Raw genomic sequence first — 115,343 nt, 5'->3', positions numbered from 1 at the left:
CAGGGATCCAGTACGATGTGGTTTCTTACGGCGTTCAGCAGGAAACCGGCCTTATCGATTACGATCAGATGAGGGAAGTGGCATTAAGAGAAAGACCGAAGATGCTTATTGCCGGTTTCTCCGCATATTCGAGGGATCTTGATTACGCAAAATTCAGGGAGGTTGCCGATGAGATCGGAGCTACCCTTTGGGCAGATATTGCCCACCCGGCAGGTCTTGTGGCCAAAGGACTTCTGAATAACCCTTTTGAACACTGCCATCTCGTAACAACCACGACCCATAAAACTTTAAGAGGTCCGAGAGGAGGAATGATCATGATGGGCAAAGATTTTGAAAATACCTACGGACATAAAACCCCTAAAGGCGAGACCAAAATGATGAGCCAGGTGCTTGACGGTGCCGTTTTCCCGGGAATCCAGGGCGGTCCGCTGGAGCACGTTATTGCAGGGAAAGCCGTGGCGTTCGGCGAAGCGCTTGAAGATCATTTTATGACGTATGCCAAGCAGGTTCAGTCCAATGCGCAGACGCTGGCCAAAGCCATGATCGACAGAGGATTCGATATCGTGAGCGGCGGAACGGATAACCACCTGATGCTGGTAGACCTCCGGAATAAAAATGTAAACGGTAAAGAGACCGAGAAAGCATTGGTACTGGCAGACATCACCTGCAACAAAAACATGGTTCCTTTTGATGATAAGTCGCCGTTTACGACTTCCGGAATCCGTTTGGGTACCGCAGCCATTACCACAAGAGGATTGAAAGAAAACGATATGGATACCATCGCCGGATTTATTTCCGATGTGGTGGATAACATCAAAAACGACGAAGTAATTGCTTCCGTGAGAAAGAAAGTCAATGAACTGATGGAGGGCAAGGCCTTATTCAATTATTAAAATTGCTTTTGACCGATGGTCATTTGCTTTTTGACGTTCAATATAAAAACAAAGAGAGGCTCAAAGTATTTTGTGCCTCTTTTTTGTAAACAACAATTTTGAATAAACCACGATCAAAATTACAGGTGAAGATGAATTCCGATAAAAAATTATATACATTCGAAGAAATAAAGCAGAAGCTGGCCAATTACTGCGTTTACCAGGACCGGTGCCATGCTGAGGTAGAGCAGAAAATGCGGGAGTTCGTTCTGATCCCTGAGGCAAAGGAAGAAATCCTTCTGTACCTGATGAAAGAAAACTATCTGAACGAAGAGCGGTTTACCAGAAGCTACATCCGGGGGAAATTCTATCTGAAGAACTGGGGGAAAATCAAAATTAAGATGCATCTGAAACAAAAAGGAATTCATGATAAGCTGATCTCCTCCTGCTTCGATGAAATTGATGAAAATGATTATGTAAAAATAGTCCGGAAGGTATATGAAAACTATAATGCTAAGTTGAAAGGCTTGAACGATCAGCAAAAAAAGTTAAAAACTGTTAAATATCTCATAAGCCGTGGTTTTGAATATGACGTAATTTTAGAGGTAAGTGATTGAAAATTAACATAGATGTAATTTTAACATTCATTAATATTATTTAGATTTGCCTCACGAAAAAATAATTACATGAATTTAAAATTACAAACGACATCAAAGATGCTTTATGCATTTCTGATGACTCTGTTCTCGGTGTGGGGATGGAGTCAGGGCAGCTTTTCGGTTGCTCCGGTTTTCTCAGAGGATTTTGGATCGATTATCGATGGAACAAATCTTACAACAACGAATACAGCATTTTCCTATGTCAGAGTCGGTACATCAACCGGTTCGGCAAGTATCAATAATGAAGTTGTAGCAAAGAATCCTTCCTCTTTTTCTTCTGGTAGCTCCGCTTTGATCGGAGCTAAAGGAGGGAGTATTACAACGGTTGACAAAACCGGGTTAACGTCTTTCAGAAGCGGTGCTTTCACGTTTAAATTTAGAACGCCAGCCTCTTTTGGCTCTGGCACTATAGTCGGTGCGGTAGGAACAGGATCCAGTTTTGGTACCAATAACGGATTTACCGGTGCTCAGCTGGCAGCAGCATTCCAGGTTACAGGAAGTTCTTTACAGATAAGATCAAACGGTGCCTGGTCTACGGTACAAACATTGGCTACCTCCAGTGATTACACGGTTACAATAGTTTTTAATAATTCTACAGCTGCTTTAACCTATGGTGACGGAAATTCATTACCTGTCAACAGAGCTGATATTTGGATAAACGGAATAAAATCTTCAACGTCATTCGTATCAGCGACCAACAATTTAGGAGTTGCTGCTTTCAGAATTTATACGAATACAACTGAATATGAGGTAGATGATATCACGGTTTACAATTCTGTTCCCGATGGTTCTACAACCTGGAATGGTTCAACCTGGTCCGGAGGAACTCCCAATTCTAGTGTGAATGCTATTGTCACGGGTAATTACACCACCTCTTCTACAACTCCTGGTTTCACTGCTAAGAATATCACCATTAAAAACGGGGGATCTCTTGAAATAGCAGATACATATACCATTACAGGTACAGAAGTCGTGGTAGAGGATGGCGGTAATCTTATCCAAAGGGATGGTTCTACGCTTGCCTCTACTAATTTTAAGGCCTTGAGAAACAGTGCAAGCGTTGCAAACAAATATGTCTTCTGGTCTTCACCGGTTGCCAATCAGAACTTATTTACCGCTTATTCCAACGGTTCTTCATCGACGGCTCCACTTTATGTAATGAGCTATGATCCGGCAACCAATTTATATCCAACAGTTGCGAATGACAATGCGAACTTCACCAACAATGCAGGAAAAGGTTATTCGGTAAAGGTTCCGGCTGCCAATGCAAGCCTGGTTTTCGGAGGCACTTCCCAGGTTCCTAACAACGGAACAATCAATACAGCGTTAAGCAATGCCGGAGACGGATATAACCTCATCGGTAACCCTTACCCTTCAAACATCAACTTAACCGATTTTTATACGGCCAACAATTCCACCATTGAATCAACTTTATGGTTCTGGGATAACACTACAGGAAATGTAACGACGCAGACCGGTAATACTTCCGTCAATGTAGGCTTTGCCACTTTCAATGCGCAGTCGGGAACCTGGACGGAAGCTCCGAATACCCAGTCTTACGGTTCTGCAGCACTGAATGCCTTAGGCAGCTTTGCCAAGATCGGACAAGGATTTATTGTAAAATCGATAAATGCTTCTCCTGCAACCTTTACGAATGCGATGCGTTCTTCAGCAGCAGCGGTGACCATGAATAAAAATGTAAATACCGCAGAAGGTAAATACTGGATTAAACTGACGACCTCTTACGGGAATACCTTTACTCAGGCAATTACTTACAACCTAGGTGCTTCTGATGCTTACGATGCTTACGATTCAAAAGCGATGGGAACGGGTTCTGATGCGTTCTACAGTCTGGCAGGTACTGAAAAGCTGGTTATTCAGGGTAGGGCCCCTTTCCAGATCAATGATGTGGTGCCTTTGGGTGACAAACACTTTGAAAACGGGGACTTTACCATTTCTTTAGCTCACAAAGAAGGTTTGTTTACCAACGGTCAACCGATCTATCTGCACGATAAGCAAAACGGAACCTATACCAATCTGCAGTCAGGAAATTATACGTTCACTGCCAATGCAGGAGATTTTACCAACCGGTTTGAAATCGTCTATAAACTCAATGTTTTATCTACCGGCGAAGCTGAAAAGGCATCCTTTGAAGTTTACAGGGATGGTGAAGACTTCGTAGTCAGAAATCATCATACCATTCAGTCGGTAGAAGTCTATGATGCTGCCGGAAGAAAAATCCAGCAAATTTCATCGAATTCCAAATCCGTAGTGGTAAAAATTCAGACCAGTGGGGTATATATCCTGAAAGCCGTTTCTGAAGGCAAATCATTCACTCAAAAAATAATTAAATAAAAATGAAAAAGATAATCATCCTGTTTTCACTGGTTATTTCCGGCTTTTCGCTGGCCCAATCGGATAACCCTTACATTTATAATCAACCTGAAACTTCCGAAATGCAGGAAGAAGGTACGCCTGCCGGACCGGGAGATCCTGGTGGTGCTCCAATAGATGAGTATATTCCTGCACTTTTTATTGTGGCAACGGTTTTGGCATTTGCCGCTTCCAATAGGAAAAAGCAGATTGGATAAAATTAAAGTATAAATATATCATATTCCCGGAGCATTTGTTCCGGGAATTTTTTATAATCCTGCAAAATAATTAATGTTAACCATTTCCGGTTTTGTGTAGAAATATATTTATTTAATAAAAGGTTATCGATAAAAAGTTTTCTTGCTAAAACTGATTTACATTTATTTTATATTTATCTGTTGATAATGAGTGTGGTAGGTATTAAAATGAGATAACATTAACATTTAATTTTTTTATAGTCATAATATTGTTAGATTTGCAAAATTAAATTAAACACCAAAATGCTGGATGAAAAAGCTCAATGATGCTTTTAATGTACTTTACAACGGAGATAATATTGTTAAGCTCACTGAGCTTAGATATATCCCTAGATGGTCAGTCATCGTGATTGACATTTCAATAGTATTGATATCCATTTTTTTTTCCCATTTTTTTCTTGAAAAGCTTCACGTAAGAATTAATTTTCCGCAATATATCCTGGAACAGAAAATCTTTCTGATTGGGATTAATATGCTGTTTATGTTTGTTTTTAAGACCTATGCAGGCATCATCAGGCATTCTACCTTTTTCGATTTTTTCAAAATTATTCTGTCATCAGGAAGTACGTTGGTTACTTTACTTATCATTAATTTTTTAATTGAAATCTGGCTGGGAAAATCTTTGTTTTTATATCCGTACCTGTTTCTTTATTTCTTCATCTCGGTAACGGTTATGTTTTTGTTCAGGATGTTTACCAAGCAGTTTTTCAATGTCCTGATCGATTTCAAAGGTTCCGCATCCAAGGTAAGGGTCGCCGTTATAGGGGTCGGAGATGCTTCGGTCTCTTTGGCAAGAGCGATTTTACATAATCCGAATTATCCTTATCGTTTACAAGGCTTTCTTACCAGAAGGTCAGATTCTCATAAAGCCTTGCTGTTAGGGCATAAAATTTATAATATTGATAAATTTTGTGAAAACAAACCTTTTATGAATCAGTTTGATGCGGTTCTGATCATTAAGGAAATCATGTCTAAACAGGAGCTTGAAGAGTGGATGACCTGTGCATTGGATAACGGACTGAAAGTACTGAAAGCACCTACTTTAAGCAAGATGCGTGATTCTGATCTGGTGGGCGGGATCCGGCAGTTACAGATCGAGGATCTTCTGAACCGAAGGCCCATAAAAATCGAGAACGAAGAAGTACGGAAAAGGCATGCTGAAAAGAATGTACTGATAACCGGCGGCGCAGGATCGATCGGCAGTGAAATCGTAAGACAGGTGGCTCAATTCAATCCTTCTTTAATTGTAGTCCTGGATCAGGCAGAATCGCCCTTGTATGAATTGGAACTGGAATTGTTGGAAAAATTCCCGAAACAAAAATTTAAATTTGTCCTGGCGGATATTTCGAACAGCTACCGGCTGGAAAAGATTTTTGAAGTCTATCAGTTTTCCATGGTTTACCATGCAGCAGCTTACAAGCATGTCCCTCTGATCGAAGAAAATCCGCATGAAGCGATTTTTGTTAATGTTTTAGGCACCAAAAACGTGGCAGTCCTTTCAAAAAAGTATAAGGTCAACCGTTTTGTCATGGTTTCAACGGATAAGGCCGTCAACCCAACCAACGTCATGGGGGCTTCCAAAAGAACGGCAGAACTTTTTGTGCAGTCTTTGCAGAATTCCGAAGGGAATATTACCAAATTCATTACCACCCGTTTCGGTAATGTTTTAGGATCAAACGGCTCTGTGATTCCCCATTTTAAAAAACAGATTGAAAAAGGAGGTCCGGTAACGATCACCCACCCGGATATTATCCGGTACTTTATGACAATCCCCGAAGCCTGTGAGTTGGTTCTTCAGGCAGGGACCATGGGTGGAGGCGGAGAGATCTATGTGTTCGATATGGGGGAGCCGGTGAAAATTCTGGATCTGGCCAGAAGAATGATCAGACTTTCCGGATATACCCCGGATGTCGACATCAAGATCAAGTTTATCGGCCTGAGACCCGGTGAAAAGTTATATGAAGAATTGCTGAGCAACAATGCAACGACCATTCCTACCCATCATGAGAAAATCATGATTTCCAAAGATCCGTGTATGGTATTTGAAGAAATGGATCTTTTGTCCAATAAAATTATTAAATCAGCCGTCCGAAGGGATAAAGTACAGGTAGTGACGCTTCTGAAAGCGATTGTGCCTGAGTTCATCAGCAACAATTCTCAGTTTGAAGTCCTGGATAAGAAGACTGATTCGTTAGAGCAGAAAGAATGGTTAACGGGTGAACCGGATGCCGGTTGATAATCATCGATTTTTAATAGAACCAAAAACAAATTTTAATTAAAGAATAATAATCCTATTTTTGTGAAAAAATTACCAAAAATGAATTTTAAGAAATATATTATAGCGGGTGCATTAGGCTTGGCAGTATTTTCCTGTGCACCACGCCAGGAAATTACCTATATGAAGGATATCGAGAATATTGTTCTGGATAACTCGATTAAAAACAGCAGAAGCACTTTCCAGCCGGGCGATCAGTTGATCATTACGGTTACCGCAAAAGATATGGATGTGGTTAAACCTTTCAATCAGTCCTACTCATCAGGTACAACGACAACTCAATATACACTTCCCAGTTCAAATAATATTCCTCAGCAAATTCCGGTTTCAGGATCTACCTATATCGTGGATACTGACGGAAATATCACTTTTCCGCAGATCGGAACGGTAAGCACCAAAGGTGAAAATATTGAGACCCTTCGTTCAAAATTGATTGATCTTATTTCTGCTTATGTAAAAAATCCCATTGTCGATCTAAAACTGACTAATTTTAAAATTTCCGTCTTGGGCGAAGTGAATAAGCCCGGTCAGTATGTCATTCCTGACGGAGGAACCACTTTACTGGGCGCATTGGGCCTGGCAGGGGATGCGACGCCGTTCGGGATCAGAACAAATGTGTTGATTGTCAGGAATGTCGACGGGCAGATTACCAAAGAAAGAGTGGATCTGACCAGTGCCCAGTTTATCAATTCTCCGTATTATTATTTAAAACAAAATGATGTCATTTATGTTCAACCGAATGCCAACCGGGAAAAATCGGCGAGGGTTGACCCGAATACAGGATTGTATATTTCTGTGGCATCAGTAATCGCGTCATTAGTCATTGGCGTTTTAGCATTGACAAAAAATTAATATTTAACCAGTTACACCAAATCAGTGGATTACAGCAACAATCAAGACGAATTTCAGGAAGAAGATCTTAACATCAGAGAAATTATTAAACCGTATCTTTACCGTTGGTATTGGTTTATCATTGGTATCATTACTGCCACTATCATTGCATGGTTTTTTTTGAGGTATAGCATACCTGTTTACAGTACGGAATCTACTTTATTGATCAAAGAGGTTAAAAAATCAACCTCAGGCCAGCCGGAGATGTCCGTTATTTCGGAATTAGGTGGAATCGGAGGGATGGGAACCAATTCGGTTGATAATGAAATCGAGATCTTAAAGTCGAAAAAGCTGATGCTTTCCGTGGTCAGAGAGCTGTCGTTGGAAACCAATGTCTATTCCAAAGGAAAATTAAAAGAAACTGAGCTTTATAAAGACGATACCCCTTTTTTTGTGAGAGTGATCAGTGAGAAAAATAAAGGTGTTTATCCTACCAAAGAGGTTACAGCAAAAGTTGTCAGAGGTACTGTAGTTCTTGAATCCGAGAGTTTCAAAAAACCAATCCATACTCCTTTTAATAAAGCGGTATCATTGCCGTTCGGTGTGGTGATGTTTCAGAAAAATCCGGCATACAAAGTAACCAAACCGGAAGATGTTTACAGGCTTCAGTTTATGTCTTCGATGGACAGGGCAAGATATTATCTGTCCAAATTAAATGTAAGTCTGGTACAGAAAGAAGCGACCGTATTAAAAATTGCCATTACCGATCCGGTTCCGGAAAAATCTGAAGATATTCTCAATCGTCTGGCTGTAAATTACAACCGGGAAGCCAATCTTGATAAAAATTCGGAAGCACAGAAAACGGCCAATTTTATTGATGAAAGAATTACCTTGATCAGTAAGGAGTTGGGAGATGTCGAGTCCCAGAAACAAAGCTTTAAAGTCCAGAACAATATAGCCGATATTCAGACCGAAGCGGAACTCTCTTTGAAAACTGCAGCTACAGGAAGAGAAAAGCAGATCGAAAATGAATCGCAGCTTGAATTGGTGAACAGTTTGTTAAACTCAATCAACAGACAGGGAAACTACCAGGTTTTGCCTTTGAATGTCGGGCTTTCCGATGCTGATGCTTCTTCCGATATCGGAAATTATAATCAGCTGGTCATTGAACGTAACCGTTTGTTAGAGAATTCTACAACGGCCAATCCACTCGTTCAGGACATTACTTCACAAATTAACAGCATAAGAAGTTCCATTGTCCAGAGTTTACAGAAAAGCAGATCGGCACTCCAAATTGCAAGAAATAACATTGTAGATGAACAGAACCGTCTGTCAGGAAGGATTTCAAAGATTCCCGTTCAGGAAAAATTATTCAGAAGCATTGAAAGGCAGCAGAACATTAAAGAGCAGCTTTATTTATTGTTATTACAGAAAAGAGAAGAAGCAGCGATATCACTAGCAATTGCCGCTCCAAAAGCAAGGATTGTAGATGATGCGCTGACAAATCCCACTCCGGTATCCCCTAAACGGATGATGATCTATTTGGCAGCATTAATTATAGGTCTGTTGATTCCTTTTGGGATTGTTTATCTGGCAGAATTATTCAATAATAAGATCAAATCTAAAAATGATCTGGAAAAGCTCGCAAAGGGAGTTACCGTTATTGGTGAATTACCTTCTCTGGAAAAAGGAGAGCAGGAAATCGTGCAGGTTAATGATTTGTCGCCTTTGGCTGAAGCCTTCAGGATATTGATCACCAATATTAATTTTATGTTGCCGAAAGGTAAAAAGGGCAATGTGATTTTTGTGACCTCTACCGTAAAGGGCGAAGGGAAGACCTTTACCTCAGTAAATTTGGCATTAACCCTCGCGACTCCACGTAAAAAAGTGATTATCATCGGTTCGGATATACGAAATCCGCAATTACAGAGATATAATGAGAGCAGAAGAGGGCTTGTCGGTTTATCTGAATTCATGTACGATAATGAAATGAAAGCCGGTGAAATTATCCATCCGACCTCATTTAACCCGCATTGTGATGTAATTTATTCAGGTGCCATTACTCCCAACCCTACCGAATTATTATCCAACGGAAGATATCATGAGCTCATCGAAAGTTTAAAAGCCAATTATGATTATATTCTTTTAGATACTGCACCACTGATGCTGGTTACGGATTCCTTCCTTATTGCCGATGTTGCCGATGTAACCGTTTATGTAGCACGTTCCGGCTACACCGAAAAAGAACTGGTTTCTTTTATCAATAAGCAGATTAAGGATAAAAAAATTAAAAATGTTGGCTTGGTACTCAATGATGTAGATAAGATGCATAGTGGCTACGGCTATAAATATGGTTATGGATATTCAGCTGATGCGAATCAACCGTTCTGGAAAAAACTATTCAGAAAATAAATTTCAAGTATTTAACTTCTGCACAAAAAAATAAGATGAAAAAAATAATGGATAGAAACCATAAAATTGCAGTTATCGGTCTAGGTTATGTAGGATTGCCATTGGCTAGGCTTTTTGCAACGCAATATCCTGTCGTGGGTTTCGATATCAACACGAAAAGGATCGAAGACCTGCAGAAAGGAATTGATACCACATTTGAAGTAGAAGACGGCATATTACAATCTGTCCTGTCAGAAGACAATCCGATTTTGACAGAGAGCAGCAATGGATTATTTTGTTCAGCATCCGTCAATGATGTGGCAGATGCGAATATTTATATTGTAACGGTTCCGACACCGGTAGATAAACACAACCGACCGGATCTGACTCCTCTTTACAAATCGAGTGAGACGGTTGGAAGGGTATTATCCAAAGGTGACATCGTTATTTATGAGTCAACGGTTTATCCCGGGGTTACCGAAGAAGAATGCGTTCCGGTTTTGGAAAAAATCTCAGGGTTAACATTTAATGAAGATTTTTTCGTAGGCTATTCTCCTGAAAGAATCAATCCGGGTGATAAAGAACATACGGTTGATAAAATATTAAAGGTAACTTCAGGTTCTACCCCTAAAATAGGAAGAGTGGTAGACGATTTATATAGATCTGTGATTACAGCAGGAACTCATTTGGCACCCACCATAAAAGTGGCCGAAGCATCGAAGGTCATTGAAAATTCCCAAAGGGATCTGAATATCGCTTTCATGAACGAACTTGCGAAGATTTTTTCCCTGATGGATATCGATACCCACGACGTGTTGGAAGCAGCCGGTACAAAATGGAATTTCCTGAAGTTCAAGCCCGGTTTGGTAGGTGGCCACTGCATTGGAGTTGATCCTTTTTATTTAGCACAGAAAGCGCAGGAGATTGGCTATTATTCCGAGTTAATTTTAGCAGCACGGCGATTGAATGATTCGATGGGAGCTTTTGTGGCAGCACAGGTGGTTAAGCTGATGATTAACAATGATATCAGGGTGAAGGGGTCGAGAATTCTGAATTTAGGAATTACTTTCAAAGAGAATTGTCCCGATATCAGAAATTCCAAAGCTATTGATGTAATCACTAATTTAGAAGAATATGGCGCCGAAGTAATCACTTTCGATCCTTGGGCAAATCGAAAGGAAGTAGCCGATGAATATGGAATTAACTGTTATTCTGAAATATCACTAAATGATTTGAAAGAGGATGAAAAATATGATGCGGTCATTCTGACCGTAGCTCATGATCAGTTTCTTAATCTTAATTTAAATCAGTTAGTGAAAGAAAAAGGTGTAAGTTATGATGTCAAAGGCGTGCTTTCAAAGGAGAATGTTGACAAAAGGCTATAATTAAAATGTATTAATACTAATTTCTGTAGAATTTTTAGAAGATCTGCAGGTTAAATATAAATAAAATGTTGGAACACGATACAAGGCCCTGGGGAGAATACTGGGTATTGGAAGATGCTGAAACCCATAAAATAAAGAGAATTTTAGTTAACCCGGGCGGAAGGCTTTCCCTACAGTATCATCATCACCGGGCTGAAGTCTGGACTTTGATATCAGGAATTGGTACTATTACCATCAATGATGAAATTAAAGATTATAAAGCGGGAGAAGTTGCACAAATCCCGTTGGGAGCACATCATCGTATGGAAAACAAAACGGGTGATCCGGTGATTTTTATAGAAGTACAATACGGAACTTACTTCGGTGAGGACGATATTGTAAGAGTGGAAGATGATTACAACAGAGCATGAAAATATATAATGTCATTTTATCGGGAGGGGTAGGAAGCCGGCTTTGGCCTCTTTCCCGTAAGCAACATCCGAAACAGTTTCTGAAATTATTTTCGGGTAAAGCTTTATTTGAATTAACGGCAGAACGGAATCAGAAGGTCGTGGATCAGATCATGGTGGTAGGTAATACGGATCATATCGAATGGAGCAGGCAACTGTTGAATGAGATTTCCATTCCCAAAACTTTCATTACAGAGACGGCGGCCCGGAACACAGCGGCGGCAATTGCCTTTGCAGCATTAGCTGTTGAACCGGACGACATCCTGATTATCACACCGTCTGATCATCTGATTCAAAATCAGGAGGCTTATGAGAAAGCCATAAAGGAAGCCGTTGAATTAGCAAAAAAAGATTTTCTGGTCACTTTCGGTGTCGTGCCTTCAAAACCGGAAACAGGCTATGGCTATATTGAATATGAAGGCAAAGATGTCCTTTCGTTCAGAGAAAAGCCCAATACGGAAACGGCTCAGGAATTTTTGGAAAGAGGTACCTTCCTCTGGAATTCAGGGATGTTCTGTTTTAAGGCAGGCGTACTTTTAGAAGAGCTGAAAAATTATCAGTCTGAAGTATTTGATAAATGTCATGAAGCGTGGAAGATCTCTGAAAATGAATGTTTAAATCTTGATGCTTCCCTTCAGATTCCTTCCATAAGTATAGACTATGCTGTAATGGAAAGATCAAAAAGGATAAAAGTGGTTCCTGCCCATTTCAGATGGAATGATCTGGGATCTTTCGAGTCTTTATACGATTATTTACGTTCAGCCGGTCATTCTGTTGATGAAAACGGAAATATGGTCATCGGAACGGAAATATTTACTGCTTTTGTAGGTCTTAAAGACTCTATTTTGGTCCATACCCCGGATGCCTTACTGATACTTCATAAGGAGAAATCTCAGGATGTAAAGAAAGTATACAACCAGCTTGAAAAATATAAATCTACATTAAGATAATTAAATCGGAAAAAAAATGATTTCAAAGGAATCTAAAATATACATTGCAGGACATCGTGGTATGGTAGGATCTGCAATCTGGAGACAGCTGTCAGAACAGGGATATACGAATCTGATAGGTTTATCCAGCAGTGAGCTTGATCTGAAAGATCAAAAAGCGGTTGCCACGTTTTTTGAAACTGAAAAGCCTGATGTGGTGATCGATGCAGCAGCAAAAGTCGGAGGTATTTTAGCCAACAATTCTTATCCTTACCAGTTTCTCATGGAAAATATGCAGATTCAGAATAATCTGATTGATGCTTCATTGAAAAATGATGTTGAAAAGTTTATTTTCCTTGGATCGTCGTGTATTTATCCTAAATTAGCACCACAGCCTTTAAAAGAAGATTACTTGCTAACTAATTCTTTGGAGCCGACAAACGAATGGTATGCAGTGGCAAAGATTACCGGCATAAAGGCCGTTGAATCCATCCGGAAACAATTTGGAAAAGACTATGTGTCATTGATGCCGACCAACTTATATGGTACTCATGATAACTTTGACCTGAATACGTCCCATGTTCTGCCTGCCATGATCAGAAAATTTCACGAAGCAAAAGAAAATGGGCATGCACCCGTAACATTATGGGGTTCAGGAACTCCTATGAGAGAGTTTCTTTTTGTAGATGATATGGCAGCTTCTGTAATTTTTGCTTTAGAAAACAGGCTTCCGGAGCATTTATATAATGTAGGAACCGGAGTAGATTTAACGATTAAAGAATTAGCAGAATTGATTCAGAAAGTAACAGGACATACCGGGGAAATTCTTTGGGATTCAGAAAAACCTGATGGTACTCCGAGAAAATTAATGGATGTATCAAAAATGCATGAATTAGGCTGGAAGCATAAAGTGGACCTTGAGAATGGAATTGCAAGAACTTATCAATGGTTTTTAGAAAATATTAATAATTTTAAAGAAATGAAAATGTCTTAATTCATTAACTGAGACATATCTCTAATATATAAAACAACACATCATATAGATGAAAACAGCGTTAATAACAGGAGTTACAGGACAGGACGGTTCATATTTAGCAGAATTACTTTTAGAAAAAGGGTATAAAGTTCACGGTATTAAAAGAAGAGCTTCTTCATTCAATACGCAGAGAATTGACCATTTATACCAGGATCAGCATGAGCAGAATGTAAATTTTACATTGCATTATGGTGATTTGACGGATTCTATGAATGTGATTAGAATCATTCAGGAAGTACAACCGGATGAGATTTACAATTTGGGAGCCATGTCCCACGTAAAGGTATCATTTGATTCACCGGAATATGTAGCAAATGTCGACGGAATAGGAACCTTAAGAATTCTTGAAGCTGTTCGTATTCTTGGGTTAGAAAAGAAAACCAGAATTTATCAGGCTTCTACCTCTGAGCTCTATGGTGGTTTACCGGAAAATAAAAATGAAAAAGGTTTTTATGATGAAAATTCTCCTTTTTATCCGCGTTCACCTTACGGGGCTGCAAAAATTTACGGTTTCTGGATTACCAAAAACTATCGTGAAGCGTATGGAATGTTTGCCTGCAACGGGATTTTGTTTAATCACGAATCTCCGAGAAGAGGAGAGACCTTTGTTACCCGTAAAATTACGATGGCTACAGCTGCCATTGCCAAAGGTAAGCAGGAATGTTTATATTTAGGAAATTTAAATGCATTGCGTGACTGGGGGCATGCGAAAGATTATGTAGAAGCAATGTGGAGAATACTTCAGCAGGAAAAACCAGAAGATTTTGTCATTGCGATGGGAGAAACTACTTCAGTAAGAGATTTTGTGAGAATGGCGTTCGGTGAAATTGGAGTTGAACTGGCTTTTGAAGGAGAAAATGAAAGTGAAGTAGCGAAAGTAGTAGCATGTAATAATCCGTTATACCAGTTGGAAATTGGGAAAACTGTAGTTTCTGTAGATCCGGAATATTACCGTCCTACTGAAGTTGATCTTTTGATTGGTGATCCTACAAAATCGAAAACGCAGTTAGGATGGGTGCCTCAATATGACTTAGCTGGATTGGTGAGAGAGATGGTGGAGAGTGATTTGAAACTATAGTTATATATATTTATCATGCTTTTGAAAATAAAAGATGTACTAAGAGGAAATAAAAAAATAATTGAAAATTTTTCATTTCTAACTTTTGTTCAAATTTTCACATTGATTTCTCCATTGCTTACTTATCCCTATCTAATCAGAATTGTTGGACTCGAATTATATGGAGTAATTGTTTTCGCTCAATCAATAGTAGGATACATAAGTTTGTTTGTAAATTTTGGTTTTGGTACTTCTGGTCCAAGGGATGTTGCTATACTAAAAGAAAATCATGAAAAGCTTTCGGAGTATGTTTCGTCGGTTTTTATCTTGAAGTTTATTTTTTGGATAATATGTTTTTTAGTATATTTTTTGACGATTACATTAGTACCATATTTTCAGGATCATTTATTAATATATTATATTACCTTTTTTATTAGTCTAGGCGATTTATTTTTTCCTATTTGGTTTTTTCAGGGTATAGAAAAAATGAAATACATTACATTTATAAACATTATAGTTAAAATTATATTTGTAATCGGCGTATTTATATTTGTAAAGGAACAATTCGATTACATTAATATTGTGATACTAAACTTTTTAGGTGCATTAATTAGTGGGTTATTAGGATGTATTATGGTTTTTAGGTACGAAAAAATTAAATTTATTATTGTATCAAGAGAAATTCTGGCTAAGGAATTTAAAACAAATTCTTCTCTTTTTATATCAACAGTGTCGATACAGCTTTATATGAATTTTAATAAAATGATCATAGGTAGCTTTTTGGGAATGAAAGAAATAGCAATTTATGATTTAGGTGAGAAGATTGTAACACTATTAAAGACTCCATTATTCATGTTCAATCAAGCTGTTTTTCCTAAAATATCTCGTGAAAAATCTATTCAGTTTATAAATAAATCTATGTTGTTAGTCTTAGGTTTTATTATTTTGATCTATCTAAATGTATTTATATTTTCTGAAGAAATTGTGCAATTTTTTATAGGGAAAATAAATCAAGAAGCTATTATTATTACTAGAATTTTAGGAGTTTCTCTTGTTTTCATGACTATTAGTATGTTTTTAGGAGGTTTAAGATTAATCCCTTTTGGATATAATAAGGAATACATGAAGGCTATGCTATTCAATGGTATTGTATATTGTGTCATAATTTCAATATTATATATCTTTAAAAGTATAAATTTATATAGTTTAACAATTGGATACGTTTTAGTAGAAATTTTATGCTGTATTTATTTATTTTTTGTTAATAAAAAACTTCGGTTATTATAAATCTTTTTAGTTATGAACTTACCAATTTTATCGATTATTGTTCCAATTTATAACGTAGAAATGTATTTGAAAGAATGCATTGACAGTATTTTAAATCAAGATTTTAATGATTTTGAGCTTATATTGGTTAATGATGGCTCACCAGATAATTGCGGTGAAATTTGTGATAATTATGCACTCTTAGATAATAGAATAAAAGTTATTCATAAAGTTAACGGAGGTCTCAGTAGTGCACGTAACTCAGGGATAGAAATTGCTAGAGGAGAATACCTATCTTTTATTGATAGTGATGATTTCATCTCAGAAGATTACTACTTAAAAAATATGGAATATCTCAATGAAAATAACGATGTAGATATGCTTGTTCTACAAGTTTGCCATTATGACGGTAATAAAAACAGAATTGTTAAAAATATACCTCAATTATTACAGGATAAGGATAGTATTTTTAATTATTTGCTTTCAATGAATTATATTGGTGCTGCATGGTTAAACATTTATAAAAAAAAAATTTTTAATACTATTCGTTATCCAGAAGGGTCTATTTATGAAGATGGTTATATTTTACCAGATATTATACAATCAATTAAAAAATTGTATTTATCAAATGTTGGAATTTATTATTATAGAAATAGAGAAAATTCAATAATGACAAAGAAAAAATCATTAGGTAACTGGAACGATATTTTAAAGACACATAAAAAACAGTTGGATTTTTGTTACAGTTTAAATGATAATAAACAATTATTTTTAGAAAAATATATTGTATGTCATTTGGCAATTATTTATGCTTCATTAGAGTTTTCAAGTGCTGATTTTAATGAATTTATAGTAAAGTTTGAAAATTATGACTATACATTATCCCATTTGTTGCGAAGTAAGATGTCAAGTAGAAATATTGTAAAACTTTACTTATTAAAGAAGTTAGGCTTTAAGAATATCATTACATTATATAAGATCTTGAAGTAATTATGAAAATTCTTGGAATAGTCGTTTGTTATTATCCAAATGTCGAAGAACTTTGTTATAATATAAATCAATATGTTGACTACGTTGATAAACTAATAATTTGGAAAAATTCACCTATCATAGAATCTGAAATTTCCCCATTTGCAAATAACAATTTTAATTCTAAGATAATATTTATGGGTAATGAAGATAATGAAGGGATTGCTCATCCATTAAATATTGCTCGGGAAATGTTGCTCTCAGGAAATGAAAAATTCACTCATTTGTTAACAATGGATCAGGATAGTATATGGGAAAATTTCGAATATTATAAAGAACAAATTCTTGAATTTAATCAAGACTTAATTTTTAGTCCAAATATTAATCGTGAATTAAACTCTGTAAACCCATTTACAATCGTTAATATGTGTATTACTTCGGGAGCTGTATTTAGTAAATATACACTTATCAAAATCGGATTATTTAATGAAACATATAGCGTTGATTGTGTAGATTATGCATTTAGTTTTGAAGCGAAAAAGAATAGTATTAATATAATAAAGATAAATTGTGCCAGCATGAAACAAAACTATGGAGTTTTAGTAAATTCCAAGTTTTTTGGCTTTAATATTCAAAATAATAGTTATTCAGCTAAAAGATTATATTTTTTGGCTAGAAATTGTATCCTATTGTGGCGCGATTATCCAAAAGAGGTTGATGCTGATTTTAAGAAAATTATACTTAAATCTTATATTTTCGGTAAAGCGGTTAAAATATTATTACTTGAAAAAGATAAATTTTCAAAAATTTTTTCAATCTTTTTGGGTTTTTTTGCAGGAATAGTAAACAATAGGACAAAAAGATACTGATGTAATTAATTATATTTAATGTGGTTTTAATTTAGTAAATTATATTTTGAAATGCTTGAAGTAATATTAAACTTTATAATGTACTTTTTCACAATTATTTTTTATTGGAAAAGGTATAAATCAGTTGATAATGGTTTTATATTATTGTTTGTATACTCAGCGATTGCCTTAGTATGTGTCTTTAATTATATTTCCAATCCTAATGATTGGATAGGTCTAAGTATTTTTCCATTAATATATCTTTTTATTGTAAATATATTATTTTTTAGACCCTTTTTTTTTAAAAACAGTTTGCTTATTGAGAAAGTACAAATACAAAATAGTTCTATATATAATCTATTTATTTATGTCTATATAATTTCAGCTTTCGTTATACTTTATTACGGATATAATTCAGCAATTGATACGATATTTAGAGGCGAGTGGAGTCTTGTGCGCAATGATGTATATTCAGGTGATATGGTATTGTATCAAAATCAATTAGAAAGATTTGCAAAAATATTTTCTGGTTTTTTACAGCCAACGGCAATTCTGTTTTTTTTCTATTTGCTTACAGAAACAAAAGTGAAAAGTAATAAGGTTACTATTTTTTTATTATTATTTGCAATATTATTACCTAGTTTTATCACAATTATATCCGTGGCTTCTAGAGGATTAGTTGTTGTTCTTGTTATTCAATTTTTAGTGTCTTATTTTGTGTTTAAAAGAAAAATAACCAAAAAAACTAATAAAATCATTAGGATTTCTTCTTTGGCTTTTCTTGTGCTTTTTTTAGTTTATTCTATAAGTGTTACTAAAAGTAGATTTGGTGAAAATATTTCTGGTGGACTTTCTGATGATGCCGAAAGTTCATTGCTGTTTTATTTTGGACATTCGATGTTAACTTTTGCAGATGGATTGACAGATACGATAAGAGAGTTTCTTTGGGGAGATTATTTATTGGGGAATGAAGAAATTTTAAAAGTTGGGATTGATAACTTGTTGGGAACTCATTTTGAAACTAAGTTTTATACATTTGTTGGAAGTTTGTATTTAGATTTTGGTCCGTTTTTTACATTTATAATAGCCATCTTTTTTCCATTCTTAATATCTTTAGTATTTAAGTACAAAAAAAAAATAGATATGGCAGATTTAATGATTTATGTATATTATTTAACTTTTCTAATTAATGGGGTCTTTGTTGTTGGGATTGGTTATTATCTTGGCTGGGTAATAATTTTCATTATATACGGACTTTTTAAACTAATAAATATTTTAGAATAACATGGCAAGATTTATAGCATTTTATTTACCTCAATATCATCCAATTAAAGAAAATAATGAATGGTGGGGAGAAGGGTTTACAGAATGGGAAAATGTGGCAAAGGCAAGACCTCTTTTTAAAAACCATTACCAGCCAAATATCCCCGCTGACTTGGGATTTTATGACTTGAGACTTGAAGAAACAAGGATTGAGCAAGCAAAACTTGCTAAAGAACACGGAATTGAGGGTTTTTGCTATTGGCATTATTGGTTCGGAAATGGTAAAAGACTTTTAGAAAAACCTTTTGAGGAAGTATTGAAATCAAAGAAACCAGATTTCCCATTTTGTTTAGCTTGGGCTAATCATTCTTGGGAACGAAAGACTTGGGACTCCAAAGGAACATCTGAAGTTTTAATTGAACAAAAATATTTAGGCGAAGAGGATTATAAAATGCATTTTGAGTCTTTATTAACCGCCTTCAAAGATGAGAGATATTTGAAAGTTAATGGAAATATTATCTTTTTTATCTTCAATCCTCTTGGTTCCGAGGAAATAGTACAGTTTATGAACGTTTGGAGACGATTAGCTAAAGAAAATGGACTAAATGGTTTTCATTTTATAGCAAAAGATGCAGATTCAAGAAATTATAAAAAATTAATGGATTTAGGTTTTGATGCAACCTATAATGATGATGTTTTTAATATTCATCATCACAAATCAACTTACCAAAAAATTTACTATTGGTTTTTTAGAGAAATAATTAAACGTCCTACTGTCTTTCTTTATAAAGATGCTGTTGATTACATGGTTAGTGATACATGTAAAAATAATAATATAATTCCTGTCGTAGCACCAAATTGGGATCATTCTCCTAGATCCGCAGGTAAAGGTATTATTTTACATGATTCCAGACCTGAATATTTTAGAAAAGTTATACGTAGAGCATTAGATGTTGTTGTAAAAAAGCCGAAAGATGAGAAACTAATAATCGTAAAATCTTGGAATGAATGGGGAGAAGGTAATTACATGGAACCTGATAGAAGATATGGAAAAGAAAATTTAAAAGTGTTGAACGATGAGCTTAGGAAAAATAATTCTTCTAAATAAAAAAATAAAAATTTTTGTGATCGCTACTAATTAACATTGTATAAAATAAATAATAATTGTTTAAATTTTGAAAATATAGATGTGTTAGGCATTATTAAGAGTAAATATTATATTTATTCTGCACATAATTTTATATAAAAAAATTGAATAGATAATTGTTGGGTAGAAACTTAGTTGTATTATTAAGAAAGTCATCATTGTAAACAAGAATCTTATGAAAATACAATTGCTGCAGGAGTTACTGCTAAGGTCATAAGGAATCTATATTTGTGTAATTAAGAGTAAAATGAAAAAAGTTATTTATTTAACATATATCCCATCCCCTTACAGAGTTGATTTCTTTAATGAATTGTCTAAAAATATTGATTTAAAGGTCGTTTTTTATAATAAGAGTATGGATAACTCTCCTTGGAAAAAAGATGATAAAGTGAATAATTTTGACCACACTTTTTTATTTGAAAACTCTAAATTAAAAGGGATTTTTACACTTTTTAAGTTGCTAAGATCTCATAAAAATGATATTTTAGTTGTGGGAGGATATTCTTTATTGCCTGAAATTTTCACAATATTTTATTGCATTTTTTTTAGAAAAGAATTTATTCTTAATTCAGATGGGGGGTTTATTACTGAAGGATTTTTTAAAACTAATTTTAAGAAAATTTTAATTAGCTCTGCTAAGTATTGGTTGTCTAGTGGAATAAATACTTCTAAAACATTAATTTATTATGGTGCGATTTCGAATCACATTTCCGAATATTCTTTCTCATCTCTTCATGAAAATGAAGTTTTAGATAGTCCGCTAACTAAACAAGAAGTAAATCAATTAAGAAATCAGCTAGATTTAAAAAAAGATGTTAGATATTTAATATTTGTTGGACAATTGGTACATAGAAAAGGCGTTGATACTTTATTAAAATCCTTAGAGTTTTTAAATGATCCTAGTATTGAAGTTCTGATTATTGGAACGGGCACAGAGCTTGAAAGTTTAAAAATTATAATGCAGAATCCTAATATTCCAAATAAAGTAAATTTTTTAGGTAAACAATCTAAAGATGTAGTTTTAAAGTATTTAAAAATTGCTGATTTATTTGTTTTTCCTAGTAGAGAGGATATTTGGGGTTTAGTTTTAAATGAAGCAATAGGTAATGCTTTACCTATTATTACTACTTATAATGTAGGAAGTGCTTTTAGTTTAATTAATCAAGGAAAAAATGGTTTAATTGTAGAGGCTGAAGATTCTTATTTATTAGCACAAGCAATTAAAAATATTTTATCAGAAGATTTAGAAATAATGAAAAAAATATCTTTAAATATTGCAAGAAAATATACCATTGAAGAAATGGTTAGAGAGCATCTTGTTTTATTTAATATGGTAAATAATAAAGTTAAAAATTAAAAAATGCAGATACATGCAACTAATATTCATGGGCTTGGTGCATCACAAGTAGTAAAATCTTTCTTAGATGCAAGTTCTTCATTAGGTTTCTTAGATAACTCAAATATATATTTGCCAACTACAGGGTTACTTTCCAAATATTTACCAGAAAAAGGTCATGTTATTAGGTATAACAGGTTTTTACCTAATAGCATTTCTAGATTAATAGAGTGTTTTTTTTCTAATTTCTTATTTTATAATGAGAAAACGATAGTTCTAGGTGATATACCTTTGAGAGGAATTAAAAATCAAGTGGTTCTGGTTCATCAGCCTAATTTAGTATATCCAAAAATTAATTCTAATTCAAGTAAAAGTTTAGGTTTCCGTATAAATCGCTTTTTATTTTCTATAAATAACAAATTTGCAAGTACTATAATTGTTCAAACAGGTGCAATGGCTAATGATTTGATGAAATCTTATCCTGCTATTAAAGATAAATTAATTATTTCTCCGCAACCAGTTCCTAATTGGTTGGTAGAAAATGCAAATAAATTTAAGAGGAATATTGGTAAAGATAAAATAATCTTGTTCTATCCCGCAGCTTATTATCCTCATAAAAAACATGAATTTATTATTTCATTAAATTCTTATATCGAATCTAACTCAATTGATTTTTCGAATATTGAAATATGGTTAACACTTGAGGAAGAACACTTCAAACAATTTGAATCAATTTCTTTTTTAAAGAATTTAGGAAAACTTTCTTCGGATGAAATGAATTTATATTACAAAAAAGTTGATGCACTTTTGTTTATGTCATCTATGGAAAGTTATGGTTTACCCTTAGTAGAAGCAATATTTTTAGAATTACCAATTATTACAGTAAAATATGATTATTCACAATGGATATGTGAAGACACTGCTTATTATTTTGAACCTTATTCACCCACTTCTTTCGTTTCGGCTTTAGATAAGTTTATTTGTGATTATACTGTAGGTTCACTTCCTAGCTATAAAGATGTTGTGAAAAAATTTCCTAAATCATGGGATATTATCGCTGAAACTTTTTTTAGTCACTAAAATAATAAATATTAAAATCACTATTACAATAGTTGTTTTTTTAATGATGCAACTAAGGAATTAAAAATATTGTCTTTTTATGAAAAATATATTAATAATCTCAGCAGTATTTCCTCCTGAACCTGTAGTTTCGGCAAGCTTGTCATATGATATTGCAAACAATTTAGCAGATTATAATAATGTTACAGTAATATCTCCATTTCCTACAAGACCTAAAGATTTTAATTTTTCTGAAAGCAATACTAGTAATGAAAAATTTAAACATATTGTTGCTAATTCTTTTACTTGTCCGGATTCGGATATTATTGGTAGGATGAAAGAAAGTTATTCTTTTGGCCAATTTTGTGCAGGGTATGTTACAAATAATTATAAAAAAATTGATGTTATTTATCAAAATTCATGGCCGATTTTTAGCCAATATTTGATCTATAAAGCTGCAAAAAAATATAAACTACCTTTATTAACACATGTAATGGATATTTATCCAGAATCACTTGTTGAAAAGTTGCCTTTTGCAAAATCATTTTTGGTTAAAATGTTAATGCCAATAGATAGAAAAGTACTAAGTTATAGTGATAAAATTATCTGTATATCTGAAAATATGAAAATACACCTTGCTAAAACCAGGCAAATTATCAAAGATAAATTAGTCATAATTAATAACTGGCAGGACGAGGAACAATTTATTAATTTCAGAAATCAGGTTTCTGATGTTGTTAGAACAAAATTACCATTTACATTTATGTATTTGGGAAATAATGGACCTGTTGCAGGTGTAGAATTTCTTATTCAATCTTTCGTGAAAGCTGGTATTGAAAATTCAAAACTAATAATAGCAGGTTCTGGTTCAAGAACAGATGCTTGTAAAGAGTTGGTCAAGCAATTGAATGCGCAAAATATTGATTTTATACCCGTTCCTTCGGGGAAAGTTCCAGAAATTCAATATTTAGCCGATATTATGTTACTTCCAGTGAAAAAAAATGCGGCATATAGTTCTATACCTTCAAAATTACCAGCTTACATGCTTTCTGAAAAACCAATAATAGGAAGTTTAGACTTAGATAGTGATACGGCAAATGCTATTTTAGAGGCAGATGCAGGCTGGGTGGTAGAACCAGAAAATTCTGAGCAACTTATTAATGTCATGCAAAAAGTATCTCAATATGATATTAATATATTAAAAAGTAAAGGAAGAAATGCACTAAATTACTCTTTAAAACATTTTTCTAAAAAAGAGAATTTAAAAAAAATAACTCAACTAATTGTAAACTCTGAAGAAAATGAAAATTAGATCAGCAGAAATATCAGATTTAGATGCTATTGTTGATATACATTACAGAAGGTTTTCAAGTTTTTTTCTAACGACATTAGGAAAATCTTTTCTTAAAGCATTTTATCAGGCCTTTCTTATCAAACCAGGAATATTATTGGTATTGCTCGATAATAATGAAATTAAAGGTTTTGCAGCTGGAAGTAGAGATAACAGAAATTTTTTTAAAAAATTACTCCAAAATAATCCTTTAGGATTTGCTTTATCTGGAGTTAATATCTTTTTTACTAATCCTAAAGCATTAAAAAGAATTTTCACCAATACAAAAACATCACAAAGAGTAAGTATTGCTTGTGCAGAGTTATTAAGTATTGCAACATTACCAAATAAACAGGGATATGGGAAAGCCTTACTTGACTATTTTGAAAAAGATATTATTCTTCACAATAAGGAAAAATTACCTATATCACTTACAACAGATTATGAGAATAATGAAAAGGCTGTTAAATTTTATAAAGATTGCGGATATGAAGTCTTTGAAGTTTTTGAAAGTTATCAAAAAAGAAAAATGTATAGATTTATCAAAAATATTTAATTATGAAAATACCATTTTCTCCCCCCTATATTGATGAGGATATTATTAATGAGGTCGTAGATTCACTTCGCTCTGGATGGATTACAACAGGGCCGAAAGTAAAAGCTCTTGAAGAAGAAATTAAAAATTTTAGTAATGCAAAAGAGGTACTTTGTGTAAACTCATGGACTTCTGGTGCTATAATGATGCTTCGTTGGTTAGGTTTGCAAGAAGGTGATGAAGTAATTGTTCCTGCTTATACTTATAGTGCGACGGCATTGGCCGTATATCATGCAGGAGGAGTTCCTGTAATGGTTGATACTACTGAAGATTTTAATATTTCTGTTGAGGGCATTCGTAATGCTATTACATCAAAAACCAAAGCAATTCTTCCGGTAGATATCGCAGGATTTCCTTGTGACTATGATGAAATCATGAATTTAGTAAATGAGCCTGATATTAAAAAATTGTTTAATCCTACATCATCAATACAGCAAAAATTAGGACGTATTTTGGTCTTGAATGATGCAGCTCATTCATTAGGAGCAACTTATACCGATGGAATAAAAACGGGAAGTGAAACAGATGTAGCTGTTTTTTCATTACACGCTGTTAAAAATGTTACAACTGCTGAAGGTGGTGCAATTTGCCTAAATCTTCCGGAGCCATTTGATAATGCATCACTATACACTGAGCTGAGACAAATGAGCTTAAATTGTCAGACAAAGGATGCTTTTTCTAAAAGTAAAGCTGGAGGTTGGCGTTATGATATTACAGGATTTGGAATGAAAATCAATATGGCAGATATTAATGCTGCAATAGGCTTAGCTCAAATGCGTATTTATCCTGAGTTATTAAAAGAACGTAAAAGAATATTCAATACTTATAATGAGGCATTTAGTAAAGAATCATGGGCTAATATACCTCCAGCAATAGTTAAAGGTAAAGAAAGTTCTTATCATTTGTATGCATTACGTATAAAAAATATTTCTGAAGAGCAAAGGGATCAAGTTATTGACGAAATTGCAAAAGCAGGTGTTGCTGTTAATGTACATTTCATACCCATGCCTATGTTAACTTTTTTCAAAGATAAGGGCTTCAAAATCGAAGATTACCCACAAGCATACCAAAATTTTAAATGTGAGATTTCTCTTCCAATTTATCCTCAGTTAACAGAAGACCAATTGATATATATTATCAGATCTGTAAAACATGCATATAACGTAATTGTAGGATAAAATGTAATGAAAAGACTTTTTGATATCATATCTAGTAGCACAGGACTTATTATTTTAAGCCCTATATTTTTATTTTTGGCAATTTGGATTAAATTTGACTCCCAAGGTCCTGTTTTTTACAGGCAGGTACGAGTTGGAAAAAAAGGAAAAGATTTTAGAATTTTCAAATTTCGCTCCATGCATCAAGGTTCTGATAAAAAAGGACTAATAACGATTGGAGGAAAAGACCCTAGAGTTACGAAATCAGGATATTTCATACGAAAGTATAAATTGGACGAATTTCCTCAATTAATAAATGTTTTAGTAGGGGACATGAGTATCGTTGGTCCAAGACCTGAAGTTCGAAAATATGTAAACCTATATACGAAAGAACAATTAAAAGTGTTATCCGTAAAACCAGGTATTACAGATACAGCTTCAATAAAATATAGAAATGAAAATGAAATGTTAGAGAATGCAGAAAATCCTAATAAAATGTATATGGAAGTGATTATGCCAGATAAATTAAAATATAATTTAGAATATATAAACAATCAGTCTTTTTTATACGATTTAAAATTAATCTTTTTAACTATAAAAGAGATTATAGTTAAATAGGATTGACCATAGTCTATTGAACTTATGTGGCAAAAAGTTGTAATTTCACGATATGTCAAATAAAATCTGGCTTTCGCCGCCGCATCTTTCAGGTACAGAAATCGAATTTGTTCAGGATGCCTTTGATAAGAATTGGGTAACGTCATTGGGTGAAAATATAAATGAATTTGAAAAAGGTCTGCAGGAATTTCTCAAAGATGATGAGGTTAAGGTATGCGTTTTAAATTCTGCTACCTCTGCCATCCATTTAGCATTGATCTTATTAGGCGTTTCATTAAATGATGAAGTAATGACTTCTACATTTTCCTTTGTAGCCTCCGCCAATCCCATCGCCTATTGCGGGGCCACCCCGGTTTTCATAGACTCCGAAAAGGAAACCTGGAATATGTGTCCCGTTGCTTTGAAAGAAGCAATTGAAGACCGAGTTTCAAACGGGAAGAAACCGAAAGCCATCATCGTCGTTCATTTGTACGGAATGCCAGCACAAATGGAGGAAATCCTGGAAATTGCCAATGCGTATGATATTCCGGTGATCGAAGATGCAGCTGAAGCTTTAGGCTCGAAATATAAAGGAAAAGCCTGCGGAACGTTCGGGCGCTTCGGGATTTTATCGTTCAACGGAAATAAGATCATCACCACTTCCGGAGGGGGAGCATTGGTCTGCCACACACAGGAAGATAAGGATAAAGCAGTTTTCCTTTCCACCCAGGCAAGGGATCAGGCGCCCCATTACCAGCATTCGCACATCGGCTATAACTACCGGATGAGCAATATTGTAGCGGGAATCGGCCGCGGACAGATGGAGGTTCTGAACGACAGGGTGAAAGCCCGCAGAAAAATACACGACTTCTATGTTGAGATTTTCAGAGATATTGAAGGCGTTGAGGTTTTTTCCGAGCCATCGGAAGATTATTTTTCCAATCACTGGCTGTCGGCCATTATCATTAATCCTGAGATTACCGGAAAAACCCGGGAGGATCTGAGATTGGCTTTCCTGGAAGACAACATCGAATCCAGGCCATTATGGAAACCGATGCACTTACAGCCGGTCTTTGCCGATGCACCATATTATGGTACCCATGTAGCGGAAGATTTGTTTGATAACGGCCTGTGCCTGCCTTCCGGCTCCAATCTTTCTGATGAAGACCGATCGAGAATACAATCTGTTATCAGAAATGTTTTTTCATAAATGCACCGGCATTAATCAAATTCAAATATCATTACAACAGCTTGTTTTCCATGGAGTAAGCTGTTTTTTATTCCGGATCTTTTATATAATTGTTCAATCTTTGAATGCACAGTCCACATCTTTCGCTATCTTTACCGGGCAAATTTTTGAAATGAAAAAATATCCCTGGTGGAAAGCCATGATGGATTACGGCATCGTTTTGCCGGCAACCATTGTGCTGCTCCCTATCCTTTTAATTCTTTTTCTGGTCGCGTCTTCAGATACGGGATTTCCCGGCATTTTCCGGCAGGAACGAATCGGGAGACATGGTAAGGTTTTTATCATCTATAAATTCAGAACGTACCATACGGTAACCCATACGAAATCCCCGGTAGGGAATTGGATGCGGAAATATAAGCTTGACGAACTGCCCCAACTGTTCAATATCCTGAAAGGGGAGATGTCATTGGTCGGGCCCCGGCCGGATATCCCGGGATATTACGATTGCCTGAAAGGGAATGACCGGCTGGTCCTTGAGCTGAAACCGGGATTGACGAGCGAAGCCGGAATTAAATACAGGGATGAAGAAGAACTGCTGAGCCGGCAGGCCGATGCCTTAAAATATAATGATGAAGTCCTTTTTCCTGAAAAGGTAAAGATGAATCTCAGGTACTACCACCGGCTTTCGTTCAGGAATGACCTCAGGATCCTGCTCAGAACCTTATCCGTTCTACGCTGATACCGGCAAAAGAAACAGCAAAACCAGTGAATATTCTCTTTTAACATAAATAAAAAGTTTTTTAACAGCCCGTTATAATATTTAAATAAGTATTCCAGTTTATAAATTATAAATATATTTGCAGGGTTTAATAGAAAATAAAAAATTTCAATAGCATCCAAAAAATGGATAACAAAAAAATCAAAGAAATCAGTCTCAAAGAACTGCTGAGCCCTTATCTTAATAAATGGAAATATTTTGTTGTAATGATCATCATTATGGCGCTGTTAGGCATTTATTACATCAAATCAAGCCCGCAGATTTACAAGGCCCAGACTTCCGTACTCATCAAAGATGCAAAAAAGATGTCTGCCGCCTCCGGAGATGTAAATGTCCTTCAGAATTTCGGGAATTTTAACGGGATGGGTACCAACAGCATTGAAAATGAAATCGGTGTTTTTAAATCAAAAACCATTGTAGAAGATGTACTGAAGGAGCATAACTTTCAAACGCCTGTTTATGCCAAGCAGACTTTCAACAGCATAGAACTTTATGGGACGACTTCGCCTTTCCTGATTAATGTCATCCAGGAGAAAAATGATACAGAACTTCCGAAAAAACCGGTATCCGTAAAAATTAACGGAGATAAGATCATCCTTTCTTCCGAAGAATGGGATAAAGAGATCCAGACTACTTACAAGAAGACGACCAGTCTGCCTTTTGCAGTAATTATGTTTGTTAAAAACCCGGCCTATCAGGCTCTTTCAAAAGTGAAATTAGATGATATTTATTTCACTTATACTGATTTTGCGAGTACGGTAAATCAATACCAGGAAGCTTTACTTGTAGATTTACTGGATAAAGAGGGTACGATCATCAATCTTTCGGTAGATTTTGAAAATAGGGAAAAAGCGAAAAATTTTCTTAACAGCTTGGTTAAGCAATATAACGAGTATGCGATCAATGATAAAAACCTGGAATCGAAGAAAACAAAAGATTTTATAGATCAGAGAATTGTATTGATTTCTAAGGAGTTGGGTGATGTGGAAACACAGAAAGAAGGATTTAAATCCGGAAATAATATTGTAGACTTACAGGCGGAAGCCGGAATTAATCTTCAGTTGAAAGAACAGACCAAAAATCAGCTTTTAGAATTAGGAACCCAGCTCGAGATTCATAGAATGCTGAAAAATTCGCTTTCCCAGAAAGGAACTTCGGATGTGTTGCCATTAAATATAGGACTTGAAAATGAAGCTGCCCTGAATGCCATTAAAGAATACAATACCTTGGTTATTCAGAGAAATAAATATCTTGACGAAGCCACTCCGGATAATCCGATTGTAAAAGAAGCTAACAAGCAGATCCAGCAGATCAAAACATCCCTTACGGAGTCTCTGCAGAGAAATATTACAAATTTAGAATTTGCAAGAAGAAAAGCTGCCTCCCAGCTTGGCGGCTCAGAATCCATGATCAGCAAAATACCTACGCAGGAAAAGCTCTTCAGAAGCATAGAAAGACAACAGCAGATCAAAGAAAACCTATATCTGTTGTTATTGCAGAAAAGGGAAGAAGCAGCCATAAGTATGGAAATTACGTCGGAAAAAGCAAGAGTTATCGACCGTGCCTTCGTCCTCAAAAAACCGGTAGCTCCTAAAAAACCGGTAATTCTTGGTATTGCATTATTTTTAGGTATTCTCATCCCGTTTTTATTTATTTATTTAAAACAGCTTTTACAAAGTACTTTGGTTACCAGAGGCGATGTGATAAGGCTTACACAGCTACCGGTGATTGCAGAAATCCCTAAACTTAAAAATAAGCAAAATAATCTCATCTCTTTCAATGACGTATCTCCAATGGCGGAAGCTTTCAGGATTCTGGTGACCAACCTGAAGTTTTTATTACCCAAAAAAGATGCTCCTCATGTAATTATGGTATCGTCATCCGTAAAGGGGGAAGGTAAGACGTTTATATCCACCAATTTATCGATGATCTTAGGGTCTTCGCGCGATAAGGTTTTGGTAATTGGGGCCGACGTGAGAAACCCGCAGCTACAAAGATATAATCCGCTGATGAAGTCTGCCAAAGGCCTTACGGAATATCTAAGTGATGAAGAAACCAGCATTCAGGAGATCATTCACCCTAGCGGTTATAATGATGATTGTGATTTCATCTACTCAGGATCCATACCGCCGAATCCTACCGATCTCTTACAGAGCAACAGGTTTGATAAGCTGTTATCACTTGTTAAAGACCTCAACAAATATAAATATATTGTGCTTGATACGGCTCCCCTTTTACTAGTAACCGACTCTTTCCTGATTGCAAACAAGAGCGATGTAATTATTTATGTGACGAGATCTGAAGTGACGGAAATGAAATACATTGAGTTCCTGAACCATTCTGTGGAAGACGGTAAACTGAAAAATGTCGGCATTATCCTGAATGGAGTTGAAGACGCTAATTTCGGATATGGAAATAAGTTTGGCTACGGCTATCAGGCAGAAGAAAAGAAGTGGTGGCAAATTTTTAAGTAAGTCTTTGTCTGAGTCATGAAATCTAAGGAAGGAAAGCTGGTAAGCATAAAGTTAAACTTTATATTAAATGCTTTAAGGGTATTTTCGACAGCTTTAATCACACTGGCTACCATACCTTACCTGAACAGGATATTGGGGGTAGAAAATATTGGTAAGATAGAGTATATATATACTGTTATTACCTATTTTGTGCTATTCTCTTCCATTGGAATACCGATGTATGGTATCAGAGAGGTGTCTAAAAAAAGGCATGATTCTAAAAAGCTTTATGCTTTGGTACTGGAATTATTGATTATCCTTTTAATAACGACAGTTATATCATATATTTTAATTTTTGGGATTGTACTTCAGATCGGCTACTTTCATTCTTATAAGAATTTAATTTATATCATGTCTTTTATGGTTATTTTAAATAATATTGGTGCTGAATGGTATTTTCAGGGAATGGAAAATCAGAAATTCATTACCATCAGACATGTATTTATCAGAGTAACGATTTTAGCACTTATTTTCATAGTAATCAAAAACAGTTCAGATTATGAAAAATATGCCGTTTTATTTGTAATTATGCTTTACGGAGCAAATATTATCAATTTTATTACAATCTTAAGAAAAATTGTCAGTTATGATATCAAATATAAGGATCTTGATATCAAAAGGCACTTACGTCCTGTTTTTGCAATTTTTATAGCCACGGTCTCTGTAAATATCTATCTTCAGTTGGATACCTTTTTATTGGGCAGCATTGCCGGGGATCGCTATGTAGCCTATTATACCCTTGCAAATAAACTGATCAGATATGTAATTACTTTTATAACCATTATCGGTTCCGTAATGCTTCCAAGATTATCCTATTTATATCTTAACGATAGAATTCAGTACAATAGGCTTTTAAAAAAGGCATTTGATATAATGATGCTTCTGGCGATCCCCAGTACGATTTATTTTTTTTTGTTTTCTAAACAGATTATATTATTTATGGGAGGGACAGATTTTATCGTTGCGGATCTTACCATTAAAATATTATCGCCGTTGTGTATTATTGTTAGTTTCGCTTACTTTTTTGGTTTCTTGATTTTATATCCTCAGGGTAAAGAGAAGATTTATACAGTAGCTACAATTATCTCTGCTTTGGTCAGTATTGTTTTAAACTTCTATGCCATTAATAATTTTCAGCATAATGGTGCAGCTGTAGTTGCTTTGATTGCAGAAGCTATTGCTATTTTTATTATGCTTTATTTTATAAAAAAGGATTATAATCTACGAACTTTTTTTGATGATAATTTTTTTAAGATTATATTAGTGAACACAACGGTGGCCGTAACAGTATTTATCCTGAAAAATTTTGTGCTCATTGATGATGACGATTTTGTCTGGACCTATATGTCTTTAATCTTTATTGCCTTATATTTTGTTTTGCTCTTGGGAATGCGGGAAAAAAATATGATTGAAACGTTAATAAGGCTCGTTCCTAAATGGCAATATGGAAAAAATAAATCATAACAGTTGGTGAATATGGATGTTTCAATAATTATAGTAAATTACAATACACTGGATCTCACTGCAAATTCAATAAATTCAATATTTAAATTTGCACCTGAGCATCTTGATTTTGAAGTGATTGTAGTAGACAATGGCTCTATAGACGGAAGTAAAGAATATTTTGCAAACGACGTTAGGATTACTTATATTTATTCAGAGGAAAATCTGGGCTTTGGAAGAGCTAATAATATCGGAATTGAAAAATCCGATGCAAAATATGTCTTTCTTTTAAATTCAGATGCTTATCTGATCGAAGATGTCATCAGCCGATTCTACGATTTTATGGAAGATCCGGAAAATGGAAATGTAGCCTGTTGCGGAGCAAATGTGATTAACGGAAATGGTGATAATGCGGTAATCGGCGGAAATTTGCCAACCGTTAAAGAATCTATTGCGAGAATTGGTTTTGCAGTGTTTTTTCTTCCCTATTACAAACGTTATCTGGCTAGCGGAATCAAGCATTTTAAAGAAAGAGGGAATCTTTACGAAATTGGTTGTGTGACCGGAGCCAACATGTTTTTACGGAAATCTGTATTAAATGAAACCGGCGCTTTTGATAAAGATTTTTTTCTCTATTATGAAGAAACGGAAATGAGTTTTCGGTTTAAGAAACACGGCTATAAAAGTTTTATTTTAGCGGATTCAAAAGTTGTCCATTTAGAAGGGAGTTCATCTAAAAAGCCAGGTATTAATAAAGTCGTGGAAAGATATTATTCTCAGGGGAGATATTTATATTTTGAGAAAAGCCACGGAAAAAATTCAGCGCGATTGGTAACTTTTATCTTTGGAGTACAGTCTTTGCTGTTTGGGATCTTGAAATTTAATAAAATCCATTTTACGAGAGCTAAAATTATTTTTGCTACTTTGAGGTAGCTTTATAAGACTATGAATTTAATTATCAATAATTTAACATTACGAAGACGTGATACGATATTTATATTTTCATTAGGGATAGTGTTGTGTATCTTGATGGCTTTCTGTAAAGAATCTATTTTCCCCAAAAAATATTTTTTCGACTCTTATGGTATTCAAAATCTGATAGAAAATCCACATAAGAGCGTCGGGGATACTTCGGTAACCAATACGGCAACATTTTACCGGATATTAAAAGTTGACAGGTATGTTTTAACCCCTGCTTTGGCACTGGTTTTATATTTTACTGCTATTTACGTTATTTTTAGAAAGTATGCTGTTGAATCCATTTCCTTTTTTAAGTTTTTACTGATCGTCATCTACAGTGCGATGGCGATGGTTTATATATCAACATTCAGTAAGGATTTTGTCGTATTTTCAATGGTTGTTCTTCCCTTTATTTTTTTTGAAAAAAAGCGGTTGTGGATCTGGACGTTATTCGTGCTGTTCTATGCATTTTTTTTCAGGAACTATTGGTTTATTACCATTTCCTTATTTTGGGGAATTAAGCTTTTCATCGTTAAGAAACCTAAATTACTGTTGATTGCGATACCAGTTTATTACATTCTCATTTCGTTTGTTTACTTTTATATTTTTGGAACACCGCTTTCTTTAATCCGTTATTATGCTAATATGGACAGGGATGCAGATTCAGCGCAAACGGCAATTTCAATTTTTATCAAGGGCGACAATTTTTTAATGGAAGCAGCAAACTATTTTATTACATTAATATTTCTCATCATACCCATCCCCTTATTACTTTTAGCTAAGCCTTTCTATATTGTCTTAACATTCCTGATCAGTGTATTTTTTTTTAACTTTATTAAGCTTTATGTAAAGGAATTTTCAAATAAAGATTATACCAATATTTTTTCTTTTGTTATTTCATTCATGCTCGTTCAAAGTCTTTTTGAACCTGATTATGGGAGCTTCGTTAAGCATCTGGCACCACTTTATCCGCTTATTTTTGTCTGTATTGCCAAGAATACAAAGGCTGTTGAAAACTAAAGGGCAATCAAAATGAAAAATAAAAAAATTTTTATGGGGAAAATCTTTGTTTTCATCTGTGCTTTAATAAACTGTCAGGATATAAAAGTAAACGATAAACTGAAAGAAAAAAACTGCTTTCCGATGATATGGAACCAGAGAGTGAGCAAAAGGTCGTGGATTTATTTGAATCAGGGGGAAACAAAAATTTACAGGAAAAATTCCGATATTTCTGACGGTGATTATTTGAAAATGCCAAAAAACAATTGGGATGCAATTTACACGGATGCTCAAACGAATCAAAAATTTAGCACGGTCAATAAAACCAATGCGTCATTTAAATTAGTCACCCTGGGTTATAAAGCAGAAGACCAAAAAAAAACGGTGGGATTTGATTTTATGGTGCTTAATAAAGATAAAAAAAATAAACCGTATGTTTTCCGTATCATCAATAATTCTCAAAAAGAAAACCCTGAAACTTCAGGGGCATTGCGAGAAGTAGGTTTTGTTTTTGATAACTGGCCGCAATACTGGCCGGGTGAAAAAAAATGGACCGGTGGACAGCATTCTTTTTCTGACAATTATGAGGTAGATAAATTAAATAATCTTATTGTAAAATTTCAGTTTAAACTGGTTTATTTTAATGCTCCTCTGAATAAAAAATTAATTCAAAAAAAATGGTTGGGTAGTTATGCGACCTGTGATTTGAGGTTTAATGAATATGATGAAAACGGAAATGTTTTAAACCGGTATTTGATAGGCGTTGTTTTTTCAAATCCTTTTAATGCAGATTACAATGATAATAAGGATGATGCTATCTTTTACGGGTTAGGTAGGGCACCATCCGGTGAACAGCAGGTCCTTCTTCTTCATGGAAGTAAGAGCGGAATAAAAGAGATCAATACAATAAGTACTAAAAATGTCTTTGAAACTGTAGATTTAGATTTTAAACCATTAATTAATAGGTATTTATATCTTAAAAAAGCAAATGTTAAAAATAGATATATTATTACCGGATTAGATATCTACAGTGCCACCCGAGCAGCAGATTTTACATTTGAAATCCAGGATATACAGGTTACCGGCTGTAAATAATTTTAATAAAACCCAAGACTGTTAAAGTAAGAAATGAAAATTCTCCATATCATCAATTCACTAGAAACTGCCGGTGCCGAAAAGCTTATACTTGATAGCATTCCGCTTTACAGAGAACTAGGTATTGAAGCAGACGTTTTATTACTTTGGGATCATGATTGTCCTTTTACTCTTGCATTGAAAAAGCTTAATTGTTGTAAAATTCATATTATAAGCAAATCTCCAAATAAAAAAAACGTGTATAATCCTTTAGCAGTCTTTAGAATCAGAAAGATTATTAAACAATATGATATTGCCCATGTTCATGTTTTTCCCTCACAATATTTTGCCGTCTTCGCAAATATTTTAAATAAAAGCAAAACAAAACTGGTACTTACTGAACACAATACTTTGAATGGTAGAATGAAGGTCAAGGTCTTAAAGCCCATTGAAAGATTTATTTACAGTAAGTATGAGAAAATAATATGCATAACGGATGAAGTGAAAAATATTTATTTAGACTACCTGGAAGAATTTTCCAGAAAGTTTATTACCATTAACAATGGGGTCGATATTAATCAGATAAATAAAAATAAAGCTTACAGAAAATCAGATTTTGGTTATCACGAAGAAGACCAATTATTAATTATGGTTGCCCGGTTTAATATTCAGAAAGATCAGGATACGGTAATAAAATCTTTAGTGGGTTTACCTGTAGATTATAAATTACTTTTGGTAGGAGATGGTGAACGACGAATGGAATTGGAAAAACTTGTTATTGCATTGAATTTATCGGAAAGGGTGAATTTCTTAGGGATTCGATCAGATGTTTATTCTTTATACAAAATGTGCGATTTTGCGGTCTTGTCTTCTCATTGGGAAGGTTTTGGCTTAGTTGCTGTAGAAGCAATGGCTTGTGGAATTCCAATTATTGCAAGCAAGGTTGACGGATTGGCACAGATTGTTAAAAATGCGGGTATTTTATTTGAAAAGGGTAACACAACAGAATTAAGTCAGATTATTTTATCGTTTAAAAATAATGAAGAAAAATATCAAATGGTAGTACAACGATGTCTACAAAGGTCAAAGCATTACGATATTACTACAATGGTTAATCTGCATGTTGAGGTATACAAATCTTTATTGTTAAATTAAGATAATATCTACTTAATAAAATTCTTAAGTTTTACGATGTATTCATTCAAATTGAAAATTATTTAAGACACATGAAAACCAAAGTTGTTCATATTACACAGGGGTTTGGCGGACTTTTTACCTATATAAAACAGATCGTAAAAAAAATAGATTACGAACAGTTCGAACTGGAAATTATTGCACCGGAAAATCAGGAGTGCAGAATTTTCTGCGAAGAACATTCGATACCTTATACCGTTATTAGTCTGGAGCGGGGATTCAATCCTTTTAAAGACTTCATAGGCTTATTGAAATTGTATAACTTTCTGAAGAAAACAAAACCGGATTTAATCCATGTTCATAGTGCCAAAGCAGGATTTTTAGGAAGAATAGCAGGGAAACTCGCCGGGATCAAATCCATCTATACCCCGCACGGAATTTCTTATCTTGGCTTTACCGGAGTCAAAAGAACAGTTTTCTTTTCTCTTGAAGTTTTCGCGAAGAAATATACCGCTTATGTTTTGGCCTGTTCGGAATCTGAAAAAATAAGATGCCGGTATGAAGTTGGAATTCCCGAAGAAAAAATTAAGGTAATTCCCAATTCTATTGAAGTGAACACGACTTTGCCACAGATGATAGATTCTTCTGCAAAGCTTCATATTGGTACGGTAGCGAGGCTTACATACGCCAAGAATCCCGTCCTGTTTGTTGAAATTGCAAACCGGATTAAACAAATCTATCCGTATGCAGAATTCTCCGTTTTAGGTGCCGGCTTTACGGATGATTTAAAACCGGAATTTTTAGCTGCCATCTCAAAATATAATCTTGAGGAGTCTTTTGCTATTCACGAATGGGGTTCATTTCAGTCTGTAGAGCAGTATTTGAAGACGCTGGATATCTTTTTAATGCCGTCTATTTTCGAAGGTCTTCCTTTTGCTTTACTGGAGGCTGTCAATGAGAATGTACTTTGTATAACGAGTAAATGTGACGGCTGTTGTGTCGTTATTAACAATAATGAAAATGGTTTTTCCTGTATGGAACTGGATGATTATGTAGCAGCCATAAAGAAAGCCGTACACTCTCCGCAACTCAGTTATGACCTGAGATTACAGGCAAAAAAAGACTTGCAGGAGAAATATAATGCTGATCACTTTATCATCAATTTACAGAACTATTATTTATCAGTAAAAAATTAAAAGGAAGACTGTACAAATGCCTAGGATAAGAAATTCATTTCATTATATTTGTGCCAAATTAATACAGTAATTGATTCATGAAAGTAAAATCTACTCCGCTTAAGGACTGCTACATTATCGAACCCACTGTTTTTGAAGACGACAGAGGGTATTTTTACGAAAAGTTCAACGAACAGAAGTTTGAGGAACTTACCGGGATGAACGGTCATTTTGTCCAGGATAATATTTCAAAATCAGGCTATGGCGTTCTGAGAGGGCTTCATTTACAGAAAGGGGAGCATGCCCAGGCTAAACTGGTTTCCTGTCTGGAAGGCAAAGTTCTCGATGTGGCGGTAGATTTGCGTGAGGACTCTCAGACATTTGGAAAATGGTTCTCTCTGGAGCTTACCGGCGAAAATAAATTGCAGCTTTACGTTCCAAGAGGTTTCGGTCATGGTTTTTCGGTACTTAGCAAGACTGCGGTATTTTCCTATAAATGTGATAATTTTTATGATAAAGCTTCCGAAGGCGGCGTATTGTGGAATGATATGGACTTGAACATCGATTGGCAGTTGCCTGAAGCAGATATTATTTTATCAGAAAAAGATAAAATTTTGCCATCATTTTCTTTGAAAAATTTTTAATATATTAGGATTTAATAAAAGATGATTTAATGATTGTTTAATCTGTAATTGCTGAAGAGTAGTCTTCAAAGCTGTGAATTGTGTTTTATGTTAATTTATTTTTTTAAACACTTGCCAAGGATTTTTTTGATCATTGATTATATTACGATCAATTGCCTTTTTATTTTCGGGAAATTATATTTTTTTGAATTTGATCATAGGGATTTTGCTCAGGAATTTAGAACACAATTGGCTATTATCAATATTTCCTGGTTTGTTATTACACTTATTATAAAACCATATAAAAGCCTAAAAGTTAAGGAGTCATCGCTTCATTTTAATGCTTTAAGTAAAGCCTTTGTTCTGTTTGTCCTGGCTTCAGCTATCTTTCCGAGCCTCATATTCTCTCTTAAAATTAACTACAGAAATGTTTTCATATATTTTCTGCTGCTGGGGTTTTTTATCACCTTTACAAGATTCCTGCTTTTCCTGTACCGGAAAAAAAACAGGGTAAAGCTTGGAAGAAAGTTTTATTCATTCGATACCGTTCTTATCGGAGAAAATAAACTTTCTACTTCATTGATATCGAACAGCCACCTTAGAAGATCGATCGGAATAAGAGGAACTTATACCCCATTGAGTAAAGAAACTAAAAATAAATATCTGGGTGGTATTGATCAGCTGTTCTATGATTTGGAAAATACCAAAATAAACAATATTATATTCTGTGACGATAATATTGAGGTGGATATTTATAAAAAAATAGTAGATATTGCAGAACACAAGATGATCCGTATTTACATGGTTCCGGATTTTAAATATGTCAATTTGGGACCTAACTATTTCGATGTTATCAACGATATTCCTTTTATTAAGCTTATAAGGGAACCGCTTTCGAACCCTAAAAAGCAGATTCTTAAAAGATCATTTGATATCGCTTTTTCCCTCTTTGCCATTATATTTTTATTATCCTGGCTGATCCCTTTGGTTGCTTTAATTGTAAAAATTGAAAGCAATGAATTTGTCTTTTTTATACAGAAAAGATCAGGACTGAATAATGTGCCTTTTAATTGCTTGAAATTCAGGAGTATGAAGAGTAACAGGAATGCCGATCTTCAGATTGCAAAGAAAAATGACGTAAGGATAACAAAATTCGGTGCTTTCATGCGAAAGACCAGTATCGATGAGTTGCCACAGTTCATCAATGTTTTTTTAGGGGATATGTCGGTGGTTGGCCCAAGGCCACACATGTTGTCCCAGACGGAAATGTATTCTAAAATCACAAAAAAATACATGACGCGGCATATCGTAAAACCGGGCATCACCGGCTGGGCACAGGTTATGGGCTCAAGAGGGGAAATATTTTCAGTGAAAGATATGGAAAAGCGTATAGAAAAGGATATCTGGTATATTCAGAACTGGTCTTTCTTTCTGGATATGAAAATTATTTTTCTGACCCTGTATAATATTGTAAAAGGCGATGATCAGGCTTACTGATCCTTTTGTTATTTATAATAGCTCTAAATAGAGAACCGGATCTTTCGGTTCTTTTTTTATGCGTAAATTTGCAGCCACAAAAATTACTGATTACTAATTACTTATTATTCAATATACAATGCGCACAAAATCTGTAGGTAAGAAGAAGATAAATGTCGTAACGCTGGGATGCTCCAAAAACGTTTACGATTCCGAAGTTCTAATGAGCCAGCTGAAAGCCAACGGTAAAGAAGTGGTTCATGAAGACAAGGGGGATATTGTGGTGATCAATACCTGCGGATTTATCGATAATGCAAAAGAGGAATCCATCAATACGATTCTTGATTATGTAGAAGCTAAAAACAGGGGAGAGGTGGAGAAAGTTTTCGTTACCGGTTGCCTGTCCGAAAGGTACAAACCGGACCTGATCCGTGAAATTCCGGATGTGGACCAGTACTTCGGCACCAGGGATCTGCCGATTCTGCTGAAGCACCTGGGAGCCGACTACAAGCATGAGCTGGTTGGGGAAAGACTGACGACGACGCCGAAACATTATGCCTACCTCAAAATATCCGAAGGCTGCGACAGGCCCTGCTCATTCTGCGCTATTCCTCTGATGAGAGGCGGACACGTTTCGACTCCGATTGAAAAACTGGTAACCGAAGCACAGAAGCTGGCCAAAAAAGGAACGAAGGAACTGATCCTGATTGCCCAGGACCTGACCTATTACGGCCTTGATATTTACAAAAGACGCGCACTGGGAGATTTATTAAAAGAACTGGTAAAGGTGGAAGGAATTGAATGGATCCGTCTTCATTATGCTTTCCCAAGCGGATTCCCTGAAGATGTACTTGATATTATCAGAGAAGAACCGAAAGTCTGCAACTATATCGATATTCCGCTGCAGCACATCAATTCAGACCTGCTGAAGTCAATGAAAAGGGGAACCACCCACGAGAAAACGGATGCCCTTCTGGCGAAATTCAGGGAGAAAGTTCCGGACATGGCCATCAGAACCACGCTGATCGTAGGCTATCCCGGCGAAACGGAAGAGATCTTTCAGGAACTGAAAGATTGGGTGAGAACCCAGAAATTCGACAGACTAGGCTGCTTCACCTATTCCCACGAAGAAAATACCGGCGCTTACGTCCTGGAAGATAATATCCCACAGGAGGTAAAAGAAGCCAGGGTAGAAGAGATCATGGAAATCCAGTCCCAGGTTTCATGGGAAAAAAACCAGGAAAAGATCGGACAAGTCTACAAATGTATCTTCGACAGAAAAGAAGGAAATTATTTCATCGGAAGAACGGAATACGATTCACCCGATGTAGACAATACCGTCTTGGTTTCTGCAGAAAATACCTACATCTCCATCGGTGAATTCGCCAATGTGAAAATTACCTCCGCTGAAGAATTCGATTTATATGGTGAGCTGGTTTGAGATTGAATCGGATGAAATCTGAAAATCAGTATTGTTAAGGATAAAAATGACCGGTGAAATTTTTCACCGGTTTTTATTTTGCTTCTCAGAAGGTGGACAATACCGCTGTAACAACTGCTATAACGTGTTTTAAGGTAAATCTGGAAACCCTTGTAAGCAGTGTGAAAATATTTAACATATTGATTATCAAATCTAATTAAGTGTTAAATTTATGTTAATTTCAGTGATTTAGTTAATTTTATTAACTTTTAAATACTTTTTTTAACACTTTTTAACAATAGGGTTTAAAGTAGCTGATAACAGGGAGTTACATTTTAAATTAAGAAATTTTTTGGTTTTTGTTAACATCTGTTAACAAATAAAATAGGCCGGTTAAAAGAATCCTTATAGATTTGCCCCTGTCAAAACCAATAAAAGTTTCAACATGATGAAAAGATTCATTCTCGTAATCATAATGATGATTTCAACCTTTGGTATTTATTCTTTCAAAATAAATGCCACAGATGCGAAAAAAACAAGTTATGCATCGTACTACCACGATAAATTTAACGGTAGAAAAACAGCCAGCGGCGAAGTCTTTGATAATGCAAAGTTCACTGCGGCAAACAGAACGCTTCCTTTCGGAACAAGTATTAAGGTCACCAACCTGAACAATGGTAAAGAGGTAATAGTGAAAGTAAATGACAGAGGGCCTTACCATTCTACAAGAGCTTTGGACATGTCTAAAGCAGCGTTCGATGAAATCGGGGATACCGGTAACGGTACCATTCCGGTGGAATATGAAATTGTCGATTAAAATTTATGATTTAAATTAAAAGAGGCGGACTCAATTTGAGTCCGCCTCTTTTGTTTCTCTTAAAGGCTCAGTTCCACCAGTGCCGGGCAATGGTCCGAATGCACGGCTTCCTTCAGAATAACCGCTCTGGTAAGCTTGTCTTTCAGGCTGTAGGAGGTGAAATTGTAATCCAGCCGCCAGCCTTTGTTTTTAGCCCTCGCATTCTGCCGGTAGCTCCACCAGGTGTAATGGTCCGGCTCACCGTTGAAAAAGCGGAAACTGTCGATCAGTTCGCATTCGTTGATGAAATCGGTCATCCATTCTCTTTCCATCGGTAGAAACCCGGAAACGTTTTTGAGGCGTACCGGATCGTGGATGTCGATCGCTTCGTGACAGATGTTGAAATCCCCGGAAATGATGAGGTTGGGGATTTTCTTTTTCAGATTTTTAATATACTCCAGAAAGTCCCGGCAAAATTCCATCTTGAATTCCAGCCTTTCGATATTTGAGGCGGAAGGCACATATACCGAAATGGCGGAAAAGCCGTCGAAGTCCGCACGGATGATTCTCCCTTCGCTGTCGTAGCTTTCGATACCACAGCCGTACTCTACATGGTTAGGCTTGATTTTCGAGGCGATTCCGACGCCGCTGTAGCCTTTTCTCTGGGCCGAATGCCAGTAGCTGTGATAGCCAAGCTTTTCCAGGCTCTCGATATCGATCTGGTCATTCCCTGCCTTGCTCTCCTGGATGCAGATGATATCAGGATCGGCGGTTTTCAGCCAGCCGAGGAAATCCTTGGTAAAAGCCGCCCGGATTCCGTTGACGTTGTAAGTGATTAATTTCATGCCTTAAAAATATTAATAAAAAAGGAGCGGAAAAAATCTTTGATTTTTTCCGCTCCTCCTATCATTTAAAATGAATAGTCTATTTAGGTTCCAGAACAGTGAACGGAATGATACATTCTTCCAGTGAAATTCCCCCGTGCTGATAGGTTTCTTTATAATAATTGACAAAATGATTATAATTCTTCGGATACGCCAGGAAGATATTATTTTTCGCAAAAATATATTTCGAGCTTAAATTTCCTTTAGGTAAAAACAGTTTCTCAGGATTGGTAATCGCCCATACATCACTGTCGTCATACGTTAAGCTTTTTCCGGTCTTGTAACGGATGTTGGTGGAAGTTTCCCGGTCACCGACTACCTTGCTCGGTTTTTTTACATAAACGGTCCCATGATCAGTAGTAATCACGAGCTTAAAGCCACTTTCTGCTGCTAATTTAATAATTTTAAGCAATGATGAATTCTCAAACCAGTTCAGCGTTAAAGACCGGAACGTCTTATCATCACGGATCAGCTGGTCCACAATATGGTTGTCCGTCTTCGCGTGGGAGAGGATATCGATGAAGTTGTATACGATAACCAAAAGGTCATTGTTTTTGTGCTGATTGAAATCATCATAAATCTTCCGCTCAAAATCGGCATTCAGGACTTTCAGGTACTTCATCGATCGGGAACCGAGCCCGATTCTCTTCATCTGGTCTTCCAGGAAGTCGCGTTCATATTCGTTTTTATTTCCTTCTTCGTTATCATTAAACCATTTTTCCGGAAAGCGCTTTTCGATTTCAGACGGCATCAGGCCTGCAAAGAAGGAGTTTCTTGCATATTGCGTCGCGGTCGGAAGAATGCTGTAATAATAATCTTCTGAAACTTTATTGTAATATTTCGTGAACAAAGGCTCTACCACTTTCCACTGGTCATAACGCAGGTTATCGACCATAAGGAGTAAAACCTTGTCTTTTTCAACCTCCGGCTTTACTTTCTCTTTGAAAAGCGTATGGCTCATCATCGGTTTGTCCGAACCCTGCAGCCAGTCTTCGTAATTATTCTCGATGAATTTGGCAAACTGGATGTTGGCTTCTTCTTTCTGGGACTGAAGAAGGTCTGCAAACTCATTGTCCGTTACTTTGTCGAACTTAAGCTCCCAGTTGACAATTTTTTTATAATATTCCGCCCATTCCTGGTGGGTTCTCAGGTAAGACAGTTCCATAGAAAGGTTTCTGAATTCCTGCTGGTACTGAAGAATTGTCTTCTGTTCCACCAGATTGTCTTCCTGAAGGTTTTTCTTTAAGGATAGTAAAATCTGGTTCGGGTTTACAGGTTTTAAAATATAATCGGCAATCTGCGAACCGATGGCTTCTTCCATGATATGCTCCTCTTCGCTTTTGGTCACCATCACGATTTTCAGCGAATTGTCTTTCTCTTTGATCATGGGGATGGCTTCCAGTCCGGAAATCCCCGGCATGTTCTCATCGATCAGGACCAAGGCAAATTTTTCCGAGTCCATAAGTTCAAGGGCTTCATTTACGTTGTTTAAAGGCGTTACCTGGTACCCTTTTTTTTCGAGAAAAACGATGTGAGGTTTAAGTAAATCTATTTCATCATCTATCCATAATATCTTTTCCGACATAATTAATTTTTTACACGGTTATTGTATCAAATTGCTGACCATTTAATGGTAAAATCTGCCAAAATGCGCAGACGTAAAGTTAAATATAAGTTAATGAAATAACCGCATATTTCCGGCATTTTTAAGGTATTTTAATTAAAAAAGAATTTTATTTAAAACAGCAGTCAGCCTTCTTTACTGAAAGCAGCTTGGTGGCTGAGGGATTCAACGGATACTCTTTATTTTAAATAATAACGAGAACCTGCAGAAATTGGATAAAAAGCGCAGCAATAAAAAGATGGCGATCCCTTGAAAAGCAGGTTTCTTTAATAAAATTTAATCGCAAATAAAATTTAAAATCCTTAAATTTGTTATAAATACGGACGTTTCCAATGCAGAATAAGCTAAAAATCATCAATGATCCCGTACACGGGTTCATCAAAATTCCTCACGAAATTTTATTCGACATCATCGAGCATCCTTACTTCCAGCGGTTGAGAAGAATAGGGCAGACGGGCCTGCTGAACCTGATTTTCCCGGGAGCTACCCATACAAGGTTCCACCACGCTCTGGGGGCCATGCACCTGATGTTTACGGCTTTGGAAACCCTGAAACAGAAAGGGATCAGTATTTCGCAGGATGAAGAAAAGGGAGCGATGCTGGCCATTCTGATGCACGACATCGGCCATGGTCCGTTTTCCCATGCGTTGGAATGTATGCTGATGGACGACTGGCACCATGAAAAACTGTCCTTGCTGCTGATGAACCGCCTGAACGATCAGTTCAACGGGGAACTTTCCTGCGCCATTGAGATGTTTCAGGGGAAATACCACCGGAAGTTCTTCAATCAGCTGATTTCGTCCCAGCTGGATGTGGACCGGCTGGATTACCTGAAGCGCGACAGTTTCTTTACCGGCGTTTCCGAAGGAAATATCAACACCCAGCGGATCATCTCCATGATGAACGTCTGTGATGACGGCGAGCTGGTGATTGATGCCAAAGGGATTTATTCCATCGAAAATTTCCTCACCGCCCGGATGTTTATGTACTGGCAGGTCTATTACCACAAGACCTCTGCCCTGGCTGAATTTATTTTGGTTAAGATTTTGGAAAGGGCAAAATATCTCGTTTCCCAAGGCATTCATCTGCCGGCTACCGAAAACCTGACGTATTTCCTCTACCGTGAAAAAAGTGCTGCTACCGATGAAGATGTGGAACGGTTTACCCAGCTGGACGATAACGACATCATCCAGGCCATGAAAAACTGGCAGAACGCCGATGATGTGATCTTATCTTATTGGTGTACCTGTGTAATCCGGAGAAATCTTCCGAAGACCATTATTTCCTCCCATGCTTTCGGAGAAGAATTGATTGCAGAAAAAATAAAAAACGTGAATGAATTTTTCGGAATTGACAACGGGAACGAACTGGTACATGAAATCGAAAGAAAACTCCTCCCTTATGATACTGAAAAGCAGCCGATTTACCTTCTTCAGAAGAATGGTGAAAAAATAAGGCTGGATGAATCCGGAGACCAGCTGCTGTCTGGGCTGATGATCAATAAAACCCAACGCTATATCCTTACTTTTCCCAGGGATATGGACGCCCGTATTTCTTAAAGAATATTAAAATTCAAAATCCTAAAATTAAAAGATGTTTGCGAATTACAGAATTTCTTATCTTTGCAGAATATGGAATTTACAGCTTCGCAAATTGCAGGTTTTATCGACGGAAAAATAATAGGCGACGGAAATGCGCTTATTACTGGGGTTTCACCTATTGAAGGCGGGGAAACGGGACACCTTTCTTTTATAGCACAGGACCGGTTTATCCCTTATCTGGAGACTTCAAAGTGTTCAGTGATCATTGTTTCGGAAAACCTTTTATCAAAAGATACCTATGTGCCTACCGTTATTGCTGTAAAGGATGCCTATCTTTCGTTTCAGATCCTGATGAACCTGTATCAGGAAATGCAGGGCCGGAAAAGCGGCATTGAAGACGGATCTTCCATTCATGAAACCGCAGTACTGGGAGAAAATGTCTACATAGGAACATTTACTTATATTTCGGAGAAAGCCAAAATCGGCGAAGGAACCCAGATTTACCCGCAGGTATATATCGGTAAGGGAGTAAAGATCGGAAAAAACTGTAAAATCGATAGTGGAGCGAGGATTTATGACTACTGCATTATCGGGGACAACTGCATCGTGCATTCCAACACTGTGATCGGAGGCGACGGATTCGGTTTCCAGCCGACGCCGGAAGGCTTCAAAAAAATTCCTCAGCTGGGAAATGTGATCATTGAAGATGATGTGGAAATCGGTTCCAACTGCAGCATCGACCGGGCCACCATCGGTTCCACCATCATCGGGAAAGGAACGAAGATCGATAACCTTATCCAGATTGCCCACAACGTAAAAATCGGACAAAATAACGTAATTGCTGCACAGGCGGGAATTGCAGGCTCTACCACCATCGGCGACTGGAACCAGATCGGCGGCCAGGTGGGCATCGTAGGCCATATCAAAATCGGTAATCAGGTAAGAATCCAGGCACAGAGCGGGGTTAATACCCATGTGAATGATAAGGATACCGTCTACGGCTCGCCTGCCATTACCTATAACGATTACCTCAGAAGCTACGTCCATTTCAGAAACCTCCCTGAAATTGTAAAAAGAATAAACAATCTTGAGAATACCTCAAAAGATAAAACTAATGAGTGATATGCAAAAAACACTTCAGCAGGAAGTGACCCTTTCCGGAATCGGACTTCATACTGGTAAAGAAGTAAAACTAACCATAAAACCTGCCAGGGAAAACACAGGTTTTGTTTTTGTAAGAACCGACCTTGAAGGGCATCCCCAGGTGGAAGCAGATGTAAACTATGTGGTGGCTACAGAAAGAGGAACGACATTGGAGAAGCTGGGTGTTAAAATCAATACCTGTGAGCACCTTCTGGCTGCTTTGGTAGGATGTGATGTGGATAATGCCATTCTGGAAATGGATGCTTCCGAGCCGCCGATTCTGGACGGATCTTCAAAATTCTTTGTAGAAGCCATTGAAAGTGTGGGAATTGTTGAGCAGAATACTGCCAGGGAATACCTTGTGGTAAAAGAAGTGCTTACCTACAGCGATCCGGCAACAGGATCTGAAATCACCATTATTCCTTCCGATACGTATGAAGTGACGACTATGGTGGATTTCGGCACCAAAGTGCTGGGTACCCAGAATGCCACTCTTAAAAATATATCAGAATTTAAAGACGAAATTTCATCAGCGCGTACCTTCAGCTTCTTACATGAGCTGGAAATGCTGTTGGATCACGGACTGATCAAAGGCGGGGATATCTCCAATGCGATCGTCTATGTGGATAAAGATCTTACTCCGGAAACTACGGAAAAGCTGAAAAAAGCCTTCGGTAAAGACAATGTTTCCATAAGACCGAACGGAATCCTTGATAACCTTACCTTAAACTATCCCAACGAAGCGGCAAGACACAAATTACTTGATGTAATCGGGGATCTTGCTTTGGCAGGAGTAAAAATAAAAGGTAAAGTTATTGCCAATAAACCGGGACATTACGTAAATACCCAGTTTGCCAAAAGACTGAACCGCCAGTGGAAACTGCAGAAAAAGAAAAACGTTCCGGATTTCGATTTAACCAAAGAACCGGTATTCGATATCAACGGGATCATGAAGCTGATGCCTCACCGCCCGCCTTTCTTATTAATCGATAAAATCCTTGAGCTTTCGGATTCGCACGTCGTAGGACTGAAAAATGTAACGATGAACGAACCGTTCTTTGTAGGGCATTTCCCGAAAGAACCGGTAATGCCAGGCGTTCTGCAGGTGGAAGCGTTGGCACAGACCGGAGGAATCCTGGTCCTGGCAAGCGTTCCGGATCCTGAAAACTATTCTACTTATTTTATCAAAATAGATAAAGTGAAATTCAAAAGAAAGGTAATCCCCGGAGATACCCTTATCTTTAAAATCGAATTGATCGAGCCGATCAGAAGAGGTATTGTTCATATGCAGGGATACGGTTACGTGGGAGATGCGGTAGCAGTAGAAGCAGAACTAATGGCCCAAGTAGCAAAAAATAAAGTTGATTAAATGATTCATCAGTTAGCAGCCGTAGACAAGCGTGCGAAAATCAGCAAAAATGTAATCGTAGAACCATTCACTACCATTGCAGGGGATGTAGAAATCGGGGAAGGAACCTGGATCGGCCCTAATGTAACGATTATGGACGGGGCCAGGATAGGGAAGAACTGCCGGATTTTTCCGGGAACGGTTATTTCGGCCATTCCTCAGGACCTGAAGTTTGACGGTGAAGATACCCAGGTGATCATCGGCGACGAAACCACCATCCGCGAATGCGTTACCGTAAACCGGGGAACAAAAGCGCTTGGATTCACAAAAATCGGTAAAAACTGCCTGATTATGGCAACCACGCATATTGCGCACGACTGTGTCATCGGGGATCACGTGATCATCGTCAATGGTTGTGGTATTGCCGGGCATGTGGAAATCGGCGACTATACGGTGATGGGAGGCTTATCCGCCGTTCACCAGTTTGGAAAAATCGGAAAGCATGTGATGATTTCCGGAGGGACCCTGGTGAGAAAAGATATTCCGCCTTACGTAAAAGTAGCAAGAGAGCCGATGTCTTATGCCGGAATCAATTCCGTAGGTCTGAGGAGAAGAGGGTTTACCAACGAGAAGATTTTTGAAATCCAGAAGATCTACCGTTCGATTTTCCAGCTGAAAATGAATGTTTCCCAGGCATTGCTTTACATTGAAAAGGAAATGCTGCCAACGGCTGAAAGAGATGAAATCCTTCAGTTTATCCAGAACTCCCCGAGAGGAATCGTAAAAGGATACGGAACCGGAAAAGAAAACAGCTGATCTGGAATGAACAGGTACTTTTTGTTTTTCCTTCTTCTATCCGGTCTTTTATCCGCTCAGAAACAACAGCTTACAGGTGCGGAATTCTACTATGGTTTTTCCGACTATAAAAAAGGGAATCTTTCCAAGCCTGAAGTGTATGCTGAAATTAAAAGTCAGAGTGAAAACTATGTTAAGATTTCATCATTCCGGTACAGGGGATCAGACGGTAAAGCGAAAAGAGAAAACCGGGCATGGCTCATGAAATACAATGATCATCTGTATTTCAATATGACCTATGCCGCCTATATCTTTTCTTATGACACCTTCTCCAAAGTAGATGTTATCGGCAAAAAATATATCCTGCTGTACCTGGACGAGGTTAAAGATAAAAAGGCTATTGCTTATAATACCGCCTATCCTGCAACAGGACTTATGGGGGTTTTAATGAATACCAAACCCAGATTCTCATGGAAAGACATACAGGGAAATTCCTATAAAGTACTTCTGATCGATGTAGATCAATCAAACAATACGACAGATGACAGGGATATCAGCTTCGGGCATATCCTGGATACAAAAGCGATCCTGAAGATTGCGGCTAATAATCCTGAAGTCATTGCAAAGCTGAAATCGGATCGATATTATCTCGAAGATATTATCGCACTGGTGAAAAATGAAAACAATAAATAAAAACAGATACAATTAATGGCAACAAGTAACGATATCAGAAAAGGATTGTGCATCGAGTACAGCAATGATATTTATAAAGTAATCGAATTCCTTCACGTAAAACCGGGAAAAGGTCCGGCCTTCGTAAGAACAAAACTGAAATCCGTAACCAACGGAAAAGTTCTGGATAATACCTTCTCTGCAGGTCACAAGATCGATGAGGTAAAGGTAATCACAAGAAAATTCCAGTATCTTTATGATGATGAGAATGGTTTCCACTTTATGAATAACGACGATTTCTCCCAGTTATATCTGAATAAGGAAATGATTGAAAATTCCAACCTGATGAAAGCAGGAGAAGAAGTAACCATCATTTTGAAAGAAGCTGATGAAACGCCGCTTTCTGCCGAACTTCCTCAGTCGGTTTACCTGGAAGTTGTGGAAGCGGATCCGGGAGTAAAAGGAAACACAGCGACCAATGCGCTTAAAAATGCAATCGTGGAAACGGGAGCAAGAGTAATGGTTCCTCTTTTTATTGAAGCAGGCGATAAAATTAAAGTAAGTACCGAAGACGGTTCTTATCTTGAAAGAGTAAAAGAATAATTTTAAATAAAATGTATATAAATTCGGTTTGCCTCTGCATTCCGAATTTTGTTTTATAATAAAAGCAACTGTTATGAAATTCCATTCTCCGCAAAAACTCAGAACCATTGCCGGACTGATCGGCGCCAGGTTCATAGGCCCGGAAGATTTCCAAGTATTGGGTACCAATGAAATCCATAGGGTACAGCCGGGTGATATTGTTTTCGTGAACCATCCGAAATATTATGATAAGGCGTTGAACTCCGCCGCTACCATCATCCTGATCGATAAAGAAGTAGACTGTCCGGAAGGAAAGGCCCTTCTGGTATCGGATGATCCGTTCCGTGACTTCAACAGAATTAATACCCATTTTACCAGGATTTGCAACTTTACGGAGGAACTTCATGACGTGGAAATCGGGGAAGGAACCCATATCCATCCTTCTGCAGTAATCGGCAATCATGTGAAAATCGGCAAGAATACCCTCATTTTCCCGAATGTGGTCATCGGCGACCGGACGGTCATCGGAGACAATGTCGTGATCCAGTCCAATACGGTGCTGGGAGGCGACGCCTTCTACTACCGGAAACTCAACGGGAATTTCGACCGCCTGATCTCGGTAGGGAATGTGGTGATTGAAAGCAATGTAGAGATCGGAAACGGGTGTACCATCGACCGTGGCGTTACCGATTCCACGATAATCGGCGAAGGTTCCGTACTGGATAACCAGATCCAGATCGGGCACGATACGGTAATCGGGAAAAAATGCCTCATCGCTTCCCAGGTTGGGGTAGCCGGATGCTGCATCATCGGCGACGAAGTTACTTTATGGGGGCAGGTCGGCATCGCTTCCGGAAATACCATTGAAAGCGGAACCGTACTTCTCGGGAAAACCGGCGTCAACCGTGATCTCGAAAAAGGAACGTACATCGGAATGTTTGCAGAAGATTTCAAAACTTATCTGAAAAAAGAGGTCAAGCTGAGAAACCTTAAGTAAGCTTACGGTTAAAAAAAAAATACCCGATGTTATTGCTGAAAGCCTTAAAAACTTCATAACCGGCAATCGCAGCGGGTATTGTATTGGCGAAAATTAAAATTTTTGAATGATTAGGGATAAAAACTTTTTGCATTTTGAATTATTTCATACATTTGAAACAACACAAATGCATGGATCATGTCAAAAAGAGGCGTTTCGAAAATCGCCGGAAACCCTGCTCCTGAAGTAGGCACGGCTTCTGAATATACCATTGAAGAATGGTATCCTGCCACACCTGTACAATTACGCGACCCGTCCGGGGTCATCTGGGAACTCTTTAAAAAACGTCCGGACGGAAAATTTACGGCCACGGGAATCCGGAAAAAAGGTTCAGGAACTTTTACCTTCGGGGAAGTCTCCTCAAAGCATACGTACCGGCTCGAAGCTTATCTTTATCATCCGGAAGGCAGCGGGCCCACCACGCTGGAAATCCGTCCGAAACAAGCGAACCGGCCCAAAATCACCAAAGTGGATTTACTCCATATTGATTCTTCTCCCGGAAACAGGTTCAGTTTCACGGACCGGCTGATTGCACAGGCGCACAGTGTAGGCTTGGTTGGCAAAAAAATCCTGTTCACCCTGTGGGAAGATGATGCCGCCGGTCCCGGTCATCATGCATCCAATCTTGTCATCGACCGTAAAGAAGCTCTTGTACAAAGGGATGGCACTGCCTGCGTCAGTTTTATGCTTAGCAAGGCATTGGTTAAAAAAGCACTGGACGGAGAAATTGATCCGCGAGCGCTTGAATTTTACGTCACGGCTGAACATTACTTCCATCAAAAGCAGGCTTCCTGCAATGTCGAAATAAAGAACCCGCTGATTTTCGAGATCCCCCGTAAAACACCACCTTCCAAACCAGCTTCCGCCCAAATCTCAAAACCAAAAGGTTCTCCGGCCTCCGGTAAACCGGCTTCAAAAAAAGAAGAAAGAGGACTGCTGGAAAAATTTTCAGATGGCATCAAAGAACTTTGGGACTGGCAGGAAACCCGGGGAACCATAGAGAAAAACAGAAAACCGGTCGTGCAGAGGAAGGAGGGTAAGAGTGTGAGTATGGTGGAAGGTCATGAAAATAATACCTGTTTTTGTAAAGCAAACAATTTATATTGGGGAAAATATTTTAGCTGTCAGGAACGAAAAAAAATTATAGAAATAGCAAATAGATTAGGCTGTAAACCGGATTATCTGACATCGGCAGTGGCTTTAGAAACCAAAGGAACCTTTGATCCGAAAATTGTTAATAGTCGCGGTTATACAGGTTTGATACAGATTGGAGATGTGGCGGCAACAAATATTAATAAAAGAAAAAAGACCAATATTTCTGCAGGAATAAATGGTAATATGAAAAAGATGTCCAGATTTGAGCAGCTTACTTATGTAGAATATTATCTGGAGCCCTTCAAAGGAAAATTAAATACACTTGCCGATTTTTATCTGGCGATTTTAATGCCTGTTGACTGTGGAAAAGGAAATCAAAGAAGCCATGTAGTATTTGATAAGAATTTGATATTAGATCATAATTCTCAAGGTAATGTGATTAAGAATACCAAGTGGGTTAGAAAAAAAGGCTATGTAGCAAACCCTGTTTTCCATAAAGAAAAAAGGGAGGATGGCAAAACCTATGTATGGGAGATTGCCAATGAAATAGAAGAATGGTATAAAAAAGGCGAAACTAATAAGGAATTTGCTTTTTCATGTCAAAAGAAAAAAATAAATAGTACGGAAAGCTTTACGACAATATGGCACGATCCAGTTGATAATCCCAGATTAACAAAATATAATTATGGAGGACTTATAAAGCCTTCTAGTGGGACCTATGGATGGTGTCGAAGAAATCCCGATGGCTCAAAAAAATACCATTCAGGTTTCGATTTTTTTGCAATGCCAGGAAAAGATAAAGTATATTCTTGTTTAAGAGGTAATGTATGCGAAGTCAAATATTCTGATAGTGCAGGCTGGATAATCAAGATAAAAATACAAAATGTAAAAGATTTATTAGAGCAAGAAAAAAAAGTAAATTATACGAATCAATTCAAGGATGAGCTAAGAGGAATAGATCTTAAAGAAACAGATGATGTTTATTTTGTTTATATGCATTTAGACAGTACTTTAATTACTGAAGGTGATGCCAATCGCAAAAAAGAAATAGATGCAGGAACTATTTTAGGTTATGCGGGAGTTTCAGGCTCAATTGCAAGTGGAGGTAAAGCACCGCATTTACATTTGGAAATCACTACTGTGTTAAATGCTTATGGACATGGAGAATCAGTAAGAACCAATCCTGCAAGATTTGTAAAACTTAATTCCTATAATACGAAAGATCAGGATGAAGAGTCAAGAATTAAACATATATATAAGAGATAACATGAAAAATAAAACAAAATTATTTTTAACGAAATTTTTCCTATCCATTTTAATGATTTCCTGTAAACAAAAAGAAAATGATTATAAAAGGGCAAATGCCAATTCTTTAAATATCACAAACCCAAATCGTATTCTTGATAGAGTGCAGACTGAAAAAATTGCTTCAGACACCATAGATTATACGGAGAAAAATGAAGAATTTATTTCAAATTCTTTATTTGAGCAATGGAAGGGTACTTATATATTAAAGCAAGAAGATCAATTGGATGGTTGGGGAAGAGAATCCACATCTTTGTCTCAATTGATTTTAATTAAGCCGGACAGCTGTATTTTTAAAAGTTGGCTTGAGGATAGTGATGGCAAAAGATATAAAAAAAATGATAATTACCAGGAATTTATCGGTGGGATCCTTGCTACTGCATCTAAGGACTCGATAGAATTTTATACAAAAAGAGTTGTAGCAGGAAGCAATAATTCTCTGTCACCATTGTTTGCATTATCTAAGAATAATAAGAATTACTTAATTTATAGTCTACTAACGTCGCCACCTCATAATGGGATTATAGGGATGACTATAATAAAAGTAAAATAACATTTATAAAGAGAATTTGTTTTTGTTAAAAGATCTTTTATAAAAACAGTTATTAATAGAAATGAATTTTGACAGGTCTAAAAATTTGAGAAACTGTCATAAAAGAATACTGCCCCATTGTAGAAAATAGCTTGAAACCTTAATTTAAGATAGACATAAAGTGAATATAAGGGCTGCACCTTCGTAAAGAACAAAAAGACAGAATACTATATCAGTTTGAAAAAAGGGATTTGCATTTAATCAATGAAATAAAGTCCTCAAATAAGGAGAATATCAGTTCAATTTCCAATGGAAATATTTTATAGATGATTATATTCAGGACTATGAATCTCTCTAAGCAGAAAAAATGATCCTGTTATTTATACGGAAACCAGTAATATGGGCAAAATTTACAATTAGTATTTACTTAGTAAAGAAAGATTAGCAGATGGGAAGGTTTTTATTAAATATCAAAAAACAGCAGAAGGTTTAGCAGGTAAAGCAAATCAAACATATCAGTTCGGTTTTATTTCAGGGCAAAATAATAAAATATATCTTACCGGTTCTTATATATAAAATAGGTTTAACCTACCAAAAATGGAATTGAAGAAGGAACACTGATATTCTGGTAAGCAGCTAAATTCAGTTATATTTTTTATAAGCATAATGATAAGTGATCAAGATAAGTTTAATACTTTCCAACTATATAATAAAATAGAAGATACTCACGACAAAAGTGGCAAGCCGAAATCATAAAGCGGCATTAATACATATTGAGTATGATGGTTTAACATAGTTCAAACAACGCCAAATGCCAGATAATGGAAGATTTTTCTTTTGTCTTTATCTTTTCGGCTTTGCGATATGGTAATCAAAGAAAAATAAGTAAATTTGTGAACCTTATTAAAAATAATAAATAAATTAAAATTATAATAAAATGTCAATTTTAGTAAACAAAGATTCTAAAGTAATTGTACAAGGATTTACAGGGAACGAAGGTACTTTCCATGCGGGCCAGATGATCGAATACGGAACCAACGTAGTAGGTGGGGTTACTCCTGGAAAAGGAGGCAGCGAGCACCTTGGGAAGCCGGTATTCAATACCGTGGCAGATGCGGTGGAAAAAGCGGGAGCCAATGTAAGCATCATCTTCGTACCGCCTGCATTTGCTGCGGACGCCATCATGGAAGCTGCAGAAGCCGGGATCAAAGTAATCGTATGTATTACGGAAGGAATTCCTGTAGCGGATATGGTTAAAGTAAAATCGTATATCTCTAACAAAGACTGCAGACTGATCGGTCCGAACTGTCCGGGAATCATTACTTCGGAAGAAGCTAAAATTGGAATCATGCCAGGTTTCGTTTTCAAAAAAGGAAAAGTGGGAATCGTTTCCAAATCAGGTACCCTTACCTATGAAGCTGCTGATCAGGTAGTAAAAGCCGGCTTCGGTGTTTCTACAGCCATCGGTATCGGTGGAGACCCGATCATCGGTACTACCACAAGAGAAGCTTTGGAATTATTCATCAACGATCCTGAAACGGAAGCCGTAGTCATGATCGGAGAAATCGGTGGTGGTCTTGAGGCGGAAGCGGCAAGATGGTACAAAGCCAGCGGTTCTACAAAACCGGTTGTAGGCTTCATCGCAGGACAAACCGCTCCTAAAGGAAGAACCATGGGTCACGCAGGTGCCATCGTAGGAGGTGCCGAAGATACGGCGCAGGCTAAAATGGAAATCATGAGAGAGAACGGAATCAATGTAGTGGATTCCCCTGCTGACATCGGTGCTACCGTTGCAAAAATTCTAGCATAATTTAAAAACATACAACATGAAAAAATTTTTATTAGCCTCGGCAATGGCTTTTTCCGCTATGTCTTTTGCTCAGATCGATTTCAGCAGTACAAGATTCGGAATCATTGCCGGGGGCAACTATTCCGGGGTAAAGAATGCGCATAATCCTTCAGGACCGAGATTCGGATTTCAGGGCGGGGTACTGGCTTTAGTCCCGATAGGTTCCGAAAACCAGTTTTTCTTGCAGCCGGAAATTACCTATTACGGAGCAGGGGAAACCGGTAAGGATAAAAACGCAAAAGGAGTAGACGGCTATAATGCGGTTTATGCCAACAATTACCTTAGTGTGCCGATTTATTTTAAAGGATATTTTTCTGAAGCAGAATCTGAATTCTTTGGAATGGTGGGTCCGAGATTCAATTTTTTAATGAGCCAGAATGTAAAGAACGCACCGGTTTTAAGACCTTATTATGACCCGGATTTTAAAGATCCGGCATATCCGGACGTCAACGGAAAGGCCAGCAAATTTAACTTTGGATTGGGAATAGGCGTAGGATACAGCTACAAAAGACAGCTCGAACTGGCTGCCAGATATGATTTCGGACTCAGCAATACCTATCCGGGATTGGATAAAGAACCGAAAGGAAGTACCAAAGCAAAGTCTGAGCAGGTTCTCAGTGTAACCTTAAGCTACATCTTCAACTAAAAATTCTTTCAGATTGAAACATCATAAAGGCTGCCCCTGCAAGGAGCAGCCTTTTGTTTTATTTAATATCAATGTGAATTCGACTTATGGTCAACTGTTTCCTTAATTGAAAAATAATAAAGGCTCATTCAATCCGGATTTTATAAGAATACGCTCAGATCGAATGACAAAAGACTGGTCTGATCATCAGGACTTTGATCCTGTTTTTGAAAGGAGAAATTTCCCGCATCCGGCATCCCTCTTCCAGCTTTTCATCAGGCTTCATAATAATATAAAGGATAAGAACCAATACTTTTATCCCTTAATCCATTTCCAGATCTCCTTTAACGTCGCTTTGTTTCCATACATTAAAATACCTACCCTGTAAATTTTGCCCGCCAGGAAAATCATGAAAATCGTCGTTCCCAAAAGCAGCACGATCGAAAGGGCAATCTGCCAGGCCGGAACCCCGTAAGGAATTCTTGCGATCATGGCCACCGGCGAAGTAAACGGTATAATGGAAAGCCAGAAGCCTAGAGGACCGTCCGGATTGTTCATAAATGTAAAACTGCCGTACATGCCCACCATTAAAGGTAAAATGGCAAATAAAGTAAACTGCTGGGTTTCGGTTTCGTTATCCACGGCAGAGCCGATCGCGGCATAAATGGAGCTGTAAAAAATGTAACCTAATAAGAAAAACACAATAAATACGAAGATGATCAGCGGGAAATTCAGTTCCAGCAGGCTATGGGAAATCTGGGTTCCCATCTGCAGGATATCGAATTTGCTCATCATAGTCTCACTACCGCCCGGGATATTTTTCGGGATCGATGAAAATCCGGTATTCAGCACCAAAGCCCCGACGACGGACATCGTGATCCAGACCACAAACTGTGTAAGCGCAACCATTGTTACCCCAAGGATTTTTCCCATCATCAGCTCGAAAGGTTTTACCGAAGAAATGATGATTTCCACAACGCGGTTGTTTTTTTCCTCCAGTACGCTTCTCATCACACGTACCCCATAAATGATGATGAACATAAAAGTGACATACATCAGCAGCATGCTCAGCACGCTCTTTACCCCGAAAGCAAGATCCGAATCTTCTTTGTTGTTCTCGGAAACATTAATGGTTTTTAAAGTAAAAGCTTTGTCCAGGTTATCCAGCTGGCTTTCTGCAATGCCCAGTTTTTTGATCTTTTCTTTCTTAATCACTTCATTAATATCCGAAACGATCTTCTGCTTCGTATCAAATCCGATTTTATTGTTGATCACCAGCCTTGTATTGTTTAAAAGCTGTTCATAATTCCCATTCTGCAGTTCCGGAAGAATCAGGATCCCATCCAGCGATTCATTGTTTTTCAGGGTATTCACTTTGGCCTTCTCATCTGCGGCAGGTACAAAAACATAATCGAGTTTGTCCGTAGATTTCAGGTGGTTTTTAAACAGCCCGTTCTTATCTACCACTTCGATAATGCTGTGTGACTCATTTGCCTTGAACATCAGCCCGATGACGCTTCCGAAACCGATGAGTAAGAGGGGCGCCAGCAGTGTCAGTATAACGAAGGATTTTTTCTTCACCTGCGTAAGAAATTCCCTTTTCGTAATTAAAAAAATATGATTCATCTTTAAGAATTGTTGCTTACCGCATTAATAAAAACTTCATTCATGCTCGGGATTTTCTCGTCGAATGACCGTACTTTACCTACATTCACCAGGTCCAGCAGAATACGGTTCTGGTCGGCTTCGTTTCTTAGATCGAAAGAAAGAAGATTGTTCTCATCCGTAAAGTTGAAAATCTCATACCGGTTCCGGAAAGCTTCCAGCTGCGAAGCATCCACATCAGACAAGGTAATCCCGAAAATATTTTTCTTGAATTTTTCACGAACATCGAAAACCCGCCCGTCAATGATTTTTTTAGAGTTATTGATCAATGCCACGTAATCACACATTTCCTCCACACTTTCCATCCGGTGGGTGGATAGGATAATGGTGGTCCCGTTGTTTTTCAGATCGATGATCTGGTCTTTGATCAGATTGGCATTCACAGGATCAAAACCGGAAAACGGTTCGTCCAGGATCAGAAGATGCGGCCTGTGTAGAACCGTTACCACGAACTGGATTTTTTGGGCCATTCCCTTGGAAAGTTCAGACAGTTTCTTTTTCCACCATTGGTCGATATGAAGCTTGTCGAACCATTTTTTAGCTTCCTGCAAAGCATCGTTCTTCTTCATGCCTTTCAGCTCACCGAAGTAAAGAAGCTGGTCGCCGACAGTCATGTTTTTATAGAGACCCCGCTCTTCGGGCATATAGCCGATGTCTTTGATGTGGTCGGGATTAAGGTTTTGTCCGTTGATCCGGATTTCTCCGGAGTCCGCCTGGGTAATCTGATTGATAATGCGGATAAAGGAGGTTTTTCCGGCTCCGTTCGGACCAAGAAGGCCATAGATGCTGCCTTTCGGAACATGAATGCTGAAATCATCCAAAGCTACCTTTTTGCCTGCGTTATAAGTCTTTCTTACGTGTTCAGCTTTTAGCATTAACTTGTTTTTATAATTAGTATAAAAATGTTCCGAAAGTTACGGAATAATTAAGCTAAAAGAAAAAATCCTGATGATTATCAGGATTTAATTTATTGTTTTACAATTTGCGTGACCTTCATTGTATTGTCACTCAAAATATACCGGATCAGGTATTTACCGGGCTTTAATTTTTCAATATTGATCTCGCCGGAATTCATGTTTACCGAATAATTGGCGACCTGGGTTCCCAGAATGGAATAAAAGATCACATTTTTGATCTTCAGATTCTGGTCTTTCGCCTTCATGATAAGGAAGTCCTTGGCAGGATTGGGATAAGCCACCAGCACCCCGTCATCAGCTTTCTGGGAAAATGCAGCCGGCTCTTTTATTTGCGCCTTCATATTGTTGGAAAATCCAACAAAACCGGCCAAAAAGATTAACAAAAGTAAAAGTTTTCTCATCAAATTATAATTTCTTAGGAATATTTGAACAAATCTAATTAATTCTACAATGCTGTGCAATAGTTTTTTATATTAGTTGTAGTAAATTTGTATTAAATTTTGTTCAAAAAGTATTCCAAAATGATACATTCAAGAAATAGAAGGCTTAGGGTAAATGAATCCATGAGAAGCCTGGTAAGGGAATGCACGCTTACCACCAACGATTTTGTAATGCCGGTCTTCGTCATGGAAGGTGAAAATAAAGAAGAGCCGATCCCCTCGATGCCGGGAATTTTCAGGAGAAGCATCGATCTGACAGTAAAGGAATGTAAAGAACTTTTTGCTCTTGGAGTAAAGGCCGTCAACCTCTATATGAAAGTGTCCGATCACCTGAAAGACAATACCGGAAAAGAAGCGTGGAATAAAAACGGACTGATGCAGAATACCATCAGGGCTATTAAAGATGCCGTTCCGGAAATGATTATCATGCCGGATGTGGCGCTGGATCCGTATTCCATTTACGGCCACGACGGAATCATTGAAAACGGGAAAATCGTAAACGATGCCACCAGTGACGCACTTGCCAGAATGTCCGTATCCCATGCGGAGGCGGGAGCTGATATCGTGGCGCCCAGCGATATGATGGACGGAAGGGTTCAGGTGATCCGTGAAGCACTGGAAGACAGTGGATTTACTGATGTCGGGATCTTAAGTTATGCGGCAAAATATGCCAGCTCCTTTTACGGTCCGTTCAGAAGTGCACTGGACAGTGCTCCGAAAGACGACATGGAAATTCCTAAGGATAAAAAGACTTATCAGATGGATTTCCATAATTCCCGCGAAGCACTCAATGAGGTATTCAAGGATATTGAAGAAGGCGCGGATATCATCATGATCAAACCGGGACTTCCTTATCTGGATATCGTCACCAAAGTCCGTGAAGCGATTGACCTGCCGGTAGCGGTTTACAATGTGAGCGGGGAGTATGCGATGGTGAAAGCGGCTGCCCAGAACGGCTGGCTGGATAATGATAAAACCATTATCGAAAGTCTAACCTGCATCAAAAGGGCCGGTGCCGATATGATCTTTACTTATTTTGCGAAGGAAGCAGCGATGATCTTAAACGGGTAGAATTGAATTATGAGTTAAAAATCATGAGTCATAAGTAACTGCTGAATTGTTGTTATCTATAACTCATGATTTATAACTTTTAACTTTTACATGATATTGAATTCTTTCCCTTTGGTAAATTTCGCGGCAAAGGGGGCCTGGTTCCCGGTATATTTTAAGGTGAAATTTTTCTTCGTATCGGTATTTATATGGGCCTGGACCTCAACATTCTGGGTCTGGAAGCTGACCTCGAGATTCACACCGGCTTCTTTTTCTAGGTTAATTTCCACACTGTCCGCATAGAAAAGCGATGTGCTCAGAAAATTAAACTTAATATTTCTCCGGTACGACCTGGATTCATTCTGGGTAAATTCCGAATATTTCCTTAAAATTTCAATACCGGGAGAATCGATATTCGTGATCCTGGATTTTGTGACACCGTTCACCTTCACCGAAAAATCTTTGGCACTGTTGATATCGCCCCGGATTCCGATGTTGAAGAGGGAAGGTAGAGAAAGACCGAATTCGGCCATGTTGTCTTTCGTAAATTCAAAATCCGGGATCAATGCCGGGAATTTCTGTACCGCCATCAGCTGGTTTTTAACGGTTCCCAGTTGGTCTCCCGGAAAAAGATATCCGATCAGGTTGTTGTTCGTCGTCCGCCAGTTTCTGCCGTTCCATTCGTAAATTTCGCAAAGGAGGGTATCGGTGGAAGAGTGCGGAAGCAGGTCCATATCCTGCCATCTGAATACTTCTTTGGCATAAGGCCTTCGGTTGATGATGCTCACCCCGAGATCCAGGGCAAGAAGTTCAGTGAGCTGCTGATTGTTTTCCATAGGAATAAAGTGTTGGTTCCGGATTTAAATTTAATTAAAAATGTTTTGCTGACGGCAAAAAAATCCTGCAAATTAAGATGAAAAGACGGTATTAAAATATCATAAACTTTGTATTCCGGTTTTTAATCTTGAATATCCAATTCAAAAAAACTTTATCTTTGCCCTTATGATTTTACGCGGAGAAAACTTAATCAAAGAATACGGTCCTAAAAAGGTAGTAAAAGGCGTTTCTGTACAGGTTCAGCAGGGAGAGATTGTAGGATTGCTCGGGCCGAACGGTGCCGGGAAAACCACATCCTTTTATATGATTGTGGGATTGGTTAAGCCGACCTCAGGGAAGATTTTTCTCGACAAGCAGGAAATTACGACCGATGCCATGTACCGCAGGGCGCAGAAGGGCATCGGCTACCTTGCACAGGAAGCCTCTGTATTCCGAAAGCTTTCGGTGGAAGAAAACATCATGGGCGTCTTACAGCTGACGAAACTTTCAAAGCGCGAGCAGCAGATGAAATGCGATGAGCTGATCGAAGAATTCTCTTTGCAGCACGTCCGTAAAAACCGCGGAGACCTTTTGTCCGGGGGGGAAAGAAGGAGAACCGAAATTGCAAGGTGTCTGGCTACCGACCCGAGTTTTATTCTTCTTGATGAGCCTTTTGCCGGGGTAGACCCGATCGCCGTGGAAGATATTCAGAAGATCGTCAGAAGCCTTACCGATAAAAACATCGGCATCCTGATTACCGACCACAATGTTCAGCAGACGCTGGCGATTACCAATAAAACCTACATCATGTTTGAAGGAAGGATCCTGAAAGAAGGACTTCCGGAAGAGCTGGCCAACGATCCGCAGGTAAGGGAGGCCTATCTTGGAGAAAATTTCGTCTACCAGAGTATCTTCGATAAACCGAATAAAAAAAGCTATGCCTACAACATCTGGGCAGGGAATTTTGAGTCCAAGACCCAGCTGCAGAATATTGTAGATGAAAACTTTGCACAGTTTGACGACCTGCGATTGATGTACGGTTTTGAAGACATCAGCTTTGCATCGCTGGCAAATTCTGAAATCGAACACATCTTTAACGAAGTTGTGGATAAAAATGCCAACAACGCTTTTGTGTTCCAGAAAAAGGAAATCAATTCCCTTTATTCTCTGGAAGACGCGAAAGCAGAATCCAAAGCGGCAGGCAGGCCGGAACTGCATTACCTCACCACGTATCTGTTTGAAAATTAAAATTCGGAGCATAACTATTGCTTAAAAATAGAATAAAACGTACCTTTTCTCTGCAAAACGGTACGTTTTTTCGTTAAAATCATTTTCTATGGCAAAACCTTTCAACCGGACCCTTACTTTATACGGGATTTATAAGCAATTGGTTCCTTTCATCAGACCCTACCGGCTGATGATTTACGGAACATTGTTTCTGACTTTTCTAGGGGCCCTTGCTGCTCAGGTAAACCCATTGGTACTGAAATATACGGTAGACGAGGTAACGAAGCTGACGCATCTGCCGCATCCGATGTCGCAAGGTATTCATGTACTCGTGATCATCTCCGTTATTTTACTGGGAAAGGAACTATTGAACATCTTCATCAATTTCGGTCAGAAATTTTATGGTGAGAAAATCAGGATCAATGTCAGTTCCGTGTTGGCACAATCGGCGATCGATAAAATCCTGACCTACCGCGTGGCTTACTTCAATGATGAGGACCACGGGTCGGGAAAGCTGCAGATCCGGATCGACCGTGGTATCGAAAGCCTGACCCGGCTGGTGCAGAATTTTTTTATCGATATGTTGCCGCTGTTCTCCAATTCCGTTATTGCCCTGATCATTATGTATCTTCAGAATGTCTACGTAGGGCTTGTTTCCACGATCATTGTCCCGATCTATTTCTATGTGAGCTCCCTGCAGGCGAAAAAGCTCAGCGGGGTACGAAGAACGCTAAGGAACCAGCGTGAACAGAAGACCTCCGGATTATTGAACCTGATCAATTCCATTATGGTGATCAAAAGTTTTGTCCGTGAAAAATTTGAAGGCAAAAAGCAGTACGACCTCCAGATGCAGCTGATGGAGAGCCAGATGTTCACCCGGAAAACGAATTTTATCTATGACGGGCTGAAAACCTTTATCGAACAGTTCGGCGTGGTTTTGATCATCCTGCTGACGGTCTATCTGGTACTGGATCAGCAGATGACCATCGGGGCCATTATGCTCCACATCATGCTGTTCAACAATGTTTCGGCACCGATCCGCCAGCTGCACAGGATTTATGATGATATGAACGATGCAATGATCTATGCGGAAGGCTATTTTGATATTTTAAACGCAGACGATGAGAAAGAACAGAACGGAAATTTCGTTGAAAAAGAAATCAAAGGGAACTTTGAATTAAAAAATATCAATTTTACTTATCCGAACGGGACACAGGCTCTGCATAACGTTTCCATGACCATCGAAAACGGGAAAACAACGGCGCTGGTTGGGCTGAGCGGTGCCGGGAAATCCACCGTCATCAATCTGCTGTGTAAATTTTACCTCCCGGATTCCGGGGAAATCCTGCTGGATCATGTGAATTTAAATGAATATGATAATACCTTTCTCCGGAACGACCTTGGTCTGGTCCTTCAGAAAAACCATATTTTCCAGGGAAGCATTGAAGACAACATCCGCTACGGGAATATGAACGCCTCTTTTGAAGAAATCGAGGAAGCCGCCAAAAAAGCGTATCTTCACGAGCAGATCCTGGAGCTGCCGGACGGCTACCGGCACGATGCCACCCAGCTTTCCGGTGGACAGCAGCAGAGAATCGCCATTGCCCGGCTGTTTCTGAAAGATCCGCCGATTATTTTCCTGGATGAGCCTACGGCAAGCCTTGACGCCATTGCTACGGAACAGATCAAAAATTCCCTGGATGCGATCAAAGAAGGCCGGACGGTAATCATTATTTCGCATTCGCTGTCGCAGATCCTGGATGCGGATACCATTTATGTAATGAAAAAAGGCAGGGTCGTGGAAAACGGGACCCATGACGAACTGGTGCAGATCAACGGGACCTACCGTGAAATCTTTGATGCCTCCGCAAGAAGTTTAAACCTGGATAAATTGGTAAATAGCCTGAAAATGTAACAGTAAATTAGTGTAACAATGTAACAATGTAACAGTTTATCAGTGAATTAATGGAACGATGGAACAATGGAACGATGGATTAATAGAAAAAATGTGATAATGGATCAGTTTAATGATTATAGTGCATTCGTTTACAGGTCATTGCTCATTGCTGATCACTCATCACTCATCATTTATGACTTATAACTTATCACTTATCAAGCATCATTCATAAAAAATGAACGACCATTACCTTAAGAAACTCGACCGGGTGACCGCCATTCTGACGCAGTTGCAATCGAAGCCTGTGGTGCGGGCGCAGGATCTGGCCAAAAAATTCGAGGTGAGCGTCCGGACGATTTACCGCGATGTAAAGACCCTGGAAAATGCAGGGATTCCCATTATCGGAGAAGCCGGAAGCGGCTATTCCCTGATGGATGGATACAAACTTCCGCCGGTAATGTTTACGAAAGAAGAAGTTTTGAGTTTTATTACGGCAGAAAAACTGATGCAGAAGTTCCTGCATGAAAGTCTGGGTCAGCATTACCGGAATGCGATGGAAAAGGTACGTTCCGTGCTGAAATATTCGGATAAAAACCTGATTGAGAATATTGAAAAACAGATTGACGTTTTTAATTATCATCCCAAAACAGAAGATAAGATCCGGAACATCATCCCGATCATCCTCGAAAGCATTGCCGAGAAAAAACAGCTGACCCTGGAATACGAAACCGTAGACGCCAGGGTTTCGACGAGGACCATTGAAGTGGTGGGCGTCTTCTTCGAGTTCAATTACTGGTACATCATGGCTTTCTGTACGTTGCGGAATGATTTCCGCCAGTTCCGGGTAGACCGGATCCTTAAGATTTTTAAAACCCAGAATCCTTTTTTACAGGAATACGGGCAGATCAACGATTACCGCCAGGCTCCGAACGGGAATAAAACCAGGGTCAGGCTCCTGGTAGAAAAGAGGATCATCGGCCATCTGGTCAATTCCAAAAAATATTACGGACTGGTAGAAGAGATCGAGCGGGAAGACGGATACGAGCTGATCTTCGAAACCGAATGGATCACAGAAGGATTCCCGCGCTGGCTGGTGACCTTTGCCGATTATGCGGAAGTACTGGAACCGGAATTCCTGAAAGACAGCCTACGGGATTTAATTAAAAATATTTTAAAGAAATACTGAAAATAATTTAACCATTTATATAAAAGATTATGAAGTTTTGGACGCGTTTGTTTTTAATCGGTGCTATGATGTGCTCAACGGCGGTTTCAGCCTGTTCGGCATTTCTGCTGAAAGGGAAAGGGTATTGTGTGGTCGGTTTTAATGAAAACTGGAAAACCATGCCCGGAATGATTGTCGTGAACAAACGGGATATCCTGAAAAGGAACATCAGCTGGGAAAACCTCACGACCGATCAGTCGGGATATGAAAAACAGTGGAAATCAAAGTATGGGTCGGTGACGTTCAACCTGCTGGGATACGATTTCCCTTGCTATGGCGTCAACGAAAAAGGGCTGTTTCTGGTGGAGCTTTATCTTGAAGAAACGTCCAAGGTAAAACATCCTTCACAACCCGATATGTTCTGGGCCCAGTGGATCCAGTATCAGCTGGACCATTACCGATCGGTAAAAGAAGTGGTGGATCACCTGAATTCCGGTCCGAATATCGACTGGTGGCCGAACGCGGCAGGCAGCCATTTCTTCTTAAGCGACGCACAGGGAAATACGGCAACGATTGCTTTGCTGAATGGGAAATATAAAGTATTGACCGATAAGGAAATGCCGATGCCCCTTCTCTGTAATAACCGATATGAAAAGGATCTTGCGAACGTTGAGAAATTTGATTTTCTGGGAGGAAATGAAAAGTTTGATTTTACCCAACAGGGAAAATGGGAAGACCGGTACAATCGTGCCTATTACATGCTGAAAAATTATCAGTACGACCAGAAGCCGGTGGCTTATGCCTGGAATGTCCTGAATTCCGTTCATGCCGGTGAGTGGCAGACCGTGATCGATCTTAAGAAAATGAATTTATCGTTCCGCTCCGATCTTAAGAAAGAGATCAAAACCATCGACCTGAAAAAGCTGGATTTCTCCGTCCGATCACCGGTAAAATTCCTGGACATCCACACGGAAAGCCTTGGTGAAGTCAATAAAAACTTTGAAGTGCTTACTTTACGGAAAAATAACGAATATGTGGAAAAAGGTTTTCCCATCGGTTATGATAACAAAGATTTCGGGACTTCGGAAACCTTTACGAAGCTGAAAGAGAATATCATCAGGTTCTTTAAAAATATTCTTCCGGGTTAAAAAATGACAAAAGCTTTCAGGATTCCTGGAAGCTTTTGTATTTAAATGACTTTGGTTAGATGATCAGCTGTTTGTATTGCCCTTGTTACAGCACCGGAAAACGCTCCCAGAAGAATGGCGGCTCGATGCCTAAAGCTCTCAGGTATGTATAGCCCTGTCCGCGGTGATGCACTTCATTATCAATAAAATATAAAATGTTCTGGTACACCGGGAACTCATACTGTCCGAACAGGTTGAAGCTTTCCTGAAAACGCTCTTCTGAGATTTGGGCGAAATACCGGTTGATGGTTTCCGTCTCCTCATCCCATCTTTTCAGCAGCTCCTCTTTGGTTTTGGGATTAAATTTTTCATGGTCGTAAGCCTCCATCCTGCTTTCTACGATTCCCTTGGTTCCGGGTCCGGCAATGCTGATCAGTTCGACCGCCAGCCTGGCAAATGGCCGCATGCCGCCGATTGAAAATTCGAAAAGTTCCTTTTCGGGGAATGCATCAATAACTCTTCTCGTCAGGTTGCGGTGTCCCTGCCAGTGTTCTAAAATCTGTCCGGCGGTGATGAATTGTTTCGTGTTCGTTGCTGTTGTTGTCATAATTTTCAATATGGTTTATTTTGATTGATACAAAGGTAAAACAGGATAATGACAACAGCTTGTCAGTAGGATTTTCGGGATAAAATTATTTTTAATTCTTTAAAATAATTATAGTCATTTTCCCGTTAAATAACCATACTTAAGCAATGTTAGGTAGATAAATAATTTGAAAGTGGCCGGCCTCCAGGGGACCGGTCATCTTTTATCTCACGCAGATTTTGCATATTCTTTTAATCTTTAATTAGTTTCCGCTTCGCTTGTCGTCCCGTAGGGATCTAAACATAGTATTAGAGAAAAGCATGGAAGATTCGCGTCGGTATTCCGAAGGAAATCAAAGGTTAGACATAGTCAATGACAAACTCTGTGTTCAACCATAAGGTACCATCATCAAAACTTCTTTCCAAAATTTGCCGCCTTTGGTTTAATAAAGTAATTTCGTATTATGAAAATTTATACGAAAACAGGGGATAAGGGACAGACCGCCCTTTACGGGGGAACAAGAGTTTCAAAAGCCAGCGCAAGAGTAGACAGTTACGGGAATATCGATGAGCTGAATTCATTCATCGGGATTGCCAAAAGCCATATTGAAGATGAAGAAGTTTTAAGACAATTAAAAAAGATCCAGTTCGATTTATTTACCGTGGGTTCCGAAGCGGCGACTCCGGTTGACAAACTGATGCTCGCAAACGGGAAATCCAGGCTGCCGCTGGTGATTTCAGAGGTTGAAATTGAAGATCTGGAACACTGGATGGATGCTTTTGACGAAAAGGTGGAACCGCTGCAGTATTTTATTCTTCCGGGAGGCGGAAAGGCAGCTACTTTCCTGCATGCAGCCCGGACGATCTGCAGAAGGGCAGAACGCTCATTGGTATTCTTAAATGAGTCTGAAGAGGTCCGCCCGGAGCTGATTAAATACCTGAACCGGCTTTCGGATTACCTGTTTGTGCTGGCCAGATACATTTCAAAAATCAATAACGAAACTGAAGAATACTGGAACCCGAATGAAAGATAAAGTATTGCTTTTCATCAACGGAGATGCCCCGGCCTCTTTCCCTGATCCTGAACAATATGGCCTGATTGCCTGTACTGACGGGGCCTTTCATTATCTGAAAAAACTGGGTTTTCCATTGGACAGGCTGGACTTTATTTCCGGTGATTTCGATTCGCATCCGGGAAAAGAAAATGGGATCTATGAAGAGAAATTCATTTACACCCCGGATCAGGATAAAACCGATTTCCGGAAAGCACTGGAGATTATCGAAGAAAGGAATTTTCGAAAGATCGATGTGCTGGGCGGAAGCGGGGGCGAACAGGATCATTTTTTAGGAAACCTCACCGTGGCTTTCGGATACAGAGACCGGCTCGATATTAAATTTTACGACGAATTTTCTGAATATTATTTTATCCCGGGAAATTTCACGATCCGAAATGTAAAACATAAAATGATTTCCCTGTATCCTTTTCCTTCTGCTGAAAATATTACAACCCATGGACTGAACTGGCCGCTGACTAAGGGAAATTTAAGCATTACTTCCCAAATAGGAACCCGGAATTTCGCAGTAGAAGATGCGGTTTCCATCGAATACGAAAAAGGCGATCTGCTGATTTTCATCGGGAAAAATTATTTGTAATATTGGTAAGAACGGGCCTTAGGCCGTTTATACAAAATAAAGCAGCATCGGCTTTAACCAAAACCTGAATACTCACAACTCATTTATCCATAAAATTATGAACTTATGCTCATTTGCTGAGTGAAACGCCTTCGAACGAAAAATATACTCAATATTGTAAAGAATCCTTGCGAACCATTGCGTTAAAAATTCAAGCCCATTTATCCAAACCTTAATACCCGCAACCATCTGCGGAAATCCATAGTTAAATAAATATGAAATCCCTATTAAAAATACCTTTCCTCCTGCTTGTATTCATCAGTGCTTTCTCCTGCAGAACACCATCTCTTTCCGCACCGGAATACGGAAAAATGCCAGCATTACCGGAAATGGATATTAAAAAAGTCTACAACTTCCGGCCGGTCGGAAATATCAAGAACAGGGAAGGAAAAACATTAAAAGAAGGAAGGTTATACAGAAGCGGCCATCTTTTTAAACTGGAAAGCAGGTATTTCGAGACTGTGGAAAATCTGGGAATACGGGAAATCATCGACCTTCGGAATTCAAAGGAAATCGCCCGGAAGCCGGACCATCTTCCTGAAGGGATCGTCTATAAAAATGAGTCGGCATTTGAGGATGAAGGCGACCAGCTGGACCAGGCCAGGAAACTGGTGCTGAAAGGGAAAGTAAAGGGTGACGATGCCGAAAAAAGGATGCTGGATTTTTACAGGAATTATGTGACGGAACATCCTGAAGTCATCCGGAAAATCGTTACTGAAATTCTGGAATCCGATACGCCGGTTTTATACCACTGCACAGCCGGGAAAGACCGGACGGGAATTATTACGGCACTGGTTCTTACGGTACTCAGATTCGATCAGGAAACCATTGTTAACGATTATCTCTTATCAAACAATTACAGGCAAAAGCTGGTGGACAAGCGTCTCAGGCTGGCCAGGAGTTTCCATTTCATTTATCCTAAACTGGACATCGGCGTACTGGAAAAACTGAGCTGGGTGGAGCGGGCTTATCTGGATGCCGCTTTTAATGAAATCCATAAGGAATACGGCTCAACCGACCGATATGTTCAAGAGGTACTGGGAATATCTGAAGAGAAAAGGGAAGAATACATCCGGAAGTTTACAGATTGATAATTAAAGGTCTTTTTCGATGATGAAACTGTTCAAAATTTATAATAATTTTAACGTTCAAAAACCAAACTTTTTTAGCAATTTTGCATTCTTAATTCACTTGTTTAGAAATGAAAATAAAGTACTCGGAACTTATTGATCAGACGTTGTATTTCCCTACGGAGGAATTCAATGTTTCTGAGAACAATTTGTTGTTCCACGACATCCCGTTGATGGACGTAGTGGAAAAATTCGGCACGCCGCTAAAGATCAGCTACCTGCCGAGAATTTCTCAGAACATCCAGAAGGCGAAGAGCTGGTTTAAGGAAGCGTTTGAGAAAACCGAATATAAGAAGAATTACACGTATTGCTACTGCACGAAATCAAGTCATTTCAAATTTGTACTTGAAGAGGCACTGAAAAACGATATCTCTATAGAAACTTCTTCAGCGTATGATATGGATATCGTGAAATCGCTTTATACCGAAGGGAAAGTAACGAAAGATATCGAAGTCATCTGCAACGGTTTCAAAACAGATGATTACCTGGCGAAAATCTCAGAAATGATCAACAGCGGTTTCGAGAACATTACGCCGATCCTGGACAATTACCGCGAGCTGGACAAGCTGACGGAAAGCATCGATACCACTTTTGATATCGGAATCCGGATCGCTTCCGAGGAAGAACCGAAATTCGAGTTTTATACCTCAAGGTTAGGAATCGGGTATAAGGACATCATCCCGTATTACAGCCAGAAAATTGCCGAGCACCCGAATGCAAGGCTGAAGATGCTCCATTTCTTCATCAACACCGGGATCAAGGATACGGCTTACTACTGGAACGAATTGTATAAGTGTCTCCGGGTTTATGCCCGTCTGAAGAAGATTGCTCCGGAAGTAAATTCACTGAACATCGGCGGAGGATTCCCGATCAAAACCTCTTTGCAGTTCGATTACGATTACCAGTACATGGTGGAGGAAATTGTTTCCCAGATCAAAAAATTCTGTGAAGAAGAAGGGGTGGAGGAACCGAATATCTATACCGAATTCGGAAGTTTCACCGTAGGAGAGAGCGGTGCAAACATTTACAAGATTATTTCCCAGAAACGCCAGAACGACAGGGAAAAGTGGAATATGATCGATTCTTCTTTCATGACGACGCTTCCCGATACCTGGGCGATTTCCAGGCACTTCATCATGCTTCCCCTGAACCGTTGGGAAGATACCTATGAGAGGGTTTTCCTGGGCGGACTGACCTGCGATTCGGATGATTATTACAATTCCGAGCAGCATACGAACGCCATTTACCTTCCTGTTTTCAGCGATACCAAGCCTTTGTACATCGGGTTTTTCCATACCGGCGCGTATCAGGAAATGATCGGCGGTTATGGCGGAGTGCACCATTGCCTGATGCCTCAGCCGAGACACATCCTGATCCAGAAAGATGAAAACGGTGACCTCCAGTATGAGATTTTCCGCGAAAAACAGGAACCGGAAGATATACTCAAAATCTTAGGATATCAGTAAGAATCTGATCTTAGGTATCAATAGAAACGGACTTTAATCCGTTTTTAAAACCGAAAATTCAATTCGGCTTTAGCCAAAACTTATACAAGAGGCTGTCCAGATTTTGGACAGCCTGTTTTATTTTGTGGAGTTCAAAACCGATAAGGTTTGGAGCCTGTTTAAAATTTTAATTCATCAAACTTTCCGTCATTTCTCTTAATTTTCTGAATTAAATAAACTTTGTTTATTCTTCACTTTAATACGATGATTTCAATTGACTTAATTGAATATTGCCGGGCAACCGACATATTGATTTTTTAAGCTAAAATGCCTTAAATTCTTAATGTTAAAATATAAAAGGTAAATTTAAACAGGCTCTTAGTCGAAATACTGCGAAATTTTATCAATCTCCAGATCCGAATAATCGGAAACTACCGTGTCGGCCAGGGTATAATCCTGGTTTTTGGAATGCGCGCTCCGGTACGCAGCGCAGAAAATTTCCGCCCGGTGTGCAGCCAGGATGCCGTTGGTGGAATCTTCGATCACCATGCAGTTCTCCACAGGTTCCCCGGCCATTCCGGCGGCCAGCAGGAAAACTTCGGGATGCGGCTTGGATTCCTTCAGGTCGGCCCCGCTGATTTTACCCATGAAATACGGTTCCAGCTCAAACTTTTCAAAAACCATATTGATGGTGGTCATCGTTGCGGAAGAGGCCAGGATCAGTTTGATGCCGTTGTCGTAATAATGCAGGATCAGATCTTTCACGCCAGTGATGAGGTCGAAATCCCCGTCATGGTAGAAATATTCTTTAAAGTAATTTCTCTTGGTTTCCGCAATTTCTTCAAAGGTCTGCTTCAGGTTGAAGGTCTCAATGAGTGTGTCGCAGACCCTTTTCGTGGAAGCGCCTGTGAACGAAGTGTATAAATCTTCGGAGACATCGATTCCCAGATCGTTGAAAGTTTTGAAATAGGCTTTTCTGTGCAGCGGTTCCGTATCCACAATCACGCCATCCATATCGAACAGCACAGCTTTTAAAGGCATATCTGAATTTTTTTTACTAAAATACTAAACCTTTCAGAATTACCGAAAGCATTCTGCTATTACTTTTGCATTTCCAGGATCCAGCCGCTTATGTTATCCAGCGCAACAGGGGAGATCGTCTGTTCGATTTCCGCATATTCGGTAAAGGCTCCGGTCTTGGCTTCCTGGAAAAGATGGTTGAGGCCGGACAGCTCCTGCGTCTTAAAGTCAGGATTACCGGCTTTTTTCAGGGATTGGCTGATGGCCTGCAGGTTTTCTTTCGAAGGAACCTGGAAATCCAGGCTTCCGTTGAGGGCGAGCACCGGTATTTTCACTTTCGAGAGGTAGAGGTCCGGATTAAATTTGATGAAATACCGGAACCATGCACCGGAAGTCTGTTGCTGAATATTCTGAACGGCCGTTTCGTTCATCTGGCCTGCAAAATTTTTGGTTAAAAACTGCTGAAGGTCTTTTTCATAATCGTTTCCGGAATAGTTCTTGATAAAACGGTAAATCTCGGAATTGGCTTTTTTGCTTTGACTGATCTGATCATCACTCTGCCCCATCAGTTTTGCGGCCCGCTCATTTTGTTGGATCAGCAGCTGATCGATCGGTGTTCCGGGAGCTGCCATCAGTACCAGGAATTTTACATTCTTGTTCATGGTGGCTACCACCGGCGCAATCATTCCGCCTTCCGAATGTCCGAGCAGCCCGATGTTTTTATACCCTTTGGAAACGAGATATTCAACTGCCGTGTTGATGTCCGTAGCAAAATTATAGGAGGTGTCGTTTGCCGTTCCTTTTGAAGAACCGCCGGTGCCGCGGTCGTCAATCCGTAAAGTGGCGATTCCTTTCTTTGCGAAATTATCGGCGATCACGGCAAAAGGTTTATGCTCGAAAAGTTCCTCATCCCGGTTCTGGATTCCGGAACCTGTGATCAGGACCAAAATCGGTCTGTTTTTATCAAAGTTTTCAGGCTGGGCGATGGTTCCGGCCAAGGTGTTTTTGTCTGCCGGATTTTGGAAGGTAACGTCTTCGGTATAATAAGCAAACGGTGGTTTCGGGGTCTGCGGACGGTTAAGGGCTGATCTGTTTCCTGTATTTGGAGTAAAGGTCAGCGGCAGCTGCATCCCGTTCTGGGAAAAAGTTCCTTCGATTTTTCCGTTGGCCAGTTTTCCTTTATAATTGGCACCCAGCATTTTCTGTTCAAAGGAAAGCTCATTGTTCACAAAATCCGTTTTATCGACGGGAATATCTTTGGCTCCCTGTTTCGGACTGTCCATGGTGGAAGAGTAAAGGCTTCCGTTCTTTTTGATGTTTAAAATGAGGGGAAGTTTCATGCCCTGGAATTCAAGTTCGCCTTTCCAGGACCCTTCGATGGTCTGTGCCTGAAGAAAAGAGAAGAATAAAAGGGCAGCAAGTACAAATACGGTCTTTGTTTTCATGGATTATAGGGATATTAAAAGTTTGGAAAGAATTTCAGCAATGATCAGGGCAACAGCAAAACCTGCAAAATGCGGCCACTTTTTGGCATTGACGGAAGTTCTGAAACCATTCACCAAAAGGGTAATATAATAAGCCGTAAGGGCAAGCAACAGTATGCTGATGATAAAAAGCAGCATAAGATCCAGAGATTGAAAGTTCAGATGCTGAAGGTCACCCTGGTGGCTGATGATTTCATCTTCTACTTTTTTCAGTACGGGCAGGGCAGTGATCAGCGCACTGATGTACTGCGGGAACCGGGACACCATGGAGGTGTTAAGAATATCAACTGCCCTTGTCTTCCGGTTGATCAGTTTGCCCAGGATGAAAAGCACAAGAAAAATACAGGCTATATTTATGCCGTTTTCTTTCAGCCCCGTTAAAAAATCGGTTTCGTACTGGTGTACATCCAGGACGCCGTCAAAGGTGACATTAAAAAGAGAGCCTACGAAAGAGCCTGCCAGGGTGATCAGGATACCGGATACCAGAAGCTGCTTTTCGCTGTAAATTCCGAAAGGGTTAAAGAGGAGTTTCCAGTTCATGGGTTATTTTTTAAGGGTTTCAATTTTCGTGATCAGGTCATCCATTTTATTCCGCATGGTAGGATAGGAGAGCCCCGCCTGCTTCGCCATCTCTTTGATGCTGCCGCTTGACAGGAAGAAATTCAAAATAAATTCCTGCTCTTCACGGCCCAGCTGCAGGTACAAAGGAAGCTCATAATTGCCGTTAACCGTCGTTTCACAATGGCTGCATTTCATCTGGCTGACCTGCAGAGCCGATTCACAACTTGGACAGACTATAGGAAGTTTCATCGCTGATAATTTATACAAAAGTAAAAATTATTTTAATAAAGTTAAATTTAATTTTAATAAAATTAAAATAATATCCAATTGAGCACTCTTTTGTTTATCTTCATTAACCATTAACCATTAACCATTAACCATTAACCATTAACCATTAAAACTAACTCATCGCTTATTATCGATTACCCATCTCCAAACTTCTTCGTATCTTTGCCGAAATCATTTAATTCTACACGAAACATGAAGACATACGCAGGAATTCCTGAAGAAAATGCATCATTGGAAAATTCGAAAGTAATGCTGGTTACCGTTCCTTACGACGGGACCTCAACCTGGGGGAAAGGGGCCGACAAAGGTCCGGAACTGTTCCTGGATGCTTCCGAAAACATGGAACTTTACGACATCGAAACACAGACGGAACCTTACCTGGAAGGAGTATATTTAGCCGGAGAGATTTCTGAAAATTCAACACCGGAAGCCATGACGGAAGCCGTTTACCAAAAGACAAAAGAATTGCTGGATAATGAAGGGAAATTATTCACGCTTTTCGGGGGTGAGCATTCCGTTTCCATCGGTTCGATCCGTGCGGTAGGGGAGAAGTTTGAGAACTTAACCGTTCTTCAGCTGGATGCGCATACCGATCTCCGTCCGGAATTCCACGGTTCTACGTCCAACCATGCGTGTGCGGTTTTTGAGGCCAGTCAGAAGCACAACCTGGTGCAGGTGGGAATCCGTTCCATGGATGCTGAAGAAGCGCAGTACCTGCCGGAAGGAAGGGTATTCTTTGCCCATGAAATTGCCAACAACGAAAACTGGGTCAATGACGTATTGGAGAAAGTTTCAGGAAATGTGTACATCACCATCGACCTTGATGCTTTCGACCCTTCGCTTTGTCCGTCAACGGGAACTCCGGAGCCGGGCGGTTTGCAGTGGTACCCGACACTGGAACTCCTGAGAAAAGTATTTGAAAAATGCAACGTGGTGGCATTTGATATTGTGGAACTGATGGATTCTCCGATGGCTAAGCCAAGTGCGTTTTTAGCGGCGAAGCTGTATTACAAAATGCTGGCGTACTACCATATCTATAACAACAACTAAATTCCGCAGGAAACGGATTTTTTCTGCCGCCCGTTCTTCGGAAATTTGTGAGGTAAAATAAACGTATATGTCCACACAAAATCAGATCGATTACGAAAGAATTGCCAAAGCGATAGACTATATCCGGAGCAATTTCAGGCTTCAGCCGGGTTTGGAGGAAGTGGCGGAAGAAATCAGTTTGAGTCCGGCCCATTTTCAGAAGATGTTTTCCGACTGGGCGGGAACCAGCCCGAAGAAATTTTTGCAGTTCATCAGTCTTGAGCATGCAAAAAGCTTACTGAAGGAAGAGAAAGCGAGTTTGTTTGATACGGCTTACGAGACGGGACTTTCGAGCACGAGCCGGTTGCACGACCTGTTTGTGAAAATCGAAGGGATGTCTCCGGCAGAATATAAAAACGGAGGAAAAAGCCTTAGAATCAGTTACAGCTTTTCCGGGAGTCCTTTCGGAAATGTGATTGCAGCCTCCACGGAAAAAGGGATCTGTTACCTGGCTTTTGAGAACGATAAAACCAAAGCATTGGGAGATTTACAGGCTAAATTTCCCAATGCTTCTTTTTTTGAAAAACAGGATGATTTTCAGAAAAATGCCTTGTCGATTTTCAGTAAAGACTGGTCCGAACTGAAGACCATCAAGCTCCATCTGAAAGGCACGGATTTCCAGCTGAAGGTCTGGGAGAGCCTGCTCACAATTCCAATGGGAAAGCTTTCCACTTACGGTCAGTTGGCCGGGCAGATCGGACATACCAAAGCGTCTAGAGCGGTGGGAACCGCCATCGGGAGCAATCCGGTCGCTTTCCTGATTCCCTGCCACCGCGTAATCCAGTCTTCCGGTAAAATCGGGGGCTATATGTGGGGAACCGAAAGAAAGCAACTGATGATCGGATGGGAGAGTTCCAGGGTTTATGCTGATTTTAAACACAAATAGCACAAATTTTTGCACGAATAAATACAACCGTTTAAATAGCTTTTAAAAATGAATTTTGATTAAAATCATTTTAGGTAGAACTCTACTTCGGTGTAATCTGAACTTATTTATTGTATTTTAACATGAATTCAGTTTTATATGTTTTATATTCAGTTGTTTAATTAATTAAAAAATAAAATTTAATGTTAATTCAGTCAGGATTTTAAGTGGAAATCTTCCTGTAAGAATGAATAAATGATTCAAGATTCTGACAGGATTCTATCCTATGGAAATCCCTTCGGGACTTTAAAACAATGTAAATTTTGCCTTTCTAGTTTGCGTTGAGTCGTTTATTGAGTTAAAAAATAAAACCAAGTCTATGAGAAAAGATTCAGTTTGATCATTAAGGTATTCGGCATCCCTCTTCCGGCCTTACGATCACATTTCTATATCAAGCTTACGTTACTTTAAAGTATCTTTCTGAAAAGAACTTAAAACATTAAACCTTAAACTTTTATGCTTAACTTATTCGAAGATTCATCTGAAAATCCTGTGAACCTGCTTCCCAAAGACGGAACCGTTCATTATTACGGAAAAATTTTTACGCAGGAAAGATCGGATTTTTATTACGATTATTTATTCAACCGGATTCCGTGGGAAAATGATGAAGCGGTTATTTTCGGAAAACTGATTATCACCAAAAGGAAAGTGGCCTGGTTCGGGGATCAGCCTTTTGAATACACGTATTCCAAACGGACAAAACATGCAAAACCCTGGACGCCGGAACTGCTGGAACTGAAAAAGAAATGTGAAGAAGTGACGGGAGAAACCTATAATTCCTGCCTGCTGAACCTCTATCAAGACGGCAGTGAAGGAATGGCCTATCACAGCGATGCCGAAAAAGACCTGAAAAAACACGGGGCGATTGCTTCCTTAACGTTCGGTGCCGAAAGAAAGTTCCTGTTCAAACATAAAACGGAAAACGAAAAAGCAGAGGTATTTCTCGAAAACGGAAGCCTGCTGGTGATGAAAGGGATCACCCAGGATCATTGGCTGCACCGGCTGCCCACCACCATCAAGGTAAAATCCCCCAGGGTCAACCTGACATTCCGGACGATTGCGGAGTAATTTTTAACCACAGAAGGTGCAAAAGTTTTTAACACATGAGATCCATAAGATTTAATTTTTTCCGGTAGCTGAGCTGAGTTGAAGCCACCCACGTGCTTATCAGTGAAAATCCGTATATCTTTGTGCCCCAAATAATCAGAAAAAAATTTAACCACAAAAGGCTCAAAAGATATTCATACCGCAGAATAAAGTTAAATACTTTACGCTGAAGAGAACACACAGAAGTTTTTTAAAAATCAGAGATTTTTATGTCCTTCGTTGAAAAGAACGGTATCTCCCGCTTATCTAAGCGGCTCTAACCTCAGTGCGCTTCTATAAGTGAAACGGCTTTGTGAAACTTTCTGCGTGAAGTAAGTACATTTTCTCCCTGAACTCTGCGTTCATCATTAACTCCAAAGTTTTAAAAATCTTTGATTTTTAATCTCATGTGTTCTAAAATATTTTCAGGCAATTCAAATATTCTGGGTGACTTATGTGATAAAATAAAGTGCATGATCTGTGAAAATCTGTGAAGATCTGTGGAAAATTTTTATCACAAGAGGATCTTGTTATGAGTCTTTCCATACAATTCTCTGGTACTATGTCTAGATTCCTGCAGGATGACAAGCGATGTGGAAATCAATGAATCATGAAGAGAAACAGAATTATATGCAAAATCTGTGGGAGACAAAAAAAAAGATAGCTTTGAGAACCTCAGCTACCTTTTTTTGTTTATTTCAAAACTTCCACTTCTATCGCACTGTCATCAAATACCTTGATAAAGGCTTTCGTGTAATCCTCTTTCGTTGCAAAATTCGGATTGTCCATGAATTTTTGGGGATTGATGGCGAACAACGGAAACCAGGTGGAAGAAATCTGGATCTGGATCTTATGTCCTTTTTTAAAGGTATGTACCACATCCTGCAGCCTGAAATTCACAGCGGTTTTCTGATTCGGGATCAGGGCTTCCGCTTTCTCCCGTGAATTCCGGAACCTTGCTGGCATCATCTCGCTTCGTACCATCTGGTGGTAGTTTCCGTAGATCACGCCGTCTTTCTTTTCAACAGGTTTGAAGTCTTCGGGATAAACATCGATTAATTTCACCGCAAAATCGGCATCAGTAGAGGAGGAGGCAATATTCAGTTTAGCCATAATTTCACCGGCCAGCGTCAGGTCTTCCGTCAGGATATCGGTAGTAAAGGTCAGTACATCAGGTCTTCCTTCGGCGAACCGCTGGTCTTCCGACATATAATTTCTCGGGGTAAAGCCGTTGAAGTCCTTTAAATTATCAGAGCTCAAGACCGGATTGTTGGGATCGCTGTAATATTCCGAGAAACCTGTTCCGGCTGAGTTTTTCAGGGTATTATCGGACAGGTAGAAGTTTACTTTTTTAGCTTCTTTCGGCGGATAGGAGGTAAATTCCCTCCATTGCTTTGCGCCGGTGTCATACATCATGGCTTCCGGCAGACCCGCATCCTGTTTTGTGTTTCCTTTCAGGTAATGGTTAAAGAATTTCGTCTCTAAGTTCTTCTGGTAGTAGGTCGCAATACTGTCGCCGAAATAGATCTGGTTGTGGAAATGTTTTCCCTGCTCGTAAGCCCAGGCACCGTGGGAGAAAGGTCCCATCACAATCGTATTTTTCGCTTTCGGGCTTGTTTTTTCGATGGTCTTGTAGATGTTCAGCGGTCCGGAAAGGTCTTCTGCATCAAACCAGCCGCCCACGGTCATTACGGCATGATTCACATTCTTAAGGTGCGGCAGCAGACTTCTTTTCTGCCAGAACGCATCGTAGTTGGGATGGTTCATAATTTCGGTCATGAAGAAATTATTCCTGTAATATTTCTCATAACCTTCCTTTAAAGTTCCCATATCGCGGTAGAATTTCAGCCCGTCTTCAGAAGTGGCTTTAATCATGGAATCATTGTACCACGCTTTATTCTCAGGCTTGGTTTTCTGAACGCCAAAAACCGGGAACGTCCGGAAGTAGCCCAGCATAATCTTTCCGTTGTGCAGGAAATCGTCGTTCCAGAAATCAGAGATCGGGGCCTGGGGTGAAGAAGCTACCAAAGCCGGGTGCTGGGCAAGTACCCCTACCGCCGTGTAAAATCCGGGATACGAAGTTCCGTATTGGCCTGCTTTTCCGTTGTTGTCTTTGATATTTTTCACCAGCCAGTCGATGGTATCGTAGGTATCGGTGCTTTCGTCCACATCTTTTTTCGTTTTATGGTCCACCTGCGGCGTCATATTGGTGAAGGTTCCTTCGCTCATATACCTTCCGCGGACATCCTGGTAGACGAAAATGTATTTATCGTTCATCAGAAACGGATTGGGGCCCAGCCTGGTGCGGTATTCGTTTTCACCGTACGGCGCCACGCTGTAGCAGGTCCGCTGCATCAGGAACGGGTATTTGTTTTTTCCGGAAATATCCTTTGGAATATATACCGAAGTAAAAAGCTTGACTCCGTCACGCATCGGAATATAGATTTCCTTCTTGATAAAATTGTCCTTTACAAAGGTATCGGACTGCTTATTCTGTGCCATCGCCAAAACAAACAGGAAAGAAAGCCACATGGAAAAATGTCTCTTCATTGTCTAAAAATTTCATGCTAATTTAATCATAAATTGCTTTCCGTTAAATGGATGTTTAGATTTAAATAATAAAAATTCTGTTATGCATGTATTTGTAATATGGATGATTGGCCACTTACAAATCTACAGAAACAGTTCATCCGATTATTTGAGGGATGATACAAGAAAAGTCCGTTTCATAATTGATGAAACGGACCTTTAGAATTTAAACAGATAAAGTGAATTATTATTTTTCAACTAAAAATACAGCGGTTTTATCAACTGTGATTATTCCGCTTTTCTCATTTTTCAGTTTAAATGAAGCGGTGTGATCGTCAAATTTAAAAACAATGCTGTCATTAGTGATTTTTTTCAAATCTTTGATTTTACTTTTATCAGTAACAACCTCGTTTTGTTTGATCATAATCTCCTCGTCTGAAAAAATAATCTGGCTTTTCTGCTCAACTATTTTTTTCTTAACCATCTCATGCAATGCCAGATTCTTGAAATTAATTTGTTCTATATTATAAGAGTCAACCAGATTCCAGTTTCCGGTAAAATTATTTTTCTGGAATTCAGCAAATGAAAAGCAAATAAGTACTGCTGATAGGATAATATATTTTTTCATACCTATAATATTTAAATTAGCGAGAATATTGTTCTCGCTAATTATTATTTATTCCGGGTTATTTTTGATTACATTGTCATTTAGTTGGTACAATACATTTTGAAGATTATTATCAATTTCTATTTTAGTACCCTTTTCATCATCTGTTAAAGTACCGTCAATTGTATTTTTAATATCTCCATTTGCTCCCTGTTCCTGCATTATTTTTCCTTGGAAATGATAGTGGTGTCCACCGCCTACCATGTGAATATCATAGTGATTAATTTTAGGACCAGACCAACCTACTGAAACATCTATCCAACCATAGATATGCCATGAAGTTCCATTTGTGTCAGTAATGTATTCATCAATTTTAATCTTCTTAAAGAAGTTTACACTCTTTGACTCTAAAGTTTTAGAAAAGTTTGAAGTAAACCCAGTAGTGTTTGCAGTTACTAATCCTGCAAAGCCGATCATCGCAGTTAATAGAATTTTTTTCATAGTTTTTTAATTTAAAAGTTATTTTTAAATTGCAATCTGATGACAATATTATTAAATTTTTTTAATACACCAAATGGTGTTTTAATTTTTTTTAATTTAATCCTTTAAATAATTAAGAATATAATTGATCGGAATTAAAAGGTTTTGAGCATAATTATGTGAATTACTTTTTCTTACTTGTACTTGTAAATTTATTCAGTTTCAGTGTTAAATAAAACATAATGTATCTTCTGAGGATCAGGTCTTCCCGGTCTTCCACATAAGTGGCGTTAATGTTTCTTCTCACGCTCTGGTTCTGGTTTAATACATCATAGACTTTTACTTTTGCTGTCAGCTGTTTTTTGTAGAAAGAATAGCCGATGGCGGAATTCAGGAAGTAGAAATCCCTTTTGAAACCCGGGGCGATATTGGAGCTGGTGTTGTATTCGAAATCATTTTCAAGGATCAGGTTGGTGTTGAGGAAATAATTGGTGAGCTCCAGTGAAAAGTTCTGGTAAGTATTTCTGATGCTTCCGACACTGTAGTTTTTATAGTTTGAAAATGAATAGTTTATGGTATAGGAAGGTTTGATATTGATCTTATCCTTTTTATCGTATATCAGGCTGATCCCCGGATTAAAGATATACGAGTTCCCGGTGTACATCCGGCCGTTGACGAAGCCGCGGTTATAGCGGTAACTCAGGCCGGCTTTCGGGCTCACGGTTAGTTTCTGGCCGTTCCATTTAAACGTTTTACTGAAGCCGCTTCCGACATTCGCACTCTTGTTCCCGCTGATGTTGGTGTAAGTGACGAACTGTTTCCCGGAATCATCATAATAAGAAAAGCTGGTGGTATCGTTGCTGTTGTAGGTGAAAGACAGGTTGACGTAATAATTGATGTTTTTCGGTACATTGAAATTACTGAAATAAAGGCTCGTACGGTTGTTCCAGGCATTCTTTAGATCGGGATTCCCCTGGAAGGTCACCAGTGGATTCGATTCGTCGATATAGGGAATGAGGCGTTCGGCAGCAGGAATGGTAAAGCTGGCGGAGTTGTAGATGTTCAACCTTGAATTCTGTGAAATTTTGTACTGCAGCCCGGCGTTGTAATCGGGGAGGATGAAGCTTCTCTGAAGCTCATACCGCTGACCATTGAAAAGCGAGCTGTACTTAAGGTCGGTAAAATCCACATTGGCCGAAGCCCAGAAATTGTACTTCTGCTTGTTAAGCTCAATCGTTACCTGGGGCGAAAGCTGGTTGTTTTTCTGATCCGAGCTGTTGGATAACGGCAGGTTGTAGTTCGAATATTGCCCGGTCGCCGGATCAAAATCATTCACAACCCTTTCATTGAAGGTATTGGCTGAATTGTAATTGACACCGAAATTGATATCCAGTGAATCGGAAACCGGCTCCGTATATTTTGCATTGAAGCTGTAATTGTTATTCTGCGATTTGTTTTGGGCCAGCTGGTTCCTAAGGTCTCTTTTTTCCGGAGCTTCCACCCCGTTCTCATAAAAAAAAGTCTGTGAATTGGTAAGCCCTGTGTTTTTATTTTCAGTAATCGAAGTATTTAGGCTTGAATAAAAAGACCGTCCTTTCTTGCTGAATTTTCTTGAATACTGGATGTTCGGGGTAAAGGAATGGCTTTCCGAATCCGAACGCACCGAAGATGTACTTTCGTTCAGCAGCATTTCATCCCTGAAGGTGGCCGATTTCGAAGTGCCGATATTCGTGGTTGCCGAACGGAAAAAGGCGGGGGAAAAATAAATTGTGCTCAGCGTATCGGGCTTTATTTTGACGGATGCGTTGAAATTGTACTGTTCCGTATTGTTCTCGGCCTGGCTTTCGGAGTTGGTTTTCAGCCTGTAATCCGGCAGGAAGGTTGTTTTCGAAATTTTCGATGCGGTCTGAAGGTCGGTTTCCGTGCGGGTAAGTCCGATAGCATCCAAATCGGCTTCCCTGCTCAGCTGATCCGTATAATTCAGGCCGGTGGTGGAGGATTTCCGGATTCCCTGCCCACTGCTTCCGGTCTGTGAGTTCCGCGAACCGCCCCCGCTGCCGGCATCGCCCCGCGCATTGATGTTATTGGAAGACAGCACGAGGCTGATTTTCCTTTTATCTTTAAAATAGCTCAGGAATCCGCTGCCATCATATCTTTTGTCGGAACCATAGCCGGCGGTAAGCCTTGAAAGGAAACCTTTGTTTTTCTTATCGTCAATGGTGAAATTGATGGTCGTATTCTCCGATTTCGGTGGTTTTCCGGTGAGCTCTTCTTCCTTTGTTTTGGTCGTAGTAAACTGGATGTTTTTAATGATATCGGCGGGAATGTTCTTTAAGGCAATTTTGCCGTCCTTATCGAAGAAAGGCTTGCCGTTGATCATGATCTGGTCCACCTGCTTTCCGTTGGCCGTGATTTTTCCGTCGCTGTCGATCTCCACACCGCTGATGTTTTTCAGGAGCTCTTCGATGCTGCTGTCGGGACGCACTTTTATTGCGGCGGCATTGAATTCAATGGTGTCTTTTTTAATTTTAATGGGAGAGACGGTAATTTTCACTTCCTCAATGTCGGTTACCTTGTTTTTATCCAGTTCGATGGTCCCGATATCAACGGATTGATTAATTTTATCGAATATTCTGGAATAGGAAATAAATTTCTCTGCATCTACTTTCAATAAGGAAGGTTCTTTAAGCTCATCTGTCTTTAATGAAAATTTTCCTTCTTTACTGGTTGAGGTATAATTGATGATGGACGAATCTTTTTGCTTTAAAAGATAAACGGTGGCATTTTCCAGCGGTTTTTTTCCAAAATCCATCACCTTCCCGTCAAGGCTGAGCTTTTGTGCGTTCAGCATTAAAAAAGGAAGTGAAAACAGCAACAGCCAGAGCATCTTCTTCATAAGGTCATCTTTTGAACGTGCTAAAATATAAAAAAACATCCCTCGGAAGGGATGTCGCAATTTAAAATAATTTTAAATCTATGGGGTCTGTGTTTTGTTGCGTGCAAATTTGTTGAGCTTCATCGTAAGGGAGAACATCACGTAGCGTTTCAGGATCAGGTCGTCGCGGTCTTCAAAGAAAGTATTGGAAATCGTTCTCCTTACGCTCTGGTTCTGGTTCAGGACATCATAAACTTTTACTTTCGCCGTGAGCTGCTTATTGAAGAAAGAATAACCGACGCTGGTATTCCAGAAATAAAAATCCCTTTTAAAGCCCGGAGCGATGTTGGTGTTGGTATTGTATTCCAGATCGTTTCCTAAGATCAGCCTGCTCTTGAAGACATAGTTGGTAAGCTCCAGTTTCAGGACCTGATTACTGGTATTCACCTCGTCGATGCTGTAGTTTCTGTACTTAGAAAAATTATAGCTTAAACTGTAAGACGGTTTTACCGTAAGCTTTTCCTTGATTTCATAGGTAAAGTTCAGTCCCGGATTGAAACTGTAATAGCTGCTGCTGAATTCCTGCCCGTTGATAAACCCTTTGCTGAATCCATACATGGAATTGAATTTCGGATTGATCGTCAGCTTGTTTTCCTTCCACTTGAAGGTTTTGCTGAAGTTTCCCCCGAAGTTAAAATGCTTGTTGCCGCTTATGTTGGCGTATGTTACCAGCTGTCTTCCGCTTCCATCGAAAACCGCATAATTGATGATGTCATTGTTTTTGTAGGTAAAGCCGGCATTCAGGAAATAATTGATGTTCTTTACCATATTGAAATTGTTGAAATACAGATAGGTTGAGCTTGTCCATGTATTTTTAAGGTCCGGATTTCCCCGGTAGGCGATAAACGGGTTGATGACGTCGAGGTACGGAGTAAGCTGTTCGGCCGTAGGAATGCTGAAATCGGCGAAGTTGTAAAGGCTCAGTCTTTTATTTTGGGAAAATTCGTAGTTCATTCCCATATTATAGTTTGGAAGAACAAAATTTTTCTGCAGCCCGTAATCCTGGTTACTGAAACGGGAATTGACCTTCATGTCTGAAAAATCGGCTCTAACCGAACCCCAGGCACTGATTTTCTTTTTATTGATTTCAAAAGACAATTCTGGGGAGATCTCGTTGATCTTCTGGTTCATGCTGTTGGACAGAACCTCGTTGTAGTCGGAATACTGCCGGATAGCGGTGTCGAAATCGTTTACATTCCGCATATTGTTCATCGCGGTCGCATTGTAGCTCAGGCTCAGGCTTATGTTGGCAGAGTCGGAGACCGGTTCGGTATAGCCGGTTCTGAAGCGGTAATTGTCGTTCCTGTTTTTCTTCAGGGAATGCTGGTTCCGGTTGTCATTCGGCTGGGCTCCCGAGTAGAAGATGTTTTCTGAACGGTTCAGCAGGTTTTCTTTGTTTTCGGAAATGCTGCTGCTCATATTCACATTCATTTCCCTTCCTTTTTTATGGAATTTTTTCGAGAAATAAATGTTGGGATTAAAAGAATTGTTTTCGGAATCCGTATTGGTGTTGCTGTTGCTGGTATTCAGCAGGTCGCTGTCCCGGAAAGTAGCAGCATCGGACGTGCTGAAGCTGCGGATCTCATTTCTGGAAAAAGCAGGTGAAAAATAAATGCTCGTTAAGGAATCCAGGCGGATCCTCGCGGAAACATCAACATTGTACTGCCTTGAATCGTTGCCGCCGTTGCTTTCTGAATTGGTTTTCAAAGTATAATCCGGAAGCAGGGTGGTCCTTGAAACTTTCGATCGTGTCTCCAGGTTATTGTTGATATGGATGAGGCTTACGTTATCCAGGTCTACATCCTTTCCGAATTTATCGCTGTAGTTGAACCCGATGGTGGTGGATTTCTGGATGCCTTTGGCATTGTTTCCGCCGGATACATAATAGGTAGATCCTCCGCTGGTGACTACGGAACCGCCCTGCATCAGCCAGGAATTCCTCCCGCGCCCCATGCTGTCGAAAACCTCATCGCTCGAAAATCCCTGGGAATTGATGTTGTTGGAAGCTGCCAGTACGCTGATCTTGGTATCGTTTTTAAAATAGCTCAGCAGGCCGCTGCCCTCATACCGCTTATCTGAGCCGTAGCCAAGCGTAAGCCTGGAAATGAGTCCTTTGTTTTTCTTTTCATCGATATTGAAATTGATGGTGGCATTATTGGATTTCGAGGTTTTTCCGCTTAATTCTTCCTCTTTGGTTTTGGTCGTCGTAAACTGGATGTTTTTAATGATGTCGGCCGGAAGGTTTTGCAAGGCGATTTTTCCGTTTTTATCAAAGAACGGTTTTCCGTTGATGGTAATCTGGTCGACTTCTTTTCCGTTGATGGTTATTTTGCCGTCGTTATCCATCTGCACACCGGGAATCTGCTTCAGCAATTCCTCGATTTTACTGTCCGGACGCACCTTGATTGAAGAAGCATTGAATTCAATGGTGTCTTTTTTTATCTTAACCGGTGAAGCCGTCAGCTTCACTTCCTGAATATTGGCAACCGAATTTCTTTCAAGCTCAAGCTCCCCTAAGGCAACAGACTGTCCGATAGCTTCAAAATTCCTGGAATAGGAGATTAATTTTTCGGCATCTACTTTCAAAATGCTCGGCTCGGAAACTTCATCCGTTTTCAGGGAAAAGTTTCCTTCCCTGTTGGTCGAGGTGTAATTGATGATGGAGGAATCTTTCTGTTTCAGAAGATAAATGGTGGCATTTTCAACGGGCTTTTTTTCAAAGTTCAGAACTTTTCCGTTGATGCTTAGTTTCTGGGCATTCAGCATCAGAATATTCAGTAATAAAACCAGCAGCAATAAGCGTTTTCCCATGAGTTTGTATGATTATCAGTGCCGCAAAATTATATAAAAAATATCCGAAACAAAGAGCACTCAGCGTTAAATAGCGTTAATGTTTTCGCAGAAAAATTCCTGGAATTGTTAAGTTTCCATAAAAAATAAAAACACCTCTTAAAAAAGAGATGTTTCTTGTATTGAAATCAGATTTAGATTAAGCTTTCAGATATCTTGAATAAGCATATCCTTCCTGTCCGTCATCGGTTTTTACTTTCCACCAGTCGTCGGAGGTCTGCTCGATCAGGGTTAATGAAGAACCTTTTGTCACCTTTCCTACAACGGCGGCTTCCGTAGAAGGCTCCTGTCTGATGTTAAGGTTGGATTCATCGGTGGCCACGGTCAGGGAAGTTCCTGCAGAAAGACCGGCTACCTGTACGTCAATATTGATATCCGAAGCGGAATAGGTAGAGTCGATGGCGCCTAAAGCATTCCATACGGCATCTTTGGCAGCCGTGTTGGAAGCATGTCCTGAAACGTAAAGAATTCCGTCCTGTTCCTGAACCTGGAGATTGGAAATTCCTGCAGACTGGGCCGCAGAAACTACATTTGAATATTTATCCTGTAATGTACTCATGACTGATTATTTTTTTACGGTGTAATTGTAATTTACTTTTCCTACTTTCAAAGCATCTACCGATTCTTTTACTTTTCTGGCATCAGAAGAAGAAATGTTTCCGGTAAGCGTAAGCTCTCCGTTGATCACTTCCACCTTTACTCCCGGAATGTCTTTTACAGCATCCTGTACTTTTTGCTGTACTTCAGGTGCAACGGCAGATTGTGTTTCAATAGCAGGGGCAGCGGTTGCAACAGGTGCTACAGTCGCCATATCCATTACTTCTTTTACCCCGTTGATAGCCTTCAGTTGTTTGATCATAGCATCCTTGGCTTCCTGGGTTTCGAAAGTTCCGCTCAGGTGGGCCACACCGTCTTTTACTTCTACCGAAGCATTCGGATTGGATACCACGACCGTCGTAGCCTGGGTCTGAAGATCGGCATCGGAAACTTTTTTCTTACAGGAAACAGATCCGAAAGATACAGCGATAGCCAGTGCAGCCATAGCGATTGATTTTTTCATAGTTGTATATTTTTAATGTTAATACAGTTAAAGATAACAGTAAAATGTGTACCAAAATGCAAAAGTCAACAATTTTTTTATATAAATTTTCATTCAGTTTTTTATGGAGAAAAGGTGTTTTTAAGAAAGGACGCGTGCGGGATTAATCTGATGGATAATGAATTGGATAACAGCACCATCTTTTGAATAACGAGGGAAAAATCATTACTTTGGAAATGTTTGTCGTATTTAAAGAAAAAAATATTCATTTTTGCCGGATATTCAGGATTAAAATGAAGATATATAATTATGTGGCTTTCTCGGTTTACGGACTTTTGAAGAGGGTAAATAAAAAGGACGATAAGCGGAAGTTGCTGTACAAAACGTCTCTGATCATCTCTCTGATAATGGTCCTGGTTTCATTTACGATAAAGGGAATATTGGAGCTGAACGGTTATAACGATACCGTCATTCCGCCCCTCTATCTATTTTTGTGGATGATTATTGTTTTGATCATTAATTATTTATGCTTAAAAAAGAGAGGTTTTCAGGAGAACGGTTTTGAATTTACCTGGAAGAATACAGTTGTGGTGATTGTTTTGATATCGGGTATCATTACGGTTTTCATTCTGGTAGCCGATAAAAACAGAGAAAGGATTTTCAGAAAAAGAAACTATTCTCAGGATGTGACAGACCGCGGAGGAATAAAACCCTTTAACCCTGATGAAAAACCGCAGTCATTGGAAGGTGAAGTAAGATTATGGCTGTACGATACCTTTGAGAAAAAAGATAGTGCTGAGAGTAAATAGAAACCAATTGTAAAAATATTATATTTGCCAAACTTGAATTATTGATATGAAAGGACAAAATAAACTGTTTATTGCCATTATTATCGCGCTTGTTCTGGGCGTCGGAATCGGCGGACTGGTACATGTAAGCTATCCGGAAAGCGCGGAATCTTTTTCCAGGAACATCAAACTTTTAGGAACGGTTTTCATCCGCCTGGTCCAGATGATCATTGCCCCGTTGGTGTTTACCACGCTGGTAGTGGGGATCGCCAAAATGAGCGATATCAAGATGATCGGAAGGGTAGGCACAAAAGCCATGCTGTGGTTCATCTCCGCTTCCCTGATTTCCCTTTTCATCGGTCTGATGCTCGTCAACTGGCTGGAGCCCGGCCATGTGACCAAGCTTCCGATCCAGGATGCAGCCTCTGCCGAAGAACTGCTGAAAACCAGCAAAGGGTTTTCCCTGGAAGATTTTGTCAAGCATATTATTCCTAAAAGTATATTTGAAGCATTTGCCACCAATGAGGTACTGCAGATCGTCGTGTTTTCCATTATGTTCGGGATTGCCCTGGCCAATATGGGGGAAGAGTATTCTCAGCCGGTCATTAAATTATTTGATATCGTAGCACACGGAATCCTTAAAATGGTCGGTTACATCATGTGGTTTGCACCGCTGGGTGTTTTGGGGGCCATTGCCGCAGTCGTTGCCACCAACGGCTTTGAGATATTTAAAGTCTATGCGATCTATCTGAGGGATTTCTTCTTTGCCTTAGGCATTCTCTGGCTCGTCCTGTTGTTGGTCGGCTACATGATTTTAGGCAACCGCCTTTTTGAATTGCTGAGAAGAATTAAAGAACCTTTACTGATTGCTTTTTCCACAACCAGTTCCGAGGCGGTTTTCCCGAAACTCGTGGAAGAGCTGGAGCGATTCGGATGCAATAACCGGGTCGTATCTTTCATTTTACCGCTGGGTTATTCTTTTAATCTTGACGGGAGCATGATGTATATGACTTTTGCTTCGATTTTCATCGCCCAGATCTACGGGATTGAGATGACCCTCGGACAGCAGATCACGATGCTTCTGGTACTGATGCTGACGTCCAAAGGAATTGCCGGTGTACCGAGAGCTTCCCTGGTAATCATCGTAGCTACCTGTTCCATGTTCGGAATTCCGCCGGAAGGGATTGCCCTGATCCTGCCGATCGACCATTTCTGCGATATGGGAAGAAGCATGACCAATGTGTTGGGGAATGCCCTGGCTACCTCAGCCGTTTCCAAATGGGAAGGCCAGCTGGATAACCACGGCGGAAACTTATAAATCTCATGAAAGCATTATTTAAAATAGTGGTTCTTTTCATGTCTGTGAATTTATTGGCCCAGGCAAGAGAAGAACCGGTACTCACCGACAGGGAACCCGGATTTTACGAGGTTATTGATTATGATTCGCAGAAGACCGGGCTAAAAGATCTGAAGTTGTCGCCCAACGCCGGAATTTCAACAAAAGAAATTTCATCCGTAAAAAAGCATAAAAACGAACTTGATCTGTATGTTATTGACATTGTACTTACAGAAGCCGGTGCAAAGAAATTTAAAAAATTAACCAGGAAAAATATTGCTAAGCCTATTGCCATTGTGCTGAATGGAAAATTAATTTCCGCACCGCTCGTTATCAACCCGATTCCGGATGGGAAAGTTCAGATCAGCGGGAATTTTACGGAGGCGGAAATTGATGAAATCATCAGTTTGGCAAAAAATAACGGGACATCGGACCTGAGTAAATAAAATCCAGTGAATTCACAATACCATAAAAATACGATTGCGGAAAATGGCTTCACCGTCATCAACCGGATCTTCTCCGATAATGAAATTCAAAGAATCAGTGAGGTAATCCGAAATACGGATTCTTCAAAGGAAACCTTCAGGAAATCGGAAGACCTGTTTGCCATCCGGCAGTTTTTAAAGGAAATTCCCGGACTGCGGGATCTGATTTTTAATGAAAAGATGAAAACGGTGATCAGAGAGAGGTTCGGGGACCGGTATTTTGTGGTGAAAAGCATTTACTTTGATAAGCCTGAAACCTCCAACTGGTACGTAGCCTATCATCAGGACCTGACTATTTCGGTAGACCAGAAAAAGCCAATGGAAGGATTCGGCCCCTGGACTGCCAGGCAGAGCCGGTTTGCCGTTCAGCCACCTTTGGATATTTTGGAAAACATATACACCATCCGGATCCATCTTGATGACACAGATGAAAACAACGGTGCCCTGAAAGTGGTTCCCGGATCCCATGCCAAAGGAATTTACCGGCCCGAGACCATCGATTGGTCTAAGGAAACCGAAGAAATCTGCCCCGTTGAAAAAGGTGGAATCATGATCATGAAGCCCCTGATCCTGCATGCTTCCAACCGAACCACCAACGGCAACAGAAGAAGGGTCATCCACATCGAATTTTCCGAAAGGGAATTGCCGGCCGGGCTGAACTGGGCGGAAAAGATGGTGATTGAAAATTAATGCGAAACCGGATAAAGAGCTGAAAGGGCGCGGTCAACAGCATCAAGTGCAGCCTGATGTATAAGTCGAAATAAATATAAAGAGTCCTGAAAGAGTGAAATCACCAAACTGTACAAAACAAAACCCTCCGGCAATGCCGGAGGGTTATTTTATCATTGTAAAATCAGATTATTTCACAGAAATCTCATCAATAAAGATGTAAGCATCACCGCCTGCTCCCTGGTGCCATGCCGGAAGTTTGCCGAAATGGTAGGCTTTCACTTTTACATAACGGGCCTGCGCCGGTAACACATCGGTGGAGAAATCTTTTAACTGAGGCGTTTCATCTTTCGGATCCAGAGTATTGTCTACGGTTTTCAGCAGAATGAAATCTTTCCCGTTGTTGGAAACATAATATTCCACTTTCTTTGGCATTAAAATCCATGCACGGCTGTCCTGCAGGTAAGTGGAGGAAAGATGGGTAATCTCCTGAGGCGATTTCATATCAATTACCGCTTCAAAGGTCTGTCCCTGGTAGCCCAGCCATTCGCCTTTCCTCCAGTTGGCATCTCCGTTGATGCCGTCAATTAAAGAAAGCTTTCCGCTGGCCGTATACTGTGGAGTAGGGGTTGAATTTACCGTGATGTCCCAGTTATTCGGTCTTCTGTTGAAGCTGGCGGTCACCACGGAACTTTTCTCACCGTTTCTTTCCGCATAAGCAGAAACCTGGGTTGTTTTCATGATCGTAAACGGACCTTTGTAGGCGGTAAATGTTTTTCTTACGTTGGCATCACCTTCATCCAGGGTCATGTAATAAATTTTGTCCTCAGGATTCAGTGCGGTGATTTCCACTTTGGTATTAAGGTCAAAAATTCTGGCTGCAGCGATTACCGGAGAAGCCGTGAGTTCATCATACTTAAAATCTTTGAAAGATTTTGCATTTTCAAAACCTAACTTTTTCAGTTCTTCTCTCCCCGTATTTTTTGTGATGGTTCTGGTCGTTCCGTTTTCCAGATGAATTTTAACCTCATCAAAGTAAGGCTTAGTCGTCTGCCATTCGGGTAATCCGGGAGTCACGGCATAAATTCCCATCGCGCTTAAAATATACCAGGCACTCATCTGGCCGCAGTCTTCATTTCCGATCAGCCCGTCCGGTGCATTTTTATAATAGTTATCCAGGATGAATTTTATTTTAGCATCCGTTTTTTCCGGTTTTCCCACATAGTTGTACAGATAAGCGATGTGATGGCTCGGCTCATTCCCCTGGGCATACTGCCCGATCAGTCCGGTGATATCTACCTGCTCGCGGCCGGTGGTCTTATCCGGTGCGGCAAAAATAGCATCAATGAACTGCTCGAATTTTTCCTTCCCGCCATGGGCGGCAATCAGTCCCGGAATATCCTGCTGAACGGAGTAGGAGTAGTGCCACGAATTTCCTTCCGTGTAATTGTTGTTTACTTCTCTGGGTTCGAAAGGCTCATACCAGTTTCCGTTTTTTCTCGGCTGCATGAATCCGTTTTTCGGGTTGTACAGGTTCTTCCAGTTCTGGGAACGCTTCATGAAATACCGGTAATCTTCTTTTTTGCCTAAAATTTTAGCCATCTGGGCGATGCACCAGTCGTCGTATGCATATTCCACGGTTTTGGAAACGCTCTCGTGCTCATCGTCGATGCTGATGAAATTGTTCTGTTTATAGGCATTCAGACCGAAAATATCCAGCATGGCCGAATGCTTGGAGGCTTCAAAAGCTTTTTCATAATCGAACCCGGTAATTCCTTTGGCCATGGCATCGGCAATCACGGAAACCGAATGGTACCCGATCATACACTCGGTTTCGTTGGAAGCGAGTTCCCATACCGGCAGCTTTCCGCCCTGTTCGTATTGTTTGATAAACGTATTAATAAAATCGGCCGTTCTTTTACGGTCAATCAAAGTCATTAAAGGATGCGCCCCCCGGAAAGTATCCCAAAGCGAGAACACCGAATAGTAACCGAAATCCTTAGCCATATAAAATTTATTATCGCGGCCCCGGTATTTCCCGTCGACATCCATATTGATATTCGGCTGGGTGAACACGTGATACATCGCCGTATAAAAGACGGTGAGTTTATCTTTATCGGAAGATTTAATTTCGATTTTAGACAATTCTTTATTCCAGTCGGCCACAGCCTGTTTTCTTACCGACTCGAAATCGTTGGAGATTCCTTCTGCCAGCATATTTTTTCCGGCGCCTTCGTAGCCTGTCGGTGAAATGGCCACTTTTACACTGATTTTTTCTCCTTTCTTTACATTGGCTGAAAAAGCTAAAGCTATTTCGTTTCCGTCAAATATTGCTTCACTCCGGTCTGTGCTTTTCCCAGCTCTTCGTACTTTTGAAATTTTCAAAGGTTTTGAAAACTCAATTCTGGCGTAGATGTATTGGTTTGTAGCCCAGGCCTCACTTCTGCGGAAAACTTCGATGGTTTTGTCATCGATAATTTTTACTTCACCCTCTAATAATTTATCCCTGTGATTCAGGTCTATAATAATATTGGCAGTTCCCGCATTATTAAAAGTGTATTCGTGGTAACCGACTCTTTTGGTTGTAGTTAAACGGACATCAATATTATGCTTATCCAGTTTTACGGAATAAAATCCAGCAGAAGCTTTTTCGTTTTTATGTGAAAATGAGGATGAATATTCTTTCGGAGTCAGTCCCGGTTTTCCCATCGTTGGCATCAGCATGATATCGCCGTAATCCGAAACACCCGTTCCGTTGAGGTGGGTATGGGAAAATCCGTAGATCACGGAATCGGAGTAGTGGTAACCGCTGCAGCCGTCCCAGCTTCCGTCGATCCTCGTATCGGGAGAAAGCTGTACCATTCCGAAAGGCACAATGGCTCCCGGAAAGGTATGTCCGTGGCCACCCGTCCCGATAAACGGGTTTACATACTGCGAATAATTCTGTGAGAACAGACTATGGGCAACCATCCCAAAAAGAATGAGGAATACTCTTTTCATAAATAGAAATTAAAATTCCCCTAAAGTACTATAAAATTCGTTTTCACAAAAGAAAATATCTATCAGTCCTTTTACTTATTCTAAATAGCTAAAAATTACGTAAATTTGTAAACAATTTATTTAGTTTATGTTGACGAAAGAAAAGGTTCAGGATTTCCTCAGGGAAATAGAAGTTGATGATTTGGTGAACAACCTGCAGATCATGGGCGCTGACGTATATATAGACATGACGGCGCACTCTCCGGCCATGCACGAAAAGAAAAAACTGGAAGCCGCCATGAAGCAGGCTTTTGCCAGTGAATTCGGGGAAGAAGTGAATCTTAAGTTAAAGATCGTTTCTCCGGAACCGAGTGAAATCCAGCAGAGTCAGATCAAAGGGAAGCAGATCCCCGGGATTCAGAATATTATCGCCATTGCTTCCGGTAAAGGAGGGGTTGGAAAATCTACGGTTGCGGCCAACATGGCGGTTACTTTAGCCAAAATGGGATTTAAAGTAGGATTGCTGGATGCCGATATCTATGGTCCGTCTGTTCCAACCATGTTCGACACGGAAGGGGAAAAGCCGATCTCTGTAGAAGTGAACGGAAAAAGCCTGATGAAGCCCGTTGAGAATTATGGGGTGAAAATGCTTTCGATCGGTTATTTCTCAGGAGCTAACCAGGCAGTCGTGTGGAGAGGCCCGATGGCTTCCAAAGCATTGAACCAGATGATCCGTGATGCGGCATGGGGTGAGCTTGATTTTTTACTGATTGATCTTCCGCCGGGAACGGGAGATATCCACTTATCCATCATTCAGGAGGTGCCGGTAACCGGTGCAGTGATCGTAAGTACGCCTCAGCATGTAGCTTTAGCCGACGTAAGAAAGGGAATCGCTATGTTCCAGATGGAAAGTATTAATATTCCGGTATTGGGCCTTATTGAGAATATGGCCTATTTTACCCCGGAAGAACTGCCGGAAAACAAATATTATATTTTCGGGCAACAGGGAGCCCAGTATCTGGCAGATGACCTTGGTATTCCGGTATTGGGTGAAATTCCATTGATCCAGAGCATCCGTGAAGCAGGGGATGTCGGAAGACCGGCAGCTTTGCAGGAAAATTCCAAAATCGCAGAAATCTATACCGAAACGGCTCGTCAGATGATAGAAAGCCTGGTCGAAAGAAATAAAAACCTTCCGCCGACGGAAGCTGTAAAAATTACAACAATGGCAGGATGCTCGCCAAAAGCAAAATAATCCATCCTTCCCCTTTGAAAACCGAATTGAACTGAAAAATATGGAAACAAATATAGCACACGAAGATACCGTAACGAGAGTGATGGAAGCCCTGGAAAGCATCAGGCCGTTCCTGAACAAGGACGGTGGCGATATCGAGCTGATCGATGTAAAGGACAACCTGGTGTACGTAAAGCTCTTGGGGAACTGCTCCGGATGCTCCCTGAATTTTTCAACCCTGAAGCTGGGGGTGGAGAATACCATCAAGCAGCACGCCCCTGAAATCGAAAGGGTCGTAAGCGTAGAGTAGACCTTTACAGAAAATATATTCCCAGACAGATCTTTTTGATCTGTCTTTTTTTTGCTGGAACTTTTCCTGAAATTATAGATGGTTTCAAACTTAAAGGACTGTCCGGATTCTTTATGATATACCCCGCTTCCGGCAAAGAATGCAGAGCTATATAAAATACATCAGATAAGGAAAACTGTGCCGGTAAATGTAAAATCGGGTATGCCCATGCTTTTCAGGACAAATGCAATTGTTCAGGCCTGGTAAATTTTAACTGTAGTTTTTTTTTAAAGTAGATTTTTCATCTGTTTTTTTGCGGTTTTTAACAAATGTGAAAAAAAATTATGAAATTTTCATAGTAATAATTCTACATCCAGGTGAGTATTTTATGTATTATTTTTGTTGAAGATTATTTACAGCCTTTAATAGACAAAAGCTTTTATAGACTTTTATTTCATTTTTAATATCTGATATTTTCGGTTTTTTATTTAAAAAAAAGAAAGTTTTTGATTAGAAATGCTGTAGATAATACGACAATCCTTCTGAAACACATAAATAATTGTAATAGAGAATGAGGTATTTGGTCTGCTACTTGTTATGCAAATGTAAATAAAATTAAGAATGGTTTTCTACATAGCGGGAAACCATTTTTACAGAATATCTTATTGAGAAAAACTAGACTATGAAAAATATACTTATTGCTGACGGCCATTATGTTGTAAGAACAGGTACTGCTCTTGTAATCGAAACCAAACTTCCATATTCCTGTGAAATCGATTTTGCGGAAACTTATACCGAAACCAGAGAAAAAGTTTCCAAGAGGGCCTATGACCTCCTTATTATTGATATTGATATACCGCAGAGTATTTTCAAAGCCATGATCAAAGAACTTAAAAAAAAGCAGAAGCAGCTTAAAATCCTGATCTTTTCAACATATGATGAAAATGTAGGCATCCAGTATGTGGAAGAAGGTGCTGCCGGTTACCTCAATAAAATGGCATCGGAAGAGGAGATTCTTACCGCGATCAGTGCTGTTTTTGAAGAAGGCTATTATTATACCGTAGACATGATGAAAAAACTGGTCATGCAATCAGCAGACAGTCACTCCGTAGACAGGCTTTCAAAGAGAGAACTTCAGATATTTAAACTTCTTGCGGAAGGCAACGGGAATATCGAAATTTCCAACAGCTTAAATCTTAAAATGTCGACGATCAGCACCTATAAAAAGAAAATATTCGAAAAGCTGCAGGTGAAGAATATTGTGGACCTGGTAAGGATTTATGATGATATGCATTAAAAATAACCCGGTAAATTTTACCGGGTCTTTTACTTTAAAATCACAGAAATACCAAATTCTTCAAACAGACCTATTATTTTTTTTAAATCTGTTTTTAAAAGCTTTCTACTGCGCTGGTGATGATGTCAAGTAATTTCTGGGATTGATTTTACTCCGAAATCGCCTCTTAAGCAATCGTATAAAGCATACAGCTGCCTGCCGAAGTATCCTCCGATTCCGTTTATTTCCTCACCAAGGGTGCAGTAAAAACCATCTAGATTGTGGAAGTTATTTCCGTCAATGCTGATTACGAGGTTTTCGCGGTCCGGGCGGGGTTTTACAATGCATCCTGCAAAAACAAGCCAACCCTGCAATTCATCACAATGCAGTTTTTTCCAGGTATTCTTCTCCGTAACTTCATTGTTGATAAACATTTTGAAGACTTTATGAAATCCTTTAGGTTTGAACCACACCTATCCATTCAGGATCAGGCCGCTTTTGTCGGATTTACTGATTTTAAGGTTGCTTATAAAGGTGGACGTAATGATTAGTTATTATTATCCAGCAGATGGATAAAACCTTGGTTTTCATAATTTTTAACGGCCTTTTCGATTTTATCAGTCAATTTTTCTTTCTGATGAACATGTATTAATCTTATTTTAACGTGAATTCGACCGTATCAATATCATATTCAGCATATTATTTAAAAATAAAAATGAGACTGATTCAGTCAGGATTTTGATTAATACTCATCGTGCAGGAACAAATACACGGTTTATGCTTACGACAGGATTTTATCCTATCCTGTACTAAGTCGTCCTTTCAGGACTTTAAAATAAGAAAAATCTGTCCCTGATTAGAAAAAGCCGGTTATTCAGGATTGAATAAGAACTCCTCTGATAAAGCGATAACCTATTCAGTTTGATGATCAGGACCTTTGATCCTGTGTCTGAGAAGAGAAACTTCCGGCTTCCGGCTTCCCTCTTCCAGCCTTTATATTACGGTTTGTACCTCAAATTCACGTTATTTTACGATACCCCGGATTGGTTTTATTGCTTTCCAGATTTTTAACATCCTCAATAAAAGTAATTATATCAGTTTCTTTTCCGGTATCCAATGAAAATGCGAACATCCTATAGGTTTAAATTTTTAATAATCGCTTTGATCACCGCTAATGCTTCGGTTGATTTTTTACGAATGATCAGCTTATTCTTTTTATTTTTAATCAGTTCCGTAAAATGGTTGTCTTCGGTATTAATATCCACCAAGTATCCTCCGTACTTCAACGTCGTTTCAGCGATGGCCAGCGGGAGGTTGGTGGCACCGGAGGTCCCGATAACAAAAAGGACGCCGCTGTTTTTCGCAACCTTTAACGCGCTGAACTTTTTATTCGTTTTTTCGTCATAATATTCATCAAACCAAAGGATATTCGGCCGCATCCGGTGTCCGCAGTCCGGGCAGGTAAGCAGTTCCGTATCTTTCAGGGTAAGGTCTTCATCAATATCCTTTCCTGTAATCTCTTCGGGTAGGGACACAATGCCTTTGCAGCCGTTGGAGCATTTGATTTCACGGTTGTTTCCATGAATTTCATACAGCCTTGTATTGCCGGCACGGCGGTGAAGGTTATCGATATTCTGGGTAATGAGGTGAAAACGGTCCTTCAGTATACTCTCGATTTCTGACAGTTCAAGATGACTCTGGTTAGGCATGGCCGTTTCAAACATTTTCTTCCTGAATAAAGCATACTGCCAGACTTCTTCTGGATACTGTTTAAAATATTTTAATGTTCCGAACTCTTCCGGCTTATGGAACTGCGTCCCTTTTACCCAGATACCGTCGGTTCCGCGGTAGGTCGGGATCCCGCTGTCGGATGAAATTCCGGCACCGGTTAAAAAAGTAAAAAGGTTCCGTTTTTCTTTACGGTGAACCTGAAGGATAATGTCTTCGAGCTGATCTTTCATGGCTGTTTTAAAAAGATAAAAATAAATTAATTCAGCCAATAAAAAAAGCCCCGGAAAGAGACCGGGACTTATTCAATCAACTAAATAATATATTCTATTTGATAATCACTCGTTTTACCTGTCCTTCAGATGTTTTTACCAGGTAAACCCCGGTAGAAAGTTTTGAAGTATCAACGGTTAAGGCATTCTTCTCCCTATTTATTAATTTTCCGGACATATCGTATAATTCGTAATCCTGCATTCTGTTGAAATACAGGGTATTTCCTTTGTTTACAGGGTTCGGGAAAATATTAAAGGTCGACTTTTCGGCTTTTACCTCACCGGCAGCCAGGGTTCCGGCACCGGTTACCTCATACATAGACAAAGTACCGCTGATTTCATTAGCTACGATTACATATCCTTTTCCGGTCGTGGTGTTGCCCGGTGCAATATAAGTGATTCCTTCAGGGCCGTTGTCGCCGCCATAGGCTGAAGTCATTCGAGAGTGTTTGTAATCCGTAAATGTAGGATTGCTAGGATCGGTAATATTATACACCATTACACCGCCCGTTCTTTCCAGGGTAATGAAAGCATAGGTCTGGCCGTTGATGTTTCCTAAAGCGATGCCTTCCGGTTCCGGGCCTTTTGCACGGCTTCTGCTTTTCACGGTATTGGATTCGTTATCGGCATTGAAAATCAAAGGATGGTTGGCGGCAATATACCTCTCGAAACGGTCTCCGCTGTCATAAACGATCTGCCGGGTATCGGCATTGAAAATGGAGAAGGAGCGGGCTCCCAAAGCAGCCATTTCTTCAAAATCCGCATCGCCGTCCGTATTTCCGGTGGCATTGGATACCCTGAATCTTCCCAGGTTATAGGATGCTTTTAAAACCGAAGCCTGAGGGAATAATGCAGGATCCAGCGTGTAGGTACCTGCGCCTACTGTGGTTCTTTCGCTAAAGCCTGAAAGATCTTTTTCATCTCCTTCGTTTGCCGTTACGATGTAATTGGTATTTCCAATCTTATAGTTCTGTACTGCATCCGGTGTGTAATAGGCTTTTACCGGCCAGTTGGCGATTAAGATCTCGCCGTTGTTGTCTGAAGCGTCAAACCCGTTCCCAGGAATGCTCATGTCTTTCTTGCCCAGTCCCCAGATTCCGGCGATGGTCTTCGTAGCCAGATTCACTTCGGCTACGGCATTGTTTTCCTGCAGGGTTACCCATGCCTTCTGGCTGTCTGCACTGATGGTAATGTATTCCGGTTCCAGATCCTGAGATAAAGTATTGTTGGTTCTTACCTTTCGTAAACCTGTAGCGGTAAGAGCGGCTACCTGTGAATCAAAGGCATTAAAGTTGAGCGTGGTCACGTTATTTTGGGTAAGATTGGTAATACCTCCCGAAATATCGATAATGCTGACAGTTCCTTCAGGGTCTACCGTATAAGTGTCATTCGGTTCCCCTTCATTGGCCGTCATTACTTTGGTGCCGTCCGGTGAAAAAGTAATCATATCCGGCAATGCGCCTACGGTTACCTGCTTCAGGAAGTTTCCGTTGATGTCGAAAAAAACCACCGATCCGTTCTGCTGCGGGTTGGTGTTAGGGGAAGCAGCGGCGATGATTCCGTTTTTTACGGCAATGCTGGTAATTCCGCCGTAGGGTGCCATATTGATGGTGTTCACAACAGACAGCTGGTTCGGATTGCTGAAGTTAATGATATCGAAAACGTCAGTAACGGAACTGATGGTAAACAGCCGCTGGGTTGCCGGGTCGTGAACCACGATTTCCGTGGAGCTGGTATTGGTTCCGGAAGGATCGAAACTGCCGATGTAATTCAGGCTGATCTGCTGGCTGGGAACCGGTGCCGGCTTATCGTTATCCACAATATAAACGGTGGCATTATTGTCTCCGGAGATGGTAGTACCTGTCGGGTTTTCAAGGCTTACCACAAAATATTCCGACTGCTGTTCTTCTGACGTATCATCAATAATCGGGATATTTACCGTATAGCTGGTCGTGGAAGGCGTCAGGGTAATGGTTTGGTTGGCTAGAGTAAAGTCTGAGCTGTCCGCCGTGCTGAAAGGAGCCGGTTTTACCACCAGGTTTACCGTTGCATTGGAAGGATTGGCAATATTTATTTTGAAAGCCAGTGTTCCTGCGTTTTCATTGACCTTAATAAAATTTTTATCCAGTGAAACGGACGTTCCTGCTGTTGTAAAAATTGATGACGTTGTTCCCGTTACCGCGTTGTCACTGGCATCTTCCACCATATTCGGCTTTAATGCCAGGTAGTACGTCTGGTTCGGAACCATTCCGGAAGTAGGAATTACCGTGATTTTATTGTTGGCAAAAGTAGTGGTGAAGGGAATTGGTGAGCCCGAAGCACTTCCGAGACGGAAATCCACAAGCATTTGTGCATTGGAATCAGTGATGGCGGAATTGTCTGTTAACCGTACGTTTTCATTAAAGGAAATAGTAGGATTTACAGTTGTGGAAGCATTATTGGTGTTGTTTGAAGGAACGTAGGTAACGGTTGGAGGCGTGGTGTCTGCCGTATTTGCCGGTGTCGCATCTACCGTAAAGTTATCGAAACGGTTGTTTCCCACCGTACCGCCGCTGCCGGCTGCAAATTCAACCTTCAGCTTGAAATTCGGGTTATTGGAAACACCTGAAACACCTGAAAAATCAAAGGTAACCAGCTGTGGATCCGCATCAAGCGGAGTGACGGTCTGATAGGTGACAAAGGTAGTCCCGTCGGTAGAATATTTCCAGGTCTGGGTGCCGGCTCCCGATCCTGATCTCCGGGTTGTAAATTTTACCACCACATTACTATATCCCGTGGTAGGAAGATTGAACTGGAGGCTGCCGTTGATCGGGTTGTTGTATCTCAGATGGGTGCCGGAAGCATCTCCGTTTCTCGCATTTAAATTCTGAACGCTGAAATTCTGTCCCGTTCCTCCGGCAAAATCAATGTCTGTGGTTCCGTTGGCAACGGCAGTCATCGATCCGCCCGTTACAGTGGAAGAAGGAGCGGTAATGGCCGCTGAAGAGGCATTGTTATTAAAATTCCAGTAATGAATCAGCGAAGTCTGCCCGAAAACCGATCCCTGAATGAGGAATGCGGCTGCAACAGAAGTTTTTAACAAGTAGTTGTTAATCATTTTTACTTACTTTAAATTAATGCAAAAATGAAGCTTTCGTTTTGCAAACTTTTTAAGCAAATTTTAATAAATGATTAATAAAAAGAGAATAGAAATAGATGTAAAGTCAAATCAAATCAAGATCATTCTTTCATGGAATATGCAGATCGTTATCAGAGACAACGATTTATATTTGCTGTAAAAATGTATTTTATTTAGAGACCTGACCCGAAAAATGTAGATTTTTTCCCGTTAATTTATTATTCCCTTCCAGCGGATGCTTCTGCATGTAGAAAAACCCTGAAATGGCAGTCAGGACCAATAAAATAAACGCAACTAAAAAAATTCGTTTTAACATTCCTTTCATAGCGCTAAATTTTTGATGTCCTTGATTTCTAATGTTGAGGTCGGGTATCCTTTCAGTACCGCATTGATCATCGCGATACCCATTTCCTGTAAAGTTAATGATTTTGAAGGGAATACAACAGGAAAAATCCAAATAAATGGTTTAAAGAACCATTTTACATTTGCCTGGCCTTCCGCGGGCTTCATAAATCCCGGCCTGAAATTGTAGACCGCCCTGAATCCAAGTTTTCTGAGGGCATTTTCTGTTCTGCCTTTTACCCGGGCCCACATTATTTTCCCGCTCTCGGTTTTATCCGTATAGACTCCTGAAACATAGTTGAATACCATCCCCGGGTTCTGGCGGAATACCGCTTTTGCAAAATGAAGGGTGGTGTCGTACGTAATTCCGGTATATTCTTCTTCACTCATTCCCATGCTGCTGATTCCGGCACAGAAAAAAACGGCATCGTATCCTTTGAGTTTTTTATCATCCAGATCTATTTTCAGAAAGTCGGAAACAAGATATTCTTTCAGTTTGGCGTGCTTTTTTCCGGAAGGCCTGCGGCTCACACTCAGTATTTCGGAAATGTTCGGATTGTCAAGGCATTCCATCAGGACGCCTTCTCCGACCATTCCCGTCGATCCGGTAAGAATTATTTTAATTGGGTTCATTTTGTTTATTATTAATAGTACTGACGTTCTGAAAGATACTTTTACTTTATAGGGTATCAAAAATTATACAGATTTGTAGAAAGGTGAATGGTCAGTTTCTTCGAGTCAATTGTCAAAAGCCAATGAATGAATAATCAAACTGTTTTGCGTCTGCTTTCTCTATCCCGCAGTGATCTCAGCATGGAAAGATCGGTTTAGATTCCTAAAAGGATGACCATCTCTGTGTTTTAAAAATCAGCAGTATATCAAATATTCACTATGTACCAAAAGGTAAATTCACCATTTACAGTTCCCTTTTATCCAAAAGAAAACCGGCCGATTGAGTTCGGCCGGTTTAAAATACGTTTAACCATTACTTCTTATCCTGAAGTTTGCTGTAAATGTTATGGATCAGCCCATCTGCCACAGAGATTTTAGGGACAAAGATCCGGTTGATTTCCGACCAGGACATGACGTTGTTGAAAACCTTCAGTGCATGCACCAGAACGTCGGCGCGGTCTTCACGGAGGTTGTATTTCGTCATTCTTTCGTCCACCGAAAGATCGTCGAACTCTTTATAGACTTTCTTAAGATGGGTAAGGGACATCGGCTTGCCGTCTTTGGTTTTGCTCATGGAGAACACCTTATTGATGTTTCCGCCCGATCCGATGGCCACGATTGGTTTTTTGCTGTTGATGTTTTTCCGGATCTCTTCCTTCATGTCCTTCCAGTTATCAGGAGTCACCAGGTTGTTCAGCAGACGGATGGTTCCGATATTAAAGGATTTTTCATAGATCATCTCTCCGTTTTCATAGAAGGTCAGCTCTGTGGAACCGCCGCCAACATCGATGTACAGATAGGCGAATTCATTATCGAGACCCTCTGCGACATGGTTTTCAAAAACCAGTCCGGCTTCTTCATCTCCCGAAATAATTTCAATGTTGATTCCGGAAGTCCTTTTCACTTCATCGATGATCTGCTGACCGTTCACCGCATCCCGCATGGCACTGGTGGCACAGGCCCTGTAATGTTCCACTTTATAGATCTTCATCAGGTCGCTGAAAATTTTCATGGAATCGATCACCATTTTTTCTCTTTCGCCACCGATCTTTCCGAGTGTGAAAACATCCATTCCCAAACGTAAGGGAATTCTCAGCAGGTTCAGCTTGATGAATTCGGGCTTTTTATTGTTGATTTTAACTTCGTTGATTAACAGTCGGGCTGCATTACTTCCTATATCTATAGCTGCAATCTTCATTTCTTTTTCGTTTTGGCTTTTAAATATCGATAGGTTTCAAGCTGAGAACGGCATTCCTCCTGATGATTATGGATATATTCGTTGCTCAGTTTTTTATCTAAAATACGGGCTTTTACATTATCTTTCAACTGAATATCAAGAATATCTTTCAGTTCTTTTTTCAGGTTCTTATCGGTGATTTTAGCGGCAGCTTCAATCCGGTAATCCAGGTTTCTGGTCATCCAGTCTGCAGAAGAGATATACATATCCTCAGCTCCTTTATTATAGAAATACATCACCCGGGCATGCTCCAGATATTCGTCTACAATGCTGATGCCTTTTATTTTTTCTTTAAATTCTTTCTGGTTTACTGCGCAGTAGATCCCTCTTACGATCATGCTGATTATGACGCCGGCATCCGCCGCTTCGTACAGCTTTTCAATCAGGGCCCGGTCGCTTACGGAATTGGCTTTGATGATCATTTCGGCACGTCTTCCGGCTTTAGCTTCTTCGATTTCCTTATCGATATGATGAACGATCTTTTCGCGCATGAACTGCGGACAGACCAGAAGGTTTTTACAGGTTTTCAGAACAGGCAGATAATCGTCCTTCGGCTTTTTCAGCACATTGAATACCTTGTTGATGTCTGCCATGATGCCCCGGTCTGAAGTCATCACCAAATGATCGCCATAGATCCTTGCGGTTTTTTCATTAAAGTTTCCGGTACTCACAAAACCGTACTGGATGGTTTTATTATGGGATCTTTTCTTGATGACACATAATTTGGCATGTACCTTTTTTCCCGGAAGCCCGATCAGTACCGTAATGCCTTCCGGTTCCAGCATTTCTTTCCATTCCAGGTTGGATTCCTCGTCAAACCGGGCCTGAAGTTCCAGCATCACCGTTACTTCCTTGCCGTTTCTGGCTGCGTAAATCAGGGCATTGATGATTTTTGAGCTGCTGGCCAGACGGTAAGCCGTGATCTGTATTGATTTTACATCCGGGTCCATAGCTGCTTCCCGGAGAAGATCGATCACGGGATTGTATTTATGATAGGGAAAGGAGAGGAGGACGTCGTGCTTTAAAATAACATCCGTTACCCGTTCCCCGTGCTCGAAATCAGGATGGGTAAACGAAGTTCTCTCAACAGGACGCTCATATTTTTCAAAGACATCCGGGAAATCCATAAAATGTTTGAAATTATGAATCTTCCCGCCCGGGATGATGCTGTCTTTTTTTGTTAAATTCAATTTGCGGATCAGCATTTCAAGCAATGCCTTATCCATATCTTTATCGAAAACAAAACGGGTAGGTTTTCCTTTCCTTCTGTTTTTCAGTCCTTTCTCAATTTTTTCGGCAAAATTGGTCCGGATGTCATTATCCAGTTCCAGCTCGGCATCTTTTGTAACTTTAAAAGCATTGGCCTGAAATTCATCATAGCCGAAATAAGAGAAAATATGGGGGAGATTGAACGTAATGACATCTTCCAATAGCATGACATTTTTCTCTTCAGGGTCTTCGGTAGGAAGAAGGACAAACCTTCCCACGAAACGCGAAGGGATCTCGATGATGGCATAGTTGCTGGAATATTTCCAGTCTTTTTTACTCATTGATACCCCGAGATACAGGCTTTTGTCCCTCATATACGGCATCGGCGTATTCTCATGAAGCAGGATCGGGATTACATTCGATTCCACCACTTCATCAAAATACTTCCGTACAAATTCCTTTTGTTTTGCCGTTAAATTTTTGGAATTTTTAATAAAGATGTGCTGCTCTGACATTTCATCCTGGATTTTTTTCCAGGTTTTATCGAAATTCTGCTGTTGCTTCATCACGATTTCATTGATCTTCTGAAGGATCTTGGAAGGCGGCTGATAGAAGGATTCTGCAATTACTTTCTCCTTAAAATCCATGGCCCGCTTTAATCCGGCAACCCGTACCCGGAAAAATTCGTCCAGATTATTGGAAAAAATTCCTAAAAAGCGGATTCTTAAATGTAAAGGGACGTTTTCGTCCATCGCTTCCTGCAATACCCTTTCGTTAAAGGCCAGCCAGGTAATATCTCTCGGATTGAAATGTAGTGACATTCTCTAGTTTATAATTTATCAAAAATACAGATTTGTGGTATCGTTAAAAACCTTTTTACATTAAGCTTTAATTAATTCTGACCGTAACCGGTAAGCACGATAACACTGCGACTTTTTAAAGTTATTAAAAAAAATCGTTGCAACCCTAATGCACCAGCTATATTTTTACCAAAAAAGAAAATCTGCAGGGATCAGCGAAAAATAAAAGTGACAATATTAATAAAAAGTATTCCGTGAAATAGTACGGGTGACAAAACTGCATGGTCCGGCTAAAACAGGTTTGAACTGATTCGAGTGCCTGTTTCTGAAATATTTGTTCTCAGAAAAAAAAGAATTTAAAACGAAGTTTATATAACGGGAATGTCAATTTGTCACAAAATTTTGAATGGTATAAATATTGAGAAATACTGAGTGTATTTTAAAACTAAAATTAGAAAAAATAAAAAATATTATGAGTAAAATAATTGGAATCGACTTAGGAACAACCAACTCTTGTGTTGCTGTAATGGAGGGAAAAGACCCTGTTGTAATTCCTAACGCAGAAGGTAAAAGAACAACGCCGTCTATCGTGGCTTTCACAGAAGACGGGGAAAGAAAAGTAGGGGATCCTGCCAAAAGACAGGCGGTAACCAACCCTACCAAAACGGTTTATTCGATCAAAAGATTTATCGGGACGCACTTTAAGGATGATGCTTCCGAAATCACAAGGGTACCGTATAAAGTAGTATCCGGACCGAACGATACGGTAAAAGTAAAAATCGACGACAGAGAATATACGCCGCAGGAAATCTCCGCGATGACGCTTCAGAAAATGAAGAAGACGGCTGAAGATTATCTGGGTCAGGAAGTAACCAGAGCGGTAATTACAGTTCCGGCTTACTTTAACGATGCGCAGAGACAGGCTACTAAAGAGGCAGGTGAAATCGCCGGCCTTAAAGTAGAAAGAATCATCAATGAGCCTACGGCAGCTGCTTTGGCTTATGGTCTTGATAAAAACCACAAAGATCAGAAGATCGCGGTATATGACCTTGGAGGAGGTACCTTCGATATCTCGATCCTTGACCTTGGAGACGGCGTATTTGAAGTATTGTCTACCAACGGGGATACCCACTTAGGGGGAGATGACTTCGATGACGTTATCATCAACTGGATGGCTGACGAGTTCAAGTCTGAAGAAGGAGTGGATTTAAAGTCTGATGCCATTGCATTACAGAGATTGAAAGAAGCGGCTGAAAAAGCAAAAATCGAGCTTTCTTCTTCTCCGCAGACTGAAATCAACCTTCCTTATATTACTGCTACGGCGACGGGTCCTAAGCATTTGGTAAAAACATTAACGAAAGCTAAATTCGAGCAGTTATCTGCTGATCTGGTAAGAAGATCAATGGAGCCGGTAGCAAAAGCATTGAAAGATGCAGGTCTGTCTACTTCCGATATCGACGAAGTAATCCTGGTAGGAGGTTCTACAAGAATCCCGATCATCCAGGAAGAAGTTGAAAAATTCTTCGGTAAAAAACCTTCTAAAGGCGTTAACCCGGATGAGGTGGTAGCCATCGGTGCTGCTATTCAGGGAGGAGTACTTACGGGTGATGTAAAAGACGTTCTTCTGTTAGACGTTACCCCGCTTTCTTTGGGGATCGAAACCATGGGTTCTGTTTTCACTAAATTAATTGAGGCGAACACGACGATCCCGACTAAGAAATCTGAAGTATTCTCCACGGCTTCCGACAACCAGCCTGCGGTAAGCATTAGAGTAGGACAGGGAGAAAGACCGATGTTCAACGATAACAAAGAGATCGGTAGATTCGACCTTACGGATATTCCACCGGCACCAAGAGGCGTTCCTCAGATCGAAGTAACTTTCGACATCGATGCCAACGGTATCCTGAGCGTATCTGCTAAAGATAAAGGAACCGGTAAAGAGCAATCGATCAAAATCCAGGCTTCTTCAGGTCTTTCCGATGAAGAAATCGAGAGAATGAAAAAAGAAGCTCAGGAAAACTCTGCAGCGGATGCGAAGAGAAAAGAAGAAGTGGAAATCTTCAATAAAGCAGACGGACTGATTTTCCAGACCGAGAAGCAACTGAAAGAATTCGGTGATAAATTGTCTGCAGACAAAAAAGCAGCCATCGAAGCCGCCCATGGAGAACTGAAAACCGCTTTCGAAGCTAAAAATTCGGATGATGTAAAAGCGAAGACAGAAGCTTTGGATGCTGCCTGGATGGCTGCTTCTGAAGAACTGTACGCCGCAGGTCAACAGCCGGGTGCTGATGCAGGAGCTCAGAACGCAGGAAATGCAGGAGGTGCTGATGATGTTCAGGATGCAGATTTTGAAGAAGTGAAATAAGGATAAATAATCCTGCTGAAACAGAACCGCTTTAGACGTAAGTCTGAAGCGGTTTTTTTATGCCGTGAACTCACGGTAAAAAAATAAGCTTCATAAGGTTTCACAAAAAAAATCAGCCGGATAAGCAGGCGGGAAACAGAACATTCAGAAGGATTAAACATTCCCGAACGGAAAAAATATTGCAGATTCAGTAAAAATACGTACTTACGGTAACTGCGCAATACCTAATTTTATCGTGGAAAAAAAATTGACAAATAACCTGTTTAAAATGAAGAAATAATTAAGATAATAAATTTTTAATTAATTTTTTTTAACAAATGCTCTTTATGTCAATAATAAAATTAAATTTGTAAGAAAAAAGAGGTGCCTGGTTACCAGGTCACTACGATAGATAAAAACTGAATAAATAACTACATCATCATGAATACCACATTAAACATCTTCTTTTTTAATTTTCACTTCACGATTTTGTGACTTATTTGTTCCCGGCAGGCTTTCCATCGGTATTATGATGAATCCTGCATTGAAGAATTATCTCTGAAATCTTAAGATTTATTCAGCAGGAATCTGTCTGACCTTTTTCCTGAATAAATTAAGCTTTAATAAATTTTTTATTCTAAAACCAAAAATTATGGACGGAACAATTGGAGAAATCCGACTTTTTGCCGCAAACTTTGCTCCCAAAGACTGGCAATACTGCAATGGTGCTTTATTGGCCATCAGGTCAAATACAGCTTTATTCTCACTCTTCGGAACTATGTACGGAGGAGATGGCGTAACTACTTTCGGATTGCCGAACCTTGCCGGCAGATCAGCTGTCGGAGTCGGGCAAGGACCCGGACTATCCTATTACCAACAGGGTGAGATGGTCGGGACCAATTCTGTGACTTTAATAATGCAGAATTTACCGGCACATACCCACAGTGTATCAGGAAACGTTGTCATTCCTGCTTATTCGGATGATGGTGACTCCGGCACCCCGGCAAATAATATTCTCGCCGCCAAGCCTTCAATGTACAGTGATCAGGGCAGCGACTCTACTACAAAAGCAGTGCCCCTGGCATTGCAGATAGGAACGGCTGGGAACAGCAATGCGCTCACTTTTGTCCAGCCTTCTCTGGGTATGAATTACATTGTATGCCTATACGGAGTTTTTCCTCAAAGGTCCTAATCATATTTAAAATAAAAATTAATAACAAAAAGACATTATTATGGAAGGTTATATAGGAGAAATCCGATTATTTGGAGGAAATTTTGCTCCGCTAGGCTGGGTTTTTTGTGATGGTACAAAATACAGTTTAGCAGAATTTACCGCAGCATTTTCAATCCTGGGAACTACTTTCGGAGGTGACGGACAAAGTAATTTTGCCGTACCTGACCTTAGAGGCCGTGTGGCAGTAGGTACAGGACAAGGAGCAGGACTGTCTGCCATCACTTTAGGACAGACGGGAGGCACGGAAAATGTTACGATGACTTCAGCACAGATGCCTGCACACAGCCATGCGGCATCAGCAACCATTACATTCCCTTGTTACTCAGATGCAGGAGACTCAGGATCTCCTACAGGAAACATATTGGCTGGTCTTCCTGGTGCCTATTCATCTCAGGCTCCGGATACCACTATTGCTCCGGCAGCCGTTACAGGTACCATATCCGTTGTGGGCGGTAATCTGCCATTCAGTATTATACAGCCAATTCTGGCTACCAATTATATCATTTGTCTTGAGGGATATTATCCTCCCAGAGACTAATTCTGTATCAACACTAAAAAACTATCATTATGGAAGGAACCATGTCAGAAATAAGAATGTTTGCCGGAAATTTTGCTCCGAAAAACTGGGCATTTTGCCAGGGGCAGACATTACAGATCAATACCAATCAGGCACTATTTGCCCTACTGGGTACTATGTACGGAGGTGATGGAAGAACAACTTTTATGCTGCCGAATTTTGCAGGAAGAACTGCTATGGGAACAGGAACGGGAGTAGGAACAAAAACCTTCCAACTGGGACAGATGGTAGGTACCGAAACGGTGACCTGTGACCAACAGCATATGCCTATGCATAATCATTTACCGGGCTCGGAGACCATCTCTATAAAAGCTTTTTCAGATGCTGGTAATACAGGTTCTCCTACCGGCAATACGCTGGCTGCTTTGCCCGGACTGTATTCCACTCAGCAGGCAGACAGTACGATGAAGCCGATATCCAATGCATTTTCTTTAAGCACATCGGGAGGCAGTCAGCCGATCAATATCCGCCAGCCTTATTTAGGGATGAATTATATTATTTGTCTGATGGGAATTTTCCCTTCAAGATCTTAACAATTATTTATTTGATCTCCGGCAATCATCTTTGCCGGAGACTTTATCAACCATATGAAAATAGCTTTACTTTTACCACGGTCTGTTATTTATTCATCGATCTCATTCGATATCATGGATGGTTTCAGGCAATCCCTTAAAAATATGGGACTGGACGGTTATCATGAAATTGTTTCGGCAGGAATCGGAATTGCTGCAAAGAATGAAGAGATTTATGACCATTGTGAACAGTTTTTATTGGCAGGAACCGATATTATCATAGGATATATGAATCCATTCTCTGCAGAATTCATACATCCTCTGTTTGAAGCTTCGGGTAAGACCCTGATTGTTCTGGACAGCGGTTATCATTTTCCTAAGTTCAGCGAAAAACTTTCCAATGCCTGGTTTATCTCCCTTCAGGGAGGACTGTGTACCCGTATGATCACTCAGAAAGCGATTGACGACGGATTCAGGAATTTTGCATTCACCTGCTCATTTTATGACGCCGGATACCGGCCCGCTTATGTATATGCTGCGGCGGCCGAAGAAAAGGGAGGTTCAATCGTATTTAACCATATTACCTCTTTAAAACGTTCGGAATTTACACTAAAACCTCTTGCCGAATTTCTTGAAAAAAGGCCTGAAACCGCTGTACTTGCTACTTTTTGCGGAGATATGGCCAAAGACTTTTTCGAAGGGAGCATCGATATGGCAGGTTATTGCAAAATATACGGTACAGGTTTTACTTCAGATGAGACCTGGCTGGAAAAAATATCTTATCCGGGATATGAATGGACTGCGGCAGTAGCCTGGTCCAGAAATTTAAATATCCCCGAAAATGAAATCTTTGTCAATATAATGGATGGCATTAAAGATGGAAAAGCTAATCTTTTTTCTTTATTGGGATGGGAAGCTGCACAGTTTATAGGAATGGAAAATACAGTGTTTGACAGTATGACCATCAATTCGCCACGCGGAAAAGTGCTTATGAATCCTGAAAACAGATTCTCGGAAGCAAAAATTTACTATACCACTGTTTCAAAGGATGAAGATACGGGAACATGTCTTTTAAAGGATATTCAGGTAGCTTCCGGTATAGAGTCGGAACGAAAAGGACTGAAAAGAAATATCGAATATATACGGACCGTAGAGGCCAACACTTGGCTTAATGCTTATGCCTGCTTAGAATCATGACGAACCCATTTAAAATAGCAGTCTTATGTAACAACCGGATGGCATTTCCGGCTTTGCAGTCTTTATTGATGGCAGGCCGGCTTTGTGCTTTAGGAGTTCCGGAAAATAATATTGAAATAACGGAATTCTGTTCGATGCTCTCGAAGCAGTCCGGAATCCCTTTATTTATTATGGCCAAAGAAAATAGCTCTGATATGATAAAGGAAATGATAAATATTTCCGGTGCTGATGCTGTTTTTACCATGACTTTCCCATGGAAGATTTCTTCTGAAATTTTAATATTGTATCCGGGAATCTTTTACAACTTCCACTATGGTCTTTTACCTGAAATGCGGGGAGCGGATCCTGTATTTGAAACCATCAGAAGCGGGGCCGGACAATCGGGAATTACCGTACATGTTATCGATAAGTGTATTGATAAGGGACCGGTTATTCTAAAAAAAAGCATCCCTGTTTCTGCAGATCTTACACATGGTGGCTTATGCACTCATCTATCATGGTTGGGAGCTAACTTACTGAATGAACTTCTTAATCTTTTACAAAGTTATTATAAAGGAACAAAACAAGACGAAAATCAGGCACGGTATTATCCGAAACCTGGAGCTTCCGATGTCTGTATTTCCTGGGAGAAACAGGATGCTAAGGCGGTCGAAGCATTGGTAAGAGCCTGCAATCCGTGGAATAAGGGAGCCTATACCCAATGGAACGGGTGGAACATACGGGTAGTAGAGGCTACCGTAATCAATAAAAATCATTATACGGGATTTCCCGGAACCATATTGTCTCTGGATAAGGAAAATGGATTGATTGTGAGATGCAGTCAGCAATCAGATCTGAAAGTAGATATCGTCTATACGGAAGAAGGCTTCATGAGCGGGTATAAATTATCTGCTTTTGGGCTAAAAAAGGGCGAACAGTTCATGAATTTATAACCTAAATATATTATCAATGAAAAATTTTTATTCTAAAATCAAAACGCTGGCGAGGACGGTCGTCATGACGGGAGCGTTGTTGCTGGGATATGCGCAGGCACAGACCACACTCTCTCCCGGAGGGATCGCGTTTACCTCCTTCGATTCCAGTTCTACTTCGGTAGATGTATTTTCATTTGTTTTGCTCAGCCCTATTTCGAGCGCAACACAAATAAGTTTTACCGACCGGGGCTATCAGGGAAATAATGTATGGCAGAACTTTTCGGCCACAGAATCTACGGTTACCTGGACCAGCGGTACCGCACTGCCTGCCGGTACGGAGGTATACATTTCGGGTTTATCGGCTTATACCTATAATCCTGCATCCAGTGTGTCTACCGCAAATGGTACCGTAGTACTTACCGAAGGATCATCTCCCAATGGCTTGACATTATCCTCCGTGGGGGATCAGATCATTGCTTTCCAGGGAGGAAGCGGAATTGTAACCGGTGGCGGTGTGACCTGTATTGCCGGGATTAATTTTTTCTATACTGCAAATACGACAACCGATGCATGGAACATTGGATCATCAAATGGTCCTAATGCCTCGTTAATGCCTCCCGGCCTTACCGGAGGAACCAATGCATTTTATACGGGAGCTGTAACAGGCACTACTTCACCGCTATCGGGGAAATTTAACTGTACCGGAGTACCTACTTCGACAACAGCAAATATCAGAACGGCAGTGATGACCCCTGGCAACTGGACGCTCAGCACTTCAGCAGGATCACAATATTCAGGATGTGCTTTTCTTGCCAGTACACCTGTAATTACAGCCAATCCTGCCAACCGGACGATCTGTGCGGGAGGTACCACGACTTTTACGGTCAGCGCTTCCGGAGCCACTTCTTACCAATGGTATCAGAATTCAGGCAGCGGATTTATTGCTTTAACCAATGCCGCTCCTTATTCGGGAGTAACAACCAATACGCTGACGATTACCGGCGCAACTGCGGCTATGAACGGTTACCAGTACCGTGCTGTGGCAACAGGTGCCGGATCAGCAACTTCTGTTGCTGCTACAATGACTGTTGTAAGCATCAGCACGGCAGGAAGCAAAACGGATGTATCCTGTAATGGCGGTTCCAATGGTTCGGCTACAGTCGTGCCTTCAGGTGGTGTTGCACCTTATACCTATTCCTGGTCGCCTGTAGGCGGCACAGCAGCAACGGCTACCGGCCTTTCTGCCGGAACTTATGTTGTGACGGTAACGGATAATGCCGGATGCCAGACCACTCGGACCTTTACCATTAATCAGCCCGCCACTGCAGTAAGCGGAACTACGGTAGTAACGAATGTTGCCTGTAACGGCGCTTCCAACGGAGCGATCAAT

97 protein-coding genes and 1 pseudogene (1 of these 98 running past the window's edge) are annotated in these 115,343 nt (G+C 39.6%); 73 read left to right on the top strand and 25 right to left on the bottom strand.

Going from position 1 to position 115,343, the window contains the following annotated elements; all coding sequences use genetic code 11:
- From glyA to CHA01nite_RS09475, 36 genes are all read left to right on the top strand, one after another.
- Positions 1–893, top strand: partial view of a serine hydroxymethyltransferase gene (gene glyA / locus CHA01nite_RS09650; protein ID WP_146941108.1) — the 3' portion only. 373 nt of this gene lie to the left of the window's left edge; the window shows 893 of its 1,266 coding nt (coding positions 374–1,266); its start codon lies off the left edge, out of view; the stop codon is at positions 891–893.
- A 131-nt stretch (positions 894–1,024) separates the two neighbouring features.
- A complete protein-coding gene (locus tag CHA01nite_RS09645) occupies positions 1,025–1,489 on the top strand; it encodes a regulatory protein RecX (protein WP_146941107.1) in 465 nt (154 codons plus the stop codon).
- A gap of 69 nt (positions 1,490–1,558) precedes the next feature.
- Positions 1,559–3,886: a T9SS type A sorting domain-containing protein gene (locus tag CHA01nite_RS09640; RefSeq protein WP_146941106.1), complete on the top strand. Its 2,328-nt coding sequence runs from the start codon at positions 1,559–1,561 to the stop codon at positions 3,884–3,886.
- A 2-nt stretch (positions 3,887–3,888) separates the two neighbouring features.
- Positions 3,889–4,122: a hypothetical protein gene (locus CHA01nite_RS09635; RefSeq protein ID WP_146941105.1), complete on the top strand. Its 234-nt coding sequence runs from the start codon at positions 3,889–3,891 to the stop codon at positions 4,120–4,122.
- 289 nt (positions 4,123–4,411) lie between these two features.
- Positions 4,412–6,397, top strand: coding sequence for a nucleoside-diphosphate sugar epimerase/dehydratase (locus tag CHA01nite_RS09630; protein WP_146941104.1), 1,986 nt, complete (start codon positions 4,412–4,414; stop codon positions 6,395–6,397).
- Positions 6,398–6,478: 81 nt separating this feature from the next.
- A complete protein-coding gene (locus CHA01nite_RS09625) occupies positions 6,479–7,288 on the top strand; it encodes a polysaccharide biosynthesis/export family protein (protein ID WP_146941103.1) in 810 nt (269 codons plus the stop codon).
- Positions 7,289–7,312: 24 nt separating this feature from the next.
- Positions 7,313–9,679, top strand: coding sequence for a GumC family protein (locus tag CHA01nite_RS09620; protein WP_146941102.1), 2,367 nt, complete (start codon positions 7,313–7,315; stop codon positions 9,677–9,679).
- Between the two features lie 47 nt (positions 9,680–9,726).
- On the top strand, positions 9,727–11,043 hold the full coding sequence (locus CHA01nite_RS09615; protein WP_146941184.1) for a nucleotide sugar dehydrogenase: 1,317 nt from the start codon (positions 9,727–9,729) through the stop codon (positions 11,041–11,043).
- A gap of 68 nt (positions 11,044–11,111) precedes the next feature.
- Entirely contained in the window at positions 11,112–11,453 is a 342-nt protein-coding gene (locus CHA01nite_RS09610; protein WP_174771815.1) for a phosphomannose isomerase type II C-terminal cupin domain, read from the top strand.
- A complete protein-coding gene (locus CHA01nite_RS09605) occupies positions 11,450–12,442 on the top strand; it encodes a mannose-1-phosphate guanylyltransferase (RefSeq protein WP_146941100.1) in 993 nt (330 codons plus the stop codon). The genes CHA01nite_RS09610 and CHA01nite_RS09605 overlap by 4 nt, the downstream gene beginning before the upstream one ends.
- A 19-nt stretch (positions 12,443–12,461) precedes the next feature.
- Positions 12,462–13,415 carry a GDP-L-fucose synthase family protein gene (locus tag CHA01nite_RS09600; RefSeq protein WP_146941183.1) on the top strand — a complete coding sequence of 318 codons (954 nt, stop codon included), beginning with the start codon at positions 12,462–12,464 and terminating at the stop codon, positions 13,413–13,415.
- A 49-nt stretch (positions 13,416–13,464) separates the two neighbouring features.
- Positions 13,465–14,535, top strand: coding sequence for a GDP-mannose 4,6-dehydratase (gene gmd, locus CHA01nite_RS09595; RefSeq protein WP_146941099.1), 1,071 nt, complete (start codon positions 13,465–13,467; stop codon positions 14,533–14,535).
- Positions 14,536–14,550: 15 nt separating this feature from the next.
- Positions 14,551–15,801: an oligosaccharide flippase family protein gene (locus tag CHA01nite_RS09590; RefSeq protein WP_146941098.1), complete on the top strand. Its 1,251-nt coding sequence runs from the start codon at positions 14,551–14,553 to the stop codon at positions 15,799–15,801.
- 12 nt (positions 15,802–15,813) lie between these two features.
- Positions 15,814–16,770 carry a glycosyltransferase family 2 protein gene (locus CHA01nite_RS09585; RefSeq protein WP_146941097.1) on the top strand — a complete coding sequence of 319 codons (957 nt, stop codon included), beginning with the start codon at positions 15,814–15,816 and terminating at the stop codon, positions 16,768–16,770.
- 2 nt (positions 16,771–16,772) lie between these two features.
- Positions 16,773–17,618: a glycosyltransferase family protein gene (locus CHA01nite_RS09580; protein WP_146941096.1), complete on the top strand. Its 846-nt coding sequence runs from the start codon at positions 16,773–16,775 to the stop codon at positions 17,616–17,618.
- Between the two features lie 51 nt (positions 17,619–17,669).
- A complete protein-coding gene (locus CHA01nite_RS09575; RefSeq protein ID WP_146941095.1) occupies positions 17,670–18,881 on the top strand; it encodes an O-antigen polymerase in 1,212 nt (403 codons plus the stop codon).
- Between the two features lies 1 nt (position 18,882).
- On the top strand, positions 18,883–19,968 hold the full coding sequence (locus CHA01nite_RS09570) for a glycosyltransferase WbsX family protein (RefSeq protein WP_146941094.1): 1,086 nt from the start codon (positions 18,883–18,885) through the stop codon (positions 19,966–19,968).
- 286 nt (positions 19,969–20,254) lie between these two features.
- A complete protein-coding gene (locus CHA01nite_RS09565) occupies positions 20,255–21,364 on the top strand; it encodes a glycosyltransferase family 4 protein (RefSeq protein ID WP_146941093.1) in 1,110 nt (369 codons plus the stop codon).
- Between the two features lie 3 nt (positions 21,365–21,367).
- A complete protein-coding gene (locus CHA01nite_RS09560; RefSeq protein ID WP_146941092.1) occupies positions 21,368–22,423 on the top strand; it encodes a glycosyltransferase in 1,056 nt (351 codons plus the stop codon).
- 79 nt (positions 22,424–22,502) lie between these two features.
- A complete protein-coding gene (locus CHA01nite_RS09555) occupies positions 22,503–23,714 on the top strand; it encodes a glycosyltransferase family 4 protein (protein WP_146941091.1) in 1,212 nt (403 codons plus the stop codon).
- Entirely contained in the window at positions 23,704–24,288 is a 585-nt protein-coding gene (locus CHA01nite_RS09550) for a GNAT family N-acetyltransferase (RefSeq protein WP_146941090.1), read from the top strand. The genes CHA01nite_RS09555 and CHA01nite_RS09550 overlap by 11 nt, the downstream gene beginning before the upstream one ends.
- Before the next feature lie 2 nt (positions 24,289–24,290).
- Positions 24,291–25,505, top strand: a complete 1,215-nt coding sequence (locus tag CHA01nite_RS09545) for a DegT/DnrJ/EryC1/StrS family aminotransferase (protein ID WP_146941089.1) — start codon at positions 24,291–24,293, stop codon at positions 25,503–25,505.
- A 6-nt stretch (positions 25,506–25,511) separates the two neighbouring features.
- Positions 25,512–26,102 (top strand): sugar transferase, encoded by a 591-nt coding sequence (locus tag CHA01nite_RS09540; RefSeq protein WP_146941088.1) that lies wholly within the window; start codon positions 25,512–25,514, stop codon positions 26,100–26,102.
- Between the two features lie 52 nt (positions 26,103–26,154).
- A complete protein-coding gene (locus CHA01nite_RS09535) occupies positions 26,155–27,291 on the top strand; it encodes an aminotransferase class I/II-fold pyridoxal phosphate-dependent enzyme (protein ID WP_146941087.1) in 1,137 nt (378 codons plus the stop codon).
- A 151-nt stretch (positions 27,292–27,442) separates the two neighbouring features.
- Positions 27,443–28,009, top strand: a complete 567-nt coding sequence (locus CHA01nite_RS09530) for a sugar transferase (protein WP_228458385.1) — start codon at positions 27,443–27,445, stop codon at positions 28,007–28,009.
- Between the two features lie 164 nt (positions 28,010–28,173).
- Positions 28,174–30,522, top strand: a complete 2,349-nt coding sequence (locus CHA01nite_RS09525) for a GumC family protein (RefSeq protein ID WP_146941086.1) — start codon at positions 28,174–28,176, stop codon at positions 30,520–30,522.
- Between the two features lie 15 nt (positions 30,523–30,537).
- A complete protein-coding gene (locus CHA01nite_RS09520; RefSeq protein ID WP_146941085.1) occupies positions 30,538–32,025 on the top strand; it encodes a flippase in 1,488 nt (495 codons plus the stop codon).
- A 12-nt stretch (positions 32,026–32,037) separates the two neighbouring features.
- A complete protein-coding gene (locus CHA01nite_RS09515; protein ID WP_146941084.1) occupies positions 32,038–32,937 on the top strand; it encodes a glycosyltransferase family 2 protein in 900 nt (299 codons plus the stop codon).
- 12 nt (positions 32,938–32,949) lie between these two features.
- The gene (locus CHA01nite_RS09510) at positions 32,950–33,984 is read left to right on the top strand and encodes an LTA synthase family protein (RefSeq protein WP_146941083.1); all 1,035 of its coding nucleotides are present in this window, start codon (positions 32,950–32,952) and stop codon (positions 33,982–33,984) included.
- A 12-nt stretch (positions 33,985–33,996) separates the two neighbouring features.
- On the top strand, positions 33,997–35,058 hold the full coding sequence (locus CHA01nite_RS09505) for a hypothetical protein (RefSeq protein ID WP_146941082.1): 1,062 nt from the start codon (positions 33,997–33,999) through the stop codon (positions 35,056–35,058).
- A 33-nt stretch (positions 35,059–35,091) separates the two neighbouring features.
- Entirely contained in the window at positions 35,092–36,192 is a 1,101-nt protein-coding gene (locus CHA01nite_RS09500) for a glycosyltransferase (RefSeq protein ID WP_146941081.1), read from the top strand.
- A 71-nt stretch (positions 36,193–36,263) separates the two neighbouring features.
- Complete coding sequence (locus tag CHA01nite_RS09495) at positions 36,264–37,367, top strand: glycosyltransferase (protein WP_146941080.1); 1,104 nt, start codon at positions 36,264–36,266, stop codon at positions 37,365–37,367.
- 77 nt (positions 37,368–37,444) lie between these two features.
- Positions 37,445–37,990 (top strand): dTDP-4-dehydrorhamnose 3,5-epimerase, encoded by a 546-nt coding sequence (gene rfbC, locus CHA01nite_RS09490; RefSeq protein WP_146941079.1) that lies wholly within the window; start codon positions 37,445–37,447, stop codon positions 37,988–37,990.
- 87 nt (positions 37,991–38,077) lie between these two features.
- Positions 38,078–39,466 carry an exopolysaccharide biosynthesis polyprenyl glycosylphosphotransferase gene (locus CHA01nite_RS09485; RefSeq protein WP_146941078.1) on the top strand — a complete coding sequence of 463 codons (1,389 nt, stop codon included), beginning with the start codon at positions 38,078–38,080 and terminating at the stop codon, positions 39,464–39,466.
- 118 nt (positions 39,467–39,584) lie between these two features.
- Entirely contained in the window at positions 39,585–40,886 is a 1,302-nt protein-coding gene (rimO, locus tag CHA01nite_RS09480) for a 30S ribosomal protein S12 methylthiotransferase RimO (RefSeq protein WP_146941077.1), read from the top strand.
- A 424-nt stretch (positions 40,887–41,310) separates the two neighbouring features.
- Entirely contained in the window at positions 41,311–41,682 is a 372-nt protein-coding gene (locus CHA01nite_RS09475) for a septal ring lytic transglycosylase RlpA family protein (protein ID WP_146941076.1), read from the top strand.
- A 59-nt stretch (positions 41,683–41,741) separates the two neighbouring features.
- Here the strand turns inward: CHA01nite_RS09475 and CHA01nite_RS09470 are convergent, their stop codons facing one another.
- Entirely contained in the window at positions 41,742–42,506 is a 765-nt protein-coding gene (locus CHA01nite_RS09470; protein ID WP_146941075.1) for an exodeoxyribonuclease III, read from the bottom strand.
- Between the two features lie 79 nt (positions 42,507–42,585).
- The gene (gene porX / locus CHA01nite_RS09465) at positions 42,586–44,130 is read right to left on the bottom strand and encodes a T9SS response regulator signal transducer PorX (RefSeq protein WP_146941074.1); all 1,545 of its coding nucleotides are present in this window, start codon (positions 44,128–44,130) and stop codon (positions 42,586–42,588) included.
- A gap of 371 nt (positions 44,131–44,501) precedes the next feature.
- Here porX and CHA01nite_RS09460 point away from each other — a divergent pair, with 371 nt between their 5' ends.
- The 11 genes from CHA01nite_RS09460 to CHA01nite_RS09410 all read left to right on the top strand — a co-directional run bounded on the left by CHA01nite_RS09460 (position 44,502) and on the right by CHA01nite_RS09410 (position 56,713).
- On the top strand, positions 44,502–45,728 hold the full coding sequence (locus CHA01nite_RS09460; RefSeq protein ID WP_146941073.1) for an HD domain-containing protein: 1,227 nt from the start codon (positions 44,502–44,504) through the stop codon (positions 45,726–45,728).
- 72 nt (positions 45,729–45,800) lie between these two features.
- Positions 45,801–46,832 carry a UDP-3-O-(3-hydroxymyristoyl)glucosamine N-acyltransferase gene (gene lpxD / locus CHA01nite_RS09455; protein ID WP_146941072.1) on the top strand — a complete coding sequence of 344 codons (1,032 nt, stop codon included), beginning with the start codon at positions 45,801–45,803 and terminating at the stop codon, positions 46,830–46,832.
- On the top strand, positions 46,825–48,222 hold the full coding sequence (locus CHA01nite_RS09450; protein ID WP_146941071.1) for a bifunctional UDP-3-O-[3-hydroxymyristoyl] N-acetylglucosamine deacetylase/3-hydroxyacyl-ACP dehydratase: 1,398 nt from the start codon (positions 46,825–46,827) through the stop codon (positions 48,220–48,222). The genes lpxD and CHA01nite_RS09450 overlap by 8 nt, the downstream gene beginning before the upstream one ends.
- A complete protein-coding gene (gene lpxA / locus CHA01nite_RS09445; protein WP_146941070.1) occupies positions 48,223–49,017 on the top strand; it encodes an acyl-ACP--UDP-N-acetylglucosamine O-acyltransferase in 795 nt (264 codons plus the stop codon). It abuts the gene before it with no gap.
- A 6-nt stretch (positions 49,018–49,023) separates the two neighbouring features.
- Complete coding sequence (locus CHA01nite_RS09440; protein WP_146941069.1) at positions 49,024–49,689, top strand: hypothetical protein; 666 nt, start codon at positions 49,024–49,026, stop codon at positions 49,687–49,689.
- 15 nt (positions 49,690–49,704) lie between these two features.
- Complete coding sequence (gene efp, locus CHA01nite_RS09435; protein ID WP_146941068.1) at positions 49,705–50,271, top strand: elongation factor P; 567 nt, start codon at positions 49,705–49,707, stop codon at positions 50,269–50,271.
- Positions 50,272–50,344: 73 nt separating this feature from the next.
- Positions 50,345–51,247, top strand: a complete 903-nt coding sequence (locus tag CHA01nite_RS09430) for a UDP-3-O-(3-hydroxymyristoyl)glucosamine N-acyltransferase (RefSeq protein WP_146941067.1) — start codon at positions 50,345–50,347, stop codon at positions 51,245–51,247.
- Positions 51,248–51,424: 177 nt separating this feature from the next.
- Entirely contained in the window at positions 51,425–53,647 is a 2,223-nt protein-coding gene (locus CHA01nite_RS09425; RefSeq protein ID WP_146941066.1) for a M23 family metallopeptidase, read from the top strand.
- 1 nt (position 53,648) lies between these two features.
- Positions 53,649–54,239, top strand: coding sequence for a hypothetical protein (locus tag CHA01nite_RS09420; RefSeq protein ID WP_146941065.1), 591 nt, complete (start codon positions 53,649–53,651; stop codon positions 54,237–54,239).
- A gap of 916 nt (positions 54,240–55,155) precedes the next feature.
- Positions 55,156–56,028 (top strand): succinate--CoA ligase subunit alpha, encoded by an 873-nt coding sequence (gene sucD, locus CHA01nite_RS09415; RefSeq protein WP_146941064.1) that lies wholly within the window; start codon positions 55,156–55,158, stop codon positions 56,026–56,028.
- Positions 56,029–56,044: 16 nt separating this feature from the next.
- A complete protein-coding gene (locus CHA01nite_RS09410) occupies positions 56,045–56,713 on the top strand; it encodes a porin family protein (protein ID WP_146941063.1) in 669 nt (222 codons plus the stop codon).
- Positions 56,714–57,007: 294 nt separating this feature from the next.
- On the opposite strand, the gene CHA01nite_RS09405 is transcribed toward CHA01nite_RS09410, so the two are convergent.
- The 3 genes from CHA01nite_RS09405 to CHA01nite_RS09395 all read right to left on the bottom strand — a co-directional run bounded on the left by CHA01nite_RS09405 (position 57,008) and on the right by CHA01nite_RS09395 (position 59,675).
- Positions 57,008–58,318, bottom strand: coding sequence for an ABC transporter permease (locus CHA01nite_RS09405; protein WP_146941062.1), 1,311 nt, complete (start codon positions 58,316–58,318; stop codon positions 57,008–57,010).
- 2 nt (positions 58,319–58,320) lie between these two features.
- Positions 58,321–59,232, bottom strand: a complete 912-nt coding sequence (locus tag CHA01nite_RS09400) for an ABC transporter ATP-binding protein (protein ID WP_146941061.1) — start codon at positions 59,230–59,232, stop codon at positions 58,321–58,323.
- A gap of 92 nt (positions 59,233–59,324) precedes the next feature.
- The gene (locus tag CHA01nite_RS09395) at positions 59,325–59,675 is read right to left on the bottom strand and encodes a T9SS type A sorting domain-containing protein (protein ID WP_146941060.1); all 351 of its coding nucleotides are present in this window, start codon (positions 59,673–59,675) and stop codon (positions 59,325–59,327) included.
- 120 nt (positions 59,676–59,795) lie between these two features.
- Between CHA01nite_RS09395 and hemB the strand changes: the two genes are divergently transcribed.
- Positions 59,796–60,785: a porphobilinogen synthase gene (gene hemB / locus CHA01nite_RS09390; protein WP_146941059.1), complete on the top strand. Its 990-nt coding sequence runs from the start codon at positions 59,796–59,798 to the stop codon at positions 60,783–60,785.
- An 86-nt stretch (positions 60,786–60,871) separates the two neighbouring features.
- Here hemB and CHA01nite_RS09385 read toward each other — a convergent pair whose 3' ends face one another.
- Positions 60,872–61,600 carry a hypothetical protein gene (locus CHA01nite_RS09385; RefSeq protein WP_146941058.1) on the bottom strand — a complete coding sequence of 243 codons (729 nt, stop codon included), beginning with the start codon at positions 61,598–61,600 and terminating at the stop codon, positions 60,872–60,874.
- 166 nt (positions 61,601–61,766) lie between these two features.
- On the opposite strand from CHA01nite_RS09385, the pseudogene lptB reads away from it, so the two are divergent.
- The 4 genes and pseudogenes from lptB to CHA01nite_RS09365 form a co-directional block, all read left to right on the top strand.
- A pseudogene (gene lptB / locus CHA01nite_RS09380) lies at positions 61,767–62,492 on the top strand (LPS export ABC transporter ATP-binding protein); the annotation flags it as partial.
- A gap of 505 nt (positions 62,493–62,997) precedes the next feature.
- The gene (locus CHA01nite_RS09375; RefSeq protein WP_146941181.1) at positions 62,998–64,722 is read left to right on the top strand and encodes an ABC transporter ATP-binding protein; all 1,725 of its coding nucleotides are present in this window, start codon (positions 62,998–63,000) and stop codon (positions 64,720–64,722) included.
- Between the two features lie 217 nt (positions 64,723–64,939).
- Entirely contained in the window at positions 64,940–65,890 is a 951-nt protein-coding gene (locus tag CHA01nite_RS09370; protein ID WP_146941056.1) for a helix-turn-helix transcriptional regulator, read from the top strand.
- Positions 65,891–65,919: 29 nt separating this feature from the next.
- Positions 65,920–67,017 carry a linear amide C-N hydrolase gene (locus CHA01nite_RS09365; RefSeq protein ID WP_146941055.1) on the top strand — a complete coding sequence of 366 codons (1,098 nt, stop codon included), beginning with the start codon at positions 65,920–65,922 and terminating at the stop codon, positions 67,015–67,017.
- 85 nt (positions 67,018–67,102) lie between these two features.
- Here CHA01nite_RS09365 and CHA01nite_RS09360 read toward each other — a convergent pair whose 3' ends face one another.
- Positions 67,103–67,603, bottom strand: coding sequence for a DinB family protein (locus CHA01nite_RS09360; protein WP_146941054.1), 501 nt, complete (start codon positions 67,601–67,603; stop codon positions 67,103–67,105).
- 442 nt (positions 67,604–68,045) lie between these two features.
- On the opposite strand from CHA01nite_RS09360, the gene CHA01nite_RS09355 reads away from it, so the two are divergent.
- From CHA01nite_RS09355 to CHA01nite_RS09340, 4 genes are all read left to right on the top strand, one after another.
- The gene (locus CHA01nite_RS09355; RefSeq protein ID WP_146941053.1) at positions 68,046–68,615 is read left to right on the top strand and encodes a cob(I)yrinic acid a,c-diamide adenosyltransferase; all 570 of its coding nucleotides are present in this window, start codon (positions 68,046–68,048) and stop codon (positions 68,613–68,615) included.
- Positions 68,605–69,234 (top strand): thiamine diphosphokinase, encoded by a 630-nt coding sequence (locus CHA01nite_RS09350; protein WP_146941052.1) that lies wholly within the window; start codon positions 68,605–68,607, stop codon positions 69,232–69,234. Before CHA01nite_RS09355 ends, CHA01nite_RS09350 begins: the two co-directional genes overlap by 11 nt.
- Positions 69,235–69,488: 254 nt before the next feature.
- On the top strand, positions 69,489–70,364 hold the full coding sequence (locus tag CHA01nite_RS09345) for a tyrosine-protein phosphatase (protein WP_146941051.1): 876 nt from the start codon (positions 69,489–69,491) through the stop codon (positions 70,362–70,364).
- Between the two features lie 110 nt (positions 70,365–70,474).
- Positions 70,475–71,869: a type III PLP-dependent enzyme domain-containing protein gene (locus tag CHA01nite_RS09340; RefSeq protein ID WP_146941050.1), complete on the top strand. Its 1,395-nt coding sequence runs from the start codon at positions 70,475–70,477 to the stop codon at positions 71,867–71,869.
- 357 nt (positions 71,870–72,226) lie between these two features.
- On the opposite strand, the gene CHA01nite_RS09335 is transcribed toward CHA01nite_RS09340, so the two are convergent.
- The 4 genes from CHA01nite_RS09335 to CHA01nite_RS09320 are packed head-to-tail and all read right to left on the bottom strand — an operon-like array spanning position 72,227 to position 75,162.
- Positions 72,227–72,889: an HAD family hydrolase gene (locus CHA01nite_RS09335; protein ID WP_146941049.1), complete on the bottom strand. Its 663-nt coding sequence runs from the start codon at positions 72,887–72,889 to the stop codon at positions 72,227–72,229.
- 59 nt (positions 72,890–72,948) lie between these two features.
- Positions 72,949–74,313 carry an alpha/beta hydrolase family protein gene (locus CHA01nite_RS09330; RefSeq protein ID WP_146941048.1) on the bottom strand — a complete coding sequence of 455 codons (1,365 nt, stop codon included), beginning with the start codon at positions 74,311–74,313 and terminating at the stop codon, positions 72,949–72,951.
- A gap of 3 nt (positions 74,314–74,316) precedes the next feature.
- Positions 74,317–74,892, bottom strand: coding sequence for a YIP1 family protein (locus CHA01nite_RS09325; RefSeq protein WP_146941047.1), 576 nt, complete (start codon positions 74,890–74,892; stop codon positions 74,317–74,319).
- A gap of 3 nt (positions 74,893–74,895) precedes the next feature.
- On the bottom strand, positions 74,896–75,162 hold the full coding sequence (locus CHA01nite_RS09320; RefSeq protein ID WP_146941046.1) for a DUF2089 family protein: 267 nt from the start codon (positions 75,160–75,162) through the stop codon (positions 74,896–74,898).
- 231 nt (positions 75,163–75,393) lie between these two features.
- Here CHA01nite_RS09320 and speB point away from each other — a divergent pair, with 231 nt between their 5' ends.
- The 3 genes from speB (at position 75,394) to CHA01nite_RS09305 (ending at position 78,283) form a co-directional block, all read left to right on the top strand.
- A complete protein-coding gene (gene speB / locus CHA01nite_RS09315) occupies positions 75,394–76,251 on the top strand; it encodes an agmatinase (RefSeq protein ID WP_146941045.1) in 858 nt (285 codons plus the stop codon).
- 67 nt (positions 76,252–76,318) lie between these two features.
- Complete coding sequence (locus tag CHA01nite_RS09310) at positions 76,319–77,176, top strand: bifunctional helix-turn-helix domain-containing protein/methylated-DNA--[protein]-cysteine S-methyltransferase (RefSeq protein ID WP_146941044.1); 858 nt, start codon at positions 76,319–76,321, stop codon at positions 77,174–77,176.
- A gap of 495 nt (positions 77,177–77,671) precedes the next feature.
- Positions 77,672–78,283: an alpha-ketoglutarate-dependent dioxygenase AlkB family protein gene (locus tag CHA01nite_RS09305; RefSeq protein WP_146941043.1), complete on the top strand. Its 612-nt coding sequence runs from the start codon at positions 77,672–77,674 to the stop codon at positions 78,281–78,283.
- A gap of 711 nt (positions 78,284–78,994) precedes the next feature.
- Here CHA01nite_RS09305 and CHA01nite_RS09300 read toward each other — a convergent pair.
- From CHA01nite_RS09300 to CHA01nite_RS09270, 7 genes are all read right to left on the bottom strand, one after another.
- A complete protein-coding gene (locus CHA01nite_RS09300; RefSeq protein ID WP_146941042.1) occupies positions 78,995–80,851 on the bottom strand; it encodes a CocE/NonD family hydrolase in 1,857 nt (618 codons plus the stop codon).
- Positions 80,852–81,077: 226 nt separating this feature from the next.
- A complete protein-coding gene (locus tag CHA01nite_RS09295; protein ID WP_146941041.1) occupies positions 81,078–81,458 on the bottom strand; it encodes a hypothetical protein in 381 nt (126 codons plus the stop codon).
- A gap of 48 nt (positions 81,459–81,506) precedes the next feature.
- Positions 81,507–81,938 (bottom strand): hypothetical protein, encoded by a 432-nt coding sequence (locus CHA01nite_RS09290; RefSeq protein WP_146941040.1) that lies wholly within the window; start codon positions 81,936–81,938, stop codon positions 81,507–81,509.
- 163 nt (positions 81,939–82,101) lie between these two features.
- Positions 82,102–84,813 carry an outer membrane beta-barrel protein gene (locus CHA01nite_RS09285; protein ID WP_146941039.1) on the bottom strand — a complete coding sequence of 904 codons (2,712 nt, stop codon included), beginning with the start codon at positions 84,811–84,813 and terminating at the stop codon, positions 82,102–82,104.
- A gap of 78 nt (positions 84,814–84,891) precedes the next feature.
- Positions 84,892–87,663, bottom strand: coding sequence for a TonB-dependent receptor (locus CHA01nite_RS09280; protein WP_146941038.1), 2,772 nt, complete (start codon positions 87,661–87,663; stop codon positions 84,892–84,894).
- Positions 87,664–87,841: 178 nt separating this feature from the next.
- Positions 87,842–88,261, bottom strand: coding sequence for an SH3 domain-containing protein (locus CHA01nite_RS09275; RefSeq protein WP_146941037.1), 420 nt, complete (start codon positions 88,259–88,261; stop codon positions 87,842–87,844).
- A gap of 6 nt (positions 88,262–88,267) precedes the next feature.
- Positions 88,268–88,762: a BON domain-containing protein gene (locus CHA01nite_RS09270; protein ID WP_146941036.1), complete on the bottom strand. Its 495-nt coding sequence runs from the start codon at positions 88,760–88,762 to the stop codon at positions 88,268–88,270.
- 272 nt (positions 88,763–89,034) lie between these two features.
- Between CHA01nite_RS09270 and CHA01nite_RS09265 the strand changes: the two genes are divergently transcribed.
- The 4 genes from CHA01nite_RS09265 to CHA01nite_RS09250 are packed head-to-tail and all read left to right on the top strand — an operon-like array spanning position 89,035 to position 92,040.
- Positions 89,035–89,550 (top strand): hypothetical protein, encoded by a 516-nt coding sequence (locus tag CHA01nite_RS09265; protein WP_146941035.1) that lies wholly within the window; start codon positions 89,035–89,037, stop codon positions 89,548–89,550.
- A gap of 46 nt (positions 89,551–89,596) precedes the next feature.
- The gene (locus CHA01nite_RS09260) at positions 89,597–90,847 is read left to right on the top strand and encodes a dicarboxylate/amino acid:cation symporter (protein ID WP_146941034.1); all 1,251 of its coding nucleotides are present in this window, start codon (positions 89,597–89,599) and stop codon (positions 90,845–90,847) included.
- Between the two features lie 5 nt (positions 90,848–90,852).
- On the top strand, positions 90,853–91,311 hold the full coding sequence (locus CHA01nite_RS09255; RefSeq protein ID WP_146941033.1) for a SecDF P1 head subdomain-containing protein: 459 nt from the start codon (positions 90,853–90,855) through the stop codon (positions 91,309–91,311).
- Between the two features lie 6 nt (positions 91,312–91,317).
- A complete protein-coding gene (locus tag CHA01nite_RS09250; RefSeq protein WP_146941032.1) occupies positions 91,318–92,040 on the top strand; it encodes a phytanoyl-CoA dioxygenase family protein in 723 nt (240 codons plus the stop codon).
- A gap of 168 nt (positions 92,041–92,208) precedes the next feature.
- Here CHA01nite_RS09250 and CHA01nite_RS09245 read toward each other — a convergent pair whose 3' ends face one another.
- On the bottom strand, positions 92,209–95,019 hold the full coding sequence (locus CHA01nite_RS09245; protein WP_146941031.1) for a GH92 family glycosyl hydrolase: 2,811 nt from the start codon (positions 95,017–95,019) through the stop codon (positions 92,209–92,211).
- A 127-nt stretch (positions 95,020–95,146) separates the two neighbouring features.
- On the opposite strand from CHA01nite_RS09245, the gene CHA01nite_RS09240 reads away from it, so the two are divergent.
- From CHA01nite_RS09240 to CHA01nite_RS09230, 3 genes are all read left to right on the top strand, one after another.
- A complete protein-coding gene (locus CHA01nite_RS09240) occupies positions 95,147–96,253 on the top strand; it encodes an Mrp/NBP35 family ATP-binding protein (protein ID WP_146941030.1) in 1,107 nt (368 codons plus the stop codon).
- Between the two features lie 40 nt (positions 96,254–96,293).
- Positions 96,294–96,542, top strand: coding sequence for a NifU family protein (locus tag CHA01nite_RS09235; protein WP_146941029.1), 249 nt, complete (start codon positions 96,294–96,296; stop codon positions 96,540–96,542).
- A gap of 661 nt (positions 96,543–97,203) precedes the next feature.
- Complete coding sequence (locus CHA01nite_RS09230; RefSeq protein WP_146941028.1) at positions 97,204–97,818, top strand: response regulator transcription factor; 615 nt, start codon at positions 97,204–97,206, stop codon at positions 97,816–97,818.
- 125 nt (positions 97,819–97,943) lie between these two features.
- Here the strand turns inward: CHA01nite_RS09230 and CHA01nite_RS09225 are convergent, their stop codons facing one another.
- The 6 genes from CHA01nite_RS09225 to ppk1 form a co-directional block, all read right to left on the bottom strand.
- On the bottom strand, positions 97,944–98,231 hold the full coding sequence (locus CHA01nite_RS09225) for a barstar family protein (RefSeq protein WP_146941027.1): 288 nt from the start codon (positions 98,229–98,231) through the stop codon (positions 97,944–97,946).
- Positions 98,232–98,930: 699 nt separating this feature from the next.
- Positions 98,931–99,758 carry an SIR2 family NAD-dependent protein deacylase gene (locus tag CHA01nite_RS09220; protein ID WP_146941026.1) on the bottom strand — a complete coding sequence of 276 codons (828 nt, stop codon included), beginning with the start codon at positions 99,756–99,758 and terminating at the stop codon, positions 98,931–98,933.
- A 94-nt stretch (positions 99,759–99,852) separates the two neighbouring features.
- Complete coding sequence (locus CHA01nite_RS09215) at positions 99,853–102,894, bottom strand: choice-of-anchor I family protein (protein WP_146941025.1); 3,042 nt, start codon at positions 102,892–102,894, stop codon at positions 99,853–99,855.
- Between the two features lie 342 nt (positions 102,895–103,236).
- Complete coding sequence (locus tag CHA01nite_RS09210; protein WP_146941024.1) at positions 103,237–103,890, bottom strand: NAD-dependent epimerase/dehydratase family protein; 654 nt, start codon at positions 103,888–103,890, stop codon at positions 103,237–103,239.
- A gap of 352 nt (positions 103,891–104,242) precedes the next feature.
- On the bottom strand, positions 104,243–105,127 hold the full coding sequence (locus tag CHA01nite_RS09205) for a Ppx/GppA phosphatase family protein (RefSeq protein WP_146941023.1): 885 nt from the start codon (positions 105,125–105,127) through the stop codon (positions 104,243–104,245).
- Positions 105,124–107,196: a polyphosphate kinase 1 gene (ppk1, locus tag CHA01nite_RS09200; protein ID WP_146941022.1), complete on the bottom strand. Its 2,073-nt coding sequence runs from the start codon at positions 107,194–107,196 to the stop codon at positions 105,124–105,126. The genes CHA01nite_RS09205 and ppk1 overlap by 4 nt, the downstream gene beginning before the upstream one ends.
- 451 nt (positions 107,197–107,647) lie before the next feature.
- Here ppk1 and dnaK point away from each other — a divergent pair, with 451 nt between their 5' ends.
- The 7 genes from dnaK to CHA01nite_RS09165 form a co-directional block, all read left to right on the top strand.
- Complete coding sequence (gene dnaK / locus CHA01nite_RS09195; RefSeq protein WP_146941021.1) at positions 107,648–109,540, top strand: molecular chaperone DnaK; 1,893 nt, start codon at positions 107,648–107,650, stop codon at positions 109,538–109,540.
- 631 nt (positions 109,541–110,171) lie between these two features.
- Positions 110,172–110,711, top strand: a complete 540-nt coding sequence (locus CHA01nite_RS09190; RefSeq protein ID WP_146941020.1) for a phage tail protein — start codon at positions 110,172–110,174, stop codon at positions 110,709–110,711.
- A gap of 40 nt (positions 110,712–110,751) precedes the next feature.
- Positions 110,752–111,291, top strand: coding sequence for a phage tail protein (locus CHA01nite_RS09185; protein WP_146941019.1), 540 nt, complete (start codon positions 110,752–110,754; stop codon positions 111,289–111,291).
- A 29-nt stretch (positions 111,292–111,320) separates the two neighbouring features.
- Entirely contained in the window at positions 111,321–111,863 is a 543-nt protein-coding gene (locus tag CHA01nite_RS09180) for a phage tail protein (RefSeq protein ID WP_146941018.1), read from the top strand.
- Between the two features lie 54 nt (positions 111,864–111,917).
- On the top strand, positions 111,918–113,039 hold the full coding sequence (locus tag CHA01nite_RS09175) for a type 1 periplasmic-binding domain-containing protein (protein ID WP_146941017.1): 1,122 nt from the start codon (positions 111,918–111,920) through the stop codon (positions 113,037–113,039).
- Positions 113,036–113,971, top strand: a complete 936-nt coding sequence (locus tag CHA01nite_RS09170; RefSeq protein ID WP_146941016.1) for a formyltransferase family protein — start codon at positions 113,036–113,038, stop codon at positions 113,969–113,971. Before CHA01nite_RS09175 ends, CHA01nite_RS09170 begins: the two co-directional genes overlap by 4 nt.
- 16 nt (positions 113,972–113,987) lie before the next feature.
- The coding region (locus CHA01nite_RS09165; RefSeq protein ID WP_228458384.1) for a SprB repeat-containing protein at positions 113,988–115,343 on the top strand (1,356 nt) is incomplete at its 3' end.

It is taken from the genome of Chryseobacterium hagamense, from assembly GCF_007991455.1.
GTDB lineage: Bacteria > Bacteroidota > Bacteroidia > Flavobacteriales > Weeksellaceae > Chryseobacterium > Chryseobacterium hagamense.
Note: the sequence above shows the minus strand (reverse complement) of the source record. Positions and strands in the feature narration are given on the sequence as shown.

Bases quoted from the DNA above. Each gene is read 5' to 3' on its own strand.
- CHA01nite_RS09645 (WP_146941107.1), top strand. From the start codon at position 1,025: ATGAATTCCGATAAAAAATTATATACATTCGAAGAAATAAAGCAGAAG.
- CHA01nite_RS09640 (WP_146941106.1), top strand. From the start codon at position 1,559: ATGAATTTAAAATTACAAACGACATCAAAGATGCTTTATGCATTTCTG.
- CHA01nite_RS09635 (WP_146941105.1), top strand. From the start codon at position 3,889: ATGAAAAAGATAATCATCCTGTTTTCACTGGTTATTTCCGGCTTTTCG.
- CHA01nite_RS09630 (WP_146941104.1), top strand. From the start codon at position 4,412: ATGAAAAAGCTCAATGATGCTTTTAATGTACTTTACAACGGAGATAAT.
- CHA01nite_RS09625 (WP_146941103.1), top strand. From the start codon at position 6,479: ATGAATTTTAAGAAATATATTATAGCGGGTGCATTAGGCTTGGCAGTA.
- CHA01nite_RS09615 (WP_146941184.1), top strand. From the start codon at position 9,727: ATGGATAGAAACCATAAAATTGCAGTTATCGGTCTAGGTTATGTAGGA.
- CHA01nite_RS09605 (WP_146941100.1), top strand. From the start codon at position 11,450: ATGAAAATATATAATGTCATTTTATCGGGAGGGGTAGGAAGCCGGCTT.
- gmd (WP_146941099.1), top strand. From the start codon at position 13,465: ATGAAAACAGCGTTAATAACAGGAGTTACAGGACAGGACGGTTCATAT.
- CHA01nite_RS09590 (WP_146941098.1), top strand. From the start codon at position 14,551: ATGCTTTTGAAAATAAAAGATGTACTAAGAGGAAATAAAAAAATAATT.
- CHA01nite_RS09585 (WP_146941097.1), top strand. From the start codon at position 15,814: ATGAACTTACCAATTTTATCGATTATTGTTCCAATTTATAACGTAGAA.
- CHA01nite_RS09580 (WP_146941096.1), top strand. From the start codon at position 16,773: ATGAAAATTCTTGGAATAGTCGTTTGTTATTATCCAAATGTCGAAGAA.
- CHA01nite_RS09575 (WP_146941095.1), top strand. From the start codon at position 17,670: ATGCTTGAAGTAATATTAAACTTTATAATGTACTTTTTCACAATTATT.
- CHA01nite_RS09570 (WP_146941094.1), top strand. From the start codon at position 18,883: ATGGCAAGATTTATAGCATTTTATTTACCTCAATATCATCCAATTAAA.
- CHA01nite_RS09565 (WP_146941093.1), top strand. From the start codon at position 20,255: ATGAAAAAAGTTATTTATTTAACATATATCCCATCCCCTTACAGAGTT.
- CHA01nite_RS09560 (WP_146941092.1), top strand. From the start codon at position 21,368: ATGCAGATACATGCAACTAATATTCATGGGCTTGGTGCATCACAAGTA.
- CHA01nite_RS09555 (WP_146941091.1), top strand. From the start codon at position 22,503: ATGAAAAATATATTAATAATCTCAGCAGTATTTCCTCCTGAACCTGTA.
- CHA01nite_RS09550 (WP_146941090.1), top strand. From the start codon at position 23,704: ATGAAAATTAGATCAGCAGAAATATCAGATTTAGATGCTATTGTTGAT.
- CHA01nite_RS09545 (WP_146941089.1), top strand. From the start codon at position 24,291: ATGAAAATACCATTTTCTCCCCCCTATATTGATGAGGATATTATTAAT.
- CHA01nite_RS09540 (WP_146941088.1), top strand. From the start codon at position 25,512: ATGAAAAGACTTTTTGATATCATATCTAGTAGCACAGGACTTATTATT.
- CHA01nite_RS09535 (WP_146941087.1), top strand. From the start codon at position 26,155: ATGTCAAATAAAATCTGGCTTTCGCCGCCGCATCTTTCAGGTACAGAA.
- CHA01nite_RS09530 (WP_228458385.1), top strand. From the start codon at position 27,443: ATGAAAAAATATCCCTGGTGGAAAGCCATGATGGATTACGGCATCGTT.
- CHA01nite_RS09525 (WP_146941086.1), top strand. From the start codon at position 28,174: ATGGATAACAAAAAAATCAAAGAAATCAGTCTCAAAGAACTGCTGAGC.
- CHA01nite_RS09520 (WP_146941085.1), top strand. From the start codon at position 30,538: ATGAAATCTAAGGAAGGAAAGCTGGTAAGCATAAAGTTAAACTTTATA.
- CHA01nite_RS09515 (WP_146941084.1), top strand. From the start codon at position 32,038: ATGGATGTTTCAATAATTATAGTAAATTACAATACACTGGATCTCACT.
- CHA01nite_RS09510 (WP_146941083.1), top strand. From the start codon at position 32,950: ATGAATTTAATTATCAATAATTTAACATTACGAAGACGTGATACGATA.
- CHA01nite_RS09505 (WP_146941082.1), top strand. From the start codon at position 33,997: ATGAAAAATAAAAAAATTTTTATGGGGAAAATCTTTGTTTTCATCTGT.
- CHA01nite_RS09500 (WP_146941081.1), top strand. From the start codon at position 35,092: ATGAAAATTCTCCATATCATCAATTCACTAGAAACTGCCGGTGCCGAA.
- CHA01nite_RS09495 (WP_146941080.1), top strand. From the start codon at position 36,264: ATGAAAACCAAAGTTGTTCATATTACACAGGGGTTTGGCGGACTTTTT.
- rfbC (WP_146941079.1), top strand. From the start codon at position 37,445: ATGAAAGTAAAATCTACTCCGCTTAAGGACTGCTACATTATCGAACCC.
- CHA01nite_RS09485 (WP_146941078.1), top strand. From the start codon at position 38,078: ATGTTAATTTATTTTTTTAAACACTTGCCAAGGATTTTTTTGATCATT.
- rimO (WP_146941077.1), top strand. From the start codon at position 39,585: ATGCGCACAAAATCTGTAGGTAAGAAGAAGATAAATGTCGTAACGCTG.
- CHA01nite_RS09475 (WP_146941076.1), top strand. From the start codon at position 41,311: ATGATGAAAAGATTCATTCTCGTAATCATAATGATGATTTCAACCTTT.
- CHA01nite_RS09470 (WP_146941075.1), bottom strand. From the start codon at position 42,506: ATGAAATTAATCACTTACAACGTCAACGGAATCCGGGCGGCTTTTACC.
- porX (WP_146941074.1), bottom strand. From the start codon at position 44,130: ATGTCGGAAAAGATATTATGGATAGATGATGAAATAGATTTACTTAAA.
- CHA01nite_RS09460 (WP_146941073.1), top strand. From the start codon at position 44,502: ATGCAGAATAAGCTAAAAATCATCAATGATCCCGTACACGGGTTCATC.
- lpxD (WP_146941072.1), top strand. From the start codon at position 45,801: ATGGAATTTACAGCTTCGCAAATTGCAGGTTTTATCGACGGAAAAATA.
- CHA01nite_RS09450 (WP_146941071.1), top strand. From the start codon at position 46,825: ATGAGTGATATGCAAAAAACACTTCAGCAGGAAGTGACCCTTTCCGGA.
- lpxA (WP_146941070.1), top strand. From the start codon at position 48,223: ATGATTCATCAGTTAGCAGCCGTAGACAAGCGTGCGAAAATCAGCAAA.
- CHA01nite_RS09440 (WP_146941069.1), top strand. From the start codon at position 49,024: ATGAACAGGTACTTTTTGTTTTTCCTTCTTCTATCCGGTCTTTTATCC.
- efp (WP_146941068.1), top strand. From the start codon at position 49,705: ATGGCAACAAGTAACGATATCAGAAAAGGATTGTGCATCGAGTACAGC.
- CHA01nite_RS09430 (WP_146941067.1), top strand. From the start codon at position 50,345: ATGAAATTCCATTCTCCGCAAAAACTCAGAACCATTGCCGGACTGATC.
- CHA01nite_RS09425 (WP_146941066.1), top strand. From the start codon at position 51,425: ATGTCAAAAAGAGGCGTTTCGAAAATCGCCGGAAACCCTGCTCCTGAA.
- CHA01nite_RS09420 (WP_146941065.1), top strand. From the start codon at position 53,649: ATGAAAAATAAAACAAAATTATTTTTAACGAAATTTTTCCTATCCATT.
- sucD (WP_146941064.1), top strand. From the start codon at position 55,156: ATGTCAATTTTAGTAAACAAAGATTCTAAAGTAATTGTACAAGGATTT.
- CHA01nite_RS09410 (WP_146941063.1), top strand. From the start codon at position 56,045: ATGAAAAAATTTTTATTAGCCTCGGCAATGGCTTTTTCCGCTATGTCT.
- CHA01nite_RS09405 (WP_146941062.1), bottom strand. From the start codon at position 58,318: ATGAATCATATTTTTTTAATTACGAAAAGGGAATTTCTTACGCAGGTG.
- CHA01nite_RS09400 (WP_146941061.1), bottom strand. From the start codon at position 59,232: ATGCTAAAAGCTGAACACGTAAGAAAGACTTATAACGCAGGCAAAAAG.
- CHA01nite_RS09395 (WP_146941060.1), bottom strand. From the start codon at position 59,675: ATGAGAAAACTTTTACTTTTGTTAATCTTTTTGGCCGGTTTTGTTGGA.
- hemB (WP_146941059.1), top strand. From the start codon at position 59,796: ATGATACATTCAAGAAATAGAAGGCTTAGGGTAAATGAATCCATGAGA.
- CHA01nite_RS09385 (WP_146941058.1), bottom strand. From the start codon at position 61,600: ATGGAAAACAATCAGCAGCTCACTGAACTTCTTGCCCTGGATCTCGGG.
- CHA01nite_RS09375 (WP_146941181.1), top strand. From the start codon at position 62,998: ATGATTTACGGAACATTGTTTCTGACTTTTCTAGGGGCCCTTGCTGCT.
- CHA01nite_RS09370 (WP_146941056.1), top strand. From the start codon at position 64,940: ATGAACGACCATTACCTTAAGAAACTCGACCGGGTGACCGCCATTCTG.
- CHA01nite_RS09365 (WP_146941055.1), top strand. From the start codon at position 65,920: ATGAAGTTTTGGACGCGTTTGTTTTTAATCGGTGCTATGATGTGCTCA.
- CHA01nite_RS09360 (WP_146941054.1), bottom strand. From the start codon at position 67,603: ATGACAACAACAGCAACGAACACGAAACAATTCATCACCGCCGGACAG.
- CHA01nite_RS09355 (WP_146941053.1), top strand. From the start codon at position 68,046: ATGAAAATTTATACGAAAACAGGGGATAAGGGACAGACCGCCCTTTAC.
- CHA01nite_RS09350 (WP_146941052.1), top strand. From the start codon at position 68,605: ATGAAAGATAAAGTATTGCTTTTCATCAACGGAGATGCCCCGGCCTCT.
- CHA01nite_RS09345 (WP_146941051.1), top strand. From the start codon at position 69,489: ATGAAATCCCTATTAAAAATACCTTTCCTCCTGCTTGTATTCATCAGT.
- CHA01nite_RS09340 (WP_146941050.1), top strand. From the start codon at position 70,475: ATGAAAATAAAGTACTCGGAACTTATTGATCAGACGTTGTATTTCCCT.
- CHA01nite_RS09335 (WP_146941049.1), bottom strand. From the start codon at position 72,889: ATGCCTTTAAAAGCTGTGCTGTTCGATATGGATGGCGTGATTGTGGAT.
- CHA01nite_RS09330 (WP_146941048.1), bottom strand. From the start codon at position 74,313: ATGAAAACAAAGACCGTATTTGTACTTGCTGCCCTTTTATTCTTCTCT.
- CHA01nite_RS09325 (WP_146941047.1), bottom strand. From the start codon at position 74,892: ATGAACTGGAAACTCCTCTTTAACCCTTTCGGAATTTACAGCGAAAAG.
- CHA01nite_RS09320 (WP_146941046.1), bottom strand. From the start codon at position 75,162: ATGAAACTTCCTATAGTCTGTCCAAGTTGTGAATCGGCTCTGCAGGTC.
- speB (WP_146941045.1), top strand. From the start codon at position 75,394: ATGAAGACATACGCAGGAATTCCTGAAGAAAATGCATCATTGGAAAAT.
- CHA01nite_RS09310 (WP_146941044.1), top strand. From the start codon at position 76,319: ATGTCCACACAAAATCAGATCGATTACGAAAGAATTGCCAAAGCGATA.
- CHA01nite_RS09305 (WP_146941043.1), top strand. From the start codon at position 77,672: ATGCTTAACTTATTCGAAGATTCATCTGAAAATCCTGTGAACCTGCTT.
- CHA01nite_RS09300 (WP_146941042.1), bottom strand. From the start codon at position 80,851: ATGAAGAGACATTTTTCCATGTGGCTTTCTTTCCTGTTTGTTTTGGCG.
- CHA01nite_RS09295 (WP_146941041.1), bottom strand. From the start codon at position 81,458: ATGAAAAAATATATTATCCTATCAGCAGTACTTATTTGCTTTTCATTT.
- CHA01nite_RS09290 (WP_146941040.1), bottom strand. From the start codon at position 81,938: ATGAAAAAAATTCTATTAACTGCGATGATCGGCTTTGCAGGATTAGTA.
- CHA01nite_RS09285 (WP_146941039.1), bottom strand. From the start codon at position 84,813: ATGAAGAAGATGCTCTGGCTGTTGCTGTTTTCACTTCCTTTTTTAATG.
- CHA01nite_RS09280 (WP_146941038.1), bottom strand. From the start codon at position 87,663: ATGGGAAAACGCTTATTGCTGCTGGTTTTATTACTGAATATTCTGATG.
- CHA01nite_RS09275 (WP_146941037.1), bottom strand. From the start codon at position 88,261: ATGAGTACATTACAGGATAAATATTCAAATGTAGTTTCTGCGGCCCAG.
- CHA01nite_RS09270 (WP_146941036.1), bottom strand. From the start codon at position 88,762: ATGAAAAAATCAATCGCTATGGCTGCACTGGCTATCGCTGTATCTTTC.
- CHA01nite_RS09265 (WP_146941035.1), top strand. From the start codon at position 89,035: ATGAAGATATATAATTATGTGGCTTTCTCGGTTTACGGACTTTTGAAG.
- CHA01nite_RS09260 (WP_146941034.1), top strand. From the start codon at position 89,597: ATGAAAGGACAAAATAAACTGTTTATTGCCATTATTATCGCGCTTGTT.
- CHA01nite_RS09255 (WP_146941033.1), top strand. From the start codon at position 90,853: ATGAAAGCATTATTTAAAATAGTGGTTCTTTTCATGTCTGTGAATTTA.
- CHA01nite_RS09245 (WP_146941031.1), bottom strand. From the start codon at position 95,019: ATGAAAAGAGTATTCCTCATTCTTTTTGGGATGGTTGCCCATAGTCTG.
- CHA01nite_RS09240 (WP_146941030.1), top strand. From the start codon at position 95,147: ATGTTGACGAAAGAAAAGGTTCAGGATTTCCTCAGGGAAATAGAAGTT.
- CHA01nite_RS09235 (WP_146941029.1), top strand. From the start codon at position 96,294: ATGGAAACAAATATAGCACACGAAGATACCGTAACGAGAGTGATGGAA.
- CHA01nite_RS09230 (WP_146941028.1), top strand. From the start codon at position 97,204: ATGAAAAATATACTTATTGCTGACGGCCATTATGTTGTAAGAACAGGT.
- CHA01nite_RS09225 (WP_146941027.1), bottom strand. From the start codon at position 98,231: ATGTTTATCAACAATGAAGTTACGGAGAAGAATACCTGGAAAAAACTG.
- CHA01nite_RS09220 (WP_146941026.1), bottom strand. From the start codon at position 99,758: ATGAAAGATCAGCTCGAAGACATTATCCTTCAGGTTCACCGTAAAGAA.
- CHA01nite_RS09215 (WP_146941025.1), bottom strand. From the start codon at position 102,894: ATGATTAACAACTACTTGTTAAAAACTTCTGTTGCAGCCGCATTCCTC.
- CHA01nite_RS09210 (WP_146941024.1), bottom strand. From the start codon at position 103,890: ATGAACCCAATTAAAATAATTCTTACCGGATCGACGGGAATGGTCGGA.
- CHA01nite_RS09205 (WP_146941023.1), bottom strand. From the start codon at position 105,127: ATGAAGATTGCAGCTATAGATATAGGAAGTAATGCAGCCCGACTGTTA.
- ppk1 (WP_146941022.1), bottom strand. From the start codon at position 107,196: ATGTCACTACATTTCAATCCGAGAGATATTACCTGGCTGGCCTTTAAC.
- dnaK (WP_146941021.1), top strand. From the start codon at position 107,648: ATGAGTAAAATAATTGGAATCGACTTAGGAACAACCAACTCTTGTGTT.
- CHA01nite_RS09190 (WP_146941020.1), top strand. From the start codon at position 110,172: ATGGACGGAACAATTGGAGAAATCCGACTTTTTGCCGCAAACTTTGCT.
- CHA01nite_RS09185 (WP_146941019.1), top strand. From the start codon at position 110,752: ATGGAAGGTTATATAGGAGAAATCCGATTATTTGGAGGAAATTTTGCT.
- CHA01nite_RS09180 (WP_146941018.1), top strand. From the start codon at position 111,321: ATGGAAGGAACCATGTCAGAAATAAGAATGTTTGCCGGAAATTTTGCT.
- CHA01nite_RS09175 (WP_146941017.1), top strand. From the start codon at position 111,918: ATGAAAATAGCTTTACTTTTACCACGGTCTGTTATTTATTCATCGATC.
- CHA01nite_RS09170 (WP_146941016.1), top strand. From the start codon at position 113,036: ATGACGAACCCATTTAAAATAGCAGTCTTATGTAACAACCGGATGGCA.